Origin of the sequence: Psychromonas sp. (assembly GCF_047632955.1) — a bacterium.
Lineage (GTDB): Bacteria > Pseudomonadota > Gammaproteobacteria > Enterobacterales > Psychromonadaceae > Psychromonas.
The window spans coordinates 1-115343 of the sequence record NZ_JBLIED010000009.1; the positions used below are offsets into that span (position 1 = coordinate 1).

Annotated in this window: 105 protein-coding genes (1 of these 105 running past the window's edge); 53 read left to right on the forward strand and 52 right to left on the reverse strand. The window is 41.2% G+C overall.

What is annotated here, in order from left to right:
- Positions 1-91 (reverse strand): 50S ribosomal protein L32 (gene rpmF, locus ACJAZP_RS07875; RefSeq protein ID WP_415230297.1); only part of this gene is annotated, 91 nt, incomplete at its 3' end.
- A gap of 18 nt (positions 92-109) precedes the next feature.
- Positions 110-631 (reverse strand): 23S rRNA accumulation protein YceD, encoded by a 522-nt coding sequence (yceD, locus tag ACJAZP_RS07880; protein ID WP_415230193.1) that lies wholly within the window; start codon positions 629-631, stop codon positions 110-112.
- 299 nt (positions 632-930) lie between these two features.
- Here yceD and ACJAZP_RS07885 point away from each other — a divergent pair, with 299 nt between their 5' ends.
- Positions 931-1515: a Maf family protein gene (locus ACJAZP_RS07885; RefSeq protein ID WP_415230194.1), complete on the forward strand. Its 585-nt coding sequence runs from the start codon at positions 931-933 to the stop codon at positions 1513-1515.
- A gap of 55 nt (positions 1516-1570) precedes the next feature.
- Here the strand turns inward: ACJAZP_RS07885 and uvrB are convergent, their stop codons facing one another.
- Positions 1571-3583, reverse strand: coding sequence for an excinuclease ABC subunit UvrB (gene uvrB / locus ACJAZP_RS07890; protein WP_415230195.1), 2013 nt, complete (start codon positions 3581-3583; stop codon positions 1571-1573).
- Between the two features lie 1101 nt (positions 3584-4684).
- Here uvrB and ACJAZP_RS07895 point away from each other — a divergent pair.
- A complete protein-coding gene (locus tag ACJAZP_RS07895) occupies positions 4685-5188 on the forward strand; it encodes a YajG family lipoprotein (protein ID WP_415230196.1) in 504 nt (167 codons plus the stop codon).
- A 24-nt stretch (positions 5189-5212) separates the two neighbouring features.
- On the forward strand, positions 5213-5773 hold the full coding sequence (locus ACJAZP_RS07900) for a peptidylprolyl isomerase (protein WP_415230197.1): 561 nt from the start codon (positions 5213-5215) through the stop codon (positions 5771-5773).
- 130 nt (positions 5774-5903) lie between these two features.
- On the opposite strand, the gene minE is transcribed toward ACJAZP_RS07900, so the two are convergent.
- The 3 genes from minE to minC are packed head-to-tail and all read right to left on the reverse strand — an operon-like array spanning position 5904 to position 7704.
- Positions 5904-6170, reverse strand: a complete 267-nt coding sequence (gene minE, locus ACJAZP_RS07905; protein ID WP_415230198.1) for a cell division topological specificity factor MinE — start codon at positions 6168-6170, stop codon at positions 5904-5906.
- A 1-nt stretch (position 6171) separates the two neighbouring features.
- Positions 6172-6984 carry a septum site-determining protein MinD gene (gene minD, locus ACJAZP_RS07910; RefSeq protein WP_415230199.1) on the reverse strand — a complete coding sequence of 271 codons (813 nt, stop codon included), beginning with the start codon at positions 6982-6984 and terminating at the stop codon, positions 6172-6174.
- 12 nt (positions 6985-6996) lie between these two features.
- Complete coding sequence (minC, locus tag ACJAZP_RS07915) at positions 6997-7704, reverse strand: septum site-determining protein MinC (protein WP_415230200.1); 708 nt, start codon at positions 7702-7704, stop codon at positions 6997-6999.
- Positions 7705-7828: 124 nt separating this feature from the next.
- On the opposite strand from minC, the gene ACJAZP_RS07920 reads away from it, so the two are divergent.
- From ACJAZP_RS07920 to ACJAZP_RS07940, 5 genes are read left to right on the forward strand one after another with little or no spacing between them, the layout of a single operon-like run.
- Positions 7829-8125: a YcgL domain-containing protein gene (locus ACJAZP_RS07920; protein WP_415230201.1), complete on the forward strand. Its 297-nt coding sequence runs from the start codon at positions 7829-7831 to the stop codon at positions 8123-8125.
- Positions 8115-9152 (forward strand): lytic murein transglycosylase, encoded by a 1038-nt coding sequence (locus tag ACJAZP_RS07925; protein ID WP_415230202.1) that lies wholly within the window; start codon positions 8115-8117, stop codon positions 9150-9152. The genes ACJAZP_RS07920 and ACJAZP_RS07925 overlap by 11 nt, the downstream gene beginning before the upstream one ends.
- 48 nt (positions 9153-9200) lie before the next feature.
- Positions 9201-9641 (forward strand): YcgN family cysteine cluster protein, encoded by a 441-nt coding sequence (locus ACJAZP_RS07930; protein ID WP_415230203.1) that lies wholly within the window; start codon positions 9201-9203, stop codon positions 9639-9641.
- 46 nt (positions 9642-9687) lie between these two features.
- Positions 9688-10050, forward strand: coding sequence for an arsenate reductase (glutaredoxin) (gene arsC / locus ACJAZP_RS07935; RefSeq protein ID WP_415230204.1), 363 nt, complete (start codon positions 9688-9690; stop codon positions 10048-10050).
- A gap of 42 nt (positions 10051-10092) precedes the next feature.
- Positions 10093-10473, forward strand: coding sequence for a DUF2069 domain-containing protein (locus tag ACJAZP_RS07940; protein ID WP_415230205.1), 381 nt, complete (start codon positions 10093-10095; stop codon positions 10471-10473).
- Positions 10474-10510: 37 nt separating this feature from the next.
- Here ACJAZP_RS07940 and hda read toward each other — a convergent pair whose 3' ends face one another.
- On the reverse strand, positions 10511-11239 hold the full coding sequence (gene hda, locus ACJAZP_RS07945) for a DnaA inactivator Hda (RefSeq protein WP_415230206.1): 729 nt from the start codon (positions 11237-11239) through the stop codon (positions 10511-10513).
- A 12-nt stretch (positions 11240-11251) separates the two neighbouring features.
- Entirely contained in the window at positions 11252-12316 is a 1065-nt protein-coding gene (locus tag ACJAZP_RS07950; RefSeq protein WP_415230207.1) for a DUF2066 domain-containing protein, read from the reverse strand.
- A 362-nt stretch (positions 12317-12678) separates the two neighbouring features.
- Between ACJAZP_RS07950 and purM the strand changes: the two genes are divergently transcribed.
- Positions 12679-13719 (forward strand): phosphoribosylformylglycinamidine cyclo-ligase, encoded by a 1041-nt coding sequence (purM, locus tag ACJAZP_RS07955; protein ID WP_415230208.1) that lies wholly within the window; start codon positions 12679-12681, stop codon positions 13717-13719.
- A 6-nt stretch (positions 13720-13725) separates the two neighbouring features.
- A complete protein-coding gene (gene purN / locus ACJAZP_RS07960; RefSeq protein WP_415230209.1) occupies positions 13726-14388 on the forward strand; it encodes a phosphoribosylglycinamide formyltransferase in 663 nt (220 codons plus the stop codon).
- Positions 14389-14491: 103 nt separating this feature from the next.
- Here the strand turns inward: purN and ACJAZP_RS07965 are convergent, their stop codons facing one another.
- Both ACJAZP_RS07965 and ACJAZP_RS07970 read right to left on the reverse strand, forming a co-directional pair.
- A complete protein-coding gene (locus ACJAZP_RS07965; protein ID WP_415230210.1) occupies positions 14492-15169 on the reverse strand; it encodes an LrgB family protein in 678 nt (225 codons plus the stop codon).
- A 1-nt stretch (position 15170) separates the two neighbouring features.
- The gene (locus tag ACJAZP_RS07970; RefSeq protein WP_415230211.1) at positions 15171-15500 is read right to left on the reverse strand and encodes a CidA/LrgA family protein; all 330 of its coding nucleotides are present in this window, start codon (positions 15498-15500) and stop codon (positions 15171-15173) included.
- A gap of 203 nt (positions 15501-15703) precedes the next feature.
- Between ACJAZP_RS07970 and murQ the strand changes: the two genes are divergently transcribed.
- Positions 15704-16603 (forward strand): N-acetylmuramic acid 6-phosphate etherase, encoded by a 900-nt coding sequence (murQ, locus tag ACJAZP_RS07975; protein ID WP_415230212.1) that lies wholly within the window; start codon positions 15704-15706, stop codon positions 16601-16603.
- Between the two features lie 55 nt (positions 16604-16658).
- Here the strand turns inward: murQ and galU are convergent, their stop codons facing one another.
- The 4 genes from galU to rnm all read right to left on the reverse strand — a co-directional run bounded on the left by galU (position 16659) and on the right by rnm (position 20184).
- On the reverse strand, positions 16659-17486 hold the full coding sequence (gene galU / locus ACJAZP_RS07980; protein WP_415230213.1) for a UTP--glucose-1-phosphate uridylyltransferase GalU: 828 nt from the start codon (positions 17484-17486) through the stop codon (positions 16659-16661).
- Positions 17487-17647: 161 nt separating this feature from the next.
- Positions 17648-18532: a 23S rRNA pseudouridine(2605) synthase RluB gene (gene rluB, locus ACJAZP_RS07985; RefSeq protein WP_415230214.1), complete on the reverse strand. Its 885-nt coding sequence runs from the start codon at positions 18530-18532 to the stop codon at positions 17648-17650.
- A 159-nt stretch (positions 18533-18691) separates the two neighbouring features.
- Positions 18692-19312, reverse strand: coding sequence for an L-threonylcarbamoyladenylate synthase (locus ACJAZP_RS07990; RefSeq protein WP_415230215.1), 621 nt, complete (start codon positions 19310-19312; stop codon positions 18692-18694).
- A gap of 17 nt (positions 19313-19329) precedes the next feature.
- Complete coding sequence (gene rnm, locus ACJAZP_RS07995; RefSeq protein ID WP_415230216.1) at positions 19330-20184, reverse strand: RNase RNM; 855 nt, start codon at positions 20182-20184, stop codon at positions 19330-19332.
- A gap of 430 nt (positions 20185-20614) precedes the next feature.
- Between rnm and ACJAZP_RS08000 the strand changes: the two genes are divergently transcribed.
- The 8 genes from ACJAZP_RS08000 (at position 20615) to ACJAZP_RS08035 (ending at position 28271) form a co-directional block, all read left to right on the forward strand.
- Entirely contained in the window at positions 20615-22255 is a 1641-nt protein-coding gene (locus ACJAZP_RS08000; RefSeq protein WP_415230217.1) for an anthranilate synthase component 1, read from the forward strand.
- Positions 22256-22259: 4 nt separating this feature from the next.
- Entirely contained in the window at positions 22260-22862 is a 603-nt protein-coding gene (locus tag ACJAZP_RS08005; protein WP_415230218.1) for an aminodeoxychorismate/anthranilate synthase component II, read from the forward strand.
- Positions 22863-23885, forward strand: coding sequence for an anthranilate phosphoribosyltransferase (trpD, locus tag ACJAZP_RS08010; protein WP_415230219.1), 1023 nt, complete (start codon positions 22863-22865; stop codon positions 23883-23885).
- The gene (trpCF, locus tag ACJAZP_RS08015; RefSeq protein ID WP_415230220.1) at positions 23879-25288 is read left to right on the forward strand and encodes a bifunctional indole-3-glycerol-phosphate synthase TrpC/phosphoribosylanthranilate isomerase TrpF; all 1410 of its coding nucleotides are present in this window, start codon (positions 23879-23881) and stop codon (positions 25286-25288) included. The genes trpD and trpCF overlap by 7 nt, the downstream gene beginning before the upstream one ends.
- Positions 25289-25338: 50 nt before the next feature.
- Entirely contained in the window at positions 25339-26526 is a 1188-nt protein-coding gene (gene trpB / locus ACJAZP_RS08020; protein WP_415230221.1) for a tryptophan synthase subunit beta, read from the forward strand.
- Complete coding sequence (trpA, locus tag ACJAZP_RS08025) at positions 26526-27338, forward strand: tryptophan synthase subunit alpha (RefSeq protein ID WP_415230222.1); 813 nt, start codon at positions 26526-26528, stop codon at positions 27336-27338. The genes trpB and trpA overlap by 1 nt, the downstream gene beginning before the upstream one ends.
- A gap of 61 nt (positions 27339-27399) precedes the next feature.
- The gene (locus tag ACJAZP_RS08030) at positions 27400-27969 is read left to right on the forward strand and encodes a septation protein A (protein WP_415230223.1); all 570 of its coding nucleotides are present in this window, start codon (positions 27400-27402) and stop codon (positions 27967-27969) included.
- Between the two features lie 2 nt (positions 27970-27971).
- Positions 27972-28271 carry a YciI family protein gene (locus ACJAZP_RS08035; RefSeq protein ID WP_415230224.1) on the forward strand — a complete coding sequence of 100 codons (300 nt, stop codon included), beginning with the start codon at positions 27972-27974 and terminating at the stop codon, positions 28269-28271.
- 102 nt (positions 28272-28373) lie between these two features.
- On the opposite strand, the gene dapD is transcribed toward ACJAZP_RS08035, so the two are convergent.
- The 3 genes from dapD to djlA form a co-directional block, all read right to left on the reverse strand.
- Complete coding sequence (gene dapD / locus ACJAZP_RS08040; RefSeq protein ID WP_415230225.1) at positions 28374-29402, reverse strand: 2,3,4,5-tetrahydropyridine-2,6-dicarboxylate N-succinyltransferase; 1029 nt, start codon at positions 29400-29402, stop codon at positions 28374-28376.
- Positions 29403-29569: 167 nt separating this feature from the next.
- Positions 29570-30106: a DUF2937 family protein gene (locus ACJAZP_RS08045; protein ID WP_415230226.1), complete on the reverse strand. Its 537-nt coding sequence runs from the start codon at positions 30104-30106 to the stop codon at positions 29570-29572.
- Entirely contained in the window at positions 30107-30913 is an 807-nt protein-coding gene (gene djlA, locus ACJAZP_RS08050; RefSeq protein WP_415230227.1) for a co-chaperone DjlA, read from the reverse strand. It lies immediately after the preceding gene.
- A 231-nt stretch (positions 30914-31144) separates the two neighbouring features.
- On the opposite strand from djlA, the gene lptD reads away from it, so the two are divergent.
- The 5 genes from lptD (at position 31145) to ACJAZP_RS08075 (ending at position 37574) form a co-directional block, all read left to right on the forward strand.
- Complete coding sequence (gene lptD / locus ACJAZP_RS08055; RefSeq protein WP_415230228.1) at positions 31145-33502, forward strand: LPS assembly protein LptD; 2358 nt, start codon at positions 31145-31147, stop codon at positions 33500-33502.
- 10 nt (positions 33503-33512) lie between these two features.
- The gene (surA, locus tag ACJAZP_RS08060; RefSeq protein ID WP_415230229.1) at positions 33513-34832 is read left to right on the forward strand and encodes a peptidylprolyl isomerase SurA; all 1320 of its coding nucleotides are present in this window, start codon (positions 33513-33515) and stop codon (positions 34830-34832) included.
- Positions 34832-35818: a 4-hydroxythreonine-4-phosphate dehydrogenase PdxA gene (gene pdxA / locus ACJAZP_RS08065; protein ID WP_415230230.1), complete on the forward strand. Its 987-nt coding sequence runs from the start codon at positions 34832-34834 to the stop codon at positions 35816-35818. Before surA ends, pdxA begins: the two co-directional genes overlap by 1 nt.
- A gap of 110 nt (positions 35819-35928) precedes the next feature.
- Positions 35929-36741, forward strand: a complete 813-nt coding sequence (gene rsmA, locus ACJAZP_RS08070; RefSeq protein ID WP_415230231.1) for a 16S rRNA (adenine(1518)-N(6)/adenine(1519)-N(6))-dimethyltransferase RsmA — start codon at positions 35929-35931, stop codon at positions 36739-36741.
- Positions 36742-36743: 2 nt separating this feature from the next.
- On the forward strand, positions 36744-37574 hold the full coding sequence (locus ACJAZP_RS08075; RefSeq protein ID WP_415230232.1) for a symmetrical bis(5'-nucleosyl)-tetraphosphatase: 831 nt from the start codon (positions 36744-36746) through the stop codon (positions 37572-37574).
- 1 nt (position 37575) lies between these two features.
- On the opposite strand, the gene folA is transcribed toward ACJAZP_RS08075, so the two are convergent.
- Positions 37576-38067, reverse strand: a complete 492-nt coding sequence (gene folA, locus ACJAZP_RS08080; RefSeq protein WP_415230233.1) for a type 3 dihydrofolate reductase — start codon at positions 38065-38067, stop codon at positions 37576-37578.
- A gap of 313 nt (positions 38068-38380) precedes the next feature.
- On the opposite strand from folA, the gene ACJAZP_RS08085 reads away from it, so the two are divergent.
- The 4 genes from ACJAZP_RS08085 to ACJAZP_RS08100 all read left to right on the forward strand — a co-directional run bounded on the left by ACJAZP_RS08085 (position 38381) and on the right by ACJAZP_RS08100 (position 41623).
- On the forward strand, positions 38381-39370 hold the full coding sequence (locus tag ACJAZP_RS08085) for a DUF2333 family protein (RefSeq protein WP_415230234.1): 990 nt from the start codon (positions 38381-38383) through the stop codon (positions 39368-39370).
- 197 nt (positions 39371-39567) lie between these two features.
- Positions 39568-40200: a glutathione S-transferase gene (locus ACJAZP_RS08090; protein ID WP_415230235.1), complete on the forward strand. Its 633-nt coding sequence runs from the start codon at positions 39568-39570 to the stop codon at positions 40198-40200.
- Positions 40201-40507: 307 nt separating this feature from the next.
- Positions 40508-41035 carry a cytochrome b gene (locus ACJAZP_RS08095; protein WP_415230236.1) on the forward strand — a complete coding sequence of 176 codons (528 nt, stop codon included), beginning with the start codon at positions 40508-40510 and terminating at the stop codon, positions 41033-41035.
- A 24-nt stretch (positions 41036-41059) separates the two neighbouring features.
- The gene (locus ACJAZP_RS08100) at positions 41060-41623 is read left to right on the forward strand and encodes a YceI family protein (RefSeq protein ID WP_415230237.1); all 564 of its coding nucleotides are present in this window, start codon (positions 41060-41062) and stop codon (positions 41621-41623) included.
- A 76-nt stretch (positions 41624-41699) separates the two neighbouring features.
- Here the strand turns inward: ACJAZP_RS08100 and ACJAZP_RS08105 are convergent, their stop codons facing one another.
- Positions 41700-44177, reverse strand: coding sequence for an ATP-dependent Clp protease ATP-binding subunit (locus ACJAZP_RS08105; protein ID WP_415230238.1), 2478 nt, complete (start codon positions 44175-44177; stop codon positions 41700-41702).
- A 267-nt stretch (positions 44178-44444) separates the two neighbouring features.
- Here ACJAZP_RS08105 and ACJAZP_RS08110 point away from each other — a divergent pair, with 267 nt between their 5' ends.
- The 4 genes from ACJAZP_RS08110 to ACJAZP_RS08125 all read left to right on the forward strand — a co-directional run bounded on the left by ACJAZP_RS08110 (position 44445) and on the right by ACJAZP_RS08125 (position 48401).
- The gene (locus ACJAZP_RS08110; RefSeq protein WP_415230239.1) at positions 44445-45380 is read left to right on the forward strand and encodes a DnaJ C-terminal domain-containing protein; all 936 of its coding nucleotides are present in this window, start codon (positions 44445-44447) and stop codon (positions 45378-45380) included.
- A gap of 3 nt (positions 45381-45383) precedes the next feature.
- Positions 45384-45692 carry a chaperone modulator CbpM gene (locus ACJAZP_RS08115; RefSeq protein WP_415230240.1) on the forward strand — a complete coding sequence of 103 codons (309 nt, stop codon included), beginning with the start codon at positions 45384-45386 and terminating at the stop codon, positions 45690-45692.
- 132 nt (positions 45693-45824) lie between these two features.
- Positions 45825-47201: a Do family serine endopeptidase gene (locus ACJAZP_RS08120; RefSeq protein ID WP_415230241.1), complete on the forward strand. Its 1377-nt coding sequence runs from the start codon at positions 45825-45827 to the stop codon at positions 47199-47201.
- Between the two features lie 258 nt (positions 47202-47459).
- Positions 47460-48401, forward strand: coding sequence for a LysR family transcriptional regulator (locus ACJAZP_RS08125; RefSeq protein ID WP_415230242.1), 942 nt, complete (start codon positions 47460-47462; stop codon positions 48399-48401).
- Positions 48402-48506: 105 nt separating this feature from the next.
- On the opposite strand, the gene ACJAZP_RS08130 is transcribed toward ACJAZP_RS08125, so the two are convergent.
- The 7 genes from ACJAZP_RS08130 to msrA all read right to left on the reverse strand — a co-directional run bounded on the left by ACJAZP_RS08130 (position 48507) and on the right by msrA (position 55485).
- On the reverse strand, positions 48507-49487 hold the full coding sequence (locus tag ACJAZP_RS08130; RefSeq protein WP_415230243.1) for an MDR family oxidoreductase: 981 nt from the start codon (positions 49485-49487) through the stop codon (positions 48507-48509).
- 128 nt (positions 49488-49615) lie between these two features.
- A complete protein-coding gene (locus tag ACJAZP_RS08135) occupies positions 49616-51100 on the reverse strand; it encodes a carboxypeptidase M32 (protein WP_415230244.1) in 1485 nt (494 codons plus the stop codon).
- Positions 51101-51463: 363 nt separating this feature from the next.
- Positions 51464-52675 carry an organoarsenical effux MFS transporter ArsJ gene (gene arsJ / locus ACJAZP_RS08140; RefSeq protein ID WP_415230245.1) on the reverse strand — a complete coding sequence of 404 codons (1212 nt, stop codon included), beginning with the start codon at positions 52673-52675 and terminating at the stop codon, positions 51464-51466.
- Between the two features lie 63 nt (positions 52676-52738).
- Positions 52739-53245, reverse strand: a complete 507-nt coding sequence (locus ACJAZP_RS08145) for a cyclin-dependent kinase inhibitor 3 family protein (RefSeq protein WP_415230246.1) — start codon at positions 53243-53245, stop codon at positions 52739-52741.
- Complete coding sequence (locus tag ACJAZP_RS08150) at positions 53245-54246, reverse strand: ArsJ-associated glyceraldehyde-3-phosphate dehydrogenase (RefSeq protein ID WP_415230247.1); 1002 nt, start codon at positions 54244-54246, stop codon at positions 53245-53247. The genes ACJAZP_RS08145 and ACJAZP_RS08150 overlap by 1 nt, the downstream gene beginning before the upstream one ends.
- Before the next feature lie 11 nt (positions 54247-54257).
- Positions 54258-54599, reverse strand: a complete 342-nt coding sequence (locus ACJAZP_RS08155; protein ID WP_415230248.1) for a metalloregulator ArsR/SmtB family transcription factor — start codon at positions 54597-54599, stop codon at positions 54258-54260.
- Positions 54600-54894: 295 nt separating this feature from the next.
- Positions 54895-55485: a peptide-methionine (S)-S-oxide reductase MsrA gene (gene msrA, locus ACJAZP_RS08160; RefSeq protein ID WP_415230249.1), complete on the reverse strand. Its 591-nt coding sequence runs from the start codon at positions 55483-55485 to the stop codon at positions 54895-54897.
- A gap of 12 nt (positions 55486-55497) precedes the next feature.
- On the opposite strand from msrA, the gene ACJAZP_RS08165 reads away from it, so the two are divergent.
- A complete protein-coding gene (locus tag ACJAZP_RS08165) occupies positions 55498-55677 on the forward strand; it encodes a hypothetical protein (protein WP_415230250.1) in 180 nt (59 codons plus the stop codon).
- 10 nt (positions 55678-55687) lie between these two features.
- Here ACJAZP_RS08165 and ACJAZP_RS08170 read toward each other — a convergent pair whose 3' ends face one another.
- On the reverse strand, positions 55688-58372 hold the full coding sequence (locus ACJAZP_RS08170; protein ID WP_415230251.1) for a molybdopterin-dependent oxidoreductase: 2685 nt from the start codon (positions 58370-58372) through the stop codon (positions 55688-55690).
- Between the two features lie 486 nt (positions 58373-58858).
- Here ACJAZP_RS08170 and cobA point away from each other — a divergent pair, with 486 nt between their 5' ends.
- The 5 genes from cobA to ACJAZP_RS08195 all read left to right on the forward strand — a co-directional run bounded on the left by cobA (position 58859) and on the right by ACJAZP_RS08195 (position 66187).
- On the forward strand, positions 58859-59740 hold the full coding sequence (gene cobA, locus ACJAZP_RS08175; protein ID WP_415230252.1) for a uroporphyrinogen-III C-methyltransferase: 882 nt from the start codon (positions 58859-58861) through the stop codon (positions 59738-59740).
- Between the two features lie 23 nt (positions 59741-59763).
- A complete protein-coding gene (gene nirB, locus ACJAZP_RS08180) occupies positions 59764-62301 on the forward strand; it encodes a nitrite reductase large subunit NirB (RefSeq protein WP_415230253.1) in 2538 nt (845 codons plus the stop codon).
- Between the two features lie 10 nt (positions 62302-62311).
- Positions 62312-62644: a nitrite reductase small subunit NirD gene (nirD, locus tag ACJAZP_RS08185; RefSeq protein WP_415230254.1), complete on the forward strand. Its 333-nt coding sequence runs from the start codon at positions 62312-62314 to the stop codon at positions 62642-62644.
- A gap of 76 nt (positions 62645-62720) precedes the next feature.
- On the forward strand, positions 62721-64190 hold the full coding sequence (locus tag ACJAZP_RS08190; RefSeq protein ID WP_415230255.1) for a NarK family nitrate/nitrite MFS transporter: 1470 nt from the start codon (positions 62721-62723) through the stop codon (positions 64188-64190).
- A 227-nt stretch (positions 64191-64417) separates the two neighbouring features.
- Positions 64418-66187 (forward strand): protein kinase domain-containing protein, encoded by a 1770-nt coding sequence (locus tag ACJAZP_RS08195; RefSeq protein ID WP_415230256.1) that lies wholly within the window; start codon positions 64418-64420, stop codon positions 66185-66187.
- Between the two features lie 11 nt (positions 66188-66198).
- Here the strand turns inward: ACJAZP_RS08195 and ACJAZP_RS08200 are convergent, their stop codons facing one another.
- On the reverse strand, positions 66199-67272 hold the full coding sequence (locus ACJAZP_RS08200; protein WP_415230257.1) for an endonuclease/exonuclease/phosphatase family protein: 1074 nt from the start codon (positions 67270-67272) through the stop codon (positions 66199-66201).
- Positions 67273-67841: 569 nt separating this feature from the next.
- Here ACJAZP_RS08200 and ACJAZP_RS08205 point away from each other — a divergent pair.
- Positions 67842-69737: an AsmA family protein gene (locus ACJAZP_RS08205; RefSeq protein WP_415230258.1), complete on the forward strand. Its 1896-nt coding sequence runs from the start codon at positions 67842-67844 to the stop codon at positions 69735-69737.
- Between the two features lie 504 nt (positions 69738-70241).
- Complete coding sequence (locus ACJAZP_RS08210) at positions 70242-70367, forward strand: hypothetical protein (protein ID WP_415230259.1); 126 nt, start codon at positions 70242-70244, stop codon at positions 70365-70367.
- A gap of 578 nt (positions 70368-70945) precedes the next feature.
- Here the strand turns inward: ACJAZP_RS08210 and ACJAZP_RS08215 are convergent.
- From ACJAZP_RS08215 to prmB, 3 genes are all read right to left on the reverse strand, one after another.
- Positions 70946-71131: a hypothetical protein gene (locus ACJAZP_RS08215; RefSeq protein ID WP_415230260.1), complete on the reverse strand. Its 186-nt coding sequence runs from the start codon at positions 71129-71131 to the stop codon at positions 70946-70948.
- Positions 71132-71539: 408 nt separating this feature from the next.
- On the reverse strand, positions 71540-72628 hold the full coding sequence (gene aroC / locus ACJAZP_RS08220) for a chorismate synthase (RefSeq protein WP_415230261.1): 1089 nt from the start codon (positions 72626-72628) through the stop codon (positions 71540-71542).
- Between the two features lie 81 nt (positions 72629-72709).
- On the reverse strand, positions 72710-73621 hold the full coding sequence (gene prmB, locus ACJAZP_RS08225; protein WP_415230262.1) for a 50S ribosomal protein L3 N(5)-glutamine methyltransferase: 912 nt from the start codon (positions 73619-73621) through the stop codon (positions 72710-72712).
- A 56-nt stretch (positions 73622-73677) separates the two neighbouring features.
- On the opposite strand from prmB, the gene smrB reads away from it, so the two are divergent.
- The 4 genes from smrB (at position 73678) to ACJAZP_RS08245 (ending at position 78884) form a co-directional block, all read left to right on the forward strand.
- Positions 73678-74223, forward strand: a complete 546-nt coding sequence (smrB, locus tag ACJAZP_RS08230; RefSeq protein ID WP_415230263.1) for an endonuclease SmrB — start codon at positions 73678-73680, stop codon at positions 74221-74223.
- A gap of 132 nt (positions 74224-74355) precedes the next feature.
- Positions 74356-76017 (forward strand): AMP-binding protein, encoded by a 1662-nt coding sequence (locus ACJAZP_RS08235; protein WP_415230264.1) that lies wholly within the window; start codon positions 74356-74358, stop codon positions 76015-76017.
- Between the two features lie 336 nt (positions 76018-76353).
- Complete coding sequence (locus tag ACJAZP_RS08240; RefSeq protein WP_415230298.1) at positions 76354-77946, forward strand: ABC-F family ATPase; 1593 nt, start codon at positions 76354-76356, stop codon at positions 77944-77946.
- A gap of 317 nt (positions 77947-78263) precedes the next feature.
- The gene (locus ACJAZP_RS08245) at positions 78264-78884 is read left to right on the forward strand and encodes a LysE/ArgO family amino acid transporter (protein ID WP_415230265.1); all 621 of its coding nucleotides are present in this window, start codon (positions 78264-78266) and stop codon (positions 78882-78884) included.
- Positions 78885-78982: 98 nt separating this feature from the next.
- Here the strand turns inward: ACJAZP_RS08245 and ACJAZP_RS08250 are convergent, their stop codons facing one another.
- The 17 genes from ACJAZP_RS08250 to ACJAZP_RS08330 form a co-directional block, all read right to left on the reverse strand.
- Positions 78983-80203 (reverse strand): class I SAM-dependent methyltransferase, encoded by a 1221-nt coding sequence (locus ACJAZP_RS08250; RefSeq protein ID WP_415230266.1) that lies wholly within the window; start codon positions 80201-80203, stop codon positions 78983-78985.
- Positions 80204-80472: 269 nt separating this feature from the next.
- On the reverse strand, positions 80473-82038 hold the full coding sequence (locus ACJAZP_RS08255) for a Na+/H+ antiporter NhaC family protein (protein WP_415230267.1): 1566 nt from the start codon (positions 82036-82038) through the stop codon (positions 80473-80475).
- 124 nt (positions 82039-82162) lie between these two features.
- Positions 82163-83632 (reverse strand): glutamate synthase subunit beta, encoded by a 1470-nt coding sequence (locus tag ACJAZP_RS08260; RefSeq protein WP_415230268.1) that lies wholly within the window; start codon positions 83630-83632, stop codon positions 82163-82165.
- A complete protein-coding gene (gene gltB, locus ACJAZP_RS08265) occupies positions 83632-88233 on the reverse strand; it encodes a glutamate synthase large subunit (protein ID WP_415230269.1) in 4602 nt (1533 codons plus the stop codon). The genes ACJAZP_RS08260 and gltB overlap by 1 nt, the downstream gene beginning before the upstream one ends.
- A 741-nt stretch (positions 88234-88974) precedes the next feature.
- A complete protein-coding gene (locus ACJAZP_RS08270) occupies positions 88975-89496 on the reverse strand; it encodes a DUF3833 domain-containing protein (protein ID WP_415230270.1) in 522 nt (173 codons plus the stop codon).
- Positions 89493-90041: a chalcone isomerase family protein gene (locus ACJAZP_RS08275; RefSeq protein ID WP_415230271.1), complete on the reverse strand. Its 549-nt coding sequence runs from the start codon at positions 90039-90041 to the stop codon at positions 89493-89495. Before ACJAZP_RS08275 ends, ACJAZP_RS08270 begins: the two co-directional genes overlap by 4 nt.
- Positions 90013-90549 (reverse strand): DUF2878 domain-containing protein, encoded by a 537-nt coding sequence (locus ACJAZP_RS08280; protein ID WP_415230272.1) that lies wholly within the window; start codon positions 90547-90549, stop codon positions 90013-90015. The genes ACJAZP_RS08275 and ACJAZP_RS08280 overlap by 29 nt, the downstream gene beginning before the upstream one ends.
- 9 nt (positions 90550-90558) lie before the next feature.
- On the reverse strand, positions 90559-91800 hold the full coding sequence (locus ACJAZP_RS08285; RefSeq protein ID WP_415230273.1) for a class I SAM-dependent methyltransferase: 1242 nt from the start codon (positions 91798-91800) through the stop codon (positions 90559-90561).
- A gap of 2 nt (positions 91801-91802) precedes the next feature.
- The gene (locus ACJAZP_RS08290; RefSeq protein WP_415230274.1) at positions 91803-92540 is read right to left on the reverse strand and encodes a DUF1365 domain-containing protein; all 738 of its coding nucleotides are present in this window, start codon (positions 92538-92540) and stop codon (positions 91803-91805) included.
- Positions 92541-92564: 24 nt separating this feature from the next.
- Positions 92565-93821, reverse strand: a complete 1257-nt coding sequence (locus ACJAZP_RS08295; protein WP_415230275.1) for an NAD(P)/FAD-dependent oxidoreductase — start codon at positions 93819-93821, stop codon at positions 92565-92567.
- Positions 93818-94540, reverse strand: coding sequence for an SDR family NAD(P)-dependent oxidoreductase (locus ACJAZP_RS08300; protein WP_415230276.1), 723 nt, complete (start codon positions 94538-94540; stop codon positions 93818-93820). The genes ACJAZP_RS08295 and ACJAZP_RS08300 overlap by 4 nt, the downstream gene beginning before the upstream one ends.
- Positions 94537-94962: a nuclear transport factor 2 family protein gene (locus ACJAZP_RS08305; protein ID WP_415230277.1), complete on the reverse strand. Its 426-nt coding sequence runs from the start codon at positions 94960-94962 to the stop codon at positions 94537-94539. The genes ACJAZP_RS08300 and ACJAZP_RS08305 overlap by 4 nt, the downstream gene beginning before the upstream one ends.
- 2 nt (positions 94963-94964) lie before the next feature.
- Entirely contained in the window at positions 94965-96326 is a 1362-nt protein-coding gene (gene phrB / locus ACJAZP_RS08310; protein ID WP_415230278.1) for a deoxyribodipyrimidine photo-lyase, read from the reverse strand.
- Between the two features lie 36 nt (positions 96327-96362).
- Positions 96363-97319, reverse strand: a complete 957-nt coding sequence (locus tag ACJAZP_RS08315) for a YbgA family protein (protein WP_415230279.1) — start codon at positions 97317-97319, stop codon at positions 96363-96365.
- Between the two features lie 49 nt (positions 97320-97368).
- Positions 97369-98019 carry a ChrR family anti-sigma-E factor gene (locus ACJAZP_RS08320; protein WP_415230280.1) on the reverse strand — a complete coding sequence of 217 codons (651 nt, stop codon included), beginning with the start codon at positions 98017-98019 and terminating at the stop codon, positions 97369-97371.
- Positions 98012-98632, reverse strand: a complete 621-nt coding sequence (locus ACJAZP_RS08325; protein WP_415230281.1) for a sigma-70 family RNA polymerase sigma factor — start codon at positions 98630-98632, stop codon at positions 98012-98014. The genes ACJAZP_RS08320 and ACJAZP_RS08325 overlap by 8 nt, the downstream gene beginning before the upstream one ends.
- 102 nt (positions 98633-98734) lie before the next feature.
- Entirely contained in the window at positions 98735-99283 is a 549-nt protein-coding gene (locus tag ACJAZP_RS08330) for an LON peptidase substrate-binding domain-containing protein (protein WP_415230282.1), read from the reverse strand.
- 160 nt (positions 99284-99443) lie between these two features.
- Between ACJAZP_RS08330 and ACJAZP_RS08335 the strand changes: the two genes are divergently transcribed.
- The 3 genes from ACJAZP_RS08335 to ACJAZP_RS08345 all read left to right on the forward strand — a co-directional run bounded on the left by ACJAZP_RS08335 (position 99444) and on the right by ACJAZP_RS08345 (position 100905).
- On the forward strand, positions 99444-99746 hold the full coding sequence (locus tag ACJAZP_RS08335; protein WP_415230283.1) for an MGMT family protein: 303 nt from the start codon (positions 99444-99446) through the stop codon (positions 99744-99746).
- Between the two features lie 69 nt (positions 99747-99815).
- Positions 99816-100343 carry a DUF1439 domain-containing protein gene (locus ACJAZP_RS08340; RefSeq protein ID WP_415230284.1) on the forward strand — a complete coding sequence of 176 codons (528 nt, stop codon included), beginning with the start codon at positions 99816-99818 and terminating at the stop codon, positions 100341-100343.
- Between the two features lie 130 nt (positions 100344-100473).
- A complete protein-coding gene (locus tag ACJAZP_RS08345) occupies positions 100474-100905 on the forward strand; it encodes a hypothetical protein (RefSeq protein WP_415230285.1) in 432 nt (143 codons plus the stop codon).
- Between the two features lie 47 nt (positions 100906-100952).
- Here ACJAZP_RS08345 and ACJAZP_RS08350 read toward each other — a convergent pair whose 3' ends face one another.
- From ACJAZP_RS08350 to ACJAZP_RS08360, 3 genes are all read right to left on the reverse strand, one after another.
- Positions 100953-101897 (reverse strand): hypothetical protein, encoded by a 945-nt coding sequence (locus tag ACJAZP_RS08350; RefSeq protein ID WP_415230286.1) that lies wholly within the window; start codon positions 101895-101897, stop codon positions 100953-100955.
- A gap of 130 nt (positions 101898-102027) precedes the next feature.
- Positions 102028-102711, reverse strand: coding sequence for a response regulator (locus tag ACJAZP_RS08355; protein ID WP_415230287.1), 684 nt, complete (start codon positions 102709-102711; stop codon positions 102028-102030).
- Positions 102712-102714: 3 nt separating this feature from the next.
- A complete protein-coding gene (locus tag ACJAZP_RS08360) occupies positions 102715-104121 on the reverse strand; it encodes an ATP-binding protein (RefSeq protein ID WP_415230288.1) in 1407 nt (468 codons plus the stop codon).
- 248 nt (positions 104122-104369) lie between these two features.
- Here ACJAZP_RS08360 and ACJAZP_RS08365 point away from each other — a divergent pair, with 248 nt between their 5' ends.
- From ACJAZP_RS08365 to ACJAZP_RS08380, 4 genes are all read left to right on the forward strand, one after another.
- Positions 104370-104849, forward strand: coding sequence for a YbaK/EbsC family protein (locus ACJAZP_RS08365; protein ID WP_415230289.1), 480 nt, complete (start codon positions 104370-104372; stop codon positions 104847-104849).
- A 1184-nt stretch (positions 104850-106033) separates the two neighbouring features.
- Positions 106034-107440, forward strand: coding sequence for a PTS mannitol transporter subunit IICBA (locus ACJAZP_RS08370; RefSeq protein ID WP_415230290.1), 1407 nt, complete (start codon positions 106034-106036; stop codon positions 107438-107440).
- Between the two features lie 100 nt (positions 107441-107540).
- The gene (locus ACJAZP_RS08375) at positions 107541-107696 is read left to right on the forward strand and encodes a hypothetical protein (protein ID WP_415230291.1); all 156 of its coding nucleotides are present in this window, start codon (positions 107541-107543) and stop codon (positions 107694-107696) included.
- 61 nt (positions 107697-107757) lie between these two features.
- Complete coding sequence (locus ACJAZP_RS08380) at positions 107758-108297, forward strand: MltR family transcriptional regulator (RefSeq protein ID WP_415230292.1); 540 nt, start codon at positions 107758-107760, stop codon at positions 108295-108297.
- 225 nt (positions 108298-108522) lie between these two features.
- On the opposite strand, the gene ACJAZP_RS08385 is transcribed toward ACJAZP_RS08380, so the two are convergent.
- Positions 108523-110751: an NADP-dependent isocitrate dehydrogenase gene (locus ACJAZP_RS08385; RefSeq protein ID WP_415230293.1), complete on the reverse strand. Its 2229-nt coding sequence runs from the start codon at positions 110749-110751 to the stop codon at positions 108523-108525.
- 309 nt (positions 110752-111060) lie between these two features.
- Here ACJAZP_RS08385 and ACJAZP_RS08390 point away from each other — a divergent pair, with 309 nt between their 5' ends.
- Both ACJAZP_RS08390 and ACJAZP_RS08395 read left to right on the forward strand, forming a co-directional pair.
- The gene (locus ACJAZP_RS08390) at positions 111061-111723 is read left to right on the forward strand and encodes a pseudouridine synthase (RefSeq protein WP_415230294.1); all 663 of its coding nucleotides are present in this window, start codon (positions 111061-111063) and stop codon (positions 111721-111723) included.
- Between the two features lie 598 nt (positions 111724-112321).
- Positions 112322-115343 carry the 5' portion of a transporter substrate-binding domain-containing protein gene (locus ACJAZP_RS08395; RefSeq protein WP_415230295.1) on the forward strand. The gene runs 1823 nt beyond the window's last position, so the window shows 3022 of its 4845 coding nt (coding positions 1-3022); it begins with the start codon at positions 112322-112324; the stop codon falls past the right edge of the window.

Genomic DNA, 115343 nt, shown 5'->3' on the forward strand with positions numbered 1-115343 from the left:
CAACAGAAAGCTGTGCTGGAGCAGTTAATGCATCATGTGAACGACGCATGCCGCGTTTTGAACGAGTTTTACGACTTTTTTGTACAGCCATGTTAAAAATTCCTACTGGTTATTTGTGCTTTAATTGAGCTAGAGCATCAAATGGGTTAGGACGCTGTTCCACTTCATCAATTTCACCAAAGGTAAGTTCAAACTCACTTTGCTGACATTCTTCAATTGCATGTTTTGCAATTTGCGGAAGAGTCACTATCAGTTCATCTTCTACAATTTGATGAAGATTCACTTCTCCATTTTCATCATAATAAATGGCTTCATAGGCGTCAGGTAAATTATCTTCCTGTTCTTGATTGTGAACAGGACAGTATGTAAATTCAGCTTCACACTGATAAATCATAGGCTCATTGCACCGTTGACAAATAAGCTCTACTGCAACACTGGCTTGACCATGAAATATTCTCAGCTTTTGCTTATCAATATCAAATGAAAAAGCAGTCTTGATATCAGACTGAATGCTGATTGTTGACTCTGCTAATCTACTCAAAATTTCTTTTGGAATTGTAGCTTCCAACTCCAACTGTTTCTGTGCAGCTCGAACAGGATCAACCTTAATCGGCAATTTAACGTTTTGCATGGCCGCGAATACTATAGATTGCTGTCAAGATAGTCAAAGAAAAAGCGCGCTTTTTGTTAAATTTCTCTATTCTAAAGCCTAAAAATTTTTAAAGCTTTAGAATACAGAAATTTGTGCTCTATAAAGTCTTAGCAGCAGATAAAACTTCCCCGTTTTTTACATAAATATCTCGCGCCTAAATAATACCTATCCCGGCATCTGGCCGGCAGTGAAAAATATGTTTTTTAAAGTTAATTATCGCTTTATTATTTGTCTCACCATAAAATGCCTTAACCTTAAATTTTAACAGAGAGCATTATATGTCTCAAAAACTGATCTTAGCTTCCACCTCGCCTTTTCGAAAACAATTACTGGAAAAGCTCCATCTGGTCTTTACTACTGCGAAACCTGATGTCGATGAAACGGCGCTACCGGAAGAGACCGCCATTGAACTGGTGGAGCGTTTAGCAATCGCAAAAGCACAAGCTATCGCACCTCAATTTGCTGACGCATTGATCATTGGATCAGATCAAGTCTGTGTCAATCAAGGAAAAATTCTGGGTAAACCCGGTAACGCCGCTAATGCCTTTGAGCAATTAAAAGCGGCCAGTGGCCAGCGTATTACTTTTTACACTGGGCTTGCATTGCTTAATACGCGGACAGCTACAGTGCAATCACTGGTTGAGCCTTATACCGTTCAGTTTCGAGAATTAAGTGAACAAATGATCAACCGTTATATAGAGACAGAGCAACCTTTCAATTGTGCCGGCAGCTTTAAAAGTGAAGGTTACGGCATTGCTCTGTTTGAATCCTTAGAAGGAAAAGATCCCAACAGCCTGATTGGATTACCCCTCATTTCATTAATTAAAATGTTGGAAAAAGAGAATTTCCCAGTATTAGGTTAAGCCATTTATTCTCCATAAGCTGATAAATATTAAGAATAGTTAAACGCTTATGGTATTACCCTACGCTTACTAATTGCTCGTGTAGCTTAGTCACTTCATCTCTGAGCTGTGCGGCTTTTTCAAATTCAAGATTTTTTGCAAAAGCAAACATCTGTTTTTCTAATAATGCTATCTGTTTGAGAATATCCTGTTCGCTATGTATCTCGTAATTTGCTTTATACTCAGCAACCTTATTCTGTTTTGAGTTGCCTTTTTTAGGGTTTCTTTGTCCCAACTGCATTATATCGTTAACTTGTTTTGACAAACCCTGGGGAATAATGCCGTTTTCAATATTAAATTGGTTTTGTAATTCGCGCCGGTCTTCGGTTACTTTGATAGCCCTCTGCATGGAGCCGGTAATACGAGCGGCATATAAAATGGCTTTACCGTTTAAATGACGTGCGGCACGCCCCATGGTTTGAATGAGTGAGCGCTCAGATCGCAGGAAGCCCTCTTTATCGGCATCCAGAATAGCAACCAATGACACTTCTGGAATATCCAGTCCTTCACGTAACAAGTTAATACCGATTAACACGTCGAAAACCCCTAAGCGTAAATCGCGAATGATCTCAACACGCTCAACCGTATCAACATCGGAGTGAAGATAGCGTGCTTTAATGCCGTGCTCATGCAAATAATCGGTCAAGTCTTCCGCCATACGTTTGGTTAACGTCGTTACTAAGACACGCTCTTTTAAGGGTAAACGTATATTAATCTCAGAAAGCAGATCATCAACCTGAGTGACTACCGGACGAACTTCTATGACCGGATCCAGTAACCCCGTAGGACGTATAACCTGACGTATGATCTCACCTTGAGATTTATTAATTTCATAATCACTGGGGGTTGCTGAAACATAAATCGTTTGCGGGGCTATTTTTTCAAATTCGGCAAACTTTAAGGGCCGGTTATCGAGGGCTGAAGGTAACCTGAAACCGTAATTCACAAGATTTTCTTTACGTGAGCGGTCGCCTTTGTACATGGCACCAATTTGCGGCACGGTGACATGGCTTTCATCAATAATCAATAAAGCATCCTTGGGCAGATAATCAAACAAGGTAGGCGGTGCTTCTCCCTGGTTACGCCCGGAGAGATAACGTGAGTAGTTTTCAATACCGGAGCAATACCCAAGCTCATTCATCATCTCAATATCGTACAGAGTACGCTGTGAGATGCGCTGCTCTTCAATCAGCTTATTCTGCTCAAGAAACTCTTTTTTACGCTCATTCAGCTCGACTTTAATGGCATCAGCCGCTTTAAGGATTTGTTCACGCGGAGTGACATAGTGCGTCTTAGGGTAAACAGTCACACGCGCCAGCTTATCTATGCCTTGACCGGTAAGCGGATCAAACACTGAAATTTGCTCGACCTCATCATCAAATAATTCGATTCTTAAGGCTTCTTTTTCCGAATCAGCAGGAAAAATATCAATCACTTCACCACGCACTCGAAAGGTACCGCGACTCAGTTCAGTTTCATTGCGGTTATATTGTAAATCGACTAAACGCTGCAGTATTTCACGGCTTGATATTATTTCGCCTACCGTAAGGTGCAGCATCATTTTCAAATAAGCGGTTGGATCACCCAAACCATATATGGCAGATACCGAAGCCACTAAGACAACATCTTTGCGTTCCAATAACGCCTTGGTTGCTGAAAGTCGCATCTGCTCGATATGCGCGTTGATAGCGGCATCTTTTTCGATAAAAGAATCTGAGCTGGGCACATAGGCTTCAGGCTGATAATAATCATAATAGGACACAAAATATTCAACTGCGTTATTTGGAAAAAATGCTTTCATTTCACCGTATAGCTGTGCAGCGAGGGTTTTATTGGGCGCAAGAATTAATGCCGGACGGTTAAGCTTTGCAATCGCATTGGCTAAGGTAAATGTTTTACCCGATCCCGTCACCCCCAGCAGTGTCTGAAAAGCGAGACCAGATTCAATACCATCAATTAATTTATCAATTGCTTGAGGTTGGTCGCCGGCAGGAGAGAATTGAGAAACAAGTTGAAAGCGCTTATCCATGTGTAACCTCTTATAACCTAGATAGATCAATATTACCCCATAACAGGTCACAGAAAAATAGTTAATTATTATCCCTACTCAAGCCTGCCTACTATGGTGATGTCGGCATATTGGGCATCTATAATATGCGCTCGAGGGGAAAGCATTTTATCGTGCATGGATCTTTTATTGCAGCCCTTTATCACCCGTAAAGATCTTGATAACAGAAAAGTTTTCGGGAAACTGTTTTTTAAAATAAGTTAAAATAACACTTTAGCCAAAAAAATATTGCCTACCCTTCTTTTTAGTTACTTATCCAGCCGGCAGAGGGGCTGTTTTAGCACTTTTTAATTTTCCAACAAAAGAGATAACAAATCTCTAAAAGCATTACCTTAGCGATCTTTTGCTATAAACAGGACAGATGTTGCGTTTAAATAAGCAACAATAAAAACCAATTATTTTCTGTGCATGTCAAACACTTTTTTATGTTTAAACAGGAATAATTCACATTTAAATATTGACTTTATAATAATTTAATTTTTCTTGACGGATTACGAAACGCCCCGCCAACAACCCATTTGACATTTTCAACTCATTGTTTTTATTGGATAATTTATTTTGTTCGTTTTTACTGCAATGTAATAAAAACTAAGTAATGATAAGGGCTACAGGCTGCTTTTATAAATCTCCCCACAGAGTTATCCACAGAAAAAGTGGATAACCATTCTAAAGCTAGAAACCATAAGGCTTGTAGTACTAATTCACGTGAACAAAAAAAGATCTTAAGTGAGCGATCTTTTAATATTTTTCGATATTTAAAAAAAAACATAAAATGTTCAATAATAATAAGGCAGACTAATAAATTACACCTAATGACATAAAATAGATCTTCATTAATACTTTAAACACATTATGTTAACAATTAAGATACAAAATATTTAAAAAAACAGTCCCTTTGTTTATTTAAAAACAGCACAAATCAAACTGATTTGTTATCATCTTTTCCTTTTCTTCAGCATAAGGATATCCGTTGTGATTCACGCATGGTTTAAAACAATCCGTCTTTTGACGTTAGTATCAGCTACCTTGTTTTTATTTTCTTGCAGCAATGTACTCACTACAATGCAAGTTCAACCTGAAATTTCCACTGAGAAAAATATCTCCGTGATTAATAGCGATATCAATTGGTCACTGAGCAGTCAGGACCGGCGTATTGCGCACTATTTAATTGAAATAAGCGCAGGTGACGGCGTCGCAACGCTGGTCAATGAATCAAACAGCAGTCGTCTGATTATTCAGCAAACCTTACATCAACAGTGGTTCGCTCAGGGATTAAACCTTACCCCTGACAGTGATTACAAAATAGATGTTCAGCTCATTAAATTACTCGCAAAAGTCAAGCAGTCCACCTATAAGCATAAAATAGATTCTGAAGTGGTTATAAAAATCCAACTCAAATCAAATAACAAAACATTTAGTAAAACATTTAATTCACACGCCGGTTCAGAAGCGCCTTTTAATGCCAATGGTGTAAAAATCAGTGCACAGCTCAATAAGCAGTTATCACGACTGTTAACTGAAATAGTGAAAGATCCAGAACTTAAGAGCAAGCTGGAAAAATTCTAACTTATATCAATACAAGGAAACACCATGAAACATTTATTATCTATTGTTCTGATTTTTATCAGCACATCGGTATTTTCGAATGAAAACCCAACTGTTTTAATGGAAACATCGGAAGGTCCCGTCATTATTGAATTATATCCAACGCTCGCACCAAAAACAGTTGCCAATTTTTTGCACTATGTGCAAACAGATGGTTTTAAGCAAACGACTTTTCACCGTGTTATTAATCATTTTATGATCCAGGGCGGGGGATTTGAGGTATCGGGAAAAGCAGCAGCCACTTTTGCAGCAGTAGAGAATGAATCGCGCAACGGTTTAAGCAATAAACGCGGTACCATTGCCATGGCAAGAACCAACAATCCGGATTCTGCAACTCGCCAATTTTTTATTAATCACAAAGATAATGATTTTTTGAATGCGCAGGATGATCGCTGGGGTTACAGCGTATTTGGTAAGGTGATTAATGGGATGGAGGTTGTGGATAAAATCGCATCACTGAAGACCGGTGCCGGTGACAAACCCCTTCACACTGTTATTATTAAGAGCATCTCAGCAGCCAAGGAGCTGCACTCGAACACTGATTAACATTTTTATCAACACCGTTTTTATACATGATTCAGCCGGGTGTTAGAAAACCAACACCCGGCTGAATAAAAACAGTTACAAATAACAACAGGAAACTTAACGCTGACTCGCAGTCGCCTTGATATTAAAACTATTTATTTTTAGGTAAAGTAATATTTACTTCTAATACAGACATATCATCATCGGCATTATCTGAGAATTCACATTTAACATCGTTATTTGATATATGCATAAATTTTCGAATGACTTCAACGATCTCTTTTTGCATTTCAGGTAAATATGACGGGGCTACCGAACTTGAATGCTCATGTGCAACAATAATCTGCAAACGATCTTTCGCTGATCTCGCACTGCTTTTTTTCGGTTTATCCCTTCTGAAATATTCTAATAATCCCACATTAACCTCCAAACATACGGCTTAAGAAACCTTTTTTCTGATAAGTAACAAAACGCAACTCACGCTCAATACCCTGCAAACGGTCCACGGCATCTTGATAAGCTTTTCCCGCGTCGCTATCTTGATTGAGAATAATAGGCTCCCCTAAATTTGAGGCGCTTAACACATCTTTGGATTCAGGAATCACTCCCAGCAATTCAATGCCTAATAAATCATTAATATCTTCAAGGCTGAGCATCTCTTCCCGTTCAACACGTTCAGGGCAATAACGGGTAATCAAAAGGTGTACTTTGACAGGGTCAAGTTGCTGTTCTGAACGGTAAGATTTACTGGATAGCATACCCGTAATACGATCTGAATCGCGCACCGATGAAACCTCAGGATTGGTTGTTACAATAGCTTCATCTGCAAAATAAAGTGCCATCATTGCTCCCTGCTCAATTCCCGCAGGTGAATCACAAATAATGTACTCAAATCCGTCAGCTTTTAGGGTATTGATGACCTTCTCGACTCCCTCTTTAGTTAATGCATCTTTATTACGGGTTTGCGAAGCGGGTAATATATAAAGATCATTAATACGTTTATCTTTAACCAACGCCTGCTGTAGGTTTGCTTCTCCATTTATCACGTTAATTAAATCGTAAACAACTCGACGTTCGCAGCCCATAATCAAATCCAGGTTACGTAAACCAATATCGAAATCAATAATAACGGTTTTTGCGCCCGTCATTGCAAGACCACTACCAATTGCAGCACTACTTGTTGTTTTACCGACACCACCTTTACCTGATGTCACGACAATTACTTTCGCCATTATTAAGATTCCTTATCCCAGATGTAATTTGGCCAATACTATGTGTTCATTTTGTAATGATACCATGCAACTTTTAGCAACATAATCATTCACTAAATCATCACTTAATTTATAAATTCCAGCGATCGAAAGCAATTCTGGTTTTAGTGCCTGGCAAAATATACAGGCACTTTTGTCACCTCTTGCCCCGGCCAGTGCTTTACCGCTTAATTTACCATAAATATGAATATTACCATCGGCGATAACTTCAGCTCCGGCACCAACATCACCGTGGATCACAAGGTCGGTTTCTTTGGCATAAATCTGTTGCCCAGAGCGAACTCGTCCGCTATAAATTTTTGTTTTAAGTACATTCGGCGGACGGGGAACCTCCGCTAACTGACTCGGCTCTACGGCTGCTTCTGTACTTGCTATTTTGTTCGATTGCCGCTTAGAACGTCTCAATATGGCGATATTCTGTGCGCTTATCTGCTCTTTTTGCAGCTCAGATAAGTCACCTGAAATACCGACTAAAATAAAACCCTGCTCATTGAGACTCTGTTTCAGCTCAGCAAAATCTATTTTAAGTGCTGCATTCTCAATATTGACTACCACAGCTGCATTTTGAAAAAAATCCGGTGCCGTAATACTTTTTTTGTGCAGCTCTTTCACTAAAGTAGTCAGGCTTTCACTCTCGAGATCCACTACCAGAAGAGTAAAATTTGATGATTTTAAGGTCATACTCATCCTATCCATGATTATCATAATTATTTGACTCAAAATACAGTACATTTTTTAAAAAACTGTACTGATGCATGTTATAGTTTGCCATCTAAATAGGCAAGTCAAGGGCTACATTAGTATTATGTTATGTGCTGTATATAAAAGTATTCGCAAATCACAGACTTATCTGTTTGTTGCAAAACGGGATGATTTCTCTCCAGTCCCGGATCCATTGCTGGCACAATTTGGTCCGCCGCAGTTGATCTCAATATTAAATATTAATTTACAAACAAAATTTGCGCTTGCAGAGGCTGAAAAAGTACTCTCTGCTATTGCAAATAATGGTTATTATTTGCAACTTCCTCCTCCTCCGGTTGATCATCTCAAAGAACATAAAAACTGGAAAAAAAAACAGCAGGCCAATAAACATGAAATTTGATAAAAAACTCACTTTCTCGTCGCCAATAAAAATGCTTTTTCTGACTATTTTCAGCGGCTTATTATTTAGCCCGCTGGTCAATGCAGAGACCACCAACAAGGATAAAATAGCTTTTCCCGAGTATGTGAAACAACTCAAGATTGAAGCTAAAGAAAATGGCATTAGTGCGGAGGTTATCGACAAGGCATTTGCTAATGTAGAATTTTTACAACGCAGTGTTAAATCCGATAAAGAACAACCTGAATTTAAATTAACCCTTGATACTTATATACCAAGAGCCGTTCCCGACTGGAAAATAGAACAGGCAAGGGAAGCTTATAAAAAGCATTACCAGTTGCTTCATGAAATAGGCAAAGCATACGGAGTGCAGCCACGCTTTATTGTCGCCCTGTGGGGTATTGAAACAAATTTCGGCCGTTTTACCGGCAATCATTATATTATTTCCTCTTTGACAACAATGGCCTATGAAGGCCGCCGCGAAGCATTATTTAAAAAACAGTTGTTCGCAGCATTACTTATTCTGCAGCAAGGACACGTACAGCCTAAAGATTTTATCGGTTCATGGGCCGGCGCCATGGGGCAGGTACAGTTTATGCCCACTTCGTATCTTAACTATGCGGTTGATTATGACGGTGATGGTAAAAAAGACATTTGGAATACCTATGCCGATATCTTTGCCTCTGCGGCAAATTACCTGAAGACCGAAGGTTGGCATGCCGATGAAACTTGGGGACGACAAGTCCTATTACCCGCTGATTTTGATCTTCAATTAGCGGAGAGTAAGGTGCAAAAGTCCCTTCAGGAATGGCAAGATTTAGGCGTCCGCCGTTATAACGGAGATGCCCTACCTAAGGTTGATATTAATGCAACTATTGTTATTCCCGATGATAAAAACGGAAGAATCTATCTCGCATACAATAACTACCATGTTTTAATGCACTGGAACCGTTCATATTATTTTGCCACGGCGGTCAGTTATTTGTCAGAGCGTATTAATCAACCGAGCATAGATGCAACAGAGAAGTGATAACTTCTGCTGACAGACTGCAGATCCAATTTAATAAATAAGAGAAATATGAAAAAATTCTGGGAATATAAAACACTGTCTAAAATGTCCGATCAAGAATGGGAGTCTCTCTGTGATGGTTGCGGTAAATGTTGCTTAAATAAATTAATCGATGATGAAACCGAGGAGCTGCATTTCACTAATGTTTCCTGCCACCTGTTGCATACCAAATCATGTCAATGTCGCAAATACGACCAGCGCTTCAAACTGGTCAACGATTGTGTAAAAGTATCACTGGATGACATTCAGCAATTTCATTGGTTACCCGCAAGCTGCGCATACCGGCGCTTAGCAGAAGGAAAGGCGATACCGGAATGGCACCCGTTAATTACAGGCAGTAAATCAGCGATGCATAAAGGGGGCTTTTCAGTGCGCGGGAAAATCATATCTGAAAGCAGTATTGATCCTGAAAAGCTCGAAGACTATATTGCTATTTGGCCCGCCCAATAATTGTCTTTCGTGAAATTCATAACAATCTAACTTGTAAGGGAAAAAGATGACCGACAGTATTATTTATCACAACCCAAGTTGTTCTAAAAGCCGCACAACCTTAGCGTTACTGCAAGAGCATAGCGAGAACCATAGCGATAATATAAAGATAATAAAGTATCTCGAAACGCCGCCAACGCTTGAACAACTGCAAAGCATTATTAAACTATTAGGTTTTGACTCTGCCCGTCAACTGATGCGCAGCAATGAAGCCGTTTATAAAACATTAAAACTTAAAGATCAAAACGATGAACAGCTTTTATTAGAAGCGATGCTGGAAAATCCTAAATTAATTGAACGCCCAATTGTATTAGCGAATGGGAAAGCGGTTATAGGCCGCCCGCCCGAGTCAGTATTAAGCATCCTTTAACAGCGGCTTTGACTGCAGGTTTTATTTAATAAGTTGAATTTTATGCAAACCCGACACTATCAATTATTGGCCAAAACGGGATATTTTGGATTACTGCTCCTTATTCCTGTTTGGCATTTGTGGTTATCTCCGCCTTCATTAAATATCAATCCCTGGCTGGTTACCTGCATCTGGTTTATTCCCCTGTTATTTCCATTAAAAGGTATTTTACAGGGCAATCCTTATACCTATGCATGGTCTGGTTTTCTGGCATTATTTTATTTAATGCACAGCATTGTTATATTATTTAATGAACCGGGTGAGTTAATATTAGCGAGTATGGAATTATTGCTGGCTTGTTTTTTCTTAACGGGAAATATTTATTTTGCGAAATACCGAGGACGTGAATTGGGATTAAGCATCCGTAAAAAAAAGAGTCACTAGCATTCCTATCACGACAAGAGAGAGCATCTTGAAGTGATTATAGGACCAGCACCTCTTTGACAAAGGGAATGGTTAATTTACGCTTAGCTTCTAACGACGCATTATCTAATTGATCAATCGTATTCAATAAAGTATTCATATCCCGTGACAGACGATTTAACAAAAAACGCCCAACATCCACGGGCAACTTCATACCCTTTAATTGCGCGCGTAATTGCAGAGCGCCGAGCTTGTCTTCTTCATTAAGCGGGCTTAAATGGTAACAAGCTCCCCATTCAAGCCGTGAAACAAGATCATTGAGTTTTATACCAAGTTGCTTAGGGAGATTGTTGGCACAAAGCACCAAACTGGCGCCGGACGAGCGATTTTCTTTATTGTCGGACCAGCGGTTATAAAAATCAAAAAGCGCTTTTTCCCATTGTTCGTTACCCGCGATTGCGCCAACATCATCGATACAGACAAGCGTTACCTGCTCCATATTTTCAAATATATCTAAGGTCATGCCCTGATAGTGTTGCAGCGGAATATAGGCAACACTTTCGCCGCGGTCATCAACTTCTGAACACAGAGCATGTAATAAATGAGAACGACCGCTGCCAGACTCCCCCCACATATACAAAACCGGCTCACCCAAACCCACAACACTATTTTTTAATTGTGTTAATACATTATAATTTTGACCGGGATAAAAACTTGCAAAGGTTTCATCATCGGGAAATTTGAGTGCGAGTAAAGGATATTGAAAACGTAATTCATCCTGCGGCATGAAGTTCCCTAATTAACGCCAGTTAAAGTGAAAATCTTCACTTTGAGAGGCATCTAATTGTAAGTTAGTTTGTACATTAAGCGCATTTTTAAAACTATTAATGCCTCCATTTACCTTCACATTTACCTTTACCTGCATGTTGTCAACGCTCACAACTTCATAGGATGCAATTGCCAGGATCCCTGATAATACTTGATTTAATTTTTCATATTGCGGCAACGAACTGATTCCGCTGATGTAAATACTTTGCGAAAATTTATCCGTATCCATTGCCAATATTGCATACTGGTCAGCATAATAATTAGCAATCTGGTCGGTCATCTTGGTTAAAATAACGGCTTTATCGCCACGTAATAGATCAGATACAAGCACTTCATTTTTCTTTGATTGCGGGTTGGTATACACTAACGCCCACTGCAGTTCCCATGTTTGTTGATCTTTCTGTTTTAAATTAGCGACGTTAAAATGATTGGCATCATAACGCTGTGAAGCCTCGGCTATCTGATCAAAGAATCGACCGGAAACATCTGAGAGAGAAACCGCCAAATTATCATCAAGATCCATCAACGGAAAGCGTAAGCTGATACCACGCTGCTGCAGTGTGCTTTTTAGGACAGAAGAAAGCACATCATCCTGATTACCGTTAATCATAGTATCGGAAATAAGTTTACGTTCACCGTCACTATCAACAACTAACCAAACTAATGTTTCAGGTCGCGTTTCGCCCCAAATAGGCTGTTGCATCTCTTTTAATGCCTGGTTTATTTTACTGGGGTCAAATACCGCCATAAAGTAGCGCTTACCTTCAATATTACGATAACCAAATTGCGCTAACAGACTTTGTGTATTTTTCAATAACTGCCGGCTTTCATCCAGTGTATTTATCTCTGGGTTGCCCGACACTTTAATCAGCACTTGCTCTAATGCCATCTCCTTTAACTGCTGTTCGCCCTGTTTCTCGGCGATGATATTACCTTGGTAAAGGTTTTCAAGCTGTCCCGCTAACACACAAGACGTGAAAGAGATGAACGAAATAAATAAGACAAAAAGATTACGCACTACAAACATTGGCTTCATTTATATAACTACCATTTAAACAATAATAAAGTGATCATAAGCAGATAAAATTCTATTGCAAGTTGATAATCATATTTAATCGTAATTACGCTAAGAATGGTCGGTTCGAAGAGAACTTACCTTAAAAACATTAAGCAAAGAAAATAAGAGTCGCTGCTAAGCCAAATAGTCAGTAAATCCTATCGCATGTCGCAATAAAGAGAACATGTTAGAAAAAATGCGTGAAAATTTACTTAAACAAGCAATTCAATGCATAAATAATTAGATCCTGCTCATATAAATGCTAAAATGCACGCTGTTTTAACCCATCAAATTCTATAAAAGCGAAATTGCTTTTAAATTTAATTCTGCGAGGAATGCAAGTGAGCAACGAAAAAACCTCTTTAAGCTATAAAGACGCTGGTGTAAATATTGATGCTGGTACAGCATTAGTTGAACGTATTAAAAGTGTAGCAAAACGTACTAAACGCCCTGAAGTAATGGGTGGATTGGGTGGTTTTGGTGCATTATGCCAACTACCGACAGGTTATAAAGAGCCTTTATTAGTTGCAGGTACTGACGGTGTTGGTACAAAACTGCGTCTGGCAATTGATCTCAAAAAGCATGATACAGTCGGTATCGATTTGGTTGCAATGTGTGTCAACGACCTTATCGTTCAAGGTGCTGAACCGTTGTTTTTCCTGGATTATTATGCAACAGGAAAACTGGATATTGATGTTGCAGCAGCCGTTGTAACCGGTATTGGTGAAGGTTGTTTATTATCGAACTGTTCATTAATCGGTGGCGAAACCGCTGAAATGCCTGGCATGTACGAAGGTGATGATTACGATATAGCCGGTTTCTGTGTGGGTGTTGTTGAAAAAGCGGATGTTATTGACGGTACAAAAGTAGCCGCCGGCGATGCGCTGATAGCAGTCGGTTCAAGTGGCCCGCATTCAAACGGTTACTCTTTAGTGCGTAAAATTTTAGAAGTCTCAAAAGCCGATACCAGTGCCCCCTTCGGTGACTCAACATTAGGTGATACATTATTAACACCGACTAAAATTTACGTAAAATCAACGCTTGAATTAATCAAAAACTGCCCTGTGCATGCCATTTCTCATATTACAGGCGGTGGTTTTTGGGAAAATATTCCGCGTGCATTACCAAAGGGAAGCAAAGCGGTTGTTGACGGAAAAAGCTGGGAATGGCCTGCAATTTTCAACTGGTTACAAGAAAATGGTAACGTCAAAACAGAAGAGATGTACCGTACATTTAACTGCGGTGTTGGCCTAGTGATTGTTGTTCCTAGCGCAGAAAAAGACAGAGCAGTAGAAATACTGACGGCTCAAGGTGAAAATGCCTGGGTACTGGGTCATATCGAAGATGCCGCAGCTGATGAAGCACAAGTAGAGATTAACTAAGCAATTATGGCAACTTTAGCAACTAAAAAAATTGTCGTTTTGCTCTCCGGTAACGGCAGTAATCTGCAAAATATCATTGATAAGCTGCATAATACTGAGCTGAATAATCAACAAATTGAAATTGTTGCCGTATTAAGCAATAAAGCCGATGCCTATGGTTTACAACGCGCTCAGAATGCGGGCATTAAGCATCAGGCTATTATCAGCAAAGGGGTTAGTTCACGCGAGCAGTATGATGCTTTATTAAGCCGGGAAATTGATCAATACCAACCCGACCTGATTGTGATGGCGGGTTTTATGCGCATCTTAACCGCGCAATTTATTGATAAGTATACGGGCAGGATGCTCAATATCCACCCGTCTTTATTACCTAAGTATCAGGGAATAAATACTCATCAAAGAGCTATCGATGCAGGTGACTCCGAGCATGGAGCAAGTGTTCATTTTGTCACGGAAGAATTAGATTCCGGGGCAACAGTTTTACAGGCTAAAGTGCCTATTTTCAGTGAAGATAGCGCTAACGAGCTGAGCGAGCGAGTATTAACTCAAGAACACTTAATCTACCCTTTAGCCATACAATGGTTTTTATCCGGGCGTTTAAAAATGGTCAATAATCATGCACTTTTGGATAATTTAATCCTGCCCGCTAATGGTTACGCTGCTGATTAGTTATATATTTCTAAACCACTTGAAGATACTGGTGCTTGTATCTTCAAGTAATTTGGGGACAATGTAAGTTCAAAAAACCGAAGTTAAGCTTCGGTTTTTTTTGTTAAAAAAGTAAAGCGTATAACAGCGGCATCAAAATAGCGGATAAAATTGCGCAGATAATAAGTGAAATAGACGAGAAAGCGCCCGCCACTTTATCTGTTTCCATTATTTTGGCGGTGCCAAGCGCGTGTGCGGCACAACCCATAGCCACTCCCTGAGCCTGCTGATCCGTCACCCCGCATAATTTAACAAAAGCCACACCCACACTTGCTCCTAGAATACCAACACAGACCACCATCGCAGCCGTTAATGAAACAATCCCGTTTAAACTACGACTTATCTCCATGGCAATAGGCGTAGTAACATGTTGTCCTGCCAAGGAAGCTGCAGTAACCAAATCAGCGCCTAAAAGCGGCATAATAAATAACGCACTACTAAAAGCTATCAAAACGGCTAACAAACAAGAGCTTAAAATAACATTAAATTTTTCTTTAATAAGGTGCAGCTGCAGATAAAGCGGTAATGCGAGGATCACCACTGCAGGCTCTAATAAAGCGGTCAGCAGAGAGGTGCCCCGCTCATATTGTAAATAATCTAATTTAAGAAAATAATGCAGTAATAACAATATTGAAACGGATAATAAAAACGGATGGAATATTGCCCAGGGTTTAATTGCGTATAAACTTTTACTTGCAAAAAATATTAATAAGGTGCCGGGCAGTGCCAGATAGAAAAGCATATTAAAGCTCCTCCTTTTTATTTAAAAACTGGTACAAATGACCCACGGATACAAGGATTAATAGGGTTGTAAAAATAAATGAAAAAGTGATCACCAACAAATTATCAAAAATGAGGTCCAAGTGATTGATTAACCCGACACCAACAGGGATAAATAAGATCGCCATATATTTTAACAGCAGGGATCCGGACAACATTATCCATTCAACCTTGACCAGTCCCAAATTCAATGAAGCAAAAAGTAAGATCAAGCCGATAATACTGCCAGGAAAGGAAAAAGGAAGATAACCGCTAATAAGCTTTCCAATACTTAAAAATAATAAAATTATCAAAAAACCTCTTGAAAAATCAATAATTTTTTCAAGTAGTTTAAAATTCTTTAATTGTACGAGGAGGGTGTTAAAGTTCATCATGTTATATTGAACCTATTAATTTTAGAAGGTTGGTATATTATATCGAAAGAGTGAATTTAAGGATAATAACTTCGTTTAACTGGAACAAAAAAACTCCTACTTATTAATTAAAGAGCATAAAAATGTCAATACCTTGCGCAATTTTGATGACAGAGAGCCGCAACGCTGCCAGCACTAACATTGATACGCTATCAACCCTTGAAATGCTTACCGTTATCAATGAAGAAGACAAAAAAGTCGCATTGGCGGTGGAATTGACTCTGCCGGCGATCACCCAGGCGGTTGATTTAATTAGTGCTGCTTTTCAGCAAAAGGGCCGACTTATTTATTGTGGTGCCGGTACCTCGGGCCGTCTGGGAATTTTAGATTCTAGCGAATGCCCGCCAACTTTTGGAACACCCGCTGAGCAGGTAACTGCTTTGATTGCAGGTGGCCATGAGGCGATCTTAAAAGCCGTAGAAAATGCAGAAGATAATCCTCAAGCGGGTAAATTTGATTTACAAAATATCAACTTCACTAAAAATGATATTCTGGTAGGCATAGCAGCCAGTGGATCTACTCCCTATGTTATCGGGGCGATGCACTACGCAAAATCGATCGGTGCACAGGTAATAAGTCTCAACTGTAACCCCGGCAGTATGATGTCAAAAATCAGTGATGTTGATATCTGCGTGGTTGTCGGCCCAGAGGTACTGAGCGGTTCATCGCGTTTAAAAGCCGGAACAGCTCAAAAATTAATTTTAAACATGCTCAGCACGGGAGCGATGATCCGTACCGGCAAAGTTTTTGGTAATTTGATGGTGGATGTACAGGCAACAAACGCCAAGCTTGTCGAACGACAAAAAAAGATCGTGGTCGCAGCTACCGATTGCCGGCGGGAGCAAGCCGAAAAGGCCTTACTACAATGCGCTGGACACTGTAAAACCGCCATTGTGATGATTTTAACCAATACAGATGCTAATCAGGCCAGCGCATTATTAACGGAAAATAACGGTTATATCCGTCAGGCAATCAATAAATAAGAGTTTTAAAGAACCGCAAAGAAGCAGGCACCTTTGCGGGTTTTAATTTTTGCTGTTATTTGTCTTCGTAAATATTATCATAGACATAGTTTGTAGCTTCAATATATCCAGGTACACTGCCGCAATCAAAACGCTTACCTTTAAATTTATAAGCCAGAACACATCCTCTTTTTGCCTGAGTCAGCAGCGCATCGGTAATTTGTATTTCGCCACCTTTGCCGGGAGTTGTTTCCTCAATAATATCAAAAATATCGGGCGTTAAAATATAACGGCCAATAATCGCTAAATTACTCGGTGCTGTACCGGGTGCAGGCTTTTCAACCATATCATCAACACGGTAGATATTATCTTTAATCATTTCCCCTTTGATCACGCCATATTTGTGTATTTGATCTTCAGGCACCTCTTCAACGGCAACGATTGAGCAACGGAATTGTTTATACAAATCAACCATCTGCTTTAAGACACCATCGTCTTGATTGATACACAAATCATCAGCAAGCACCACCGCAAAAGGTTCATCTCCAATTAACTCTTTACCGACTAAAATCGCATGACCCAGGCCTTTCATTTCACGTTGGCGAATATAAGTGAAATTTGCGCGGTTCATTATTAAGCGAATATCTTTTAATTTTTCTTCTTTCGGAGTACCGCTGATCTCGTTTTCTAATTCATAATTAAGATCAAAATGATCCATCAGGGAGTGTTTACCACGCCCAGTGACTATACACATGGTATTCATGCCGGCTTCTAAAGCTTCATCAACACCAAACTCAATAAGCGGTTTGTTAACAATCGGCATCATTTCTTTCGGCATTGATTTGGTTGCCGGTAAAAAACGGGTGCCATAACCTGCAGCGGGAAATAAACATTTTTTAATCATGAGATTCCTATTTAATGCGGTGAGTTAATATAGTTGATGGTCAATAATAATAATTTACCATTAAAACTGGAAGATAAAAACTTAAGTTAGCAATTTAAAGTATTTATTAAAAAAAAAGCATACCGGAGTATGCTTTTTTAAAAATTTATTTGAGTGCTGAATTAACTGCGTGTACGTGTTTTAGTACGGCGGCGTTCCCCGGCCTTACGATGTAGGGCATGTTTTTTTACCGCTCGACGGATACGCGCCTGCGGATTGGTAAATTTAGAATCTTTAGCCACATCGACCTTAACTTTGGACTCAGTCTCTTTAGGCATATCAACTAATTTACGTAAATAGTTGACTTCCTTAAGATTAAGCTCACTCCAACCACCTTGGGGTAATTGATTATTTAAGGCGATATTACCATAACGCACGCGCATTAAGCGGCTAACCTGCAATCCCTGACTTTCCCATAGACGGCGCACTTCACGTGTTCGGCCTTCGGTTAAAACAACGTGGAACCAACGGTTAATTCCTTCACCGCCAGATTCTTTGATGTCTAAGAATTTCGCTTCACCGTCTTCTAACTGCACGCCCATACGTAAACGATTGAGTATCGCATCGGTCACATCACCAAATACACGAACAGCATATTCACGTTCAATTTGTTGGCTGGGATGCATCATTTTATTAGCAAATTCACCATCGGTAGTGAACAGCAGCAAACCGGAAGTATTGATATCTAAACGTCCGATAGAAATCCAACGAGCACCTTTCAAACTCGGTAAGCGTTCAAATACAGTGGTACGGCCTTCTTCGTCACTGCGCGTACAAATTTCACCTTCAGGTTTGTTATAGGTAAGAATTCGGCAGATCGCATTTTCAGGTGTTCTATTTTTGACGATATGCCCATCAACACGAATCACCTGCTCTTCTTCAACGCGATCACCAAGCGCGACTACTTTGCCGTCTACGCTGACACGCCCTTCCTGGATAACAAGCTCCATTTTACGACGCGATCCTAAACCAGCTCGTGCTAATACTTTTTGTAACTTTTCACTCATTTTATATTCCTTGGGTAATTCTCATTATGCCAATACCATTACTGGTTATTTTATTTCACCGTTTTATGCGATACAAAATAAAATTTTCCGATGCTGGCAAACTGTTCTACTTCTTAATACCTTGTTGCGCGATAATTATCGAGCAACAACGAAAATTATTTATTGAAAGGGTGTTATATCCCCGGCACCAATCCGCGAGATAACCACATCATCATCGGAAAAATCAATAACAGTGGTTGGCGCCTCGCCTAAATACCCGCCGGTCATAATCAAATCTACTTGATGGGATAATGTATCTTTCATATCTTCAGGATCAAATTCAGTACTGGTATTGCCAGGCAGAATCAAACTTGTGGTCATTAAAGGCTCACCCAACTCTTCTAATAATGCCAGTGCAATCACATTATCGGGAATACGAATGCCGATAGTGCGTTTAGTCGGATTCATTAAACGTTTAGGCAGGTCTTTGGTGGATTTGAAAATAAAGGTATAGGCACCCGGGGTATTGTTTTTAAGCGCACGATAGGCCTGATTATCCACACGTGCATAGGTCGCTATTTCAGAGAGATCACGGCATACCAGGGTGAAATTGTGCTTTTTATTTAAATCCCGAATGTGACAGATTCTTTCCAAACCGTGTTTATTGTCCATGGTGCAACCCAAGGCATAACCGGAATCCGTTGGGTAAATAATCACTCCACCCTTTTTCAATATCTCGACCGCTTGTTTAATTAACCGAACTTGGGGATTTTCAGGGTGTACATAAAAAAATTGACTCATTGTATTTTTTCTTCTTTCTATACTAACGTTGCTGACAAATAACTTGGCCAATCAGCCCAAACAGGTTGAGCTGTCTCCGGTAAATGTAATGCTTTACCGAGATCCCGCCAACGGCCGACAAAATGGAAATCACTGCCCTGTGAAGCGAGCAAGTTATACTCATTGCTCCAAATTGCAAGCTGTAAACGCATTTGCGGTGATTGTTGACCCATTGCCACTTCCATGGCATCGCCGTTAAGCAGCTTAAATTCAGTTAATAAACGACGCATCCATTTGTTAGATAAGCCGTAATGGTTAGGATGCGCTAAAATGGCCTGCCCGCCGGCTTGATGGATAACCTTTATGGCGCACTCTAAATCTACCCAATTATGCGGTACATAACCGGTATTTCCACGGCTTAAATATTTATCAAAAACCTTTTGAAAAGTCGGTGCAACACCGGTTTCAACTAAATAACGCGCAAAATGTGCTCGCGTAATCGCACCATCACCCGCCAATGTTTTTGCACCTTCGTAAACGCCGGGTATTTTCGCTTTGGCCAGGCGTGAACCCATCTCAATAGCCCGCGTTTCACGTTTTTCTTTTTGCAGCTTGATAAGCTCGCTTAAGCCGGGATGCAGCGGATCAATATTAACACCGACCACATGGATCTCATGATTTAACCAATTGGTGGTTATCTCAATACCATTGATAAGGGTGAGTTTGAGTTGATTGTCAATAATCGTTTGCTGCGCCTCAGCTAACCCGTCGACCGTATCGTGATCTGTAATAGCTAATATATTGACCTGACGATTTGCTGCCCGCATAACCAATTCTTTCGGTGTTAACTGCCCGTCAGAAGCTTTGGTATGTGAGTGAAGATCAATTAACATGAATATTCCAAAGGAGTTAACGCGAATAAACAGCCATTAATATCAATTTCCAAAAACTTCGCACGTGAATCAAATCCAAATAACGATAATATCCTAAGAATCACCTTGACATTAAAAGCATAATCGCAAAAAATGGTGTCATAACTTTATGGAAGACATGATATATGATTTTAACAAAAATTTCTCTTAATGATTCTTGGTGGCACTCATTATCCTAAGCGGGCAATGAGGTTTTTTTATATCTGTATCTTTTCCAAAAAACCAAATTTTAAGCTCGCAATATGCGGGCTTTTTTTGTATTTGGGTATTAGCTTTTAAAAAATTTGAGAACAAACATGAATAATACCAATAAAATCCTTAAACAGTCTTGGCGATGGCAGATGTAAATAATTCGGCCCCCGTTAACAAAGATAATTTTAAAGGATAAAAAATGAATACTAATCATCCCATCGGCGTATTAAAAAGCATTTCTGAAGACTGTGAATATATCAGTGACTCGCTCGGCTTATTTCAAACGTTCAGTGCCAATACCGATAATCATCTATTATTTGATTCCGCAGAGATTGAAAGTAAAAACCATTTAAAAAGCTTAATGCTGATTGATGCCTGCATGAAAATAACCTGCAATGGTCTCACGGTTACCTTAGATGCATTAACAGATAACGGTAAAGATCTGCTTACTTTTATTACACCGCAATTTTCCACACAAATAATCACAAAACATTCCGCCAAGCAATTACAGCTTATTTTCCCAAAATCAGATAACAGCGGCGATGAAGAACAACGTTTAAAATCATCTTCTCCAGTGGATGCATTGCGCTTCATTGTAAAGCGTATTAAAACCCAATCTTCTCATCAGCAGGCCTTATTTTTAGGCGGTGTCTTTGCCTATGACTTTATCGCTACCTTTGAAGATTTAATGGCCGTGCCCGAGAGTGATAATATTTGCCCAGATTTTATGTTTTATGTCGCTGAAACATTAATGATTCAGAATCATCAAACTCAGAAAGGGGAATTAATCGCTTCGGTATTTGGCGGATTATACTCCGATGAAAACGAGCAGCGCCTGAATAGGCGTTTAGCGGAAATACAGCAACAATGTCTTGATTTTGAAACACCCGACAATCCGGTTATTCCCTTAACCGGGAAAGTCACTGCGGATGTCTCAGATCAAGCCTATTGCGCGATTGTTGAAGAGCTTAAAGAGTACATAGTAAAAGGGGATATTTTCCAGGTAGTACCCTCTCGAAGTTTTTCGCTGGCTTGTCCTAATCCGATCGGCGCTTACGCAAAACTCAAACAAACCAATCCCAGCCCTTACATGTTTTATTTAAAAGACAGTAATTTTACGCTGTTTGGCGCATCACCGGAAAGTGCCATTAAATATACTCAAGCATCCAATGATGTGGAAATTTATCCCATTGCAGGGACAAGACGGCGTGGATTTAATCCCGACGGCAGCATCAATAAAGATTTAGACAGTCGCCTTGAATTAGAATTACGTTTAGATCAGAAAGAAACATCCGAGCATTTAATGCTGGTTGATTTAGCCCGTAATGACGTCGCGCGGATCAGCGAACCGGGTACGCGGCATGTTGCGGATTTATTAAAAGTAGACCGCTACAGCCACGTTATGCACTTGGTTTCTCGCGTTATCGGAAAATTACGTACCGATTTAGATGCACTGCACGCTTATCAGGCATGCATGAATATGGGCACTTTAGTAGGCGCACCTAAAATAAGTGCTTCGAATCTGGTGCGTCAGGTAGAACAAAAGCGCCGCGGCAGTTACGGCGGTGCGGTGGGTTATATCAACGGCAGTGGTGATATGGATACCTGTATTGTTATTCGTTCGGCATTTGTCAAAGAGGGTATCGCACAAGCGCAGGCAGGTGCCGGGGTGGTCTTTGATTCAATACCGCAAGCAGAGGCCGATGAAACGCGCAGTAAAGCCGCTGCGGTATTAAATGCTATTGCATTAGCGCACGGTACAACACTTGCCGACGTCTCTTTACCAGAACCAGAAACGCCCTTAACAGTGGTTTCTTCAACTACAGACAATGGAGAGTAACAAGATGCAGATCACTCAAAAACAAACACTGTTTTTTCTGGATAATTTTGACTCTTTTACCTATAACCTGGTGGATCAATTTAAGGCATTGGGTTATCCGGTCAAAATTTACCGTAATAATATACCCGCCGCGCAGATTAAGGCGCATATTGATGCTTGTGAAAATGACGCGGTTTTAATTCTTTCACCGGGCCCCGGCACGCCGAGTGCGGCAGGTTGCCTGATTGAATTGATTGCTTTATGCAGAGGACAAATTCCGATGATTGGCGTGTGCTTAGGCCATCAGGCAATTATTCAGCAGTACGGCGGCACAGTCGGCCAGGCAGATCAAATTATGCACGGCAAGTCATCCTTAATCGAGCATTGTGCTGACCGAATGTTCAACGGTTTAAGCCAGCCGCTTTCCGTTGCCCGTTATCATTCCTTAATCGGCACCTTTGTACCACCATCACTCGAGGTCGTGGCACATTTTAACGGCATGTGTATGGCCGTTTATAATAAAGCAGACCGAGTAATAGGTTTTCAATTTCATCCGGAATCTATTTTAACCTGCGAAGGTGCAAAACTATTAGAGAGCAGTTTAAATTTAGTCACGGGGAAGAGTTAAATGAATGATTTCAACATACAGCAAATTTTAGAACAGTTATACGCCGCTAAATCACTGAGCAGTGAACAAAGCCAGGCATTCTTTGAGCTGGTTGTTCAAGGCGAAGTTGATCCTATTATATTATCCTCGCTGATAACGGCTTTAAAAATGAAGGGTGAAACACCACAGGAGATTACCGGTGCCGCAAATGCCCTGCTTGCACAGGCAAAACCTTTTCCGCGTCCGGATTATGACTTTACCGATATCGTCGGCACCGGCGGGGACGGTTTAGGCACAATCAATATTTCCACCGCCAGTGCCTTTGTTGCTGCTGCCTGCGGTCTAAAAGTATGCAAACATGGCAGCCGCAGTGTCTCCAGTAAATCCGGCTCATCGGATTTACTGGCAGCTTTTGGCCTTAACTTAGATATGAGTGCACAACGGGCGCGCCAGTGTTTAGATGATTTAAATATCTGCTTTTTATTTGCTCCGCAATATCATGCGGGAATGCGTTTTGCAGCACCGGTACGCGCGGCGTTAAAAACCCGTTCTATTTTTAATCTGCTTGGCCCGTTAATCAATCCTGCTCGCCCGCAATTTGAATTAATGGGAGTGTATGCGCCTGAACTGCTAAAACCTATTGCAGAAGTGCATAAACAACTAGGAATGCAGCGCGTTATGGTGGTTTATGGCAGCGGCCTGGATGAAATAGCAATACACGGTGAAACGCAAGTAGCAGAGCTTATCAATGGCGAAATTAAAGAATATAGCTTAACACCGGAAGATTTTGGCGTTCAACGTTATCCTGTCGAAGCCATTATTGGTGGCGATCCTGTAGAAAACAAAAGCATCATTGAAAAAATATTACAAGGTCAAGGCAGCGATGCCCAGCAGTCGGCCGTGGCTGTTAATGTTTCTGCTTTACTGGTATTAAACGGTAAAGCCGATAACTTTAAAGAGGGCACAAAACAAGCGCTGGAAATGATGTTAACCGGTAAACCATTACAACTATTAAAAGAACTTGCGGAGCGAAGCCAATGTTAAATGATAAAAGCCTGGAGGATACTATTCTTGGGAAAATTGTCACGGATAAGATAGAGTGGGTAAAAGCACGTCAGCAAAAACAACCTCTAATAAGCTTCAAAGATAAAATAACTGAGAGTGATCGCTATTTTTATGATGCCTTGGATAAACCGGAAACCGTCTTCATTTTAGAGTGTAAAAAAGCCTCCCCATCACACGGATTAATCCGCAAAGAGTTTGATTTGGACCTGATTGCTGGTACCTACAAAAATTATGCCAGCGCCATCTCGGTGCTCACCGATGAAAAATATTTTCAAGGTGACTTTGAATATATCAGTAAAGTCCGCGAGCAAGTTTCTCAACCGGTGATCTGTAAAGATTTTATTATTGATCCCTACCAAATTTATCTGGCACGCTATTATCAAGCTGATGCAATATTATTGATGCTTTCTGTCTTAGATGATGATGCCTATCAGGCTTATCGCGATACCGCGCACAGTCTTAATATGGGAGTATTAACGGAAGTCAGTAATGAGCGCGAGCTAATACGTGCCATTGCACTAAATGCAAAAATAATTGGCATTAATAATCGTAACTTGCGTGATCTAAGCATTGATTTAAATCGTACTAAGCAACTTGCGGCTAAAACCCCCGCAGACCGCATTGTCATTTCTGAATCGGGTATTTATCACCATAACCAGGTTAAACAACTGAGTAAATATGCCAATGGTTTTTTAGTCGGCAGCTCAATTATGAGCCAACCCAATATTGACAGAGCCTGCAGACAGTTAATTTTAGGCAATAACAAAGTTTGCGGTTTAACCCATGCAAGAGCGGCTGCAGATGCTTATAAAGCGGGCGCAGTTTATGGCGGTTTAATCTTTGTTGAAAAATCAAAGCGTTTTGTGGATATGGAGGAAGCGCGTTTAGTGATGCTCGGCGCACCGCTATTATACGTGGGCGTTTTTCAAAATGAAAACCCGGAATTAATCTGCTATACCGTTAAGCAGTTAGGATTAGCGGCAGTACAATTACACGGTGATGAAAATCCCAAATACATTAAAACGTTGCGTGCTTTGTTGCCGGAGAAATGCGAAATATGGAAAGCCCATGGCGTGATCGATCATTTACCTGATTTTGAAAAATTTAATGTTCAAAAGCACATTTTGGATACCCGTGTTGGTGAACAAACCGGTGGCACTGGTCGCGCCTTTGACTGGGCATTGCTGGCGGGTCTAAGCAGTGAGATTAAAAGCAAGATCATACTGGCCGGTGGTTTAACCCCTGAAAATGCTCAGCAAGCCTGTTTAATAGGCTGCGCAGGCTTAGATTTCAATTCAGGCGTAGAATCTGCACCCGGTAAAAAAGATCCGCAAAAATTAAACGCCGCATTTACGGCAATAGCGCATTATCTGCAACGCTAAGAATTATTCTAAGGTGGAAACACCTTATATAAAATAAAAGGTTAATAAAAATGGAAAAACTAAATCCTTATTTCGGACAGTTTGGTGGCATGTTTGTCCCTCAAATTCTGGTACCGGCATTAAAGCAGTTAGAAGCTGAATTTGTAAAAGCGCAAACAGATCCTGAATTTATAGCAGAGTTGTCTGAATTACTAACCGAATATGCCGGTCGCCCGACGCCCTTAACATTATGCCGCAATCTGACTAAAGGTAAAAAAACCAAACTTTACCTTAAACGTGAAGATTTGCTCCACGGCGGCGCCCATAAAACCAATCAGGTTTTAGGGCAGGCACTGCTTGCTAAACGCATGGGCAAAAAAGAAATTATTGCAGAAACGGGTGCCGGACAACACGGTGTAGCAACGGCATTAGCTTGTGCGTTACTCGGACTGAAATGCCGCGTGTATATGGGTGCGGTGGATTGTGAACGTCAAAAACCCAATGTATTTCGAATGCGTTTAATGGGCGCGGAAGTGATTCCGGTTCATTCTGGTTCATCAACACTAAAAGATGCCTGTAATGAAGCATTGCGAGATTGGGCTGGCAGTTATGATACTGCGCATTATTTATTGGGCACCGCGGCGGGTCCGCACCCTTTTCCAACTATCGTACGCGAATTCCAGAAAATAATTGGTGAAGAAGCCAAACAGCAGGTATTAAAAAAAGAGGGTGTATTACCCGATAAAGTAATCGCCTGTGTAGGTGGTGGTTCTAACGCCATCGGCATCTTCAATGATTTTATAGACGATCCAACGGTTGAATTAATTGGGGTTGAGCCGGGTGGACACGGTATTGAAAGCGGAGAGCATGGCTGCCCGATCTCCTACGGTTCAAAAGGTATCTTCTTTGGCATGCATTCCTTAATGATGCAGGACCAACATGGCCAGGTTAAAGAGTCTTATTCACTCTCTGCCGGACTTGATTTTCCGTCCGTTGGCCCGCAACACGCGCACCTTGCAGAAACAGGACGCGCGCAATATGTTTACGCAACCGATGATGAAGCACTGGACGCTTTCCAGGCCCTTTCTTTAAACGAAGGCATTATTCCCGCCCTTGAGTCGGCTCACGCATTAGCCCACGCATTAAAACTGATTAAACACCATGATAAGGAGCAAATTATTATTGTTAATTTATCCGGGCGTGGCGATAAAGATATCTTTACCGTTGCTAAAATTTTTGAAGAAAGAGGAACTCTCTAATGAGCAAACGTTATCAGGCTTTATTTACCCGCCTTAAAACTGAAAATAAGGGCGCATTTGTTCCTTTTGTGACTGTTGGTGATCCTAATCGCGCCCTCTCTCTGAAAATAATTGATACTTTAGTTAACGCTGGCGCGGACGCCTTGGAGTTAGGGATCCCCTTTTCAGATCCTGTCGCCGATGGTGTGGTTATTCAGGATGCCTCTGTTCGCGCGTTAGATGCCGGTGCGACACCGGATAGCTGTCTGGAAATTATTGCACAAATTCGTCATAAGCATCCGACCATTCCCATTGGTCTATTATTGTATGTGAATCTTGTTTATCGAAATGGTATTGAAAATTTTTATGAACGTTGTGCTAAAGCAGGTGTCGATTCTATACTAATAGCTGATGTGCCACTGGAAGAAAGTGCACCTTACCGCGCTGCTGCTGAAAAATTTGCCATTCACCAGATATTTATTGCACCACCCAATGGCGATCAGGAAACATTACAAAAAGTGGCTGAATACGGACAAGGTTATACTTATTTATTAAGTCGTGCCGGCGTTACCGGCGGACATGCAAAGGCAGGCATGCCCGTTGATCATATGTTAGCGACATTAAATAAATATAATGCGCCGCCGTCACTGCTGGGATTTGGGATTTCCACACCAGAGCAGGTAGGTGAAGCAATAAAACTGGGCGCTGCCGGCGCAATTTCAGGTTCAGCAGTGGTTAAAATAATCGAAAAAAACCAAGATAACCCTGATAAACTGCTTTCTAAGATGGCTGAATTTATCAGCAAAATGAAAGCCGCCACCGATAAAAAATAAACTGGTGAAAATGCAGCGCTTACTTTAAAGTGACTTTGCAGTTTTTATAATAGGAAAGCACATGAAACAATTTTTTGAATTTATTCCGCTGATTATCTTTTTTGTGGTCTTTAAGATGACAGATATTTATATCGCAACGGGATCATTAATGATCTCCATGGGCTTAATGCTCGCTTTTAACTATTACAAAAATGGTAAAGTTGAGAAAATGCATGTAATTACCTTCGTCATGGTGCTGGTATTTGGCACCTTAACGCTGGTTTTACACGATGATGCATTCATTAAATGGAAAGTGACTGTAGTATATGCATTATTTAGTGGAGCGTTACTGGTTAGCCAGTTTGTTTATAAAAAACCGATTATCAAACAGATGCTGGGTAAAGAAATTAGCCTGCCTGCCAATATATGGAGTAATCTTAATATCGCCTGGGCAGTGTTTTTTGCCGTATTATCGGCTGTCAATGTGTATGTTGCATTTAGCTTATCACAGGAGATTTGGGTTAATTTCAAGGTCTTTGGCTTACTGGCAATTACCCTGGCATTTACGCTTTTAAGCGGTATTTATATCTATAAATACTTACCTGCAACGGCAGAAAAAAAGTTATCTGCCGATAAAAAATCAGAGGAATAGAAATGTTATATGTTATTTTTTCACTGGATGTGGAAAACAGTTTAACCATGCGCCAACGGGCACGCCCTGCACATATTGCCCGCTTGCAACAATTAAATGAACAGGACCGTTTGTTTGTAGCAGGTCCGATGCCCGCTATTGATAGCGAAGATCCTGCCGATGCAGGTTTTAGCGGTTCCACTGTTATTGCGGAGTTTGATAATTTAGAAGCAGCACAAAGCTGGGCAGATGCGGATCCTTACGTGGCCGCCGGAGTCTATAAAAAGGTTATCGTCAAACCCTTTAAAAAAGTATTACCTTAGGTAATTAACCTAACAAAAAAGGGACTCAATTGAGTCCCTTTCTTTTTTCTATAAAAAGTTTTTCTATAAAAAATTTCTCATGAAAATATTTATCATCTTAGATTAGTTTGAATGCAGCATACTGTTCAACTCAACCGCACTTTTATTCACTAAACATTCAATCTGTCCGGTCATTGAATTACGGCGGAAAAGTAAATCATCTTTATTGGCAAGTTCACGTGCCTTGGCATAACCCGCTTCTTTACCTTTATTATCAAGCAGTTTTATTTTTGAACCTGCTGTTAGGTATAATCCGGACTCAATAGTACAACGATTTCCAAGTGGAATCCCCAAACCTGCATTAGCACCTAATAAACTGTTTTCTCCGATCGAGATAATCATTTTACCACCACCGCTTAGAGTCCCCATAATAGATGCCCCGCCGCCGATATCGCTGCCTTCGCCAACCATAACACCCGCAGAAATCCGGCCTTCAACCATGCTCACGCCCGTTGTACCGGCATTAAAATTAATGAAGCCTTCATGCATTACCGTGGTGCCTTGACCAACATGGGCGCCCAAACGTACGCGAGAAGTATCGGCAATACGGACACCACTTGGAACAATGTAATCGACCATTTTAGGAAATTTATCAACACAATCAACGCTGAGTGTTTCACCGTTCAAACGCGCTTGTATCTGGCGGTCAGCTAATTCGGCGATATCGATGGCGCCTTGGTTAGTCCAGGCAATATTATGCAGGATACCAAAAATCCCGTCTAAAATTAAACCGTGAGGTTTAACTAAACGATGCGAGATAAGCTGCAGCTTCAGGTAACCTTCGGCAACACTTTTTGGCGCATCATCGGTTGCCAGAATAACTAAGACTAAAGGTTGACTTGATTTTGCCGCTGCAGTTGCAAAATCGGCATTTGCGCTATCATTAGCACCGTTGAAAGCAGCAGCTAAATGTTCAGACATTTCAGCTTTTATTTCAATAACTTCATTACCCTGCTCATAACCTGTGATAGCACCAATAACAGAAACCAGATCATCACTTGGGTTTAAGATTGGGTTAGGAAAGAAAGCTTCAATAATTTTTTGATCGCGGTTTTTTGTGGCTGTGCCAAAAGCAAGTGCAAAAGTCGACATTAATATAACTCCATTTTAAAAAATCAATATAGTGTTTTATTAAATCATAATCAAGATGTGGATTACAGATTTATAGCCAAATCAGTTAAAGATGCAGCAATCCGCATCGGCAACTGATTTGGCTATAGAGGGAAAATAACAATAAATTAATAAGGTCAGTCAGCCGCTCACTGGCGAGGTGTTATTTTCGAACGGCAAAAGAAGACTTTGTTGGCCAGCAAAGCTGAGATAAAAAACAGCAATTCTAATAATAGAGAACAGATCAGTGCAAAGACCAAACCCACGCTGATCGCATTTTTATTGAGGACTATTTCAGCGTTATAGCTGTTTTGCGTTTCCCTGAACAGGGGCGACTTTAACTGCCCGGCTAAAAACAGCAGGCGTTCTAAAAGCGGTGCATTTAAGCGGTCTTTTTGCGCCTGCAGCTCATTAAAACGGTTAAATAGATTTTTGATAACAAAGGCTTCATCCTGGACAAATTTTTCATCACTGTTGAGGTGTTTTGTTACCAGAGCTTGCAGATCACCCGCGAAGTGACGATCGGCAACCCTTTGATACTCCAGTAAATGATTTTTTGCTTCAATATAATGACCATCTAAACGTATTTCATACTGCTGCAAAAAATTGGGAATCTGCAGCCCCAATAACAGCGTCAATGCAAAGACTAGCTTTAAACAGTAACGCCGTAAAAGCGCTATCAACACTTACTTAAATCCCCGTGAACTGCGCAGTGTCTCATAGGCACGTTGGATATTCTGTGCTTTTTCTTTGGCTAAAGTCATCATCTCTTCTGGCAGCCCTTTAGATGCCAACTTATCAGGATGATGCTGGCTCATCAGTTTTCGATAGGCGCGCTTAATCTCTTTATCCGTGGCAATTTTTTCAACGCCCAGTACTTTATAAGAGTCTCCTTCATTAGCCTTTTGGGTTTGTTGCTGCTGACCTTGGTGAAAATGTTGCTGACCTTCCATCATCTGTAATAAACGTTCCAGCTCGAACCTTGAAAAACCTAACTGCTGGGCAATATTATATAAGATAGTTTTTTCATTCTCATCGAGTATGCCGTCAGAATAAGCAACCTGCACCTGAATACCCAAAAACATTTGCAGCAGGTTGCGTTCCCCGCGCACCATCTGAGTAAACTCAGAAAGCGTCTCTTGAAGTGAAAACTGCGCGTCTTTGCCCTGTGAAAAAGAAGCTTGGGCGCGCTCTCTGGCTGCCCCCTGCAGACGCATTTGGTCCATATAGGCGTTAGCAATTTGTATATCGGTTTGTGTTACCTGTCCTTTTGCTTTGGCAACGTGTCCCATCACAGAAAAAGTAGCATTAAAAAATATTTTTTGCCGTTCCTGACTGCTTGCGGCATTACCAAACAAACTGTTTTGAGCACTGAAGTTAGTGGTCATAGCACGATCAAAACGATGTCCCAACCAGATACCCAGCAACATGCCAAAAATATTACCAAACATAAAACCGAAAAATCCGCCGAGTAGTTTTCCCCAAATGCGCATAACCTTACAATACCTTGTTTATTAGAAAGAGAAAGAATCAATATTTTGTTTATTGTGCTTAACTATTGCTTAGTTTGCCTATTTTCCACCTGAAATACAGAACTTTAACATATTTATAAGCAACAAAGATTGGAGCTCGGACAAGTTTGTTCTATTATGGCGAGATCTATTTTACTTTATTTTATTTTAGCTTAGCGTTTTTAATTTCTAAGCAATATTTGTGAGCTATTCATGTTAAAAATATTACCCTCATTACTCTTTTTCTTACCTTTATTTGCACATTCAGCAGAAGAATCCGTGGCAGAAAAAGAAAGCGCACAACCCTATGCTGTAACAAATAAGACGTCAACCTTAGAACAAGCACCTGCAGTTCAAGAAAATGAGACGGAACTTTTTTTCCGTCAGTGTTATGCTCAAGTGCCCTCTATCATCGCGGATCCTAATCCGCTGCCGATTGAACAACAACCTATTAATATTGATGCGCAGAAATTATATGCTGTTCCGAGTCGATTAGTCTATGAAGAAGATGTAAATCTCACCCAGGGGGATAAAAATCTAAGTGCAGATAAGTTAACTTATTACCTTGAACAGGAAAGGATCATTGCCGAAGGCAACGTAAATTTCAATAATGGTCAAGTTACTTTGTCAGCAGACGTAATCGAAAGACAACTCGCCGACAATAAAACCTCTTTGTACCAGACTGATTATCAATTTCACGGTCGGGGAGGGCGTGGCGATGCCGTTAAAGTTTATGATAACGGTGAAGGTTTATATGAGCTGAATAACTCTTCCTATAGCGCTTGTCCGCCTGGAGATAATACCTGGTCCATTGATTCGACAACACTTTATATCGACAATAAAGCCGACACCGCCACAGCTTATAACGCGATACTAAAAATAAAAAATGTCCCGGTTTTTTACCTGCCTTATATTACTTACCCAATTTCGGATAAACGTAAAACGGGTCTTTTATTTCCAAGTTTCGAATACACCAGCACCAACGGTTTTACGGTCAACCAACCCTTGTATCTTAATATTGCTGAAAACATGGACGCTACTATTACGCCAACCTATATGCAAAATAGAGGTACATTACTAGCGGCTCAATATCGTTATCTGTTTGATGTCGGCAGCGGTACAATACAAACAGAATATTTAGGCGATGATAAAATTCGTGAAGAAAACCGTTATCTATTCCATTGGGACCATAACGTAAATTTTGCTAATAACTGGCAATTTAACGCAGATTATAATCGCGTCAGCGATGAGTACTATTTTACGGATATTTCTACTGATTATGGTACTCGAAGTGATAACCAGTTATTACAGACCGCTAATTTAAAATATGTTGAAAACAACTGGAACAGTGAGTTAGAGGTCAGAAGCTTCCAAATATTAGATGATGACAACATACCGCACGAACTGCTGCCTAAACTTGCATTCAGTGCTTATCAACCCCTTAATTATCGTGGTTTACAATTAGATTGGTACTCCGAAATTTCTAAATTCGCCCACAGTGACTCAACGGTTTACACTGGTACCCGTGTCCATTTAGAGCCTAAACTATCCCTGCCTTTATATTATAATTCGCTGTTTGTTAATACTGAGCTTAAGTACATGCTGAGCTATTATCAGCAAGATATAAGCGACGCCACTAAATACGATGATCTAAGCGAAACGGCTACCCGTTATCTGCCTTCGTTCAAAATTCATTCAGGGGTAAATTTTGAACGTTCATTCTCAATGGGAGATGGAGAGTACAAACAAACACTGGTACCGCAAATTCAGTATTTATATGTTCCCTACCAGGATCAATCCGCCATCGGCATTTATGACAGTACGGAGATGGAAGTCGATTATTACGGTTTATTCCGTGACAATAGATTTTCGGGATATGACCGGATTTCAGATGCGAATCAGATAACCTTTGGTGTTTCCAGTAGTTTTATTAACCCGCAGGGCAAAAAGAAAGTACGCTTCGCGCTGGGTCAAAATTATTATTTTACGCCTTCGCAAACCTATGTACCAGATTACGATGACGATGACGATAACGATGAGAATACCGCGAGTCGCTCTTCGCTTATCGGAGAGTTAGATATTAATTTTGAAAATGATTATTTTTTCCATACTGGATTCGCATTTGATTCCGATCAGGGTGAATTTACCAGCTCCAATTTCACGCTGGAGAAACGTTGGAGTACTAATACCTTTGCACAATTAAACTACCGTTATTATGCAAATCAGGAAGATGATGACTGGGACATAAAAATTAACCAGTTGGGGACTAAAGTTAATTGGTCAATCAATTCACAATGGACCTCTTATGCCAGTTACTATTATGATGTAGATTACAATCACGCTTACGAGAGTCTGGTTGGTGTAAAATACCAATCATGCTGTTGGGCAATCAGCTTATCCTACGATCGCTACATGGACTCATATTATGGTGATGAAGATTCAATAAAAGATGATTATGAAAGCGAACAAAGTCTGACACTAAATTTTGAATTAACCGGTTTAGGTGGTGTTGGGGTTAGTTCTGCTAGTGAAAGTTTATTTGATTACGGTCGACCTTTTTACTTACAATAATGGAAATAAAATGAAAGTTATCAAGAATATTATCCTGCCTTTACTTTTTGCGTCTTTAAGCGCAACACAGGTATTTGCCGAGAAAATACCGTTAGACAAAATAGAAGCGGTTGTTAATCAAGAGGTTATTTTAAGCAGTGATTTACAGCGCACGCAACTTGAAATTCAAGAGCGTTATAAAAATAGCGATCAAACGCTACCCACTGGCGATAAATTAACCAAGCAGATCCTTGATAAGTTAATCACTGACCGTTTACAGCTGCAAATTGCAGAGCGTATCGGATTACGCATAAACGATGCGCAAGTTCAACAAACGGTACAGCAAACCGCTGAAAAAGACGGTCTGACTAGCGAACAGCTGCAGGCGAAAATGGAAAAACAGGGCAAAAATTATGCGGCATTTGTGGAAACTCTCCGTGATGAATTGACCATTAATGAAGTTCGTCAAATTGAGGTTCGCCGCCGTATTAGTATTTCTGATCAAGAAGTTGAACAAATGGTAAAACGCCTTAATGCCGAGGGACAAAAAAATACCCAATTTAATTTTGTGCATATTCTTTTTAAATTAGACAAAGAGAGTTCCGCAGCCCAGCAACAGGCGGTTGAAAAAAAGGCACAGGATCTGCTTAAACAGCTCAAACAGGGAGCCGATGCATCACAGTTAGCACTGCTTAACTCTCAAGGACCAAAAGCCACCGAAGGGGGTAACTGGGGATGGAGAACGATCAATGAAATGCCCACTTTATTTGCAGACGTATTTAATGAACAGCAGACTAATAAAGGGGATATAATAGGTCCGTTTAAATCCGACCTTGGCCTTCATATTATTAAGATAATAGATAAAAAAGGTGCCCAAAATGTAATGACCGTTGAAGTCAATGCACGACATATTTTGATTAAATCTAATATCATTCTCAGCGATGATAAAGCACAAAAATTATTGGCGGGTTACCGTCAGGATATTATTAGCGGTAAAAAATCCTTTGCAGCACTGGCGCGGGAGTATTCTCAAGATCCCGGTTCAGCCGTTAAAGGGGGTCAATTAGGCTGGGCAGATCCCAGTATGTATGTTCCTGAGTTTAAACAATTAGCGCTCTCTTTGCCCGTTGGTGAAATCAGCCAGCCGTTTCGTACTATGCATGGTTGGCACATTCTCGAAGTAATGGGTAAACGTAAATCAGATACCACCGAGCAGGCGACCAAACAGAAAGCTTACAGCTTGTTATTTCAGCAGCGCTTTCCCGCAGAAGTTTATGCCTGGATGAATGAAATACGTCAAGAAGCTTATATTAAAATAAATAATCCAAATTATATTATTGAGAAACAATAATGGTAAAGCGTTTAATTATCACCGCCGGGGAACCGGGCGGTATTGGTCCGGATTTAATTCTGCAACTTGCTAAGCAGGCCTGGCCTGTAGAATTAATTATTTGTACAGACAAAACCTTATTAGCTGAACGTGCTTCACAGCTAAATGAACAGGTGACATTGCTTGATTATGATCCGTTGATAGCAGCCGAAGCTAATCAGATTGGCACCTTAAAAGTGGCGCATATTAACCTCCAGGCGCCCGTTGAAGCAGGAAAATTAAACACCCTAAATGCGCAATTTGTTTTGAATACCCTGGCCTTTGCAAGCCGCGGCTGCCTGTCCGGAGAATTTGCGGCAGTTGTCACAGCACCTGTGCATAAAGCGATTATTAATGATGCGGGCGTTGCTTTCAGTGGTCACACTGAATTTTTTGCTGAACAGGCAAGTGTCGAACTGGTGGTCATGATGTTAGCCACAACCGGCCTGCGTGTGGCATTAGTGACAACGCATCTGCCTTTAGCGGATGTTTCCGCCGCTATTACCGAGTCGCGTTTAACTAAAATAATTCACATACTAAATCAAGAATTACAAACAAAATACGCCATCAAGCATCCCCGTATTTATGTCTGTGGTTTGAACCCTCACGCAGGTGAAGGTGGTCATATGGGCCGAGAAGAGCTTGATACCATAGAGCCAACATTAGAGAAATTACGGACAGAAGGGATCAACTTAATCGGTCCCCTGCCGGCAGACACACTGTTTCAGGAAAAATATTTAGCAGATGCGGATGCGGTTTTAGCCATGTATCATGATCAAGGCTTACCTGTTTTAAAATATAAAGGATTTGGAAAATCAGTCAATATCACCTTAGGCCTGCCCTTTATCCGCACCTCTGTGGATCACGGTACTGCCTTAGATTTAGCTGGCACGGGTAAAGCAGATCCAAACAGCTTGTTATGCGCAGTCAATGAAGCCATTACGATGATTCAGAGTACCAATAAATAATAAACCAAGATCATTAAATATCCGTTCTGTTTTGCCGGTTAACTTTACTCGCTAGCCTCGAGCAGAACAATTAATTAATATTTTGGTATAAGCAACAAGGCAAAAAACACATGAATGATAAAACACACTTAGGTCATACCGCGCGTAAACGTTTTGGACAAAACTTTCTCCACGATCATTACATCATTGACTCGATAGTTGCGGCTATTGCACCGCAATGGGAAGACAATATCGTTGAAATAGGTCCGGGATTAGGCGCACTAACAGAGCCCGTTGCAAGCAAAGTAAAATGCTTAAATGTGATAGAACTCGATAGAGATTTGGCCGCTCGTTTAGCAGAGCACCCGGTATTAGGCGATAAATTAAACATCACCCAGGCCGATGCGATGCAGTTTGATTTTGGGCAATTAGCCACTGCAGAAAAACCACTGCGCGTTTTTGGTAACTTACCTTACAACATCTCAACGCCGCTGATGTTTCATCTGTTTGAATATGCAGACAAAATTTCCGATATGCATTTTATGCTCCAAAAAGAAGTGGTTAATCGTCTCTGTGCAGGCCCTGACTGTAAAGCCTACGGACGTTTAACCGTCATGGCGCAATATTATTGCCGGGTTATTCCTGTATTAGAAGTGCCACCGACGGCTTTTATACCAGCGCCTAAGGTTGATTCAGCAGTAGTACGTTTAGAGCCCTATGATACTCCTCCCTTTGTAGCTAAAAACTTAAAATATCTCACCCAGGTTTGTTCAATGGCATTTAATCAACGTCGTAAAACCATTCGTAATGGTTTGCGTGATTTGTTAAGTATTGAACAGTTACAAGAGATTGGTATTGACACAACCAAACGGGCAGAAAATATCAGCGTTGAAGAATACGTTAATATTGCCAATTATCTATATGATTTAAAGGAAGATAAATAAAAATGGCCACCTATATAGTAGGTGATGTTCACGGCTGCTTCGATGAACTGCAAGCATTGCTTGAAGTGGCGCAATTTGAAAAAAATAAAGATCAGCTTTGGCTGACCGGGGATCTTGTCGGACGGGGTCCAAAATCACTGCAAACATTACGTTTTATTAAAAGCTTAGGCGACAGTGCCAAGGTGGTACTGGGTAATCACGATCTGCACCTGTTGGCCATCCATCAAGGCATTCACAGTGATAAGGAAAGTAATAAATTAAGTGCATTATTAAACGCGCCAGACTGTGATGAGTTACTGACCTGGCTGCGGTTACAGCCGCTTTTTCTGCGTCACCCTGAATTTAACTTTGTGATGGTTCATGCGGGCATATCTCCCCAGTGGACTATTGCACAAGCGCAAGGTTATGCCCAAGAAGTGCAAAGCATTTTACACAGTAATGACTTTAAAACGCTGCTTAAAAACATGTACGGCAACCACCCAGCCACATGGAATGATAATTTACAGGGTGTTGAGCGCTTACGTTTTATCATTAACGTATTGACCAGAATGCGTTATTGCCTGTTAGACGGATCATTGGAATTTTATAACAAACTGGCTCCGGAGCAAACCGATAGCTCAGTCCTTAAACCCTGGTTTGATATTAATACTCTGGATCATAGCAGTGGCATAGTTTTTGGTCATTGGGCCTCGTTATCGGGTAGAGAGATTAGAAAGGGGCTGTATGCTTTAGATACCGGCTGTGTCTGGGGAAATAAACTGAGTATGTTACGTTGGCAAGATAAAAAAATATTTTCGGTTGCTTGCCAACATCCTGAAGTCCACGGTAAATAAATCAGTTTATTCGATCTAATGTAACAAACTGATAATTACAGCTGTTTTGCGCATCGCTCTGGTGCGCTTCTTTTTGTATTTCTTGCCAGTTAGCGATCATTTTATAATCGGGAAAGTGCGTGTCCCCCGCTGTTTTTAAATCAATAAAAGTAATATACAAACGGCTAGCCTGTGGTAAAAACCGCTCATAAATCGTCGCCCCGCCGATCACCATCACTTCATCACAATCCTGCACAAGTGCCAGTGCCTGCTCAACGGTTTGCACGCAGCAAACCCCGTCGATGCGAAGATTTTGATCACGGCTTAAAACTATGTTTTTTCTGCCGGGTAACGGCCGCCCGATGGACTGAAAGGTTTTTCGCCCCATAATAATCGGTTTACCTAATGTAACACGTTTAAAAAACATTAAATCAGCAGGTAAATGCCATGGCATTTTATTATCCAAACCAATTACCCTGTTTTCCGCCATCGCAACAATCATTGAAATTTTCATAACTCACCCTGTTCAACTATTTTGCGGGAAGATTACCATATAATACCGCTACAATTAATCTTTCTAGTGGCGCTATTCTGTTAAGGTTGTTAATTTTGTCATCAATATCTCTGCTACTATTTTCTATAATTAAAGCAACCTACAGCAATAAATGCCTTATTTAATGCCTTTACCCCGTGCCTAGGTAGTGTATCTAATGAGGGATTTAATATTATTAATCTTTATATAAACTCGACACTAAAATCTTAAGCTCTTGTTATTGCTTGATTAACCATTTAAAATATTTTTACGGATACCAAGATTAGGGACTAATATGACGATTTCAGTAAAAAAAATAATTTTTACCAGCCTGGCGAGCATCGTTTTTATATTGTGGTTAGTATCAATTTGGTGGGGATTACTCCCGGCCACCTATGATGTAAAAAATAAAGCGATCGCAACAGCCAAAATAAATAACCAGAAAATAGTCCCTGGTTATACAACCACCACCACTTTAATCGATGTCACAAGCTGGTTAATTGACAAACCGGGTGGCTTTTTTTCAAATGATGTCACACCACCGGGATTATTCATGGATAATATGCCGGCTTTTGAATACGGTGTTCTCGAGCAGGTAAGAGATTTAGCATTAGTCATGCGTTTAGATTTTAGCCGCTCACAGTCCCAGTCAACTGGCGATAAAGATTTAGAAAGTGCACAGGAAAAAATCAACATTTCGCACAAAAACTGGGCGCTACCCAGTGCGGAAAGTGAGTACCGTCAAGCCATCGTCTCTCTGGTGAATTATCGGGCACGTTTAGTTGCAAAGGATCAAACTGACGCACAATTTTATACTCGAGCTGATAATTTAAATGCCTGGTTACGGGCGGTGGAAAAACGTTTAGGATCTATTTCCCAACGCTTAAGCTTAAGCGTCGGGCAAGACAGTTATAACACCGCTTTAGCGGGAGATCCCAGTGCCAAGCAATCCACCGAAACCGCACAGCAGACGCAAATAAAAACGCCCTGGTTTCAAATTGATGATGTGTTTTATGAGAGTCGCGGTGCAACCTGGGCTATTTTGCATTTTTTGAAAGCCGTCGAGGTGGATTTTGCCGATGTCTTGGAAAAGAAAAATGCACAAGTCAGTTTAAAACAGATCATTAGAGACTTAGAATCAACGCAGGAAGTTGTCTGGAGTCCGGTTATTTTAAATGGCAGTGGCTTTGGTCTATTAGCAAACCATTCATTAGTGATGGCAAATTATGTATCGCGCGCCAACGCGGCATTGATCGATCTGCGTCGTTTATTAGAGCAAGGGTAAAAACAGCTCGCCTCGGTCATACTGGATCTAATTTGAGCATGGCCGTTTCTGTGCTGAATTCCCGAAGCGGCTGATTTATCGCGAATAATATTCAAGCAGTTTATTGGTTCTTTTGTTATGTGAAGCTATGCAACTTTTTTAGAAAAAAATTAATCATAAAAGATTCACCATTCACTTTTCTTATACTCGAGGTATATATGACCAATACGTTATATTCATTTCGCCGCTGTCCCTACGCAATACGTGCCCGTTTAGCTTTAGCTGTCAGTTCTCAGTCTGTTTTTTTACGTGAAATAATACTTAAAAATAAACCACCAGAAATGCTGGCGCTGTCAAGCAAAGGCACGGTTCCTGTTTTGCAACTGTCCGATGGAACTGTCCTGGATGAAAGTTTAGATATTATGGTTTGGGCGCTGGTAGAGCACGATCCAAAGGGCTGGTTACAGGGCAATTTAATTGAGATGTTAAATTTGATTGATGAAAATGATTTTGAATTTAAAGAGTGGCTCGATAAGTACAAATATGCGGACCGTTTTCCCGAATACTCAGCGCTTTATTACCGCGAGCAGACAGAAGACTTTTTAATGCAGTTAGAAAATCGTCTTGGCAACAATCCTTATCTTTTCGGCCAGCATATCAGCCTTGCCGATATGGCCATCTTACCTTTTATACGGCAATTTTCCGGCGTTGATAAAGAGTGGTTTGAGCAAAGCCCCTATCCGCTTGTAAAGGCCTGGTTAGCTGAGTTTCTCAACTCTCAATTATTTACATCGGTGATGAACAAATACCCAACCTGGCTTGAATCAGAGCAACCAATTAGCTTTCCGTAAACTTTGTGAGATCTGTCTATATTCACAATATACAGGTTTCAGCAAGTCGATAAGGAATAAGACACCAGGCAGAAGAGTGATGATTGAGTATTCTCAATCGGCGGGTTCTGACAACGAAAATTATTCTTTCATCACTTTGATACTTAAGCCTTTTAAAAAAAGGCTTAAGTGGCAGACTATCAAAAACACTATTTTAAAAATCAGTTTAAAAACCAGTTTTTCCTATCTATTTTATTATTAGCGATATAACCTACAATTAAATCACTTAATTAACACCTTGTTAACATCATGTTTAAAAGGGCAGCAAATGTCGCAAGCAATTAAAAAATATAATCGCATCGCTAGACTCCTGCATTGGATTTCAGCCCTGCTGATTATTGGTTTATTCAGTTTAGGCTTGTGGATGGTTGATCTTGGTTATTACAGTGAGTGGTATAATACAGCTCCCTACATACATAAATCAGTTGGCCTGTGTTTGTTTGCCCTGACCCTGCTGCGGCTTGTCTGGAAACTGTTAACCGTCCATCCCAAAATTGAAGGTGAAAAATGGGAAATACAAGCAGCTAAAATAGCCCATTTCACGCTTTACCTTTTATTGTTCACTATTTTTATTGCGGGCTACCTGATTTCAACGGCTGATGGTCGTGCGATCGCCGTATTTAATTGGTTTTCCGTACCCGGTTTCGGCTCATTTATTGAAAACCAGGAAGATATTGCCGGTATTGTTCATTACTATCTGGCATTTACATTGATTGGCTTAGCCGCTTTGCACGCCTTAGCGGCCCTAAAACATCACTTTATTAACAAAGACAATACACTCAAGAAAATGCTTTAACTTAAACTCGAATAGGAAGACATAATGAAAAAATCACTTATCGCAGCTGCACTCAGCACTGCGCTGTTCATGCCAACCTTCGCCAACGCCGCTGACTATAAAATTGATACAGCACACGCTTCAATCAATTTTAAAGTAAGCCACTTAGGTTACAGCTTTATTCAGGGTCGTTTTAACAATTTTGATGGTCAATTTAGTTTTGACGAATCTAATGTTGAAGCGTCTGAAATAACCGTAAACGTCGATACCAGCAGCCTCGATTCAAACCATGCTGAGCGTGACAAGCATATTAAAAGTGACGACTTTATTAATGCCGGAAAATTTTCCGAGGCAAAATTTGTCAGCCAAAAAGTCACTAAAAATGCCGATGGCAGTTTAGCTGTTAAGGGTAATTTAACACTGCACGGAATCACTAAACCTGTCACTATTGATGCTAACTTTATTGGTGCAGGAGAAGATCCCTGGGGCGGATATCGCGTAGGTTTTCAAGGCACTACACGTTTACAACTTGTCGACTTTGGGATTCAGGTAATGGGCCCTGCAAGTTATGTGGACATGCAATTAAACGTTGAAGGCGTGCGTCAGTAAGCTTACTTAAAAATGGTAAACCCGCAAAGGTTTGCCATTTATTTATTCATCTTTGTAGTTGTTTTACCATCTCCAATCACTTCTGCTCTGTAATAAAAACTATCTTCTTGTCCTCCATTTTAACCTCAACCCGGCAGTTATCTGAGAATTCGTTTTGCACAATTTTCATCGCTAATACATTTTCTATCTGGCGTTCCACTTCACGCCTTAAGGGCCGCGCACCATAGATAGGATCAAAACCGTCTGCTGAGAGTTTATCAATCACCGCATTATCGACTTCGAGCACAATTCCCCTGAGCTTCATCCGTTTGACTAGTTCAGCGACAAACATCTCGGCTATCTGACGGACATGATCTTTTTCTAAATAATGAAAAACGATGATGTCATCAAGCCGGTTAAGAAACTCCGGTTTGAAGAACTTCTTAACTTCGTGCATCACCAAATCTTGGGTCTCCTTATAGTTTAGCGAATCCGAATGAATAAATCCGATCGGCCGTTTGTCAGGAGAGAGAGACCCTGTGCCAAGATTAGAAGTGCCAATGATAACGGTATTACGAAAGGACACCTTACGCCCTTTAGCATCGGTCAGTTGCCCGTCTTCGAGAATTTGCAGTAACATATTAAAGACATCGGGATGCGCCTTCTCCATCTCATCTAGCAAAACTACCGTATAGGGGTTATGGCGTACACGTTCGGTTAATTGCCCCCCTTCCCCGTAACCAATGTACCCCGGCGGTGCGCCAATCATTTTCGAGACTTCGTGTCTTTCCATGTACTCGGACATATCCAGACGGATTATTCTTGTTTCATCATCTAATAAAAAGGCCGCCAAAGCGCGCGCGAGTTCAGTTTTTCCGACACCGGTAGGGCCAAGGAACAGGAATGAGCCAATCGGACGCCGACTATTTGTAATACCGGCACGGTTTCGACGAATGGCATCAGCGACGGCGCGCACGGCATCATCCTGACCGACGATCCGCCGATGCAGTTTCTCTTCCATTTTGGCCAGTTTTTCCGATTCTGATTCTACCATTCTCGCGACCGGGATCCCCGTCCAGCGTGCCACCACTTCGGCAATATCATTCTGTGTCACCATCGCGTCTTCCTTGGCCCGCCCCTGCTGCCAATCACTGCGGGCATCTTTAAGCTTCTGGTCGATCTTTAAAATTTCCATCTGCGTTGCAGCAACCTGTTCAAAATTTTGCTCATTAAAAGCGCCGGTTTTATCGTGTAACAAACCCTGATGCTGGCGTTCAAGATCCCGTAAATTGTGCGGAATAGCAGTAAGACGAAGGTGTTTACGCGCGCCTGCTTCATCGATCAGGTCAACCGCCTTGTCGGGTAAACAACGATCTGCAATATAACGTTCGGAGAGTCGCGCTGCAGCTTCAAATGCAGATAATGCATAATGAACATCATGATGCTTTTCATAACGCGGAGCCGCGCCCTGCAAAATAGCAATCGTTTCCTCAACACTCGGCTCCCGGACTAAAATCGGATGGAAACGCCGCTCCAGGGCTTTATCTGCTTCTATATATTTTTGATATTCATCCAGAGTATCTGCACCGATAACCTGCAGGGTTCCCTGAGCCAGCGCGGTCTTCAGCAGACTGGGCGCATCAATACCACCGGATCCGGCATTAGCGCCAACCACAGTATGTAACTCATCAATAAACAGGATAACTTTACCTCCCGCCGCAATAACCGCATCACGGACAGATTTCAAGCGTTCCTCAAATTCACCACGCATCGAAGCCCCGGCCACCAGCTCTCCCATATCCAGCGCCAGCAAACGCTTATTTAGTTGGTTATCGGGCACATCTGCAGCCACAATCCGTTGTGCCAAACCTTCAACGATGACCGTTTTACCCACCCCCGGTTCACCAATCAAGGCGGGGTTGTTTTTCTTACGCCGAGACAAGGTTTGGATAATCAACTCGATCTCCTCCTCTCTGCCGATAACCGGATCTAACTCCCCTCTACGTGCCATCTCGGTGAGATCTTTTGTATAGATATCCAGTACATCAGGTTTTCCTTCTGCATCTTGACTATTAAGCTGATGGCCTTTTCTAATATGCTTTAGAGCCTGACGTGCCTGCTCAACACTAAAATCTTCTTTGCTCAAAATATCGGCAACAGGTCCTGCATTCTTATCAAAAAGAGCAACAAATAAAGTGCCCGTACCAATATACTCATCGCCAAAGTTTTTTGCCTCGTCATAGGCAATCCGGAACACTTCAACTATCTCTTGAGAAGCTAAAATTTGCTTCACCTGTACGTTACTTGCAGGCGGGTAGTTTTGCCTTATCTGGCCAATGATACGTAATGCGGGATCATCTTCATCGGCGAGTAACTCTTTCAAAACCTTAAGTGCTTCACTGTCCGGCTGGGAAAGTAATGCCACCAGCAAAAAATCGGCCGTCAATATGTTCAGCCTTAAGCTGCCTAACTCGGCAAAAGCGACTTCCAAACAGGCAATCACTTTTTGGGTACTCTTCTGCACATAATTATGTAACATGGCTCCTTTTGCCGCCGGGTTATTCCAATCAGGCATAATAAAATTCCTTAGGTTATGATTTCATAAACTTTTACTATCAAGCTATCCGCCGAAAATACCTTACCTGTAATTCTAGTATCCTTAATTAGCCCTGCACTATTATTTTTTAAAGCGCTTGAATCATCCTCCCTTAAATCACCACCCTAAGGATTGGACTATAAGATTATGCAGACTAATATTTAACTAAGCTTGTCTATCAGCGAGGCTGTTTTGCACGCCATTTTCTAATAATTTTCGATAAAATTTCAATAAGGCAGCGCTATCATGGAATATAAAGATTATTACAAAATAATGGGTTTGAAGCGTGATGCTTCAAAGGAGGATATCAAACGCGCATACCGCAAATTAGCACGAAAATATCATCCGGACATTAGCAAAGAACCTCAAGCTGAAGCAAACTTTAAAGAAGTGGCCGAGGCCTATGAAGTGCTTAAGGATCCCAACAAACGCGCAACCTACGACCATTTAGATCCCAATTTAAAATCCTGGCAGCAAGCAGACAAAAATTCAGATTTTGAGTTTAACCGCGGGGAATTTAGCGATCTCCATGGCAGTGCTTTTAGCGATTTTTTTGACGCGTTTTTTGGCCATAAAGATCAACAAACCGATTTTAATCAGAGTGCACAGTTTAATGCTCGTGGGCCGGATCACCATGCCAAAGTACAGGTAAACTTAGAAGATGCCTTTAACGGTGCAACGCGCAGTATTAACCTGCAAACGCAGGAACTAGACAACCATAATACGGTGCAAACCATCCATCGCACTCTTAATATTAAAATTCCCAAGGGAATCAAAGACGGGCAGCAGATTCGTCTTTCCGGACAGGGATCTCCCGGTATGGGAAAAGGGGCAAAGGGAGATCTCTATCTGGAGGTTCATTTTAACCCGCACCCCCTTTACCGACCCGAGAAACAAGACCTGCATATGCAACTGCCAGTGGCGCCCTGGGAAGCTGCCTTGGGGGCAACGGTAAAGCTTCCAACTCCCAGTGGTGTGGTGGATCTTAAAATTTCACCGGGATCAAACAGTGGCAGCAAGCTGCGCTTAAAAGGCCGAGGCATTCCCGGTAATTCAGCCGGGGATATCTATGTCACCCTCAGTATCGTCACACCACCAGCAAGCACTGAAGCGGCCAGGAAACTTTATCAAGAAATGGCAAAGACGATGGCATTTAACCCAAGATCTAAAATGGGGGTATAGGACATGATCAAACAAACCGTATTATCAGGGCTGATTGTTGAAGAAGGTACCATTTTCACTCTGGAGGAACTTAGCCATGCCTGCGGCAAGCCCGTCGAGTGGATTTTAACACTGGTCGAAGAAGGTGTCATTGAGCCGCTTAAAAACGATCAACAGCATTGGCAATTCCGCGGATACTGTCTGCGCCGCGTGCGTATTGTGCAACGACTGGAATCTGATCTCGGGGTTAATCTTGCCGGCGCAGCCCTCGCTTTAGAATTGCTGGAAGAGGTTGAAACGCTGAGAAATAAAATTGCATTGCTGGAGCACTAAAATATTTTACCTTTGAGAAGTGCCATTGTTGGTCAATAAATTTGACCTGCTAAACGCTATTTTGTAAGCTCCTAAAATATATAAAGCACCTTCTTAACCATAAATTATTTTGATTAGCCTTAAGGAAAGAACATGAAGATCAAATCCCCTCTATTATTAGTGATGATGCTTTGCCTGGGTTTAAGTTACAGCGTCAATGCAGCAATACCTAATGTAACTGCCGAAGGAAAACCTTTTCCCTCTCTTGCGCCTATGTTGAAAAAAGTGAATTCCGCAGTGGTTAATATCTCCACCTATTCAACCAAACAGGCGCAGGTCAATCCTTTATTAAACGATCCTTTTTTCAAGCACTTTTTTGATACTCCTGAGCCCGATGATTTACAGCAGAAAATCCCGCAAAAACGCCAGCAAAGTGCAGGTTCCGGGGTCATAATCAATGCCAAAGATGGCATCATTATGACTAATTTCCATGTCATAAAAGACGCCGACGAAGTGCAGGTTTCATTGATCGACGGGCGCAGTTATAAGGCTAAAATAATAGGTTCAGATCCGGAATTGGATATTGCTATTCTGGCAATAAAAGCCAGCAAACTTACTCAGGTAACCATATCCGAGACCCTTCTTTTAGAAGTCGGTGATTTTGTGGTTGCCATTGGTAACCCTTTTGGTTTAGGCCAAACAGTGACCACGGGTATTGTCAGCGCGCTGGGACGCAGTGGTTTAGGGATAGAAGGTTATGAAAACTTTATTCAAACCGATGCTTCTATTAATCCCGGTAATTCCGGCGGAGCACTGGTGAATTTGAATGGTGAACTGGTTGGTATCAATACCGCTATTATTGCGCCGGCAGGTGGCAATATAGGCATCGGATTTGCCATTCCAGTCAATATGGCCAAAGCGAGCATGCAGCAAATCATAAAATACGGTGAGGTTAGACGCGGTCAGATTGGTGTTGCTATTCAGGATATTACCCGTGATTTAAAGGAGGCACTGGAGCTTAAAAATGGTCAGTTGGGTGTACTGGTTGCCGGTGTCAGCAAGGGCTCTCCCGCTGAAAAAGCAGGGTTAATCGCCGGTGATCTCATTACCGGTGTTGATGATCAACTCACCACGTCTAGCGGACAGCTGCGCAGCCAAATAGGCCTGAAAAGTATCGGCGATACGGTCAAAATCACCCTATTACGTGATGCTGTTAAAAAAACAGTGGATGTTAAAATTGGCAAACCACCAACCTTGAGTGCTGCAGATTCATCCGCAGAACTGCATTCTTTGCTTACGGGCTCTTCATTTTCCAACAATAATAAGGGCAAGGGTGTAAAAGTCATCGAAGTGCAAAAAAACTCTCCGGCCGCCTACGGTGGACTTGCGGCGGGTGATGTCATTATCGCCGCGAATAAACGCAGCGTTAATAATTTATCATCCTTCAAAAAAGCACTGGCAGTATCTAAGAGCAGCATCCTATTACAGGTTAACCGCAGTGGTGTCTCTTTATTTATCGCCATTCGTTAATTAATGATATGCATGGTGTAACTGTGTAGTGTAATTGTGAGTGTAACTGTGTGGAGAAGAATCTAAGCACAGTTACGCTCATTACCTCAACACAACCCTTTCCGTTGCCAAAATAGAGCTTAATTGGATATTAGAAATCCCAAATGCACTACGGGAAGCACTCGGCATGCAAAAATAACAACAATAATTAAAAGGGATAGCGGTTGTGTTTAATATTATCCATAATAAGCCACTGTTATTAAAAGCATGGATCAAGATATGGAACTGCAGGACGTTTACCGCAAAGATTTAAATCTATTAATTGCATTAAAGGTATTAGTCGAAGAAGGCAGTGTCAGTAATGCCGCAGTCAGGCTTAATTTGAGTCAATCGGCATTGAGCCGCATATTAGGAAGATTAAGAATACTGCTTGGCGATCCGCTTTTTATCCGTGATGGCCAACATCTGCAGCCAACACAACGCGCTATCGAGTTAAACCTTGCGCTCAATGATCCCCTACAATCATTACGGGCCCTGTTATCACCCAGTGATTTTGCAGCAATAGATTGTACGCAGCATTTTAGGATCGCCGCGACCGATTATGCCATGCAAACAATTATGCCCTATGCACTACCTCGTATTTACAAAGAAGCGCCAAATATATCCCTTGAGTTTTTACCACTGAAACATAACCAGATGATCAATCAATTAACCAGTGAAGGGGTGGATATGGCGATCTGCCGTCCGGCTTATTCAATTGATCCGTTACAACGGGAAAAATTTGGCCTGGTCAGCGTATTTTGTATGTTATCAAAGTCTCATCCTCTGGCCGATAAAACACTGACTTTGGAGAGTTATCTTACTTATCCGCATGCTTTGATTGCGATTAGCGACGGTGTTAAAACACTGCTTGATACTGCGCTGAGTGGACATCAAAAACAAAATACTATTTTGCGGGCATCTCATTTAGAAGCGGCCCTGGCTATTATGGACAAAATGCCGCTGCTGATTACCGTCCCTGCCGATCTGGCCTATTTAGTGGCAGAAAAGTATGACCTGATTGTAAAACCCCTGCCCTTTGAATTTAAACCTTTTGAATATTCACTTATCTGGCATCCCCGTTATGAATATTCCCAGGCACAAATTTGGCTGCGGCGTTTATTAAAAGAGGAATGCAGTCAATTAATTGAGCAGCGGATAGTTGAGATGGGAGAGGGTTAGGTTTAGATTTAGATTTAGATTAGTCAAAAATTGATTAAAAAAAAGCCTGCAACAGCAGGCTCAAATTTAAAGACTTATTATAAAGCAATACATTAGCTATAGTCTTTACAGTTTGATGACGATGCGTCCGGTCACTTGTCCATTGATAATCGCTTCAGCATATTCTGCTGCTTGTTCTAATTCGATCTCGCGACAGGCTTGCTGGTAATAACTGGCCGGTAAAATTTCAGCGATACGTTTCCATGCAGCCATGCGTCGTGGGTAAGGGCAGGAAACAGAATCAACACCTAATAATTTAACTCCACGCAAAATAAAAGGCATAACCGTGGTGGGCAAATCAAAACCGTTAGCTAAACCACATGCGGCAACCGCGCCGTCATAACTGATTTGCGACAGAACCTTAGCAAGTATTTTACTGCCCGCGGTATCCACGGCACCTGCCCATAACTGTTTGTCTAATGGACGGATCGGCTCTTCAAGTTCAGAACGCGGGATAACACGGCTGGCACCCAGTTGTTTTAATAGCTCGCCATTTTCTTCCACTCTGCCGGTCACTGCAACAACCTGATAACCGAGCTGTGCTAATAAAGTCACCGCAACCGAGCCAACACCGCCACTTGCACCGGTCACTAATATTTCACCACTTTCAGGTTTAATGCCGGCATCAACTAAGGCTTGTACACATAACATTCCGGTTAAGCCGGCGGTGCCTATCATCATCGCTTGTTTGCTGCTCATTCCCTGCGGCAGAGGGACTAACCAATCAGCCTGTAAACTCGCTTTCTCTGCCATGCCGCCCCAGTGACCTTCACCAACGCCCCAACCCGTTAAGACAACATTATCACCGGCCTGATAACGCCCATCCTTAGATTCAATAACCTGACCGGCTAAATCGATACCCGGTACCATCGGAAATTGACGAACGATTCGGCCTTTACCGGTGATCGCCAAACCATCTTTATAGTTTAATGATGAATAATCAACATCAATTAAGACCTCCCCTTCAGGTAACTGAGATTCATCAATTTGGCAAATTTCTGCAGTGGTTTTTTTGTCTTGCTGATTGAGGATAAGTGCTTTAAACATAGAGATACTCCGTGGGTAATAAGGATGCTTTAAATAAAGGTAGTTTAGGGCAAAACAGTTTATGAAAAAAATGAAACTTAATCATATTATCTATGCACAAAATGCATAGATAAATACATAGAAACATCTTAACCTAAATATCTTTGCTCAAGATGCTTTTTATATATAGAAAGGTTAAGGGTTTCACCTGTTGCTTGCTTAACTAACTGATCGGTTGTTAACGAACTGGCTTTACTCCAAATATTTTCATCTAACCAATTGAAAATAGGCGTTAGTTTTTGTTCTCTTAGACAGGCATTAACATCCACCTGTTTTTTCATCGCGTCCATAAACTGCGCTGCGTACATAGCACCCAGAGTATAACTGGGGAAATATCCAAAAGCGCCATCGGTCCAGTGGATATCCTGCATACAACCATTTTTATAGTCACCCGCCGTTGAAATACCTAAATATTGCTGCATTTTAAGATCCCATAGTTCAGGGATATCCGTATAATTAATCTTGCCGTTGATCAAATCACGCTCTATTTCATAGCGTAAAATAACATGGGCAGGATAGGTGACCTCATCGGCGTCCACGCGAATTAATCCGGGCTTAACACGGGTGTATATTTTTTGCAGATTACTGGCCTCAAAGACGGCAGGATTATTATTCGGAAAATGTTTCAACGTTAAGGGCACCAGTTGATCAATAAATTCCTTACTGCGGCCGAGCTGCATTTCAAAAAATAAACTTTGAGATTCATGGATCCCCATCGAACGTGCTTCACCGACCGGCAACCCTTTAAGATCTTTAGGTAAACCCTGCTCGTAACGGGCATGCCCTGTTTCATGGACAATACCCATCATAGATTGGACAAAATCGCTTTCATCGTAACGTGTTGTTATTCGGACATCCTGGCTGGTTCCACCACAAAACGGGTGCGAACTGATATCTAATCGGCCGCGATTAAAATCAAATTCAAGCAGTTTCATAATATCCAGACCAAGCGCATTCTGCTGCTGGGTGCTATAAATTTCTGACGGCTGAATAAACGCCTGATTGCTTTGCTGCTGCTGAATTTGCTCGGTTAAATCAGGTAACCAGGTTTTTAAATTTCCAAAAATACCATCGAGCTGCTCACAACTAGTACCGGGTTCATAAAGATCCAGCATCGCATCATAGGGGCTTATATTGGCAGCATCTGCTCGAATTGAAGCCTCTTCTTTAGATAACAATACAACCTCGGCAAAGTTTTTGGAAAAACCCTGCCAGTCATTTTCACCGCGTTGCGTGCGCCAGGCGTGTTCGCATTTAGAACCGGCTAATGATTTAGCCTCTACCAAACGTTGCGGTAGCACCGTCGCCTTTTGCCATGAGGCTTTCATTTCACGCAAACTTGCGGACTCAATATCGCCGAGATTTTCAGCTTCTGCATCAGCAAATAACTCGCCAAGATGTTCAGACGTTGATAACTGATGGATATGTACCGACAGTTCAGCCATTGCCTGTGCGCGAGATTCATTACCACCCGCAGGCATCATCACTGCCTGATCCCAACCGGCAACCGCAGCGAGGTGATCAAAATTAGCAATTTTTTTATAATGCTCAGAAAGTTTATTGTAGTGCTTCATATTGTATCCTAGGGATAAAAGGTGAAATGGTTATTTCTCTGCTTGGGAACACAGCCATAGATAAATAAATAGTTAAATAAATAGATGAATAAATGAATTAAAATTCAAACCGTGATTATACGCTATCTCTATGCAGATGCATGCTGCCAATCTGCGTAATAGCAGTCCGGATAAAGTTAGGCTGATTTAAGGAAAGGATAACATGGCTGTTTTAATTGATAATAAACAAAAAGGCAGTGGCCAAATTGATTTAACCACTGCCTTTCTTAAAACAAAGAAATTGCATACATTTTCACCGTCTCATCGATTCACTACCTCATCAAACTGGGGGGTTCGATTAGGCAGATAGAGTCAACTCAAGGGCTAAACGGGCAATTTTGCTTCAATTTTCTTAGGTAACCATAAAGAAATGATGGTTGTCAGTGCTAAAAACGCAAATGAAACCCACATACAGGCAGCAAGGCCGGCAACCTGAAATACCCAACCGGATAAAACCGTGCCAATTAACCTGCCCATAGCATTTGCCATATAGTAAAAACCAACATCAAGAGATACCCCGTCCCCTCTCGCGTAACTGATGATTAAATAGGAATGCAGTGATGAATTAATGGCGAATACGCCGCCAAATAACATCAAACCACCGACAATAACCACTTCAGGCTGCCAGCCTATCTGCACCGAATAGGCAATGGCGCCGGTCACCATAAGCAGTGCCAATGACCACCAGAACGCTGATTTTCCGTCAGGGTTTTTACCGGTAATCTGTGGTGCAAATCCCTGCACTACACCATAACCGATTACCCATAGCGCAAGAAAACCACCAACATAACTATGCGGCCAGGCAAATACGCTGCCCAGATAAACAGGCAGCGCGACCACAAACCACACATCACGCGCACCAAACAAAAACATGCGCGCAGCTGACAGAATATTAATACTCGGTGATTTAGAAAATATCTGTGAAAACTTAGGTTTGTTTTTAGCTTTGCCGATATCAGCTTTAAGAAAAATCAGGCTGCTGATAAAGACAAAACTAAGCAGCACTGCCATCAGCAACACGGCGTACTGAAATCCAATGGTGGTCAGTAATACCCCTCCTAAGAAAAACCCCGCCCCTTTTAACGCATTTTTAGAGCCGGTCAGTATCGCAATCCACTTATACAGCGTGCCCTCAGCATTGCTCGGTACTAATGTTTTTATTGAGCTTTTCGCGCTCATTTTGTTAAGATCCTTGGCGATTCCGGATAACGCCTGGGCGGCCATTACCCACGGGATAGTCAACCACACCGCGGGCACCGCCAGCATCAGCAAAGCAAATATTTGCATGCCTAAACCAATATTCATGGTGCGATTAAGGCCTAAATGTGCACCCAACCACCCTCCAATGAGGTTAGTCACTACGCCAAAAATTTCGTAAAAAAGAAACAAAAAAGCAATGGACAGTGTGGAGTAACCTAAATCATAAAAGTACAGCACCACCAACATGCGCAGTGCACCATCGGTAATGGTAAAATTCCAATAATTAAACGTCACTAACATATATTGACGAATATTTTGATCCAGGCGTGACAACATAAATTAAACTCTCTATAAAATGAAGCCGCTAAAAGGCGGCTTCGTTTATTGTTATGCTTATTACTATTTTTCAGCTAATTGGCGAACGTAGTCAATTTGATCTGCTTTTTTGAAAGCACCGGGACGCAATGCCTGCACTCGGGCGATAATTTCATCCAATGCCCAGTCTCGCTCTAACAACAAATGTGCTGCCAGCAGACCTGTGCGTCCGGAGCCTCCCATGCAGTGCATTGCAATTTTCTCACCGCGTGCAAGTCTTGCGTGAAGCGCTTTACTATTTTTCTGCCAGTCTTGCTGAAAAGTGTGGTCCGGTACACAGTCATCTTCGATTGGAAGATGAAGCCACTGAATGCCAAGGGTTGCGGCAAGATCGCCTAAGTCGCCAACATTTTTGGCCTGCATTTCTGCCTGACTAATCGCAGTTATAATAACAGTCACGCCCTGAGATTTTAATTGTTTCAGACTGTCCAGCAGCGTTACCTGTTTAGTACCGGGACAAGGCATCAGAATCAGTGCACCGTTATCTTTAAGGGGTAATTCCCAGGTTGGATGTGTCATTGTATTCTTCATTAAACTGCACCGACTTTACGAACAAGCTCAGCGGTACGAGTGGCATAACCCATTTCATTGTCGTACCACGCATAAATTTTAACCATGCGCTTACCGACCAGCATGGTTGATAACGCATCAACAATAGTCGAACGTTGATCGCCTTTATAATCAATCGAAACCAGTGGCCGTGTTTCAAAACCGAGAATACCTTTAAGCTCATTTTCAGATGCCTCTTTAAGCAAAGCGTTCACTTCTTCTACGCTGGTATCACGTGTTACGTTGAAAATAATATCCGTTAATGAAGCATTCGCTAAGGGCACTCGAACAGCATGGCCGTTGATCTTACCGGCTAAATCCGGAAAAATTTCAACAATAGCGGTTGCAGATCCCGTTGTTGTTGGAATTAAACTCATGCCACAAGCTCGCGCGCGACGTAGATCTTTATGCGGCGCATCGAGAATGGTTTGGGTATTGGTTAAATTATGGATAGTGGTAAAAGCAACTTCCTCAATCCCCAGTTTTTCATGGATGACTTTTAGTACAGGCGCAATACAGTTGGTGGTGCAGGAAGCCGCCGTGACAATACGATGAATTGCCGGATCAAAAATATGATCATTCACGCCGACTACGATATTGGCGATGCCTTCTTCTTTCACTGGAGCTGAAACCACCACCCGCTTGACACCTTGCACCAGATATTTGTTTAAAAACTCGCTTTTACGATGAATGCCCGTTGCTTCAATAACCACATCACAACCAGACCAGTCCACGGCATCAATGCTTTTCTCTTGCGTGGTGCGTAGCACTTTTCCATCGATAACAATCTGCTTTTCAGTGGCTTCCACCTGATGATGCCAACGGCCCTGCACCGAATCAAACTCCAGTAAATGCCCGAGGGTGATCGCATCACCTGCTACATCGTTAATCTGTACAAATTCTAATTCTGGCCAATCAAAAGCTGCACGCAGCGCCAGACGACCAATACGACCAAAACCATTAATTCCGACTTTAATAGACATTTTATTTTCCTTTAAACACAGCAGGTGGGGCGCGACTTCATCGCACACAGACGTTCAATATCTTGTTGGTATTCTTCTTTCAGACAGTTGGAATCGACTAAGCCTTGTATTTGCTTTCTCATCCAACCGGGTAAATTCTCAGCAAGTCGGTAAAATACCCACTGACCTTGGCGTGTATCGATAACGATACCCATTGAGCGTAACATCGCTAAATGCCGCGAAATTTTAGGTTGGCTCTCCTGCAGAGACTCAACAAGTTCTGCTACGCACACTTGATTCTCACGTGCGATCAGCAATAAGCAACGCACGCGGGTTTCATCTGAAAGCAGTTTAAAAAATTGATGGGGTAACATAATATCTCCACGACATTTCCATATACGGATATGCGCATATCTTATCCGTAAGCTTCACAATGTCAATGGTTTTTTCAGCTGTTTGAGGAAAAGCAGTATCGATGGGCATCAAGCAAAAATGTCAAGGCTCACGGCTTCTGACAGAAACAGCCATGCCTTATTCTGGCTTAATATTTTTATGATCAAGACCGAGTTTAAAAAAATATCAGCTGAATTTGCAACTATGACGGGCATAAAAAAACGCTGAATGATCAGCGTTTTTATATTGTCCAAGTAGCTAATTATCAGATTATTATCAGTGAGCCGCTTTATCACCCCAAATCTCTGTAAGACGTTTATCCCGCCCGCAGTTCCAACGATAAGCCTTATAACGAAGCGGGTTGTTTTTGGCATAATCCTGATGATAACTTTCGTTACCTTTAATGGGATAAAAAACCGCTGCCGGTAAAATGGGCGTGACGACGGTTTTATCGGCAAATTGCGCCGCTATTGCCGCTTTAGATTGTTCGGCTATTTTTTTCTCTTCTTCACCTGCGACAAAAATAGCACTGAGATAACTTGGCCCTTTATCGCAAAACTGCCCGCGCGCGTCAAAGGGGTCGATGTTTACCCAGTAATAGTCGAGCAGTGCCTGGTAACTTACTTTATCCGCATCATAGGTGATTTCCACGGCTTCATAGTGCCCCTGGTGATCACCGTTATAGGTTGGGTTTTCTAATTTCCCGCCGGTAAAACCCGAGACCACATCGGTCACTCCCTGAAGTTTTTCAAAGTCGGATTCCATGCACCAAAAACATCCGCCGGCCAAGATAGCTTTGTCAGCCAGCACGTTTGCGCTGTACAACAGACAAGCGCTTAAAAGTGAGAGTATTAATCTAGATTTCATTAAGGTTATTCCTTGATCAACAAAACTGCGTTTCGAGGTGATAGCAATCAGTCTGATAAGAATTGTTCATTCAGCTTCAAAAAGCAAGCGGCTGCTTGGCTTAATGATAAGCCAGAAGAGTCAACCAGCACAGATGCTGCGTACCGCCCTGACAATGTCAGCCCTTTCTTTGCGGATTTTCTTTGCGGATAAGGGCAAACCTTTAAGCAAGCGTTTTGCAGTCTATTAAAATTTCCTCCACTTCCCCCAGACAGGATCCGCATCCCGTTCCGGCGCCGGTGTGTTCACTGACAGCTTCCAGATTATCCAGTTGCAGATCCACTATGGCATTTTTAATGGTTTTTTCACCTACTTGTTTACAGGCGCAAATCAGTTTCCCGCAGGCCAGTTTACCCTCTACCTGCCCGGAAATAATAGTGCGTTCAATACTGTCGTCAACCGTTTCCTCAAGGAGGTTTTGTAACCAGTCTAAGTCTTGCTCCTGCAGATTTTTCCCGACAATATAAGCATGCTGCATTTTCTGATCAATAACATTAGCGTAACGGTAAATAGGATCGGAGCTTTTAGTACTGGGAGAATTAGTCAGCGTTTTGCCACCATGTTGGAGTATTAAATTGGACAGTTTAACGGTCATCGAAAGCGGATTAATATTTGCAGCAAGGCGATACAAATAACCCGCGGCTACCTTTTGTTTTACCCAATAATCAAAATCAGACATATCAATAAGCGTCCGGCTGAGTAACCAGGCTTCACTTTTGTATGCCCATTTGACAAGCTTAACCGGAGTAAATTTAAATTCCGGTTGCCCTGAACTACTATCCAAATTTGCTTTGATTAAGGAGCAGGCATTGGCCTTACTGGCCGTCGTCGCATTCCAGTGTATCGGCATAAACAACTGTCCTGGTTCAATGTCTGCTGAAACCGCTAAGCGAACTAATACTGCACCACTGACACTGCTGACATCCACTAACTGACCGTGCTCGAGTCGCTGTTCTTTTGCGTCAGCAGGATTCATTAACACAAAGGGTTCCGGCTGATGGGCGCTTAAGCGGCTGGAAAACCCGGTTCTGGTCATGGTATGCCACTGATCGCGAATACGGCCGCTGTTAAGCGCGAAGGGGTAATCTTCACAGCAGCTGCTAAGAGGCTTATGGTGTAACACCGGGATCAATTGTGCTTTTTTATTTGCCGTAAAAAACAGATTATCGGCAAACATACGCTGATGGACCACCTCTTTTTGGTATTCAGGCACCGGCCATTGTTGCGGAGTCAGCTGATTGTAAGCAGCCGCACTGAGATCCGCCAGACCAATTAAATTTAGAGCACGTAACTTGCCGTCACGGTTGCCCAATGCGGTCATTTTTACATACTCATCAAAAACCTGCCCTTCATGGGCATAATCAAAGGCCTTTGCAAAGCCCATCTTTTTTGCCACTTCACTGATTATCCACCAGTCGGGTTTGCCCAAACCAGGAGTTGCTAAAATTCTGCGTTGACGGGAAATTCGGCGCTCCGAGTTAGTCACTGTACCGGACTTTTCACTCCAGCCCTGGGCCGGTAATAACACATCGGCAAAAGCCGTTGTCGCCGTCTCTTTAATGCAATCAGAAACAACTACTAACGGGCATTTTTTTAGTGCTGCCTGAATTTTGCTGCTGTCGGGTAAGCTGACCACCGGGTTGGTGGCCATTATCCAAACGGCTTTAATGGTGCCGTCATAAATAGCATCAAAAAGCTCAATGGCTTTTAAGCCGGGTTTTGCAGCTAACTGCTCGGTCTGCCAAAATTCACTGATGCTTTGATGATCCTGTTTATTACCAAACTCCATATGTGCAGCTAGCGTATTCGCCAGACCGCCAACTTCTCTGCCGCCCATGGCATTGGGCTGACCGGTCACCGAAAAGGGTCCCATGCCTTCTTTGCCAATACGCCCCGTTGCCAGATAACAGTTCAAAATACTGTTTACCTTGTCCGATCCCTGCGATGATTGGTTTACCCCCTGAGAATAAATGGTGATCACTTTTTCGGTTTGAGAAAAATGTTTATAGAATAATTCCAGTTGGCTTTCTTGAATACCCAGACGTTTTAAAAATTCATCCCAATTCCGGCATTCATCTACAGCATTGGCTAAACTCGCTTCAAAACCCTGCGTATATTGGTCGATATAATCCTGATCTATGCTTTTATTTTCAGCAAGATAAGCTAATAAACCGTTAAAAAGGGCAACATCACTGCCCGGCTGAATGGCCAAATGACAATCTGCAATCTCACAGGTTGCGGTTTTACGCGGATCAATAACCACAATAAAAAGTTCCGGACGCAAAGCTTTCGCCGCTTTTAAGCGCTGATATAAAACCGGATGACACCAGGCTAAATTGGAGCCGGTAATGACCACCATGTCAGTTTTATCGAGGTCCTCATAACAAACCGGAACAGTATCAGAGCCAAATGCACGTTTGTGGCCAGCGACCGATGAAGACATGCACAGACGCGAGTTGGTATCAATATTGCCGCTGCCAATAAAGCCTTTCATAAGCTTGTTAGCAATATAATAATCTTCGGTCAGTAACTGCCCTGAAACATAAAAGGCAACGGAATCAGGCCCGTATTTTTTTATGGTGTCGGAAAATTTATCGGCCACCAGCGTTAAAGCTTGATCCCAATTTGACGCAGTACCGTTGATTTCCGGGGTTAATAATCGCCCTTCATGGACAACCGTCTCACCAAGCGCCAAACCTTTAGAGCACAAGCGGCCATAATTTGCGGGGTGATCCTGATCACCTCTAATATCCAATAAACCGAGTTTATTGGGTTTTGCTTCCACACCACAACCAACGCCACAATATGCACAGGTGGTTTTTGTCCATAGGCTTTTTTCTGCTGTCATGTGACCTCTCTTGATTTCAGCTTTATCAGCTGTTTTATGCTTAATTCGATTTTATCTATCCGATCATGCAATTTACGCGCCAAATAATGTGCATAATCCGATTTTTCCGTAAAGAGCAAAGTTAACACTACACAAACAAACAGTTAACAAAAAACAGCGAATAGATCAGCACCAGTGTCCTTAAGAAGACACTCTCCAAAAAAGATGAGCAAGCTTACAAAAGGATCATAGTGGTGCTAGTTGCACTATTAATGCACCTATTTTTAACCCTAACAAGCTGTTCGGTGTGCACTCGGTACATTGTCATCAACAATGGAAATAACCACTAACAACCTGATTTAAAAACCCTTAAATATTTAATTCAAGGGTTTTTATTTACATTGGCACTGAATTTGCTTTAACAAAATAAGTATTAACAAACTCACAACAGTAAATTAACAAAACCCGATAGCAGCTTGACGATAAAAAATGCAAACAGGTAACAATATGAACATACAAAAAAGTAACAATGTGGTTACCACTTTTGTTTTAAACGAGATAAAAACGGCCAACAGGGCTTTACTAAAAAGCCAAAAACCGTCCACTTCCGGAGTGGTTTTTTTAGTAGGTGCCGGCCCCGGTGATCCGGATCTGCTTACTGTAAAAGCACTTCGGCTGATCCAAAAATGTGATGTCATTATTTTTGATAACCTGGTAAGTCAACAAATCAGACAGCTGTTTCCTGCACAGGCTGAAATCTTGTATGTTGGGAAAGCTAAAAATAATCACAGTATCAGCCAGTCCGACATCAATCAGCTGTTAATCAATAAAGCCCAACAAGGTTTAAGCGTTTGCCGTTTAAAAGGCGGTGACGCTTTTGTTTTTGGCCGTGGCAGCGAAGAGATGCTGGCCCTGAAAGCACACAATATTAAAGCCGAAATCGTGCCGGGCATTACCGCTGCGGCAGGTTGCGGCAGCTACGCAGGCATTCCCCTTACGCACCGCGGCCTTTCTCAAGGTTGTACTTTTGTTACCGCGCATGCAGAAAAAACCCTGGATATAAAATGGCAAGCCCTTGCCAAACTGGATCATACTCTGGTCTTTTACATGGGCCTGAGTAAAGCAGAATTAATTGAAACGCAGCTCATAAAAGCAGGCTTAGATAAAAACACGCCGGTGGCTTTAATTGAAAACGGCTGCTGTCCGCAGCAAAGAGTGAACACCGGTCAACTCAATCAACTTTCCTCATTAGTACAAACACAGCAAATAAAATCACCCGCTCTGATCATGATTGGCAAGGTTGTCTCTCTCGCTGAGCAGCTGCAGTGGTTTAACGAAAAACCATCGATCGATAGTGCGATTAATGAGTTAACCCAATTATCAGCTTAAAAATTTATAAGGATTTTAACATTATGAACAAACAACGCATTGTGGTGGTCGGTAACGGCATGGTCGGCCACAAGTTTATTGATACCCTGATTGCAGATGAAAGTGTTGACTACGAGATCATTACTTTTTCAGAAGAGTCGCGCCTTGCCTATGATCGCGTTCAACTAAGCGGTTTTTTCTCCGGTAAAACAGCCGATGATTTAGCCCTGACCGATGCGACTTACTATCAACAAAACGGCATCAACTTCGTGCTCAACGATAAGGTTATCAAACTTGATACCGCCAATAATCAGGTAGTTACCAACAGCGGTCGTATTGAATCCTACGATAAATTAGTTCTGGCAACGGGGTCATTTCCTTTTGTGCCTCCAATAGCGGGCAATGATAAAGAACATTGCCATGTGTACCGTACTATTGATGATTTAGAGGACATAACAACCTCTGGAAAAAGCAGTAAAGTGGGTGTGGTTGTCGGTGGCGGTCTGTTAGGTCTGGAAGCTGCCAATGCACTGGTTAATCTCGGTTTGGAAACCCACGTGGTGGAATTTGCTCCGCGTTTAATGGCCGTGCAGTTAGATGACGGCGGTGGTCAATTACTGCGCCGTAAAATTGAAGCATTAGGGGTACAGGTCCATACGGAAAAAGCGACCACGGAAATTATCGACGGTGATAACTGCCGCTACCGAATGAATTTTGCCGATGGCAGTTTTCTAGAAACAGATACAATCGTTTTCTCTGCGGGTATTCGCCCTCAAGATGAACTGGCCAGGCAGTTTGATTTAAAAATTGGCGAGCGCGGCGGTATTGTTATCAATAACCAGTGCCAGACGAACGTTGATAATGTTTATGCAATTGGTGAATGTGCATTATGGGATAACAAAATTTTTGGTTTAGTTGCGCCCGGTTACCAGATGGCAAAAGTGGCTGCAGCCCATATCAAAGGCGAGTCTCTTGCTTTTACGGGTGCTGATATGAGCACCAAACTAAAATTATTAGGCATTGATGTGGCCAGCATTGGTGAAGTGCACGGTCAAACACCGGGCGCGCAGTCTTACACCTACCACGATGAAATTGAACAGGTTTATAAACGTTTGATCGTCTCGGAAGACGGCAAAAAGATTGTCGGTGCGGTGTTAGTCGGGGATGCACAGGCTTACGGCACATTATTACAACTGTTACTCAATGATATGACCCTGCCGGAAAATCCTGCGGTGCTGATTCTACCCAATACCGGTGATGAACAAGCGAGTGGATTAGGAATCGAAGCCCTGCCCGACACTGCCGCTATCTGTTCCTGTTTTGATGTCACTAAGGGTGATATTAAAAGTGCCGTTGCAGCGGGTTGTTGCACCATGGCAGATATCAAAACACAAACTAAAGCATCAACTGGCTGTGGTGGTTGTAGCGCACTGACCAAACAAGTTTTAGACAGTGAACTAGCGAGCTTAGGTTTTGAAGTCAATAACGACCTTTGTGAGCACTTTGCCTATTCAAGACAAGCGCTCACGGACATTATTCGAGTTAAAAAAATCACTACTTTTGAGCAATTACTGGAAAATCACGGCAGCGGTTTAGGCTGTGAAATCTGTAAACCAACGGTGGGTTCTATTTTAGCCTCTTACTGGAATGAATATGTGTTGGAAGATACCCATATTGAGTTACAGGACAGTAACGATCTCTACCTTGGTAATATTCAAAAGGACGGCACCTACTCGGTTGTGCCGCGCGTAGCAGGGGGTGAAATCACGCCGGACAAGCTGATTGTACTGGGTCAAGTCGCCAAGGAATTTGATCTTTATACCAAGATCACCGGTGGTCAGCGAATAGATCTGTTTGGCGCGCAGTTACATGAATTACCAATCATTTGGCAGCAATTAATCGATGCCGGTTTTGAAACAGGCCACGCCTATGGAAAATCCTTACGCACGGTTAAATCCTGTGTGGGTAGTACCTGGTGCCGTTTTGGGGTTGATGACAGCATGGCCTTAGCCATCAAGGTCGAAAATCGTTATAAAGGTCTGCGTTCTCCGCATAAAATAAAATTTGGCGTGTCCGGTTGTACCCGCGAATGTGCCGAAGCCCAGACTAAGGACGTTGGCATCATTGCCACGGAAAACGGCTGGAATATGTATGTCTGTGGTAATGGCGGCATGCGCCCCCGTCACGGTGATTTATTTGCTACGGGCCTGGATACAGAAACCCTTATAAAATACACAGATCGCTTGTTAATGTTCTATATCCGCACCGCGGATCGTCTGCAACGTACTTCAGTTTGGCTGGAAAACCTCGAAGGTGGATTAGATTATTTAAGAGAAGTGGTGATCGAAGACAAGCTTAATCTCGCCGCTGAACTTGAACAGGAGATGGAAAACAACATTAAAAACTATCAATGCGAATGGAAAACCACGCTGCAAAATCCGGCAAAACTAAAACGTTTCAAACATTTTATCAACAGTGATGACAGCGATGATCAGTTGGCATTTGAGCTGGAGCGCGAGCAGCGTATACCTGCCCCAAAAGGCAATCCACAAACAATCAAAGTCGTAGAACTAACGGAATAAGGGGAAGGTCATGAGTCAGTGGTTTAACATTTGTAAATATGAAGATCTTGCTCCTAACAGCGGCGTTTGTGCCCAATTTGAAGATCAGCAAGTTGCCATTTTTTTCTGTCAACGTAACCAGGAATTATATGCAGTTTCCAACTTTGACCCCTTCGCACAAGCGAATGTCATTTCACGCGGAATAATAGGTTCAACCGAGGGGCAAACCTATGTTGCATCGCCTTTGTATAAACAGCGCTTTAATTTAAAAACCGGCGTCTGCCTGGATTCACCTGAGCACGTATTACAAACCTATGCAGTGCGTATTGAAGACCAACAGGTGCAACTGCAGGCAACACGTTAATCGTCAATTTGAAGCTCTTAATTGTGCTCTATATGCCAAGCATATAGAGCACAAAATTTTTTTAAAGGAAAGAATCATGGATAAAACCTCATTTAATATATTCTCTTTTGCCGGGAAGATGAAAATCCTGCATTTAAGCTGGATGGCCTTTTTTATCACATTTGTGGTCTGGTTTAACTTCGCTCCCCTGCTGCTTGCGGTAAAGGAGTCTCTGGGTTTAAGCACCGAAGAGATAAAAACCCTATTAATTCTTAACGTCGCCCTGACCATACCTGCTCGGGTTATTGTCGGTTCATTAACCGACAAATACGGGCCAAGAGTCGTTTATTCGGCATTGCTGGCGATTTGTTCTATTCCATGTTTTATGTTTGCTTTTTCAGAAACATTTTTAGAAGCTGCTATCGCACGTTTTCTGCTCGGTTTTATCGGTGCAGGTTTTGTGATCGGTATTCGCTTGGTGTCAGAATGGTTTCCGCATAACGAACTCGGCACCGCCGAGGGGATCTACGGCGGTTGGGGTAACTTCGGTAGTGCAGCTGCAGCTTTTAGCTTACCAACCCTTGCATTATTGTTTGGCGGTGAAGACGGATGGCGCTATGCAACAGCAATCACAGGTTTGATGAGTTTAGTTTTTGCTTTTGTGTTTTATGCTAATGTTAGCGATACTCCAAAAGGCTCTACTTATTTTAAACCGGCCAATTTAACCGCCATGGAAGTAACTTCCAAGGGTGACTTTTTCCTGTTATTAATAATGAAAATCCCAATGTATGCAGCCCTTGCGTTGCTTGCATGGAAAGTCTCTCCAAGCAATATTGCGATGATTAGCGCTGAAGTCACTTATCTTATTTATGTCGTATTGATTGCGCTGTATATTTACGAATGGTCACAGGTTTGGAAGGTCAATAAATCAATTTTCACTACCCCTGTCGCTGAAATTCATCGCTATAAATTCAAACAGGTTGCTGTTTTAAATGTGCTTTATTTTGCAACCTTTGGCTCTGAGCTGGCGGTGATTTCAATGTTACCCTTATTCTTTTTGGAAACCTTTGAATTGACGCCTGTCATGGCGGGTATGGTTGCATCGGCTTATGCCTTTATGAACTTGGTTTCACGCCCCGGTGGTGGTTGGATTTCTGATAAATGCGGGCGTAAAATAACCTTAGTTATTCTTACCGCAGGACTTGCCTTGGGTTATCTGTTAATGGCGCAAATTACCAGCGGCTGGACACTGTGGATTGCGGTTGCAGCAGCGATGTTATGTTCTTTCTTTGTGCAGGCCGGTGAAGGTGCAGTATTTGCCACGGTACCCTTGATTAAACGCAGAATGACCGGACAGATTGCCGGCATGACCGGCGCTTACGGTAACGTTGGTGCGGTGGTTTACTTAACCATACTGTCATTTGTTGATTACCAAACTTTTTTCTACGTGATTGCCGTGACTGCATTTTGTGGTTTGGTGACTTTAACGCTGATGACCGAGCCCAAGGGACAAATGGCCGAGCTCAACCCCGATGGCAGTGTCACTATGATTGATGTTAGTCACTAATACCAAAAGAACTAAAAAGGTGATCATCCTTGCTGGTTAAAACCATCCCTAACTGCGTTGTGAGTTTTGAAGTGAGAATAACTATCTCCTGCAACTCACGCCTTATTAGGGCTGATTTTTCCTTCGCAATCATTGATCACTTCATTAATTCTTTTGGTATAAGAAAACGGCGGGTGTTAATTGTATTAACACCCGCCTTCACTACCCAGCCTAAGGAAAGAATAAATTTGAATATCCCCGCTAAACAACCTGATAACTCACTTGAACTGATTGTCGGGGGATATTCCGAAACCGGCAAAAGAGAAATCAATCAAGATGCTTTTGCGGTCAAAATACCGACCTCCTACACAGAAAAAAAACACAAAGGCATTGTCGCCAGCATCGCAGATGGTGTCAGCTGCAGCACTAAGAGTCAGCAGGCAAGTCATACCAGCGTCACCCAATTCATCAATGATTATTATTGTACGCCCGAACATTGGGGGACAAAATTATCCGCCGGCAAAGTATTAAACTCACTTAATTCGTGGTTATACCAACACGGCAATAATGACCAGATCCGCCACGACGGGCTAATCACCACCTTCAGCTCGGTTATTTTCAAATCCACCAGCGCTTACCTTTTTCACGTTGGGGATACTCGAATATATCGCTACCGCGACTCACAATTAAAACAGCTCAGTAAAGATCATAGCCGCGCTCAATACGGTAAAAACAGTGTTTTAACCCGCGCACTTGGCATGGACTCGCATTTAGAGGTCGACTTTCAAACAACCGAGCTGCAGCAGGATGATCTGTTTTTTTTATCATCCGATGGTATTCATGACTGGCTGAGCAAAACTGAACTTAAAAAACATCTTTCCACATTAGCTCCTCAAGAATCAAGTGCAGCGGCCTTTGAAGTGTTAGCCAAAGCAATAACTCAAAATGCACTGGATAACGGCAGTACCGATAACCTCACCTGTTTGCTGCTGAGGGTTAAAAGCTTACCGGTCGTCGCCGTTGACGAACTGCAAAAAAGATTAACCGAATTAACTATTCCACCGGCCCTGCATGAAGGTAATGAAATTGATCATTTCCAAATAAAAAAAGTGATTCATGAAGGCCCGCGCAGCCATGTTTATCTGGCTATCGATAAATGGTCTAAAGGTTTTTTTATTTTAAAGATGCCGTCATTAAATTTCAGTGACGATCTGGTTTATCTCGATGGTTTTTCAAAGGAGCAATGGGTCGGCAGAAAATTATCTCATTCGAGCATTATGTCGATTTTACCGAAAGTGGATGGATCGCCATTTTTATACCATATCTGCGAATATATTAAAGGTATTACCCTCAGGCAGTGGATCTATGATAATCCTCATCCCCCCTTAGAAACGGGCAGAGAGATTATCCATAATATTGTCGCCGCGGTCAGGATATTACAACGTTCCGGTATGGTGCATCGCGATTTAAAACCGGAAAATATTATGATATCGGCAGATAATAAAATAACCATTATCGATTTTGGCACGGTGCAAATAGACAGTTTGGATGAAATATCGGTGGCCCTCGAAAGCGAGCAACCTTTAGGCGCTACCGATTATATTGCGCCCGAGTACTTGATTAAAGGACACGCCAGTTCAGCATCGGATCTATTTTCTATTGCGGTCATAGCCTATGAGTTATTAGCGGGACATTTACCCTATAAATCACTCAATTCTCAATCCTTAAGCCGCGCAAGAAATGCACAATGGAAATACCGCCCGATCAAACAGTTTAGGCCTGATATCCCCGACTGGATTGATTTAGCCCTGCAAAAGGCCGCACACCCGGTTTTGGCGCAGCGTTACAATGCCATGAGTGAATTTAGCCAGGATCTCTACACGCCCAATACAAAAATGCTCAGGAGCCGCGAGAGTGCGCCATTATTAGAGCGCAACCCGGTTAAGTTCTGGCAGATTTTAAGCACCCTGCTATTTTTTGTTGCCTTAATAGAATTAACTTTGCTTCTGGGAGATTAAAACTTAGACAATTAAGAGCGTAACTGCAGGGTCACTAAGACCACACCGTGGTCGGTGCTTTCTCCGTCACGGTCAAAAATGGGATTGATCAAATGCCTGTCGTAGGTATTATATTCACTGACTTCAAATAAGCTGGAATGATAGTTGGCATCAAATTCACAGGATAATAAAATATAATCCAAGACCGAACTCGAAGCACCAAAATAGTGTGTTGGTTTACGCGAAATATGCTCAGTATTATTTTCTGTTCCCTGAAATAAATCCCATGAATCTTTTAAGCAGTATTTTTCAAGATAAGCATCACTGTCAAATTTTGATACAAAACGCAGCGAATCCGTTATCAGGTGGTTTAATACGCCATCCTCCAGAATATTGTTAAAATCGCCCATCAAAATCATCGGCAATCCGCTTTCTTCGCGGCGCGCTATCATATTAACCAGTAATAGTGCGGCTTCGCTGCCGCGCTGAATAGTGGAGCCCCAACCGCCGGCGACTTGTGCCTTAAGTTTTTCAATAATGTTTTTTTCTGTTGAAAAATCATTACTGTTATCGTGTTCAAGCATCGGACGTTTAGATTTAAAGTGCACCACGTAGCAGTCACAATCGCCAATATGCGGCAAATTAATGGTTGCGCGTAAGACCTGCCTACTGAAGGAAAAATCCTCTTGCAGTCCCATTGCAACAGCCAGGGTTTTATCCGCCTGCACCGCTTCAATATCGACAATGGGATATTTTGAGGCAATAGCGACCACCGGGCTGCGACAGATAAAGTCATCAATCACTTGCGCCTGATCCACTATCTGAAAAAATTCATAACCTTGTTCGGCTAATAAGTCAGCTAATGCTTGCGGGCTGAATACCTCCTGAAATCCAATCACATCGGGTTGAAATTCATTAACATAATCGGCTATCCACTTTTGTTTTTTGGCCCATTGTTCGGCGCTGTAAATCCGTTCAAAATCGTAATAGGCAAAAGGCGGCTCAAGATAATTAAACAGGTTAAAAGTCGCGATCTTAATAAAGGAATCAGGGATAGCGTCAGCGGTAGTGACTGATTGTATTTCAGGGGGATGATTAAATGACAAATTATTTTCTCTGTGGTGTTTAGACCGCCAGTATAACGGAAATTGGCTCGGCTTGTGGAGAAGCTTGATTCTTTTACCTCTGTCCATGACTATTTGTCTGACTTTGCACTGTGCCGGTCGCCCGCTAGAGTAATAAAAAAATCGCCCTACCGTAAACGCAGAAGACTCTATTTTAGGAGTAGACAGGTTTTACCGTGGCGAAGGCAGCTTGGGATTCGCTCACCGCGAATGAGTTCATTGCTGCGATGAAATAAGCCAATGAAGAAGGCATATTGCATCTTTTTGTGCTTCAAGGGCAGACAATATCAGCAAATTTTTTCTTAAAAGCAGTGCGGAATGTCAGATATACTTAATCAGTCCACTTATATAGTCAAAGCATTGCCTATAGTAGTATTAGAATCAATAAATAGGCGGTTTATTGCTTTTTTTTGAAGGTGCTGAAAAAATAGATGAAAAACCAGTCTCATCAATAATCATTAAATGTTATAAAACTGAATCTGATAATTTAACCCTTTTATAAAATCGTTATGACGGGTTGAAATTTAAATAACACCGATAAGGAAAATTCAATGAAACTATTTTTTAAATTATTTGCGGGCTTGGTGATTGTCTTGCTGGCGGCCGTTGTGCTGCTAATGGCAACCATTGATCCCAATGATTATAAACAACAAATTCAAACTCAAGTTAAAAAATCCATTAACAGAGATGTGGCTATTAATGGTGATATTAGCTGGGCGTTTTATCCACAGTTAGGTTTTAGCAGTGGCGAAATTGAACTGCGTAACCCTGACGGATTTAATCGTGAGAATTTGCTGAAAATTGATCAGGCTGCCCTTGGTATCGATCTTTTACCCTTATTAAAAGGTCAAATTCAGATTGGTGAATTAACCGTTAATGGTTTGGTTGTTAACCTTATTACCAATAAAGACGGCAGCTCAAATCTGGATAATATGCAGGCGGCCGGCAGCGCGCAGGAAACAACCCCAGTTAAGGACACAAGCGGCGATACGGAGTCCGAAAAAAGTGATTTTTTTGCGTTGGAAAATTTGCAGTTAGCGGGTATTAATCTTAATAATGCGCAAATAGAAATTCAGGACCTTAAAGCCGGTACCAGCAACAAAGCAAATATCAAACAAATTCAACTCGGTAAATTTGTACCTGGACAGGAAACAGATTTATCGATGCAGACCGACCTGGTTCTGGATAACCTACAGGCTAAATTAGATTTGCATTCAAAACTTCTGCTAGCTTCCGACTTTTCAACGCTTGAACTGAAGCAATTTTCTCTTACCACGCTATTAACCGGAGAAGCGCTGCCCAATGGGAAAATAGATAGTTCGATTAATACCGATATCAAATATGATCTTAATAATGCCAAAGCAGAACTCACTGATTTGATCATTAAGCTTGATCAAATCCAACTCGCTGGAGAACTTTCGGTACAAACCCAAAAGTTAACCACAGTGCGTTTCTCGCTCAAGAGCAATCAATGGAATCTCGAACCTTATTTAACTGCCCCAGAAGAACAAACAACAGCCACTCCCGGCACAGCGAGCAGTGCTAATACAAGCGAAAAAGAGCCGGATCTGAGCATATTAAACAGCCTGGATGTCAACGGCACACTGTCCATCGAGGGGGTCAAAGTATCCGGTCTGACTATTGGCAAAATTAATTCAAAAATACTGGTTAATAAGGGCAAAGCACAGCTAACGCCATTAACGGCGGAGCTTTACCAGGGGTTGTTAACCTTAGAGGCATCCATTGAAGAGAGTAAAGGATCAAATCGCTACCAGATTTCAAGCAATCTAAATAACGTACAAATACGTCCAATGCTGATTGATGCCGCTGAAATTGATTTTATTAGCGGTACAACGGACTTTAACTTCGCCGGTAAAGGGCAAGGTTTAACCACCACGAAAATAAAAACAGGATTAACGGGAAAGGGTGATTTTAAATTATTAGACGGTGAGTTATACGGTATTAACCTTCCTCAGGAGGTACGTATCCTAAAAGCGAAACTGACCGCTGCACCGCAACCCACCGAAGAAAATATTAAAAAAACTGACTTTGCATCATTAACCGGAAATTTCGTTATCGGCAATGGCATTGTCAATAACCAAAAATTGTTAATGCTCTCTCCTGTTATGCGTCTTGATGGCAATGGTCTGGCTGATATTTTAAAAGAGACATTGGACTATCGTTTAAGCGTCACTCCACTGTCAAAGAGCACTGAAAAAATCGAACAGGGCGATTTGAGTGGTTTAACTATTCCGCTACTTATTAAGGGGCCTTTTTCTGATCCTAAATTTACATTGGACACAGAAGGCGTTATAAAAGAACGTCTTAATGCAGAGAAAAAACGCCTGAAAGAGAAACTTAAAAAAGAGTCTCAACAAAAAATAGAAGAGCAAAAAAATAAGTTAGAAGATAAATTAAAAGATAAACTCAATAATCTGTTTGGTTAACTTTATTTTATTAACATTATTTGGTTAACATTGTTTGGTTAACAAAAGATTAAGTTAATAGTATTAAAAAAGCCCTAAAATTATTTTAGGGCTTTTTAATAGCGACTTCCACCCACCAGTCCGATGAAAGTATTCCTCCTGCAGCCTTAATGACTTAGTGCCTTAGAGACTTAGTGCCTTAGAGCCTTAACATCATAAGGTAAGCAATAAATCGAAAATCCTCTCTTATCAGCCTGCCCTATAATATTTGTCACGGAAAAAGCCCCAAAAAAAAGTGTAATTTAATTACGTAAAAATAAATAAAATCTTTTGAAAACAAAAATAACCTTACATTTTTGTAATTAAATTACAAAACAACTTGATCAATGTCTCATTAAATCGTATTATGACCTCGATTCGAAGAGCCACCCTAAGGTAAAAGAGTCATATTTAGTAATTAAATTACATTGAAAAATAAATTTGCTTTAATCAGCAGATACAAAGAAAAATAGAAAAGGAAAAAACATGAAAAATGTTAAACAAATAAAAGAAGCTCTATTACAAATAGAAAAAAAGAGCAAAGTACGTAATATTACAAATCGTGCATTTGCAACATTGCGTTCAAACTATAGCTTCACTTACCAAGACTAATAACCACTAAAGGGCATATTGCCCTCTAGTGGTTATCTAGCAATGGTCCCCCTCTTTGATATAAAAAGTCCCCTATAAAAAATCCCCGTTCATTCTTCTATTGATTGTATTTTTATTTCTATAGATCTGCTTTAAGCATATAAATTTTGATTAATTAGCTCAAAACTTGAGAACCAACATTTGAGAACACTGCCGTTTGCGGAACAACAGATAATGCGCAGTATATGTTCAACCAAGCTAATTAATTTAATAAAAACGATCAACGAATGCGGCTAATACACTAGAAAGTTATATTGATAAAAAACTGTAACGATAAAAACAAAGCAATAGATGATTTTAAAAAAAATGAGTCGGTCTGAGAAGCGGCAATGCTCTTTATCCTGGAATCGGCAGGGGTCTTATGATCAATTTATGGAAATACTATTTTTATAAATTGAGTAAGAGGAGATGTGAAAGCGGTTGTTTATAAGAAGGTTTATAAAAAGGTATGAAAATTGTCGGAGTCCTGAATCACAAAAGAGTCGTTATATTTGCCGACTCTTTTTTAATTCAGGAAAGAAAAACCTCCTGAAATTTTATTACTCATCTTGCGGAATTAATAAAGGCGTTGTATGACCGCAGGCAGAACAATGACCTTCATTTCCGTAACTTGCGGCAGTAAAAGAATGTTTATGACATTCTGGACATGGATCTAAAAATAAAATTCCCCCTATTCGCTGGACAAAATTACGACTATCTTCTATTTCGGGTCTTTTATTAACCATAAAATTTCTCCCCAATCTAACATTTCTCACTATTAAAGATATTATTGATACCGTAAAAGTCAAACACAACAGAAGATAACCTGTCTTTGTCTATAAATTTTAATATAAGATGAACACCGATCGTCGACCGACACTCTCTGTTATTTATAATCTTTGTCAGGCCTGCTAACAATGTAAAGTTGAAGGTTAAAGAGTGTCATTATCTTTTTGCAATAGCACCCAACTAACTGAAAATTATCAACTATCACTGCTTAAGCAGCGGTTCAGTGAAATGATTTCCTAATCTAAACTCGATCATCCGAGTAAATATCAATTGACGGACAAATCACTCGAAAATACATACTCAAGTGATTTGTGGATAGAATACCAAATCATCCAATAAGTGGAGTTGGTACAAGCCCTGCTACCTTATTTAATAAAGGGCGTATTGGTTGTTACATGTAAGTTCTGAGCTCGATGACGCAATAGATGGTCAAGTAATGTAATGGCCATTTGTGCTTCTGCAATAGGCACCGCACGAATACCAACACAGGGATCATGGCGCCCCTTGGTTATCATCGAAGTCGCTTCGCCATTGCTGGTAATAGTACGACCCGGGATAGTTAAACTTGATGTCGGTTTTAGAGCGATATGCGCGATAATATCCTGGCCTGTTGAAATCCCGCCTAATATGCCGCCCGCATGGTTTGATAAAAACCCTTCCGGCGTCATTTCATCACGGTGCTCAGTCCCCTTTTGACTAACAGATGCAAAACCGTCACCGATTTCAACACCTTTAACCGCATTAATACTCATTAATGAATGCGCGAGCTCTGCATCTAAACGATCAAATACCGGCTCGCCCAAGCCAACGGGTACACTCGATGCGACCACAGTTACTCTCGCCCCCACGGAGTTACCCTCTTTAATCAGCGCTTTCATATAATCTTCAAGCTCGCTGATTTTGGACAGATCCGGAAAGAAAAAAGGATTGTTTTCAACTTCATTCAAATCAATTGAATCAGGTTTAATATCACCTAACTGACTTAAATAACCACGAATGACAATACCAAACTGTTCATTTAAATATTTTTTTGCAATCGCGCCGGCGGCAACACGCATCGCAGTTTCGCGCGCAGAAGAACGACCTCCCCCTCGGTAATCCCGGTGTCCGAATTTTTGATGATAAGTATAATCCGCATGACCCGGACGGAACAGATCCTTAATTTCAGAATAATCCTTGGAGCGTTGATCAGTATTTTCAATCATTAAACCGATACTGCAGCCGGTTGTTTTACCTTCAAAAACACCGGAAAGAATTTTAACTTGATCCTTCTCCTGGCGCATCGTTGTATAGCGCGACTGCCCCGGACGACGGCGGTCTAAATCATGCTGCAGATCTGCTTCACTGATTTCTAAATTTGGTGGAATGCCATCCACGATGCAGCCTATTGCGGCACCGTGACTTTCGCCAAAGGTGGTTACTTTAAAAAGTTGACCAATACTGCTGCCCGCCATAATTATTTCCCGTTCTTAAATTGTACAAAACTGCAGATAATAAAAATTTGCCGCAGTTACTTTGCAATATTGTTTAAAAAATTAAATTTTAATTTTATCAAGTTGTGCTTTGGTTAACACAAATACACCATGACCGCCCGCTTCAAACTCAATCCATGTAAATGGAATTTCAGGGTAAGCTTCTTGAAGGTGGACTTGAGAATTACCCACTTCGACAAATAGTACTCCATCTTCATTTAATTTTGAACTGGCTTGAGACAACATTTTACGAACCAGATCTAAACCATCAATGCCGCAAGCTAATCCTAATTCCGGTTCGTGCTTATATTCACCGGGTAAATTATCCATATCCTGTGCATCAACATAGGGAGGATTAGACACAATAAGATCATATTTTTCATTTTCAATACCGGAAAAAAGATCCGATTGAATTGGAAAAACCTGTTGTTCCAGGCCGTGACCCTGAATATTGATTTCAGCAACGTCCAATGCATCTTCAGAAATATCAACGGCATCTACTTCGGCTTCCGGAAATGCATAGGCACAAGCAATCGCAATACAACCGCTGCCGGTGCACAAATCTAATATGCGTTTAGGCGCATTGGATACCCAAGGTGCAAAATGTGCTTCAATTAATTCAGCAATCGGTGACCGAGGAACCAGAGTACGCTCATCAACATAAAACTCCAAGCCGGCAAACCAAGCTTTATTAGTTAAGTATGCAACCGGAATGCGTTTTTCAATACGCACCACAATTCTATCCACCAGCATTTCACGCTCGCGGCGTGTTAAACGTGCATCCAGAATCGTAGGTTTACTGTCTAACGGTAAATGCAGAGAAGGCAAAATAAGCTGTATCGCTTCATCCCACGCATTATCGGTACCATGACCGTAAAAAAGCTCTGCACGATTAAATTCTGTTGCCGCCCAACGCAACAGATCTTGGACTGTTAGCAGTTCATTTATTGCTTCTTCTTTAAAAATCGTATCCAATCTATTCTCCAATTAAGGTAAACTCTTTTGGCGTACAAAACAGTGTAGGAAAGACCATGACCGATAAAAATAAAAATGATGATTTTTCACTGTTTAGTGCAGAGTTTTCAGGTATAAAAAAATTACGGCAGGATACCATAAAACTGCCGACTAAAAATATCAAGAAGAGGCAGATTCTTAAACAAATTCGTGAAGAGTCATTTGAAACAAGCCATTTTTCCGATGGTTTTGAACCTCACTTGGCCGAAGAGGGACCGGTGCGTTACAGACGCCAAAATGCCGACAAGTATTTGCTTAAGCAGTTACGACGCGGCGATTTTTCACCTGAAATTATTTTAGATTTGCACGGTTTAACTCAGGAAGAAGCTAAACGTGAATTGGGAGCACTGATCACCTGCTGTAAAAAAGAGGGATTATATTGCTGCAGTGTGATGCACGGTGTGGGTAAACATATTTTGAAAAAAAAGGTGCCCCTATGGTTAGCCCAACATCCGGATATTTTAGCTTTCCATCAGGCACCATTAGAGTTTGGCGGACACGGTGCTTTATTGGTATTAGTGGAACTTGAAGACTGGCAAAAAAAACGCGAGTATGAAAGATAATTGTCGCTGTGAGGAAAACAACTATTATAACTGACTCAGGTTAGCTATTTTCGATCCTAAAACCTGCATCTTATCTTCAGTTAGTTATAATAATAACAATAAAAAAATCAACTATTCGACCAAGGCTAACCTATGATACTAACTGATAAAGCTTGGTATAAAAGCTACCCCAGTGATGTTCCCCGCGAAATTAATGTTACTGAGTTCGATAATTTATTAGCCTTGTTTGAACATTGCAGCGAAAAATACTCTGCTAATATTGCCTTTATCAATATGGGCCATTCGCTCACATATCAACAGTTAGATTTAAAAAGTAAAGCATTTGCAGCTTATTGTCAAAATACACTCAAAATGCAGCCGGGAGAGCGGGTCGCACTGATGATGCCTAATCTGCTGCAATATCCAATTGCATTATTTGGTGCATTACGGGCAGGCTTGGTAGTGGTTAATGTTAATCCGCTCTATACCCCAAGAGAGCTGCGCCAGCAATTAAAAGATTCCGGTGCGACGGCCATTGTCGCGGTCACCAATTTTGGTAACAGCCTGCAGCAGGTTTTAGGCGACACCGACATTAAACATATTATTTTAACCAGCATTGGTGACCAATTAGCCCCCTACAAACGCAGCTTAGTTAATTTTGTGGTCAAATACATAAAAAAAATGGTGCCAAAGTATTATCTGCCGTCCGCTATTTCAATGCGCAGGGTACTGACCCAGGGCGCTTTACAGCACTATGACAGACCGACTGTTTTATCTTCGGATATGGCATTTTTACAATATACAGGGGGAACCACGGGTATTGCTAAGGGCGCAGTATTAACCCATCAGAATATCGCTGCCAATGTGCTTCAGGTTTTCGCTCATTTCGGCCCGAGAACATTATTGGATAAAGAAAAAGCGGTGACACCTTTACCGCTTTACCATATTTTCGCCAATACCGTCAGCATGATGATGCTGATGTTTATGGGCGGACAAAATCTGTTGATAACAAATCCACGGGAGATCAAAAGTTTCGTAAAAGACTTACAAAAATACCCCTTCACTATGTTATTCGGCCTCAACACCCTGTTTAACGGTTTATTAAAAAATGCGGCTTTCAGAAAACTCGATTTCAGCCAGGCACGCATTGTTATTGCCGGTGGTATGGCGACCCAGAAACATATAGCGACCGAATGGGAGGCATTGACCGGCATGAGCATTATTGAAGGTTATGGACTAACCGAATGTTCGCCCGTTGTCGCCGGCGGAATGCATACCCAACAAACCTTTCAAGCGAACATTGGTGTACCGCTCCCGAGTACCGACATACGTATTGCCGATCAAAACAATAATCCGCTTGCCGCGGATGAAATGGGTGAGATACAGATTAAAGGCCCGCAGGTGATGGCCGGTTACTGGCAACAGCCACAGGAAACCGACAATGCCTTTACTCAAGATGGTTTTTTTAAAACCGGGGATATTGGTCAAATGGATGCTCACGGGATTTTCACCCTTGTGGAGCGCAAAAAAGATATGATTTTAGTCTCCGGATTTAATGTTTATCCCTCGGAAGTTGAAGAGATAGCAGCGCTTCATCCAAAAATCATTGAAGCAGCCGCCATTGGCGTTGCCGATGATGTTAGCGGCGAAAAAATAAAATTATTCTACGTCAGCAGCAGTCCTTTAAGCGCGAAGGAGATTCGATCTCACTGTAAAAAATATCTGACCGGTTATAAGATCCCGAGCTTATTTGAACAAAGAGAAGAACTGCCTAAAAGTAATGTCGGCAAGATACTGCGTAAGGATCTCAGGTAAATAACATTTATAACCTTATTTAACTTTAAACATTCTTTTTATCAGCTGAACGAACCGGCAATCAATAGCAGCTCAATGACAATAAACTCCAAAATAACTGTTTTGCACAGACGATAAAAGCAAAAAATGGCGATGACTCATTATTCGGTGAGTAAATTTAGTCATTAAAATTTAAATGATTTTATTAATTTGTTTATTTATTATTCGTTTTTTAAGACGAAGTGTAATGCGGTTCACACTTTTCACTGGTATACTCTGCGACCGAAGATTAGAGGGTAATGTTTTTATATAACGTTACTTTTAAATTTAAAGAATTTTACCGTGGAGTGAACAATTATCATTAGTACAGCTAACATCACCATGCAGTTTGGCGCTGAGCCTTTGTTTGAAAACATTTCAGCTAAATTTAGTAAGGGCAACCGCTATGGTCTAATTGGCGCCAACGGTTGTGGCAAATCTACTTTTATGAAAATCCTCAGTGGTGAGCAGGCACCAAGCTCAGGTAATGTGTCTCAATCAGTCGGGCTTAAAGTGGGAATTCTAAGTCAGGATCAATTTGCGTTTGAGCAATATAATGTCATTGATGTTGTCATAATGGGTGATATTGCATTATGGAAAGTTAAACAAGAACGTGATCGTATCTACGCGAAAGCTGAAATGACCGAAGCTGACGGCATGGCCGTTGGCGAATTGGAAAGTGAATTTGCTGAAATGGATGGTTACACCGCAGAAAGTCGTGCCGGTGAAATCTTGTTAGCCGCGGGTATTGAAGAAGAGTTTCATTTTGGCTTGATGCAGCAAGTTGCACCGGGCTGGAAATTACGCGTATTGCTCGCACAAGCTCTGTTTGCTAACCCCGATCTTTTGCTGCTTGATGAGCCTACCAACAACCTCGACATTAATACTATTGACTGGTTATCGGGCGAGCTTAATCAACGTAAATGTACCATGATCATTATTTCTCATGACCGTCATTTTTTAAATTCAGTATGTACGCATATGGCCGATATTGATTACGGTGAATTACGTATCTACCCAGGTAATTACGAATACTTCATGGCCGCAGCGGGTTTGATTCGTGAACAATTATTGGCAGAAAATTCCAAGAAAAGTGCTGAAATTAACGAATTACAGGACTTTGTCAACCGCTTTGGAGCTAATGCATCGAAGGCCAAACAGGCAAGTTCACGCGCTAAAAAAATGGATAAAATCAAACTTGATGAAGTCAAACCATCAAGTCGTATGTCGCCTTCATTAAGTTTTCCAGAAGGTAAAAAAATGCACCGCCAGGCGTTAATCCTGGAAGATATTGGCCACGGTTTTGATGATCAGATGTTATTCCAGGGTGGTGAACTGATTTTAGAAGCCGGTGCAAAATTAGCCATTATCGGTGAAAATGGTGTCGGTAAATCCACTTTGCTGCGTTGCTTGGTAAATGAACTGCAAAACAATGAAGGTGTGGTTAAGTGGTCTGAAAATGCATCTGTCGGTTATTGCCCGCAGGACAGTACAGCAGACTTTGATAATGACTTAAATCTGTTTGATTGGATCTCACAATGGCGCACCATTAAACACGATGACCTTATCGTGCGGGGCATGTTGGGGCGTTTATTATTTACCGCCGATGATGCTAATAAAAAAGCCAGAAACTGCTCCGGTGGTGAAAAAAACCGTCTTCTGTTTGGCAAGTTAATGATGCAGGATATTAACGTATTAGTCATGGATGAGCCTACTAACCACATGGATATCGAAGCGATAGACGCATTAAATGATGCGCTGAAAGTTTATCAGGGTACCTTGATTTTTGTCAGTCACGACCGCAAATTTGTGTCATCATTAGCGACGCGCATTATCGATATTAAAGATAAAACGCTGGTTAACTTCCAGGGTACTTATAATGAGTACCTTGCTAATCAGCGCTTCGCTTAATAGCGCCATGTAAATAATCAACAGTCAGTTAATTAATCACTTAATTTTCTGACTGTGCTTTCAGCTTAACCCCTTTCCATAATAATCAGTAACTTAAATCCCCCTCAAAATCATTCTATTGGTTTTGTAACATCTGCCGCCCGTAGGTCACTATCTGTTGATAAATTTGTTTATTTAAGCCTTTAGCAACTGTGCCAGTAAAGTATTTGCTGCAAGCTCAAGAACTGCATTTAATGCAGACAAACATTTTTAATTATACTTCCATCATTAAAACGTGCAAAATCCTGCCTCTATTAAAAATAAAGGTTTTAAATCAAATGAGTTTACTATTGTTAGCAAAAGGATTTGCCCTTGGGATCAGCATGATCCTTCCCATCGGGAGTCAAAATGCAATGATGTTAAATCAGGGAATTAATCGTAATCATCATTTGATTACCGCATCACTTTTTGCGCTTTCAGACATTCTATTAATTAGCTTTGGTGTGATGGGTGGGAGCTTTCTGTTAGCCAGTAATGAAATGATCTTTGATTTGTTAACTTGGGGAGGCATTATTTTTTTATGCAGTTACGCGGTGATGTCAGTAAAATCAGCCTTCGGCGGAGCCGTTGATGGTAATGCTCACAGGTCAGCAAAAAAATCCTTAAAAATAGTCTTAATCAGCAGCTTCTTAGTGACCTTTTTAAATCCCCATGTGTACATTGATATGCTTATGATCATCGGCAGTGTTGGCGGGCAATATCAGGGCAGCAATAAAATATACTTTATGCTTGGGCTTATGTCGGCATCGGTTTTTTGGTTTTTCACCTTAGCAATAGGGGCTGCTAAATTGTCAAAACAGCTCAGTAAACCCCATATCAAAGCGGCCATTGATATGACTGTCGCGGTTATTATGTTTTCAATTGCCTGGTCATTGCTGACAACCTGGTTAGCGGGATAAAGGGGTGTTTTTCTGAGCGCTGAAAAAGTCCAAACAACCCCGGTTTTTAATAAAAACCGGGGTTGTTTGGAATTATCTAAAATAAATCAGCTCGATGATTAATTGGCGCTACTTTCATCCAACAAGGTTTCAAGGCAATGCTCTTTAATACCGTAATATGCTTTAATGTCCGCGATCTGTTTGAGTATTTCAGGATTTTTCTTGGCGCCGTGCTGGCTTTTTTTAACGGCTAAAATCATTTTATTTTTATTGGTATGCTCGAGGCTAATAAATTCAAATACTTTGGTTGTATAACCGTGTGCTTCTAAAAATAGTGCGCGTAGCGAATCAGTCACCATTTCCGCCTGTTGTCCCATATGCACACCATACTGCAGCATAGGTTTGAATAATTCAGGGCTGTGCATTTGCGGGCGGATCTGTTTATGACAGCATGGCGAGCACATAATAATGCCGGCATTAGCACGAATACCATAATGAATCGCATAATCCGTGGCAATATCACAGGCATGCAGTGCAATCATTACATCTGTTTGTTTGGGCGCATGGGTTTTGACATCGCCGCAAACAAATGATAATCCCTGGTGATCCAGTGTGGCAGCCGTTTCATTACATAAATCGGCTAATCCCTGACGTAATTCAACTCCTATTACCTGAGCATTATTATTCAGGCTATGGCGTAAATAGTCATGAATGGCAAAGGTTAAATATCCCTTACCCGAACCAAAATCAACCACCTTAATAGGCTGATCACCCGCTTGCGGTGAGACGCTCAAAGCCTGGCTAAATACCTCAATAAATTTATTGATCTGCTTCCATTTTTTCGACATGGCAGGAATAAGATTATGCTGCTTGTCTGTTACCCCGAGGCTGGCTAAAAATGGACGGTTAATATCCACAAAACGTTTTTTTTCACGGTCATGCTGTAACGGAGAGCTATTCGTTTCTTTCATTTTATGACTAACTTCTTTGACTTTATGAATCGTTATTTTGATTTTACCTTTTTTACTGATTTCCAACTGCGTTTCAAGGGTTTCTGCAGACAAGTAGGCACTTTTAAAATCATCTTTTAATAACAACTTAATGGCAGCTATTCCCTCTTGATAGGAATAATTTTTAGTAATATCATTGGTTTGATGACGGTAAACAAACGACAGCACAGGCTTGTTTTGTAAGCTTACGGGGCGAATAGTAATACGTTGTAAGCTCTTATCAGGACCTCGGTATTTGCTTAATAACAGTTTTGTAAAACTGTTATTTTCAAGGCTTTCGGCCAATAGTTGGTAAAAATCATCAAAAGAATTGAGTGCAGAATGGGGCATAAAGTTTTCCGGGAAAGTACAAAAGAGTAAACAGATGCTTATGTTAACAGTTATCTGTGCTTAATAATAAATTTCTTGGTTTTTGAGGAAAATGACACCGCTTGGAATACAGGCTTAATAGCAGGCTCTTCTTTTAAGAAAAAGGTCGCATATTGCAGCAGCCAAACCACCGCTAAAGTGGTTTGGCATTACTTATCTCGCGGTTAACATTCTCTTAAATAAAAGACGTTAAATTTTTTGCATAAAAGTTAAGCACTTTTTATAAAAAATTAGCGCTTAGACAATAATTTCAGCATAAAAATAAGCGCGCTAAAAGCGATAAATGAGGCAACCAGAGAGAGGCTTAGGGAATCGGTAAAGCCTATCACCACAAAACCCACCGCAGAAACACCTGCCACCGACAGTGCATAGGGTAATTGGGTGGAGACATGATCGATATGCCTGCAGCGCGCGCCAGTGGAAGAAAGAATAGTGGTATCCGAGATAGGTGAACAGTGATCGCCAAACACCGAGCCTGCCAGTACCGCGCTTAACATAGGTAACATTAAGCCTATTTCTGTTGCCCCTGCCATATCACCGGCAATCGGCAGCATAATGCCAAAGGTACCCCAGGAGGTCCCGGTAGAGAAGGCCATTGCCCCCGATAAAATAAACAGAATGACAGGCAACCACTGCACGCCAATATTACCCTGCACTAATGAAGATAAATAAGCACCGGTTTGCATATCACCTATTACAGTGCCGATTGCCCAGGCAAAAAACAGAATGACAATCGCACCAAACATCGATCTGGCGCCAATCCAAGAGGCTTTAAAAATAAACTTTAAGGCTATTTTTTGTTTGAAAACAGTGAATAGAGCAAAGATCAGTCCAACCAGTCCACCGTAACAAAGTGACATACCAACATCGGTATTTTCAAATGCTCCCAGTACTGAAAACGCTTGACCATTGGCTGCCAATGCCAGGTTCCCGGTGTATTGCATAAAGAACAGGGTTGCTGCAATCAGCGACAAAATCGGTAAAACAAGATCTGACACTTTACCTTTTTCACTTTCGTCAATGCCAAATTCATCATGCAGATCGACAGCTTGTTGATCGCCATTGGTTAGCGCGCCATTTTTTTCTGCTTCAATTTCATGGCTTTTCATCAAACCAACATCGAGCTTGAACCAAATAACCGCAAAAACCATTAACAGGGTAAAAACGGCATAAAAATTCATCGGAATCAGTCTAACGTAAGCGCCTAACGCAGAGTATTCAGTAATACCGTGACTTAATAAAATACCACCGATAATAGTCATAATGTAGGCACCCCAGCTGGAAAGAGGCATTAATATGCACATAGGAGCTGCGGTCGAATCCAATATATAAGCCAGTTTTGAACGAGACACATGGAACCTGTCCGTCACCGGCCTGGCAATTGAACCGACAGCCAAACTATTAAAGTAATCATCTATAAAAATAAATACGCCTAAAAATGCAGCTAACAGGGATGCGCCGCGTTTATCTTTAATATGCTCGAGTGCCCATAAAGCAAAAGCACGGGTGCCACCCGAAAGCGTCAAGATTGCCGTCATCATGCCCAGCAGCAGCAGGAATGCCACGATACTCATATTCCAGGTATTGATTCCGCCCTCTTCCATCAACACACTTTTAACCGTGTTGAGAATATAAACCGCACCCTCTGAAAATGAAAAATCTACCAATAATAACGCACCAAAAACGATACCTAATCCTAAAGAGAGCAAAACACGACGGGTAATAATTGCCAGACCTAATGCGACCACTGCCGGCATAACTGACAGTGGAGAGGTTGCAAAATCGGTTAAAATCATTAATTCTACCTTTACTTTTTATTTGTATTTATAGTTGGAAACGGAAAAGCCTCCTACTCTTAAAAAGAGAGGAGGCTTACTTTTTTAACAGACCGGTTAGCAACCGGTCATTTTTTAAGTGACCTTAATTAGATAACATTAAGGAGCCAGCCATGGCTTCAAGGTTAGAAGAGCCCATCAAGTATGCATCAATCGCACGGGATGCTTCACGGCCTTCATTAATACAACGAACGATTAATGATTGCCCGGTACGCATATCACCAGCGGCAAAAACACCTTTTTGGCTAGTTGCAAAATCAGACGTTTGCACATTACCACGCTCATCCAATGCAATATTAAGCTGCGCTAAAATACCCGTCGGCTCCGGGTGTAAGAAACCCATTGCTAAAAAGGCTTTAGTACAGGGAATGGAACGGACAGTACCTTCAATCTCGGTGAAATTAGGACGCTTACCCGGTTCCGATTTTTCCCACTCAATATCAGCAACCACTAACTCTTTGACATTGCCGTTTTCATCACCAATAAATTTCTTGGTAAGAATAGACCAATGACGCTCTGCACCTTCTTCGTGCGAAGTGGTGGTTTTCATTATCATAGGGTAAGAAGGCCAAGGCATATTAACCGTACGTTTTTCAGGCGGAACAGGCATGATTTCTACCTGCGTAACGCTTGCTGCCTTATGACGATTAGAGGTACCAACACAGTCAGAGCCGGTATCACCACCACCGATAACAACAACATGATCGTCTTTGGCGTGGATATCGTCTCCTTTAATCTCCATGCCGTTAGCACGGCGATTATTTTGACCCAGGAATTCCATTGCGAAATGGACACCCTTAAGTTCCCGGCCCGGAATAGGTAAATCACGGGGCACCGTTGAACCACCGGTTAATAACACCACGTCAAACTGCTTATGCAACTCTTTAGCGTCAAAATCAACGCCGATGTGTGCATTCACAACCATTTTGATACCAGCGGCTTCCAAAACTTCGATTTTACGATCTATGACATCCATACCAAGCTTAAAGTCAGGAATACCAAAGCGCATTAAACCGCCGACTTTCTCGTCACGTTCATAAACAGTAACCGTATGACCGGCACCGTTTAGCTGCTCAGCGGCAGATAAACCCGCAGGTCCGCTGCCAACGATAGCAATGGTTTTTCCCGTGCGTGCGGTTGGAATTTTGGGTTTAACGTAACCATTTTCATAGGCTTTTTCGGCAATGGTTTTTTCTATATTACAAATCGTCACGGGATCCTGGTTAATACCAAGAACACATGAAGTCTCACAGGGTGCAGGACATACGCGCCCGGTGACTTCCGGAAAGTTATTTGTTGAACTCATGATTTCCCAAGCTTCTAACCAACTTTCACGGTAAACCGCATCATTGAACTCGGGAATAATGTTCCCAATCGGACAACCGTCATGACAAAAAGGCACACCACAATCCATACAACGCGAAGCCTGGTCATTAATTTTGCTGCCAAACTCCTCATCTTGTACAAACTCTTTATTATTTTTGAGACGCTCTTCTACTGGTAATTTACCAGGTAGTTCACGGCCTAATTCTAAAAATCCAGTTGGCTTACCCATTACACGTCTCCTATCTTGGATGCATCAAGAGTTGTTTCTTTAGCCGCTTGTTTCTCACTATCCGAGATACTCTTTTTTGCAAGCTGAAGGCCCTTATTTTTTTTCGCCAGTAAAACCGCTTTGTAATCACGCGGCATCACTTTTCTGATTTGAGCAAGACTTGCTTCGGGGTCAGCTAAAAATTCCTGAGCAACGTTTGATTCAGTTAACTCGAAATGTTTAGTCACTTTAGCAAGTAGCAGTGCCTTATCTTCTTCCTCGAGCGGATCAATATCCACTAATTCCATATTACAATTACTGGTAAAGCACTGCTCCCGATCCCAAACATATGCCACACCGCCACTCATTCCCGCAGCGAAGTTACGTCCGGTTACACCCAGAACGATAGCGATACCGCCGGTCATATATTCACAGCCGTGATCGCCAATACCTTCAACAACCACTTCGGCACCGGAGTTACGCACGCAGAAACGTTCACCTGCCATACCATTAATGTATGACTCGCCAGAAGTAGCACCGTAGAAACATACATTACCAATAATGATGTTATCTTTAGCAACAACCGTTGAGTTGCGGTATGGGTAAATGACAATTTGCCCACCCGATAAACCTTTACCCCAGTAATCGTTGGCATCACCCTCGACGGTAAATTCAACACCTTTAGCCAGGAAACAGCCAAAAGATTGTCCAGCAGAACCGGTGAATTTAACCTGCATCGGTTTTGGCAGACCCTGATCAAAGTACACTTTTGAGATTTCGTTAGAAAGCATAGTACCGCAACTGCGATCGGTGTTTTTGATAACAAACTCAGCGCTGACCGCTTCACCTTTTTCAAGCGCAGGTTTAGCAAGCTTGATTAACTCTCTATCTAAGACGTTTTCAAGATTATGCTTTTGAGTGGTTTGATTAAACAAACCATCTGCTGCTTGAGCAGGTTCTTTGAATAAAATAGTACTTAAATCTAAGTTCTTGTATTTCCAATGTTTAATATTGTCACGCACTTTCAGGTTTTGGGTTTGTCCAACCATCTCATTGATAGTTGCATAACCAAGCATCGCCATATTTTCACGCATTCCTTCTACCAGATATTGGAAGAAAGTCACAACATCATCAACACGACCATCAAAACGCTCACGCAGGGTTTTATTTTGAGTAGCTATGCCCACGGGACAGGTATTTAAATGACACTTGCGCATCATAATACAACCTTCAACAACCAGCGCAGCGGTTGCAACTCCCCACTCTTCCGCACCGAGTAATGCAGCAACCGTCAGGTCACGCGGCGTTTTCATCTGCCCATCGGCCTGCACAACAATACGGTTACGCAAACCATTTTTAAGCAGGGTCTGGTGCGTTTCAGCCACACCAAGCTCCCATGGTAAACCCGTGTGACGGATAGATGATAGCGGCGATGCACCTGTACCACCGTCAAAACCGGCGATTAGAACAACGTCTGCTTTGGCTTTACAAACACCCGAAGCAATTGTTCCCACACCCGCTTCCGATACCAGTTTGACATTCACACGCGCTTTACGGTTGGCATTTTTCAAATCGAAAATAAGCTGTGCTAAATCTTCTATTGAATAGATATCATGATGTGGCGGTGGCGAAATCAAACCAACACCCGGCGTCGAGTGACGAGTACGCCCAATCCAGTCATCCACTTTATGGCCCGGTAATTGACCTCCTTCACCCGGCTTAGCACCCTGCGCCATTTTAATCTGAATTTCAGCAGCATTAGTCAAGTAGTATGAAGTCACACCAAAACGACCCGATGCTACCTGTTTAATCGCAGAACGTTCCCAATCACCATTTTCTTTTGGTAGGAAACGCATTGGATCTTCACCACCTTCACCGGAGTTGGATTTTGCACCAATACGGTTCATTGCAATCGCCAGGGTTGAGTGGGCTTCATGAGAAATAGAACCAAAGCTCATCGCGCCGGTAGCAAAACGTTTTAAAATATTGTCAGATGATTCAACCTCATCCAGCGATATTGGTCCCGTTGCATTAGGTACAAATTCAAACTGACTGCGCAGTGTCGCAGCATCATCGCCCTGCGAATCAACGGCTGCACAATACTCTTTAAACTGTCCATAATTTTTATTACGCGTTGAATTTTGTAATAAAGGGATGGTAGTCGGGTTAAATAAATGTTTTTCACCACGCTGTTTCCATTGGTAAACACCGCCCACGTCTAAACGACTGGCGGGTACTTCACGGAGCGGATAAGCAAAACGATGGCGGATTAGAATTTCAGTGGCAATATCATCAATTGATAAACCCTGAATACGCGTCACTGTGCCTTTGAAGTAACTGTCAACGACTGATTTACTGACCCCTAAGGCTTCAAATATTTGCGCACCCTGGTAAGACTGAATGGTTGAAATACCCATTTTAGAGAATATTTTCAGCAGACCGCCGTCGATCGCAGATTTGTACGATGCAAAAAGTTCCGCGACTTTTTTATCTGCAGGTAGACGTTTTTTGGTCTGCAGGTCAATAATCATCTCTTCAATCAAGTAAGCATTAACCGCCGATGCACCGTAACCGATGACCGTTGCAAAATGATGTGTTTCACGAACATCACCAGTTTCAACGACGATATCACAAAGTGCACGCAAACCGCGTTTGATCAGGTAGTGATGCACCGCACCGGTAACTAACATGGCAGGAATAGGAGCATGATCAGAGGTCGCACTGCGATCCGAAAGAATAAGAATCGAATAACCGTCATGAATCGCATCTTCCGCATAACGACAAATACGATCTAAAGCTCGCGCTAATTTACCCGGCTCACCCGTGGCTAAAAATAAAGTATCTAATGTTTTAGCCTGCAGGTTTTTATCATCCAGGGCATTAATTTTTTGCAGTTCGGCGTTACTTAATACCGGAGACTCAAGCTCGACTTTATGACAATGCTCGGGTGTTTCCGATAACAGATTTTGATCTTTACCCAAGTAAGTTTTCAGCGACATAACCATACGTTCACGAATCGGATCGATTGGCGGGTTAGTTACCTGTGCGAACAACTGCTTGAAGTAATGAGATAAATGCTGAGATTGATGAGAAAGTACAGCAAGTGGCCAATCGACACCCATTGCGCCCAAAGGCTCTTTACCTTCACGAAGCATCGGCAAGACAATATCATTAACCTCTTCCGAAGTTACACCAAAACCTTGTAAACGGCGCAATAACTGACCATCTTTCGGCTGAAGATTACGCTCCAGTGCCGCAGGCTGGTTTTCCAACTTAACCAGGTTATCCGCTAACCATATTTCATAGGGTTTTCTTGCTGCAATACTGCCTTTTATTTCATCATCGGAGATGATTCGGCCCTGTTTAAGGTCCGCTACAAAAATACGACCAGGTTGCAGACGACCACGCAGTTTAATATTTTCGGGGGCAATATCAACCACACCCGTTTCCGATGCCATGATTAAGAAATCATCTTTAGTCACACAATAACGTGAAGGACGCAGACCATTCCGATCCAGCGTAGCACCCACTTGCACACCATCGGTGAAACAAACAGAAGCCGGGCCATCCCAAGGTTCCATTAAGTTTGCATGGTACTGGTAGAATGCACGGCGCTTAGGATCCATATCTTCGTTTTCTTGCCAAGCTTCAGGGATCATCATCATTAATGCGTGCGGCAGACTGCGACCGGAAAGCACTAATAGCTCTAAGGCCATATCAAAACTGGCGGAGTCAGACATACCATCGGTACAGATTGGCATTAACATATCAAGCTCTGAACGGGTAAAAAATTCAGCTTGCAGCAAAGCTTCACGTGCTTTCATCCAGTTAATATTGCCGCGTACGGTATTAATTTCACCATTGTGCGCGATATAACGGAAAGGCTGCGCTAAACGCCAGCGCGGGAAGGTATTAGTAGAGAAACGCGAATGTACCAGTGCAAGCGCGGTCACCATGCTTGGGTTTTGTAAATCAAGGAAGTACTGAGGTACCTGTTCAGTGGTTAGCTGACCTTTGTAAACGATCGTTTTATAAGAAAATGTATTGATGTAAAAATTATCTTCGATGTCATCAACGGATTGTAAACAGATACGTGTTGAATAATTACGCAGAATAAATAATTTACGCTCTAAGACTGCGGGCTCCATCTCGGGCCCCCCGGTTACAAACATATGTTCGAACTGTGGTTCAGTGCTTAGAGGATCTTCACCAATCATTGAATTATCAGTAGGAAGAACACGGTAGCCTATCAGCTCCAGACCTAAACGTTGCACATTTCGTTCTAATATTTCACGGCATTCTTTACGTTGATTATTATCTTTTGGAAAGAGGATGGTACCTACGCCATACTGGTCGAATTTTGGTAAAGTAATACCAAGTTTTAACGCTTCAGTTACTAAAAACTCATGCGGTTTTTGTAAAAGAATACCGGCACCGTCACCACTGCACGGATCACAGCCTTGACCACCCCGATGCTCCATACGTGCTAGCATGTCTAAGGCTTGGGTCACAATGGCATGTGACTTGCTGTTTTTCAAGTGTGCAACAAAGCCGATACCGCAGGCATCATGTTCCATCTCTGGCACATAAAGGCCTTGAGCGTTTTGCTCTTTATTAGTCATAAATACGTCCTTCAAGATAAAACGGTAATGAAAATTATACTGTTTTACTTCTATTGTTTTCAAAGTGCTAGTTAAGGCTTAATTTGTAGGTAAACACAAAAATAAGCAATCAATATTATTTTATAGAAAGGAAACTACTGTTAGTAGGGGCAAAATTGCACTTTTAAAAACTTCCTAATTCAAAAAATAACGCTAATAGCGTCCTTACATAAGCCAAAGCCCATGTAACATTGCTCTTTAATCAATCTAATGACAGGGAAAATCTGTTCCTCATTCTACCGCCTCAATAATATAAAATCCAATTTTGTTAATCTGAAATTTTTTTTATGTTAACAGCTTGTTAAATAAGGTTTTAACATAAAAAACCTTCCTTATTACCGGTTTAATTCATCTCTTTTTACGTGACGCTTGAAAAAAGTAAGATGAAAAATGCTTAAAACAGCAAAAAAAGCGGTAGTTATGTAAAATAAACGATTAAAAATTCATTAGCCAGCATAATTTCACATTAGTGATAAAAAATCTAGGAGGGATTTTATCATCATCTGTCGCGTTGAATTTGTCGAATAGGGAATATTTGCTGTGCGGATTTTTTTAAAAAGCTTGTTAGGCTGGTTTGAGGTTGTCTTCCTATAAGTCTATTTTACCCCGTGGATATTGGGTTAATTTGGAATAAAAGCTATTTCACCGGCTTTTATTCCTATTTTTCCGGTTGGCTGCAGATAAAATGGACAAAAGGCAACACTATTTTTTAGTGATAACCAAAATCACTTCGCCGACCCTGAATCCCCATTTGCTGATAAAACTGCGATTTATCACCACATTATTATCCACCTGATATAACCAATCATCAAAGGTCACCCGCACCTCTTTACCATCAACGGGCAGATCTAATTGATAATCCCAATGCAGTGCAAAACCGTTACTTTCTCCAACAGCGCTACCAACTACATCTCCCGCAGTGCCGGCATAGTGCCCGTTACTTAATTTAGTGATTTTCCAGGTACGTGTGGTTTTCTCACCGTCATCAAAGATAAACCATTCCTCTAATTTACCCTGTCCGTCTTTCCAGGTACCGAGCATCTCTACCGTAAAGCGTCGTGTTACTTTTCCGCCGCGATCCATAACAATACCCTGCGCTTGTAATGGCCCTTTAAAATAACTTTCAACATCAAACGCCGGGGAACTATTTGCATAATCATCCAGGCTTTGGGAACTGCATCCAAAAATCATCAAGCTGAACATTAAACCAAGCAATATTTTCATTTTATTTCACCTATTAATTGTCTGCGCAAATCAGGCTCACTGGTTTTTTTTGATAACCATATATCCAGAAAAGCGCTGCTTAAATCAGGGTTTTTAATATTCCCTAATAAACGATTATTATGATAAAAAGCCCCTTGCCCGTTTTTTGCCACTAAAAAAGTGATTGTATCGCCACTGCTAACATCTGGCCATAAGGAAACAAATTCGCTTAACCAGGGTTTATATAACTGACTGTCAACATTCATTTTTTGCCACTCTTCACCGGTGGATTTAATCAACCACTCTTTCTTAAAAGCGCGCTGGTAGCGGATCTCTAATGCCTGCGGATATTTTTGGTGTACATAACGGCCGTCGGCGCTATGTAATGAAACTTGATAAATATCCATAAATAACCAGGAGAGCTCTCCTTTACCAACGGTTTTAAGTTGCGCCATAAGATTTGGATATGGCAGATTTGAATACGCCAGGTTAGAAAACAACAAAGCAGCAATAAAACTTAATAATAGAGGTATTTTTTTAGCTGGATTTTTGTTCAACGTTGTCATAATAATCACCGTAGATTCGTACTATAAATAGATATACGGGTAGCAGTATTGACCAGATCACTATCAATACAAATAATGTCTGTAAATGGGGGAGCGGAAAATCAACCGCGCCGAATTTGTACCCTGCGTAATAGCTGAGCGGTCCAAATAAACCACCAAATACAACTTGCAAATAGACAGGGATTTTATTCAACCAGGACATACCATGGTTCAGTGCTACTGCAAAGTGAGTCCATAATAAAACCAACCAGAAAGGTAAAAGCAGCGTATCCGGAAAGACCATCAAGCCCAGCCAGGATATCAACAGGTCGACGGATCCCCCTATTAAGGTGATAGTGATTAAACTGGCTAAATCATATTTTCGATTAGGCGAAAAATAAAAATGTACCAGTAAGGCAAATATTAAAAACAGCTGCCCACTGGTGGTAAAAAATACAGCAACAAACCACATTAATTGGAAGAAAACCAAATTAAACCAGTAAAAGTGGTTGGTAATAAAACGGCGCATATTAAAAAATCAGCTTCTAAAAGCGGGTTTAGCGGCAATCAGATGCACCGCACTGATATTTCTTTCTAAAAAAGCGCCTTCGCAATAACAGAAATAAAAACGCCACAAACGGATAAAATCATCATTATATCCCAATTTTTTTATCTCCTGCAGAGAGGACTCAAACTGCTCACGCCAATGGTTTAATGTTTGAGCATAGTCCATGCCCATATCATGCAATGAAGTGATCACCATATCGGTTTTATGATTGATATTATTGGCCATCACACTGATCGAGGGCAAACAACCACCGGGAAAAATATAACGCTGAATAAAATCCACGCTGGAGCGGTACTGGTCATAGCGTTGATCAGCAATGGTAATCGCTTGAATCAACATTTTCCCATGGGGTTTGAGGTGTTTATTACAGGTTGCAAAAAAGCTTGCCAGAAACTCATGGCCTACGGCTTCAATCATTTCGATTGACACTAACTTATCGTATTGCCCACTCAGATCCCGATAATCAGATTTTAATAATGTAATCTGCCCTTCTAACCCCAAGCTTTTGATACGTGCTTGGGTGTATAAAAACTGCTCTTCAGAAATAGTAGTAGTGGTGACTTGTACGCCATAATGCTGCGCAGCATAAATTGCCAGAGCACCCCAGCCTGTTCCTATCTCCAGCAATGTTTCGCCTTTTTGTAACCCTAATCTTTCACAAATGGTTTTTAATTTATGCAGCTGGGCTTCCTCTAAACTGGCATCTATGCGGGGATAAATTGCACTTGAATAGAGCATCTCTTTGTCTAAAAATTGCTGATAGAGATCATTGCCAATGTCATAATGTGCAAGAATATTCTTTTTTGAGCCGCTACGGGTATTTTTACGCGCTTTATGATAAATCCAGCGGGGAACTGCCATCACTTTTGCCACACGTTTTTCAATTTCGTCCTGCACCCCCTGCTCACGGCCTAACACTTGAATAACTTTAGTTAAATCGGGACTGCTCCACCAGCCTTGAATATAAGACTCACCTGCCGCGACACTGCCACCGAACAATATTTTTCGATAGGTTTTGCTGTTTTTTATAACAATTTTGCCTTTTAAGTTTGCCTTGGGATCACCTAAGGTAATTTCCTGTTGCTCATCAACTAATATCAAACAGGCCTGCTGCATTTTTCCTAATATCGAGACCAAAATCCGTTTAGCAAACTGATCTATATAAGCCATTGTTTTAGTATTTGTACTTAGCTGTGTGGTGTTAACGGGCATGATCAATTTCCTTTTTTTACAGAGTGACCAACAAAAGGCACCCCTTTAATAAACAGTTTTAAAGCTTGCCAATAAATACCCGCCAGGGTTTTTAGGGTCATCACCGGGATATTAAACAAACATTTTCGTAAATTTTTATTACTAAATTCGATACTTTTCATATTCAAGCTGGCGCTAAATATTTTTTTATTACTGTGGTTCTCAATATGCAAACTCAGCTGTTCTGCCGGATTTTTAATACGCCAATGGTACTGCATCTGCAGATCCATAAAGGGAGACACTGAAAATGTTTTATCACAGATTAAATCGCTATTTATATCAATGAGGTAATAGTGTCGTTCGTTCCAAGGTGTATTACTGACTTCGGCTAACAAGTAACTTAATTGGTCATTTTCCCGATAGCAGTAATATAAATTTATCGGACTGAAATACAGCCCAAAACAGCGCATCTGTCCAATAAACATAACCCGTCCGGCTAAATTCTCTCCGCCTAACTGCGCTACCTTTTGCCAAACAAGTTGTTTATTAATGGTTTTTTTATGCTCTAAATAATCTCTCGATCGAAAACTTAAAGGGGCAAATTTATCCCACTTAAACCACCGGCCAAGTTCACTGAGTTTTTCTATCTCATCAAGGTCAATCGCCAACAAAAACAGTTTGTAGGAAAAATGATGCTCACGTGGTGTAAGGCGTTTATGACTGACTTCACCAACATAAATACAAGAGTTAAGCTTTTCCATTAAATAATCCTCTTTTAACCAAGCTCAAAGAGAAACACCAAAACGACGGCACACATCAAGCGCACTCTTTACACCATCTTCGTGAAAACCGTTATACCAATATGCACCGGCAAAATGGGTATTATTTTGCCCGCAAATAGTTAATCTGTTTTTTTGCGCGTCAATAGAAGCCCGGTTGAAAACCGGATGAGAATAGTTAAACCGTCCCAAAACTTTATCTGCCGCTATCGACTCAGTTTGATTTAGAGTAATGCAAAAGGTCGGTGCATCAGCAGGCAAATTTTGCAATATATTCATATTATAAGTCACCGCAACAGGCCGCTGGTTATCACTGTTCAAGTGATAATTCCATGCTGCCCAAGCCCGTTTCTTTTTCGGCAGCATGTTTATATCGGTATGTAAAACCACCTCATTTTTTTGGTAAGCCATTTTGCCGAGGATATTCTGTTCATCCGGACTTAAGTCTTTGAGGATGGACATAGCTTGATCGCTGTGACATGCCAAAATCACCTCGTCGAAACGTTGCCAATCGCCCTGCGCTATTTTTAATTTAATATGGCCCTTCTCACGGACAATTTCAGAGACTGGCGCATTAAGCTGTATTTGTGCTTCAAAACCTTTAATCAGTGGTTTTATGTAGGAATCAGAACCATTAGGGACCACATACCATTGCGGACGGTCATTAATCGTTAATAACCCGTGGTTGTAGAAAAACCGCACAAAGAAATACACCGGGAAAGCTTCCATATCCTGCAGGCTTGCAGACCAAATAGCGGCCCCCATGGGTAATATATAATGTGACCGGAAATATTGACTAAATCCTTGTTTATCCAAAAAATCGCCTAAACTGAGCTGCTCATCCAGAGTTTTATTTTCCCAGGCTGACTGACATAATTGATTAAAACGCAGGATCTCTTTAATCAGTTTAAGAAATTTAAGATTAATCACGTTACTACGTTGCGCGAATAAAGCATTTAAACTACTGCCGCTGTATTCAAGCCCGGTATCTTCATTTTTAACACTAAAACTCATTTCAGTAGCCACTCTGTCGATACCAATCTTGGCCATCAATTTTTCGAAATTTGGATAAGTTCTGTCATTAAAAACAATAAAACCGGTATCAAGTCGCCACTTTTTTCCCTGATAGTGGATATCTTTTGTTGCCGTATGTCCGCCGATATAATCACCGGCTTCAAAAACACAGATATCATATTTATCATGTAACAGATGCGCGCAGGTCAGTCCTGAAATACCACTTCCTATAATGGCTATTTTTTTCATTTATTAATCATCCTTGTGGAAATAAAAGACCAAACAAAGTCCGGTAACCAGGCAAATATTTTAAGCGTAAAAGTAAAAACAGCAGGAAAGTGGATCTCTCTTTTACCCTTAAGCAATCCCTTAAAAATATAATCAGCAGCCTTGTCGGAAGATATCAGCATCGGCATGGAAAAAGTATTTTTGTCCGTTAAGGGCGTTTTCACAAAGCCGGGATTAATCAGGCAAACATGGATTTCATCCTTAACAAGATCCATGGCTAAGGTTTTAGCTAAATAAGCAACCCCCGCTTTACTGGCTCCATAGGCTTCGGCCCGGGAAAAAGGCAGATAACTTGCGCTTGAGCCCATTAAAGCTAATTGCCCGCCTTTTTTTATTTTTGGTAAGACACTTTGTAAACAATAGCCCAAAGCGATTAAATTGGTGGTAATAACACGAGCAAACAGATCCCCGTCAAAATTTTTAGCATCATTGATATATTCGCAGCTTCCCGCATTTAAAATAACCACATCCAACTCAGGCAGTGTTGCCAGAGCCTCTATGACTTGTTCTCTATCGGTGAGATCAAAATTTAATGTTGAGACATTTTTTAAAACACCTATTTCAGCCAATGCTTGCTGATTACGGCCACAGGCAATAACGTCATAATTGCGTCTCTGATAAAGCAAACACAAGGCTTTGCCAATACCTGAGGTTGCGCCGGTAATTAGAATACGTTTCATGATGCAACCCGCTTTTTAACCGCTCTAATAACACCACCCAGCAAGGGGAGTTGCTCATACAACATCTGTCCCATATCAAGAAAATCCCGGTGGTAATAAATTTTGTCATTAAACTTGAGGTGGGAACATCCATTCACCAAAATAGGAGCACCTTTATTTATTTTTGGATGCGCATATTTCATGGTCCAAATAATAGAAGCCTTGCCCTTCTCCTTAATCACCTCTTCAATGTGGAAATTGCAGTAAACAACATTTTCGTAAAGATGGCTGAAATACGCAGTTAATTGCTCTAACCCTTTGAGGTTGTGCAAGGCATCAATGAAATTTATATCATCACTGTAAACAAGCCCCAACCGGCTTAGATTATTCTTATCTAACCCTTGATAAATACGACAAAAATCATCAACCACTGCAGTTGTCATTATTAGCCCTTTTTTAATACTGAATATCTGTCCAACGCATTTAATCTTGCCTGCTTGTGTTCAACGATTGCGTTTACCGGAAAATGAATTTTTTTGTTATCAAATTCATTTAGTTCTTTTATATACTTACGGATGAACAGCCCTTCTGGATCAAATTTTTGACTCTGTATAATAGGGTTGAAAATTCTAAAATAGGGTTGTGCATCACAACCAGTACTCGCAGCCCACTGCCAGCCACCGTTATTAGACGCTAAATCACCGTCGATCAGTTTACCCATGAAATAATTCTCACCCCAACGCCAATCGATCAGTAAATGCTTAGTTAAAAAACTGGCGGTGACCATTCTTAAGCGGTTATGCATCCAGCCAGTTTCATTTAACTGACGCATCGCAGCATCCACCAGTCCGTAACCCGTACGCCCTTCACACCAAGCTTTAAAGTCCTCACGGTTATTATTCCAAATGATATTATCCGCCAGTTTGTTGAAATTTTTGCCTTTACATAATTGCGGATTAAGGATCATAATATGGCGATAAAATTCTCGCCATACAATTTCATTTAACCAGCTGAAAACGCCGGAGTCCTGGGCATCTAAAGCATAGGGGAAAGCTGCCAGCACCTCATTCACACAGCGCTTGGCACTGATCACCCCGAGTCTTAAATAAGCGGATAACCCGGATGTACCATCCAGAGAGGGAATATCTCTATTGTGATGATAATCCTCTATGTCCTGTAATAAAAAATGCCGTAAACGGCGCAATGCTTCACGCTCGCCGGCAGGCCATGCCTGGCTGGATTTTTTATCATAATTAAGGCTTACATTTTGCGCCCGATTAGCATCTAAGGGCGATGCTTGAGCTCTGGGTTTAGGTAATGGTCTGATATCTGTCTGTTTTATTTTTTTCATCCAGGCATTTCTAAATGCGCTGAATACTTTATACATATCACCTTGTAGGGTGACTACGCTGCCCGCTTCTAAAATACAATCACACTGATAGAGTATTAAAGGTAAGCCGGCTTCTTTAACCGCTTGATCGCGCTTTTTTTCATTAATTTCGGGCTCTTCATTGGCATGAATAACCTCGATATGATGTACTTTTTGAATCTGCTTAAGTCGTGCCGGAATCTGAGAAAAATCAGTCACCTCTTCGATTAACAGGGGAATACCTAATGCACACAATTCAATACTCAGACTTTGTAAGTTTTGCTCAATAAAATCAGCTTGAATAGGCGCTAAGTTGTGACTTTTCCATTGCCCGGGAGTAACAAAATAAATGCCTGTTACCGGGCCTTTTAAACAAGCATAATATAAAGCCGAATTATCGGACGTACGTAAATCGTTACGAAACCACACCAATTGCATTCTTGTCATCCTTTACAATAAAAATAAAATATTTTGTTAATGCGAATAGCGCAGCTTTAATTCAACGGGATGAGGATGCAGGTAGACCTGCTGCTTTAGATAAGGATCCGGATATAAAGTCAGATAATGAGTAATCAAAGTAATCGGAACCATTAGCGGGAGCAAACCTTTGCGATATTTATCAATATTATTTGCCAAATCCACACGCTCGACACTGCTAAGTGAACGCTTAAAATAGCCCTGCAAATGCGCGAGCGTATTAGTGTGGCTTTTACGATTAGGTAAGGTTTTAAGGGTCGCCATAAAGCCTTCAATGTACTGTTTGGCGATCACCTCAATAGCTTCTTTGCTGCCGCCTAATAGTGGGCCTAATTTATAATAAAGCTTGGCATTATGGGCCATTAATAAGTATTTATGCTCGGCATGAAACTGAATAAGTTTGCTAATACTTAAACCACCTGCAACTAATGATTGCCACTTATGATAAGCATAAACGCGAGTAATAAAATTTTCCCGTAATAACAGATCATTTAAACGGCCGTCTTCTTCTACCGGCAGCAGAGGATGATCCGCCATCACTTTTGCAGCAAACACGCCAACTCCGTCACGATTGCCCTGATTGGTTCCCTGTTTATAAAGGGTTACCCGCTCCATACCGCAAGTAGGTGATTTGGCGCAGAAAATATAACCGCTCATTGGCGTTAATAAAGGGCTGGTTTTTTCGCCGAATTCAGTTAATTTTTCAGTGACTTCAAAACTGCCGTCACTGGCAATGACACGAATCAGATCGGCATCCTTAATCAAGCGAATCGCTCTTCTAGGTGCCCCTAACCCGATTGCCATTTCCGGGCAGATAGGCTGGAATTCAAAATAACTGGCCAAGACTTTAGTGCAATATGAACTCTGCTTATGCCCGCCGTCAAAACGAACTTTATTACCAATTAAGCAACTGCTGATACCAACTTGAATTTTTTGATCTGAAAACTGATACATATTTTTACCTTGTTTATTTTAAATGCAGGTTGATAGGGCCTGCTGATCTTTAATAAATTAATTGACCAAGCGGATTAAGTGCCTTGCTGAGGCCTGCAACAAAATGCAGCGGCGCGTCTTGAACCGCGTAACAGAGACAGCCCTCCTCGGTAAACGGCGTATGCGCGAGGCTGTTATCCAGCCAGATGAAATCGCCTTTGTTATAAACACCATTTTCATCGCTAAAAGTCCCGGCTAATAACAGTGTAAGCTCATAACCTTTATGGGTGTGGCTGGGAATGGCGCTATTTTTGCTAATGTGTAACAAACTGGCGCGAACATTATCTGCATCCTTAACAATACGCGCACGACTTATCGCACCAAAAGCAGACCATTTAAGATCCTTAAAATGAGTAAATGCCCGCGGTAACTGGTACTGAGTCCCGGCAACAGAAATGCTATTAATCGAGGCTCTTTTGGGTGCCGCTGATAACTCGGGTTGATGCTCAAAAATTTTCTCTAGCATGTTAGAAAAATCAATATCATTCGAGACATCCTGAGCGTCAAAAAGCACGGACTGCTGAGCGGTAATTTGTTGCGTAACTGTGGCGCATTGAGAACACATTTCAAGGTGCGCACTCACCGCAATTGATAACGACAGAGGGAGTTTGGCTGCGCTATGGCCGACTAATAATTCTCGTGTTGGATGATATTTAATCAAGATCTGCCTCCAATTTTGATTTTAACTTTGATATCGCCAATCTAAGCCGGGATTTAACCGTTCCTAAGGGGAGATCAAGATGAGTGGCTAATTCCTGCTGAGTCATTTCCTGTAAATAAATCGCTTCAACCACTTGTTTTTGGTGTAAGGGTAAACTGCCAAGATGGCTTAATAATAGGCGTTTCTGTAAATGGTCGTCTTGATCGTCAGACGGTTGATCATCAACAATAGGCCAAAGATCATCACTGATAGAATCTTCTTTCTGGGTTTGTTTTTTACGCAGCATATCAAAACAGTGATTACGCATTAGCGTGTAAATCCAGGTGCTGGCTTTGCCTTTATCAACATTAAACAAAACGGCTTTTCGCCATACCAATAACATCGTCTCCTGTACCAAATCCATGGCCTGCGCTTCTTGTTTAAAGCGTTGCAGACCATGCGCACGAATTCTCGGTGCAAACCATTTGAAAAGCTCAGAAAATGCCTGTTTATCCTGCTTTGTTGCAACCAGCTTTAACCACAAATTTATTTGTAATTGCTGATTATCTAGCGAATTAAGTTTTATATTATTCAATGCTATATCCGTCGAGTTATGAGCTATCCTAACTATCATATTTTATATCACCCCAACATTATAGGACCAACTTATCAGCTTAAACCTCTTATACGATAGAAAGTACATCAAAGATCATTAAATAATAATTTTTATTAGCGTCTACGTAATAACTTCACGGATAAAATCAATAGTAGGCTCTAGAGTGCTTTGCTCGGCAAGCCAGTATTTTTTGTCCGCAGGCACGGGTAATATCTCTAACCAACGCTGGCAAATCCAACTCAAATTATCAAAACCCTGCAGGTTTACCCGATCAACATATAAAGGGATAGAAGTTAATACAAGTTTTAAGGGGGTCAGCATAAACTCATATTGAGGCGTCATTTGAATCGTTTCCCATCCATTCACCACAGTCACATCGGCATGCATTAAACCGTCATCATCTGAGATTATATCTTTAAATGTAAATCTTTCAATCCCTTTGATATCAATGGTTAAAAAACCATTTACATCCTGATCAAAATTATAAATTTCAACTCGCGTGCCAATATCATAAAGACTATGGGACTCCTTCGGCAGGCATAAACCAAAACCTTGACCCGTGCACAGGGCATCTGCTACCAACCTTTTATAGCGCGGTTCAAAAATCCGTAATCTTGTTATACCTTCCGGTAGTAAAAAAATAGACAGTGGGAATAAAGCTAATCTCATTGAACTCTCCTTTATATGATAGCGAATACGAGAAAGCCGGGCGATTTGATCACTTTCAATGGCAAAATATGTTATAAAAATGAATACCTGAATCAAAAGCAAAAAGTGATGATCCCATCCATTGATGGTAATAAATATTAGGTTTTTATTTTGGAGAAAAATGCAAGAATTTGAACAGCAGATATTCACCGCACTGTTTTATCTGCCCGCCGGCAAGCTTACGACCTATGGGCGCTTATCTAAATCTGCCGGTTACCCGAACCATTCCCGGCAGGTTGGAAGGATCCTTTCCCGCCTTCCCAAAAACACCAAGTTGCCATGGTTTAGAGTAGTTAATTCAGCGGGTAAAATTTCGCTGAGTGGTGATGCTTTTAAAGAGCAAAAGAGGTTATTAGAAAAAGAGGGGATGACAGTGACTGCGCAGGGGAAAATCCAAGGGTTTAAAAAATATTTAAGCGATTAAATAAATAAAATTTATTTAATCGCAATTAACTGCTATAAAGTTATTTTCACCGCGCCCTAAGGAAAAACGATGATCCAGAGAATATTTTTGCTCTGCCTATTAACATTGTCTTCATTTGCCAATGCTCTTCCCTATACTCTAAAAATTACCGAGCAGGAGCTGCAGAATAAGCTCTCTAAACAGCTGCCAATAGAAAGAACGCTCGCTTATATTTCAGCTAAAATATACGATTCTCGCATCGATTTAATTGAAGGAAGCGCTGAAATTGGTGTTTTTACCCATCTGGAGGTAACTGTACTGGATAATATTAAAGGTTCTGGTCAAGCATATGCAAAAGGGGTTCTTATCTACAACCCGGAGAAAGGGGCTTTTTATCTTATTAATCCAAGCATTGTCTCTTTAGAAATAAAAGATATACCAGCGGATTTTATACCGGAAATAAAAAGAATTGCTCAATTAAGCCTAGAACAGGCGCTGAAAATTCATCCTATAAATCTATTTGATGATCAACAGATACAACAAAAAATGGCTAAGTCATCATTGCAATCCATTGTGGTTAAAGACCAAGCATTGCTGATCAACATGACTCTTCTATAAACCCTATTCAGGCCTTCTTTAAGGAGATCTTAACATTTTAAACGTTGACCAAAGTACATGCATTTAAGTGTGTTTAATTAAATGTTAAAGTATAATATCGGCGATTTTTATTAACCAGATGGTATTCCAAGTGACAGAATTAACCCTTACAGCTATTCGCAAGCAATTGACTGCATTAAATTTTAATGCGGATAAAATCAAAATTATAACCGTCAGTGCAATGGATGCGGAGGCTTTAACAGACTGTACCAGCAAAGAAAATGAGAGTTTTTACAACAGTTATATGAATGTTATCTATCGCCGCGGTGAAAGATATGTACTTGGATATCGTGGTGAAGATCCTTTGCTTGAACATGCCATCATTAAAAAAGGGGATCTCTATTTTGACCCGACACAACAGGCTAATGATGCGTTTATCCCCTATCAGTTTGCGGTGTTAACTGAGTTTAAAATCTTTGATATGATGAAACATGCTAAAACAAACAAAGATTTTCCGCCTGATGTTGATTACCTGCTGAGCAAAGAAAAACATTTCAAAAATATTATTAATAGCAAAAAATAAAAAAGGCGCTAACAGCGCCTTTTTCTATGGATAGTCTCTAGCTCTTATTACTTAGCCATTTTTTGTCCGTTATTAACCGCTGCATTATACTCTTCAGCTGAAATCACACCGTCAGTATTGCTATCTAACTGCTCAAAGGTCGGGCGATGAGGACGATCTCCTTTTTTACCCTGTTTATTCATTCCTGCACGAGCATTAAACTCATCGGCTGAAATTGCGCCGCTGGCATCGCTGTCAACTTTATCAAAGTTCGCCAATAAACGTCCGCGCACTTCATCTTTGCTTAACATACTGTCACTGTTTTGATCTAACTGCTCAAAGGTCGGGCGATAATCACAATTTCCTTTGTGCCCTTTTCTACCGTCTTTATTCATTCCTACACGGGCATTAAACTCGTCGGCAGAAAGTGTGCCGCTGGCATCGCTGTCAACTTTATCAAAGTTCGCCAATAAACGTCCGCGTACTTCATCTTTGCTTAACATACTGTCACTATTTTGATCTAATTGCTCAAAGGTCGGGCGATTAGGACGATCTCCTCTTTTACCGTCTTTATTCATTCCAACACGGGCATTAAACTCATCGGCTGAAAGTGTACCGTTGGCATCGCTGTCAACTTTATCAAAGTTCGCCAATAAACGTCCGCGTACCTCATCTTTGCTTAACATGCTGTCACTGTTTTGATCTAACTGCTCAAAGGTCGGACGAGGACCACGATCCCCTTTGTTCCCTTGTCTACCCATATTAACCGCGGCATTAAATTCTTCAGGGGAAAGAGTGCCATTACCCTCGTTATCAAGTTTATCAAAGTTTGCTAATAAACGTCCGCGCACTTCATCTTTAGATAAAAAACCATCGCCATTTGTATCCAGTTCGGCAAATGTCATACGTTGTTTAACAGTAGGTGTTGCCGCATCCTGATTCTGCTGCGCAGCGAAGCTTGTACTGGTCGTTGCCATTAATAAAGCGCCAGTGATCAATAGTAATTTTTTCATGATGTTGCCTCTTTTTATTGTTGAATTAAGTGAAATTATTAGAAAATCATCACCTTGGGTCGTAATGATTTTCTTTATGAATAAACTATAGAGCGCAACTGTGTAGGAAATATGGAGAAAAAAAGGATTTTTACAGCGTTAATTTATAACCTATGCCGTAAATAGATTTAATGCATTCACTTTCCGGAGCAACATCCTGCATTTTTTTACGTAAATTTTTGATATGACTGTCAATCGTCCGGTCAGTTACGATGCGACCATCGGAGTATATCAGGGTCATTAATTGCTCTCGGCTAAAAACTTGTTCCGGATGTTTATTAAACACAGACAATAAACGAAACTCTGCCGGGGTTAAAATAATTGTCTGCTGGTTAAGGGATGCCTGCATTTTTTGTTCATCAATCTGCAATCCCGCATATCCCTGCTGGGCAGGGTTGCCTTCTTTAGAACGGCGTAAAATATTTTTAACTCTGATCACCACTTCTCTGGGACTGTAAGGTTTACAGATGTAATCGTCTGCCCCCAATTCTAAACCTAAAAGGCGATCTATTTCATCAACCCTTGCGGTTGCCATCACCACGGGTACCTGGCTGAATGTGCGCAGCTCCCGATAGATATCAAGACCGTTACGCTGCGGTAACATTAAATCCAGAATCAACAAATCAGGCTGATGATTTTTAACCCACTCGATGACTTCCTGTCCGTTATCAATAATGTGTGTTTGAAATCCAGATTGTATAAAGTACTCGCATAAAACGCTGGCAAGTGCCGGTTCGTCTTCAACAATCAGAATCGTTTTATCTTGATAATTCATCTTTTAAATATCCTTGACAGGGAGGGTTATTTTAATTTGCAGGCCGCCTAAAGCGGAGTGATTGGCATAAATGCTGCCACCATGTGCTTTAACAATATTTTGGCAAATAGACAAACCTAAACCAGAGCCTCCATTGGCTCTACTGCGAGATTTATCAACACGAAATAAACGCTCGAATAATTTCGGCAGCGCATCATCGGGCACGGCAGGAGCACTGTCTTCGATAATCAGTTCAACGGTATTTAGACGCTGCGACAAAGTAAGCTTAAGCTTCCCATCGGGATCCGTATAACGATAACTATTTTCAAAAAGATTTAAAATGAGCTGCGATAATGCATTAGGATCAGCCTGTAACAGTGTTGCCTGGCTTGAATCATAACAACGCTGCAGATGGATATTTTTTTCAGCTAATCGCAGTTCATTCTGATTGGCAATATTATCTAACAAGCACGTCAAGTTTACCTGCTCTGCGGTTTTAGTCAGCACCCCCGCATCAGAAAGTGATAATTGATAAAGATCATCAACAAGGCGACTGAGATTCATTACCTGCTCATGTAATGATTTAATGTACTTAGGCTCAGGTTTGCGAATACCATCTTCGATCGCCTCTATCTCACTGACTAAAACGGCAATTGGCGTGCGTAATTCATGAGATATATCGGCAATCCATTGCTCTCTTGAGCGTTTTTGCAGCTTCAGCGTTTTGGTTAATTTATTAAAGGTTTTTGATAATTCGGCTAGCTCATCCTGCCCCTTCACTTGAATTTGATAGTTAAAATCGCCGCTTTGTAATGCCTGCACGCTATGATCCAGATTTTTTAAAGGGTGAAGAAAATGTCGAACCAGTAATGCGGCTACCACAAAAGAAAACAACGCTGCCCAAGCGGCAATCCAGTAAAAATTATTTAATTGCTGTTTAAAAAAACTTTTAGTTAATTTCCCAGTGATCATCTCTTTTTGTATAATAGCAATCCAGCCAATATTTTGCTCATCCAATATAATGGGCACTTTAATAAACTCCCCTCCTTCATTATGCTGTTTAATTTTTCTGGCTCGATGCAGCACTGCTTCTCCCTGTACATTTAACAGAAAAACCCGCGGGTTTATTAGCAACGGCTCTTGAGCCCGACGTGAATTCGGCCTTCCTCTAGGAGAGTGTTCACCTACTTGTTTTAAAAGATTTGTCCATAAATCGGGCCGTTCGCGAATAATCTGCCAGTCATTTTCAGGCGAATAATATTGACTGACCTGCTCAGCAATAACCTGCATTTTTTCTATTTCTCGTTGGTTAAGGTAATCCTGCAATCCGGTTTGAAAACTATTGTTAATCAGTAATGCCATACCGACCATCATGATAGAGCTGATCAGTAACAATGAGATAAATAACTTTCGGAAAAGGGTTAAACGCATTAGGGATATCCTAAGTAATTAATGTAGGGTCATCGGGTTATAGGGATCGCTATTTATAACCCTCTTTGAAAAATTTAACCTCGGCAGCTACCACGTCAAAGTGCATAACGGCTCCCCTATGGTAAGCAAATTATTTATTATTATCTACAGTGTTAGTGAACAGAGCTTGATGAAAAGTTAACTTGTTAAGCCGCCAGTCCCCATTGAGCTATACTTTTAATATCATTTTCATTGAGGGAGATCTTCCGATGAGCATTGCAAACAAAGTGAGTGAATACCTAGATAAAAATCACATTAAATATCAGTTATTGCAGCACAAACCAAGCAAAAACTCCCTTAGCTCGGCCATTCAAGCCCACATTAAAACATCACAACTTGTCAAAGCGATCATGCTTGAAGATCTTCAGGGCGGTAAATTGATGGCCATTTTACCGGCAAGTCACAAAATCAGTTTAAATGCATTGAATAGCCATTTTAATCGCCAGTTTCGGCTTATGAAAGAATCTCACATTTACGAAATTTTTGAAGATTGTAAACACGGTGCTGTTCCTCCTCTCGCACAGGCTTATGAAATCGATAGAGTTTATGATGAGTTTTTAATGCAGCAGGATAATTTATATTTAGAAGCAGGTGATCATATTTCTTTAATACAACTTTCTCAGGAAGGGTTTAAAAAATTGATGCAATACTCAGTCCCTCTAAAGTTTAGTTACCGGTTATTTAATTGATTTATCCTACTAGGACCCTGACAATATTATCAAAAAAAGGGTCCATTAATTATCACTATAAGAGCATATTTATACATTTTTAATATTAAAAATATATAAATTTATTTACCTTTGTATTTACCACCAACCACTATTACTAATTTTGCAGATTCCCGGCGTTGATTAATAGTGACCCACAGCACTTAGCAGTAAAATATTTTTCCTTTCTCTAACAACTTTGTGTTAGATCAAATTCTTAATTATTTTTATCAACTACTTTAAATAAACAAGGACTTGATTTAAGATAACAGGGACTTAATTAGGTGACCGCCGTCATCTAGTTTATAGGCACAAAGCAGGAGGTTAAAATGAATTATTTTTCTGTGTTAATGGATAACTCAGTCGTTGTCACTTTTACGATAATGATGGTGTTAAACGCTATTTTTGCCGGTTATATGAAATACTATTTCATAAAACATAATGGAAAGAAATAAAAGGACTAAAAACCCAAAATAAAAACAAAATAAAAAAATGAGTGTACAAACTTAAGCATTCTTTGCTTAACGACAAAGTGGTGAAAATATATTTTCACCACCCTGTAAAACAGCCTTACCAATCAAATCTTTTTATCCCCTCCCTATGCCAAAGAGTGTTGATCTATTCTTAGTTTATACACGCACCTTACTATATTTTTTAATATTGCCGTTGTTGGGCAAGTAGAAAGCATTTATCCCTTCCTTTATTGCGATAGTATAAAAATGGAAACAGCCATTGCTGCTGCAAAAATCATTGTGGTTTTTAATTGTGTAATAAAATTACATTTTTTTAAAAGTAGGACTTTCAGATTATTATTAATACCTTTCCATGGCCTTTTACTGCATGAAAAGTATGTTATTTGACAGTCTTATATTATTTCCGTGACACAAGTCTCACTCACCCTGACCGCCGATATTGAAGTTATCGCGACTCACGTCACAAAAATTTATTATCAAAAGCCCTATCGGTCTGTTTTGTCTTAATCTTACCAAAATATTTGTGATCTACATCTATGCTATTGCGGGGTTTAGCTGTGTTTTTGTACGCAAGGTCACGTAGCGATACATCTGACGTGCGCTTTTAAAATTATCTGGTAACTTTATCGGTGAAGTTTCAACTACATTAACTATCTCACCAATTTAGGTGAATAAATACACACGGAGCAACATATGCTGTCATCAAAATCTAAAGTCGGAGTGCAAAACTTTGGCCGCCTATTATCAAATATGGTTATGCCAAATATTGGCGCCTTTATCGCATGGGGTTTAATCACCGCATTATTCATTCCAACGGGTTGGATACCCAACGAAACATTATCCACCATGGTTGGCCCGATGATTAAATATATGCTACCGCTCTTAATTGGTTATACCGGTGGTAAAATTATAGCCGGAGAGCGTGGTGCTGTTGTTGGTGCAATCGCGACAATGGGTGTTATTGTTGGTACAGATATTCCAATGTTCATGGGTGCGATGATTGTAGGTCCTTTAAGTGGTCTGGCAATTAAGAAATTTGACCAAGCCATTCACGGTAAAGTGAAAAGCGGTTTTGAAATGTTGGTTAACAACTTTTCTGCCGGTATCCTTGGTATGATCCTTGCGATTATTTCATATATGGTTATCGGTCCTGCGGTTAAAATGTTATCGACTGCACTTGCTGCGGGTGTTGATGTTTTAGTTGCGAATAACTTGCTTCCTTTGACCTCTGTATTTGTTGAACCTGCTAAGATTTTATTTTTAAATAATGCCATTAACCATGGTATTTTCACGCCACTGGGTATAGCTCAGTCAGAGTCTCTTGGTCAATCTATTTTCTTCTTAATTGAAGCAAATCCAGGTCCTGGTTTAGGTCTTCTATTGGCTTACATGGTATTTGGTAAAGGCTCAGCAAAACAATCTGCTCCTGGTGCTGTTATCATCCACTTCTTCGGTGGTATCCACGAAATTTACTTCCCATATGTATTAATGAATCCACGTCTTATTTTATCTGTTATTGCAGGTGGTATTGCGGGTGTGTTCACTCTAACAGTATTTGATGCCGGTCTTATCTCTCCTGCATCACCTGGTTCTATCTTTGCTGTTTTGGTTATGACGCCTAAAGGTGCATACCTTGGTGTTATCCTTTCTGTTACTGCAGCTGCTGTGGTTTCTTTCTTAGTTGCTTCGTTATTGCTGAAAACACAAAAAAGTGTTGCCGGAGATGAAGATGCGCTAGAAGAAGCTTCAAATCAAATGCGTGACATGAAGCAAGGATCTAAAGGTCAAGCGACTGCAAGTGCTAAAGATATGTCTGCTGTTAAAAAAATCATTGTTGCTTGTGACGCCGGTATGGGATCAAGTGCGATGGGCGCAAGTTTGTTACGCAAAAAAGTGTTGGCTGCAAATTTAAATATTGAAGTAATTAACACCGCTATCAATGACCTGCCTGGTGATGTTGATATTGTTGTTACTCATAAAGATTTAACCGACAGAGCACGTAAACATGCACCAAATGCACAGCATCTTTCATTATCAAATTTCTTAGATAATGCAATGTACGATAATTTGGTTAAAGAACTTCAAGCAGCTCAAAGCTAGGTTGAGCAAAAAAGCCTGAAGGCCCTATCTCCCAGGGGCCCAAGGCGACTAAATATTAGAGGCTAGATTTTCTAGCCTTTTTGCATTTAGGAAAATATTGATGATAAAAACCATATATTTTCGCACGGGTAATAGTGGTAGTGGTTTTATTGGTAAGCTTTTATCGGATGCGGGTATTACAGCTTTGTGCATTATTCCGGACTGGTTGTTAGCAGTAAAACGCTTAAACAAGTCGAGCAAGCTTAGCGAAGAATAAAAGAATTACTCAATTAACGCCTGCTTTTACAACACTTATTTATTCTATTAGATAAAAAATCATGCCAAAATTTTCCCGCTTAAAATTTGATATTGATATTGTAGAAACACTTTCTGAGGCGGAAACCGCCTATGTTTTTTTTACCGCCAGTTTTGATCTTTTTGAAGATGCCATTGATGTCTTGATTCAGAATGTTTTTAGAAAAGATGATTATGCAGTAAAATATGCTGTTGATCCCTTGTTAAACAATAAGGGTCCATTGGCACATTTAACTATCCGTACCAAACTTTTATATGGGTTGGGGCTGTTATCTCAAAAGCATTATCAATATATTGATAAATTTATCACCTTAAAAGAAATTGTTCAGTCGGAAGGTAAATCCATCGATTTTCTTTCACCTTCCCTCCTTGAGCTTATAAATACTATTAGTGCAGTGGCTGAAATTCTGCCTTCCAACTTTGACGATGACCAATTAGAAAAAAGTTCTCATTACTTAGTACAAATGAAACAGGAACAAAAAAGGCAGGTCATTAAGTCAGCATTAATTTTGGCAATCACTGAAATCATAAAAGAGCTGCATAAAGAGACGCCATTAAGTTAATAATTAATCGTTCCCGCAAGAAAGTGTAATGCAGCACATTCGAGCACCTGCCATTGCTGGCAAGATCAGTGCATCAAAGACTCTGCTCAAATATATAATACAGCCCGGCATAGGGCATAAAAAAACGCCCGATGCAGTGCATCGGGCGTTTTACCATAACTAAGTGTCAATTGACTTAAAGCTCAGGCCTTCCTAAAGAAAGTCCCTTGCAGAACCACGCTAAAATTAAAGCGTTGCTAATGCCTCATTAAATGTTTTGCTTGGTCGCATTGCCGCTGCCATTTTCACAGGATCCGTATGGAAGTAACCACCCAGGTCGACCGGAGCGCCCTGCGCTGCATTTAACTCAGACAAAATCTTTTCTTCGTTATCAGCAAGTGTTTTAGCAAGAGGAGCAAATAGTGCCTGCAGTTCAGTATCTTTCGACTGTGCGGCTAGCGCCTCTGCCCAATACATAGCAAGGTAAAAATGACTGCCACGGTTATCAATCTCTTTAACTTTACGTGATGGTGACTTATCTTCTTTTAAGAATTTTCCGTTAGCAGCATGTAATGCTTCAGCAAGAATGACCGCTTTCTGGTTGTCTGTTTTTTGTGCAAGGTCTTCAATAGAAACAGCCAATGCCAGGAATTCACCTAGGGAATCCCAACGTAAATGCCCTTCTTCGATAAACTGCTGAACATGTTTAGGCGCACTGCCACCAGCACCCGTTTCAAACAAACCACCACCGGCAAGCAAAGGAACAATTGAAAGCATTTTTGCACTTGTACCAAGCTCTAAAATTGGAAACAGATCGGTCAGGTAATCACGTAATACATTCCCTGTCACAGAGATAGTATTTTTACCTTCAGACACTCGTTGCAGGGTTATTTTAATCGCTTCAACGGGCGATAAAATACTAATATCCAAACCGTCAGTATCGTGATCTTTTAAGTAACTATTCACTTTAGTGATAAGGTTTGCATCGTGAGCACGTTTTTCATCTAACCAGAAAATAGCTGGTTGTCCGGTTGCTCTGGCACGACTGACCGCCAGACGTACCCAATCTTGAATTGGAATGTCTTTAGCCTGACACATGCGCCATATATCACCTTCTTCGACAGCATGCTCCATTAAAGTATTGCCCGCTTGATCAGTCACTTGAACGCTACCTGCTTCTTTAATAATAAAGGTTTTATCGTGCGAGCCGTATTCTTCCGCTTTTTGAGCCATTAAGCCCACGTTTGATACATTGCCCATGGTCGCAGGGTCAAAGGCACCATGCTCACGGCAGAAAGAGATAGTCTCCTGATAAATACCTGAATAACAACGATCTGGAATCATCGCTTTAGTATCATGAAGTTTTCCATCTAAGCCCCACATACAACCGGAAGTACGGATTGCAGCCGGCATAGAGGCATCAATAATCACATCACTTGGGACATGTAAGTTAGTGATCCCTTTGTCTGAATCAACCATTGCAAGTGCAGGACGTGTGGCATAAGCCGCTTCGATATCAGCTTCAATCTGCTCTTTTTGTGCGGCGGGTAAATTGGCTATTTTGGCATAAACATCACCCAGACCGTTACTTGGATCGACACCCAACTCAGCAAATAAAACAGCGTGTTTAGCAAACACGTCTTTAAAGTAAACCGTTACCGCATGACCAAACATAACCGGATCAGATACTTTCATCATGGTCGCTTTAAGATGCAGAGAAAGCATGATGTTGTTATCGATAGCATCCTGCATTTGCGCTTCGTAAAAATCACGTAACGCAGAACAACTCATTAGCGATGCATCAATTACCTCATCTTTTAATACCGGTGTTGATGCTTTTAATACTGTGACAGCACCGGAAGTCGCGGTAAATTCAATTTTGACATCATCATTTTTGGTTAATACAACGGACTGTTCGCTGCCATAAAAATCACCTTCGGGCATATCTGCAACATGTGATTTTGAATCTTTAGACCAAGCTCCCATGCGGTGCGGATGATCCTGCGCATACTGTTTAACCGCATCAGCAACACGACGGTCTGAATTACCTTCACGTAAAACCGGATTTACCGCACTGCCTAATACTTTTGCGTAACGCGCTTTTGCCTCTTTTTCTGCCGCTGTTTTTGCATCTTCAGGGTAGTTTGGAATATCAAAGCCATGCGCTTGCAACTCTTTAATGGCAACATGAAGCTGTGGAATTGAAGCACTCACATTGGGTAATTTAATAATATTAGCCTGCGGTGTTTGAGCAAGCTCACCCAATTCGCTTAATGCATCGGCATGTTTTTGTTGATCACTTAAATTATCAGGGAAAGTAGCAAGAATACGAGCAGCTAAAGAAATATCGCGCGTTTCAACCGTTATATCTGCGGCCTGTGTATAGGCACTAACAATGGGGAGTAGAGAATACGTTGCAAGTGCAGGTGCTTCATCCGTCTGGGTGTAGATGATCTTTGCAGATTTATCTGTCATATTTATTCCTTTAACAAGTTTTATGATGTCTATAGGCTATTTATCTACCAAAACAATTGACCGTAAAGCAGATTTATTAGTTATAACGCACGGGTCACAAATGTTGTGGATTTGTTACTTTGTGATATTTTCGTGCATCATAATAACGAAAATTGTTCAATAGTCCAACAACCTCCGATCTATTTTAACTTTATAAGCCCGCAGTTTCATTTCCCCAATATATTATAAAGGTCAAAACAGCTGTGCTTGTTTTGTCTATCAATAGTATCTTCTGTTACAATTTATTCTATTTATTTTTAAGGTATTTTCGTGGTAAAAGCTAACAATTCCAATAAAAAATCAACCTGGCCTTTGAAAACCAAAAGCGCTAACTCGGCAAGGCGCCCTGCAGGCAAACACAAAACCAATAAACAACCGCAAACACAGGTTAACGATGCAACCCGCAAAATACTTTTATTTAATAAACCCTTTGATGTATTAAGTCAGTTTACGGATCAGGACAATCGGCAAACATTAAAGGACTATATTGATATCCCGGAGGTCTATGCTGCGGGTCGATTAGACAGAGATAGCGAAGGATTATTGTTATTAACCAATGATGGCAAGCTGCAGGCCCAAATAACTGAACCCAATGCTAAAACCACTAAAACTTACTGGGTACAAGTTGAGGGCAGTCCGGCTGAAACGGATCTGCAGAAACTACGTGATGGTATTAATCTTAAAGATGGTTTAACCCTGCCCGCTCAAATAGAGATAATGCTTGAGCCTGAGATTTGGCAGCGCAATCCTCCTATTCGCGAGCGGGCAAATATTCCTACTACCTGGCTGAGTATTACTATCAGTGAAGGCCGTAACCGTCAGGTACGGCGTATGACAGCGCATATTGGGTTTCCAACCCTGAGGTTGATTCGTTATCGGATTGGTAATTGGACCATTGATGGAATTGATAATGGCAGTTATAAGCTGCTTTGATTTTCTTTTTAGCTTTCACTTGTTGTTTTCGTCGACGAATAAACTACTCATCGTCATTCTCGAGATGTTTTAATCGAGAATCTTTAATGAGTTTGTAACCTAGCTGATTTGATTGGTTTGCAGGCTTTCGCTTGAGGCATTTTTGTATCTTTCGTTGTTGGTCTTCCGCTCTTGACAGCGTGTTACTTTCACTCGCTCCCATGTTCTGCTTATACATAACCGATTTTTTGATTGTAAGCTTTCGCTTGGGGCATTTTTTGTATCTTTCGTTGTTGGTCTTCCGCCCTTGACGGCGTGTTACTTTCACTCGTTCTCATGTTCTGCTTATACATAACCGATTTGTTTGATTGTTGGCTTGCGCTTGCGAGCTGATATTTTATCTTTCGTCGTTGGTGTTCCGCCCTTGACGAATAAAAACCATCAGCTAACAAGCGAGAACCTACCAACCAGCGTCAGCAGCAAAAGCGGAATTAGTGAAAAAAGATGAAAATGAAAAGATGAGACATATATGGATACTCCACATCCCGATTATCTTTATGAGCACATCTTTTACAAAAATCATTTCGAAACTCTGATATGATAAATAATGGTATTTCTGTTGGAAAACAAAAGCCTGGAGAATAGAATTCTTCAGAAAATAAATAGAATCATGTTGTTTTCGGATTACCACCTACTGATTTATGCCTTGGAACCATTGAAAAAAATAGAAGAGACAAAAATGAAAGAAAAAATAAATCGATTGGTGGTCTTTTTGTTCCTGCTCGTTAGCATCTTGTTTTACCCATCAATGTCGCAGGCCGTGCAAACTTCTACCGGGGCGGGCAAAATACAATCGCTGACGACAGCCAGTCAGATAGTGCCTGAAGCTGACAAAGATAATTTATCATTGACGGTCGAAGAACTTTCCTTCCTTGCAGTTCATCCCATTATCCGTGCCCACAATGAACAGAACTGGATTCCGTTTAATTTCTATCGTGATGGGAAACCCCAGGGATTCACCATAGATTTAATGAATATTCTGGCAAAAAAGCTTGGCATCAAAATCGAATATATCAGCGGCCCCACCTGGGATGATTTTATGGGAATGTTGAACAACAAAGATATAGATATCATAGGCAATATGGTGGAAACCGAGGATCGCAAAGAATTTGCGGTTTTTACTCTGCCGATCATTAAAAATCCCCTTAATATTATCAGCAAAACCAATACACCCTTTAGAAATCTCAATGAACTGGAAGGTCATACAGTGTCTATTGTAAAAGGTTTTTGGTATCAAGATTTATTACAAAAAAAATTCCCGGCGATAAAGCTTCACCTGGTGGAGACCAGTGTTGACGCGCTGAAAGATGTCGCTTTTGGGACTGCGGACGCCACCATCGATATTGGGGTCGTGATGCAGCATCTCATTCTAGAGAACAACATTCCCAACCTCACTATTTCCGGAGAAACTAAGATTCCAGGGGGAGAAAACTTTTATAATCGTATTGGCGTTCGAAAAGATTGGACACTTCTGGCGAGCTCCTTGGATAAGGCTTTGAAGTCGCTGACATTTCAAGAGGAATATCAGCTGAAAAAAAAATGGCTTACTATGCAATCAAGCACGGAAATGACGCGTATAAAATTAACCGAACAGGAACAAAGCTATCTTAAAATCCATCCGACAGCTTCAATCGCCTTGATAAGTGATTATGCCCCATTCTCATATGAGGAGAACGGTGAGGTAAAGGGTTTTGTCAAGGATCTTCTACTGCTCATTTCTAAAAAAACCGGCCTTGAATTTGTCCAAAAAGTAGATTATTGGGGCAATAACCTTAATAAATTCAAGAAAAAAAAGGTCGATATCATCGCGGACATTTCTTATAAAAAGGAACGGGAATCATTTACCCTTTTTACCACACCTTACTATCAGATCCCCGTGGTTATCTTTACCAGAGAGGACTTTAAAAATTTTCAGGGCTTGAAAAGTCTCCAGGGGAAAAAGGTGGGCATTCAGCAGGGTATCTTTTATGAAAAAGAACTTCGCGAAATGGGTGGAATGGAAGTTGTCGGCTTTGAAAATTATGAAGATCAATCTAAGGCATTGGCCTATGGAAAAATTGACGCATTAATTCAAAATCTGTCTGTCATTAATTATCAAGTGCGCAAATATGGTCTCAGCAATATCCGGGTTGCTGGAGAGTTTGGGCTGCAAGGCGTAGGAAAAGAAGATTTGCGTTTCGGTGTTAGGACTGACAAAAAAATATTATATAATATCCTGCAAAAGGGGCTGGATGGCATCAGTGACGAGCAGTTGGCTATAATAACAAATCGCTGGCTTAGTACGGACTTGAAGGCAATCGATTCGAAAGAAACTAAAATTTTGCTCTCCTCAGCTGAACAGCATTACCTCGAAAATCGCAATGAGATTCTGATGTGTGCCAATCCAAACTGGATGCCATTTGAGTCAATCAGCAAGGCTGGCATCCACCAGGGGATGGCGGCTGAATTTATGAATATCATCGGTCAGAGGATCGGTAAAAGTATCAAGTTAGTGCCAACAAAAAATTTCAGCGAGACCTTGAGTTTTTCGAAACGGCATCAGTGTGACATTCTATCTATGGCGCAGGAAACAACAGAGAAAAAAGAACATCTCAACTTTACGGAGCCCTACCTCCAGACCCCTATTGTTATTGCCACTCGATCCGACGAGCTATTCATCGATGATATAAACAAAATTTCAAATAGAAAATTTACGGGTGTTAAAGACTTTGCCTATATAAACAAACTGAAGAAAAAGTATCCTGGTATCATTATTGATGAAGTTTCTTCTGTCGAAGAGGGTATTGAAAAAGTTCGTTCGGGCGAGGCCTATGGCTTTATCTTTTCCATGGCAGCCATCCACTATAAAATCCAACAATCAAGAATAACTGACATTAAGATCGCAGGTAAATTTGATCTGAACAATGATCTATCTGTCGCGGTGCGCAATGATGACCCGATGTTATTTTCTATTATGCAGAAAGCGGTTGGGTCCTTAACAGACGCAGAAAGACAAAATATCTATAATAAGTGGGTTTCCATCGTCTTTGAAAAAACCTTCGATTACTCCCTGCTTTGGAAAATACTGGCTATCTTTCTTGCGCTTCTGCTTGGTATTTTCTATTGGAATCGCAGATTGACAATGATGAATCGGGCCATCCAGAAAGCCAATATGGCCAAAAGTGAGTTTCTGGCCAATATGAGTCATGAGATTCGTACACCCATGAATGCCATTATTGGCTTATCTGACCTCGCCCTTAATCAGGATATGACTCCGAGGTTGAGGGATTATCTTTCAAAAATACATTCTTCTGGAAATTCTTTATTGGGAATAATTAACGGTATTCTCGATTTTTCAAAAATAGAGGCAGGGCAACTCGATCTGGAAAATATTGAATTTTCTTTGCTTGATGTTCTGGATAATATCTCCAATACCTTTTATTTCAGTCTGGCAGAGAAAAAGATTGAGTTGATTACCTCCATTGATCCTGATGTGCCCTGGCATCTTATTGGTGATCCTCTACGAACAGGTCAGATATTCACCAATTTGATTAACAATGCCATCAAATTTACCGACAAGGGTGAGATTAAGATTTGTGCTT

Excerpts from the sequence above, each read along its gene's own strand:
- yceD (WP_415230193.1), bottom strand. The coding sequence starts at position 631 with ATGCAAAACGTTAAATTGCCGATTAAGGTTGATCCTGTTCGAGCTGCA.
- ACJAZP_RS07885 (WP_415230194.1), top strand. The coding sequence starts at position 931 with ATGTCTCAAAAACTGATCTTAGCTTCCACCTCGCCTTTTCGAAAACAA.
- uvrB (WP_415230195.1), bottom strand. The coding sequence starts at position 3,583 with ATGGATAAGCGCTTTCAACTTGTTTCTCAATTCTCTCCTGCCGGCGAC.
- ACJAZP_RS07895 (WP_415230196.1), top strand. The coding sequence starts at position 4,685 with ATGCAAGTTCAACCTGAAATTTCCACTGAGAAAAATATCTCCGTGATT.
- ACJAZP_RS07900 (WP_415230197.1), top strand. The coding sequence starts at position 5,213 with ATGAAACATTTATTATCTATTGTTCTGATTTTTATCAGCACATCGGTA.
- minD (WP_415230199.1), bottom strand. The coding sequence starts at position 6,984 with ATGGCGAAAGTAATTGTCGTGACATCAGGTAAAGGTGGTGTCGGTAAA.
- minC (WP_415230200.1), bottom strand. The coding sequence starts at position 7,704 with ATGACCTTAAAATCATCAAATTTTACTCTTCTGGTAGTGGATCTCGAG.
- ACJAZP_RS07920 (WP_415230201.1), top strand. The coding sequence starts at position 7,829 with ATGTTATGTGCTGTATATAAAAGTATTCGCAAATCACAGACTTATCTG.
- ACJAZP_RS07925 (WP_415230202.1), top strand. The coding sequence starts at position 8,115 with ATGAAATTTGATAAAAAACTCACTTTCTCGTCGCCAATAAAAATGCTT.
- ACJAZP_RS07930 (WP_415230203.1), top strand. The coding sequence starts at position 9,201 with ATGAAAAAATTCTGGGAATATAAAACACTGTCTAAAATGTCCGATCAA.
- arsC (WP_415230204.1), top strand. The coding sequence starts at position 9,688 with ATGACCGACAGTATTATTTATCACAACCCAAGTTGTTCTAAAAGCCGC.
- ACJAZP_RS07940 (WP_415230205.1), top strand. The coding sequence starts at position 10,093 with ATGCAAACCCGACACTATCAATTATTGGCCAAAACGGGATATTTTGGA.
- hda (WP_415230206.1), bottom strand. The coding sequence starts at position 11,239 with ATGCCGCAGGATGAATTACGTTTTCAATATCCTTTACTCGCACTCAAA.
- ACJAZP_RS07950 (WP_415230207.1), bottom strand. The coding sequence starts at position 12,316 with ATGAAGCCAATGTTTGTAGTGCGTAATCTTTTTGTCTTATTTATTTCG.
- purN (WP_415230209.1), top strand. The coding sequence starts at position 13,726 with ATGGCAACTTTAGCAACTAAAAAAATTGTCGTTTTGCTCTCCGGTAAC.
- ACJAZP_RS07965 (WP_415230210.1), bottom strand. The coding sequence starts at position 15,169 with ATGCTTTTCTATCTGGCACTGCCCGGCACCTTATTAATATTTTTTGCA.
- murQ (WP_415230212.1), top strand. The coding sequence starts at position 15,704 with ATGTCAATACCTTGCGCAATTTTGATGACAGAGAGCCGCAACGCTGCC.
- galU (WP_415230213.1), bottom strand. The coding sequence starts at position 17,486 with ATGATTAAAAAATGTTTATTTCCCGCTGCAGGTTATGGCACCCGTTTT.
- rluB (WP_415230214.1), bottom strand. The coding sequence starts at position 18,532 with ATGAGTGAAAAGTTACAAAAAGTATTAGCACGAGCTGGTTTAGGATCG.
- ACJAZP_RS07990 (WP_415230215.1), bottom strand. The coding sequence starts at position 19,312 with ATGAGTCAATTTTTTTATGTACACCCTGAAAATCCCCAAGTTCGGTTA.
- rnm (WP_415230216.1), bottom strand. The coding sequence starts at position 20,184 with ATGTTAATTGATCTTCACTCACATACCAAAGCTTCTGACGGGCAGTTA.
- ACJAZP_RS08000 (WP_415230217.1), top strand. The coding sequence starts at position 20,615 with ATGAATACTAATCATCCCATCGGCGTATTAAAAAGCATTTCTGAAGAC.
- ACJAZP_RS08005 (WP_415230218.1), top strand. The coding sequence starts at position 22,260 with ATGCAGATCACTCAAAAACAAACACTGTTTTTTCTGGATAATTTTGAC.
- trpD (WP_415230219.1), top strand. The coding sequence starts at position 22,863 with ATGAATGATTTCAACATACAGCAAATTTTAGAACAGTTATACGCCGCT.
- trpCF (WP_415230220.1), top strand. The coding sequence starts at position 23,879 with ATGTTAAATGATAAAAGCCTGGAGGATACTATTCTTGGGAAAATTGTC.
- trpB (WP_415230221.1), top strand. The coding sequence starts at position 25,339 with ATGGAAAAACTAAATCCTTATTTCGGACAGTTTGGTGGCATGTTTGTC.
- trpA (WP_415230222.1), top strand. The coding sequence starts at position 26,526 with ATGAGCAAACGTTATCAGGCTTTATTTACCCGCCTTAAAACTGAAAAT.
- ACJAZP_RS08030 (WP_415230223.1), top strand. The coding sequence starts at position 27,400 with ATGAAACAATTTTTTGAATTTATTCCGCTGATTATCTTTTTTGTGGTC.
- ACJAZP_RS08035 (WP_415230224.1), top strand. The coding sequence starts at position 27,972 with ATGTTATATGTTATTTTTTCACTGGATGTGGAAAACAGTTTAACCATG.
- dapD (WP_415230225.1), bottom strand. The coding sequence starts at position 29,402 with ATGTCGACTTTTGCACTTGCTTTTGGCACAGCCACAAAAAACCGCGAT.
- djlA (WP_415230227.1), bottom strand. The coding sequence starts at position 30,913 with ATGCGCATTTGGGGAAAACTACTCGGCGGATTTTTCGGTTTTATGTTT.
- lptD (WP_415230228.1), top strand. The coding sequence starts at position 31,145 with ATGTTAAAAATATTACCCTCATTACTCTTTTTCTTACCTTTATTTGCA.
- surA (WP_415230229.1), top strand. The coding sequence starts at position 33,513 with ATGAAAGTTATCAAGAATATTATCCTGCCTTTACTTTTTGCGTCTTTA.
- pdxA (WP_415230230.1), top strand. The coding sequence starts at position 34,832 with ATGGTAAAGCGTTTAATTATCACCGCCGGGGAACCGGGCGGTATTGGT.
- rsmA (WP_415230231.1), top strand. The coding sequence starts at position 35,929 with ATGAATGATAAAACACACTTAGGTCATACCGCGCGTAAACGTTTTGGA.
- ACJAZP_RS08075 (WP_415230232.1), top strand. The coding sequence starts at position 36,744 with ATGGCCACCTATATAGTAGGTGATGTTCACGGCTGCTTCGATGAACTG.
- folA (WP_415230233.1), bottom strand. The coding sequence starts at position 38,067 with ATGAAAATTTCAATGATTGTTGCGATGGCGGAAAACAGGGTAATTGGT.
- ACJAZP_RS08085 (WP_415230234.1), top strand. The coding sequence starts at position 38,381 with ATGACGATTTCAGTAAAAAAAATAATTTTTACCAGCCTGGCGAGCATC.
- ACJAZP_RS08090 (WP_415230235.1), top strand. The coding sequence starts at position 39,568 with ATGACCAATACGTTATATTCATTTCGCCGCTGTCCCTACGCAATACGT.
- ACJAZP_RS08095 (WP_415230236.1), top strand. The coding sequence starts at position 40,508 with ATGTCGCAAGCAATTAAAAAATATAATCGCATCGCTAGACTCCTGCAT.
- ACJAZP_RS08100 (WP_415230237.1), top strand. The coding sequence starts at position 41,060 with ATGAAAAAATCACTTATCGCAGCTGCACTCAGCACTGCGCTGTTCATG.
- ACJAZP_RS08105 (WP_415230238.1), bottom strand. The coding sequence starts at position 44,177 with ATGCCTGATTGGAATAACCCGGCGGCAAAAGGAGCCATGTTACATAAT.
- ACJAZP_RS08110 (WP_415230239.1), top strand. The coding sequence starts at position 44,445 with ATGGAATATAAAGATTATTACAAAATAATGGGTTTGAAGCGTGATGCT.
- ACJAZP_RS08115 (WP_415230240.1), top strand. The coding sequence starts at position 45,384 with ATGATCAAACAAACCGTATTATCAGGGCTGATTGTTGAAGAAGGTACC.
- ACJAZP_RS08120 (WP_415230241.1), top strand. The coding sequence starts at position 45,825 with ATGAAGATCAAATCCCCTCTATTATTAGTGATGATGCTTTGCCTGGGT.
- ACJAZP_RS08125 (WP_415230242.1), top strand. The coding sequence starts at position 47,460 with ATGGAACTGCAGGACGTTTACCGCAAAGATTTAAATCTATTAATTGCA.
- ACJAZP_RS08130 (WP_415230243.1), bottom strand. The coding sequence starts at position 49,487 with ATGTTTAAAGCACTTATCCTCAATCAGCAAGACAAAAAAACCACTGCA.
- ACJAZP_RS08135 (WP_415230244.1), bottom strand. The coding sequence starts at position 51,100 with ATGAAGCACTACAATAAACTTTCTGAGCATTATAAAAAAATTGCTAAT.
- arsJ (WP_415230245.1), bottom strand. The coding sequence starts at position 52,675 with ATGTTGTCACGCCTGGATCAAAATATTCGTCAATATATGTTAGTGACG.
- ACJAZP_RS08145 (WP_415230246.1), bottom strand. The coding sequence starts at position 53,245 with ATGAAGAATACAATGACACATCCAACCTGGGAATTACCCCTTAAAGAT.
- ACJAZP_RS08150 (WP_415230247.1), bottom strand. The coding sequence starts at position 54,246 with ATGTCTATTAAAGTCGGAATTAATGGTTTTGGTCGTATTGGTCGTCTG.
- ACJAZP_RS08155 (WP_415230248.1), bottom strand. The coding sequence starts at position 54,599 with ATGTTACCCCATCAATTTTTTAAACTGCTTTCAGATGAAACCCGCGTG.
- msrA (WP_415230249.1), bottom strand. The coding sequence starts at position 55,485 with ATGAAATCTAGATTAATACTCTCACTTTTAAGCGCTTGTCTGTTGTAC.
- ACJAZP_RS08170 (WP_415230251.1), bottom strand. The coding sequence starts at position 58,372 with ATGACAGCAGAAAAAAGCCTATGGACAAAAACCACCTGTGCATATTGT.
- cobA (WP_415230252.1), top strand. The coding sequence starts at position 58,859 with ATGAACATACAAAAAAGTAACAATGTGGTTACCACTTTTGTTTTAAAC.
- nirB (WP_415230253.1), top strand. The coding sequence starts at position 59,764 with ATGAACAAACAACGCATTGTGGTGGTCGGTAACGGCATGGTCGGCCAC.
- nirD (WP_415230254.1), top strand. The coding sequence starts at position 62,312 with ATGAGTCAGTGGTTTAACATTTGTAAATATGAAGATCTTGCTCCTAAC.
- ACJAZP_RS08190 (WP_415230255.1), top strand. The coding sequence starts at position 62,721 with ATGGATAAAACCTCATTTAATATATTCTCTTTTGCCGGGAAGATGAAA.
- ACJAZP_RS08205 (WP_415230258.1), top strand. The coding sequence starts at position 67,842 with ATGAAACTATTTTTTAAATTATTTGCGGGCTTGGTGATTGTCTTGCTG.
- ACJAZP_RS08210 (WP_415230259.1), top strand. The coding sequence starts at position 70,242 with ATGAAAAATGTTAAACAAATAAAAGAAGCTCTATTACAAATAGAAAAA.
- ACJAZP_RS08215 (WP_415230260.1), bottom strand. The coding sequence starts at position 71,131 with ATGGTTAATAAAAGACCCGAAATAGAAGATAGTCGTAATTTTGTCCAG.
- aroC (WP_415230261.1), bottom strand. The coding sequence starts at position 72,628 with ATGGCGGGCAGCAGTATTGGTCAACTTTTTAAAGTAACCACCTTTGGC.
- smrB (WP_415230263.1), top strand. The coding sequence starts at position 73,678 with ATGACCGATAAAAATAAAAATGATGATTTTTCACTGTTTAGTGCAGAG.
- ACJAZP_RS08235 (WP_415230264.1), top strand. The coding sequence starts at position 74,356 with ATGATACTAACTGATAAAGCTTGGTATAAAAGCTACCCCAGTGATGTT.
- ACJAZP_RS08245 (WP_415230265.1), top strand. The coding sequence starts at position 78,264 with ATGAGTTTACTATTGTTAGCAAAAGGATTTGCCCTTGGGATCAGCATG.
- ACJAZP_RS08250 (WP_415230266.1), bottom strand. The coding sequence starts at position 80,203 with ATGCCCCATTCTGCACTCAATTCTTTTGATGATTTTTACCAACTATTG.
- ACJAZP_RS08255 (WP_415230267.1), bottom strand. The coding sequence starts at position 82,038 with ATGATTTTAACCGATTTTGCAACCTCTCCACTGTCAGTTATGCCGGCA.
- ACJAZP_RS08260 (WP_415230268.1), bottom strand. The coding sequence starts at position 83,632 with ATGGGTAAGCCAACTGGATTTTTAGAATTAGGCCGTGAACTACCTGGT.
- gltB (WP_415230269.1), bottom strand. The coding sequence starts at position 88,233 with ATGACTAATAAAGAGCAAAACGCTCAAGGCCTTTATGTGCCAGAGATG.
- ACJAZP_RS08270 (WP_415230270.1), bottom strand. The coding sequence starts at position 89,496 with ATGAAAATATTGCTTGGTTTAATGTTCAGCTTGATGATTTTTGGATGC.
- ACJAZP_RS08275 (WP_415230271.1), bottom strand. The coding sequence starts at position 90,041 with ATGACAACGTTGAACAAAAATCCAGCTAAAAAAATACCTCTATTATTA.
- ACJAZP_RS08280 (WP_415230272.1), bottom strand. The coding sequence starts at position 90,549 with ATGCGCCGTTTTATTACCAACCACTTTTACTGGTTTAATTTGGTTTTC.
- ACJAZP_RS08285 (WP_415230273.1), bottom strand. The coding sequence starts at position 91,800 with ATGCCCGTTAACACCACACAGCTAAGTACAAATACTAAAACAATGGCT.
- ACJAZP_RS08290 (WP_415230274.1), bottom strand. The coding sequence starts at position 92,540 with ATGGAAAAGCTTAACTCTTGTATTTATGTTGGTGAAGTCAGTCATAAA.
- ACJAZP_RS08295 (WP_415230275.1), bottom strand. The coding sequence starts at position 93,821 with ATGAAAAAAATAGCCATTATAGGAAGTGGTATTTCAGGACTGACCTGC.
- ACJAZP_RS08300 (WP_415230276.1), bottom strand. The coding sequence starts at position 94,540 with ATGAAACGTATTCTAATTACCGGCGCAACCTCAGGTATTGGCAAAGCC.
- ACJAZP_RS08305 (WP_415230277.1), bottom strand. The coding sequence starts at position 94,962 with ATGACAACTGCAGTGGTTGATGATTTTTGTCGTATTTATCAAGGGTTA.
- phrB (WP_415230278.1), bottom strand. The coding sequence starts at position 96,326 with ATGCAATTGGTGTGGTTTCGTAACGATTTACGTACGTCCGATAATTCG.
- ACJAZP_RS08315 (WP_415230279.1), bottom strand. The coding sequence starts at position 97,319 with ATGTATCAGTTTTCAGATCAAAAAATTCAAGTTGGTATCAGCAGTTGC.
- ACJAZP_RS08325 (WP_415230281.1), bottom strand. The coding sequence starts at position 98,632 with ATGATAGTTAGGATAGCTCATAACTCGACGGATATAGCATTGAATAAT.
- ACJAZP_RS08330 (WP_415230282.1), bottom strand. The coding sequence starts at position 99,283 with ATGAGATTAGCTTTATTCCCACTGTCTATTTTTTTACTACCGGAAGGT.
- ACJAZP_RS08335 (WP_415230283.1), top strand. The coding sequence starts at position 99,444 with ATGCAAGAATTTGAACAGCAGATATTCACCGCACTGTTTTATCTGCCC.
- ACJAZP_RS08340 (WP_415230284.1), top strand. The coding sequence starts at position 99,816 with ATGATCCAGAGAATATTTTTGCTCTGCCTATTAACATTGTCTTCATTT.
- ACJAZP_RS08350 (WP_415230286.1), bottom strand. The coding sequence starts at position 101,897 with ATGAAAAAATTACTATTGATCACTGGCGCTTTATTAATGGCAACGACC.
- ACJAZP_RS08355 (WP_415230287.1), bottom strand. The coding sequence starts at position 102,711 with ATGAATTATCAAGATAAAACGATTCTGATTGTTGAAGACGAACCGGCA.
- ACJAZP_RS08360 (WP_415230288.1), bottom strand. The coding sequence starts at position 104,121 with ATGCGTTTAACCCTTTTCCGAAAGTTATTTATCTCATTGTTACTGATC.
- ACJAZP_RS08365 (WP_415230289.1), top strand. The coding sequence starts at position 104,370 with ATGAGCATTGCAAACAAAGTGAGTGAATACCTAGATAAAAATCACATT.
- ACJAZP_RS08370 (WP_415230290.1), top strand. The coding sequence starts at position 106,034 with ATGCTGTCATCAAAATCTAAAGTCGGAGTGCAAAACTTTGGCCGCCTA.
- ACJAZP_RS08375 (WP_415230291.1), top strand. The coding sequence starts at position 107,541 with ATGATAAAAACCATATATTTTCGCACGGGTAATAGTGGTAGTGGTTTT.
- ACJAZP_RS08380 (WP_415230292.1), top strand. The coding sequence starts at position 107,758 with ATGCCAAAATTTTCCCGCTTAAAATTTGATATTGATATTGTAGAAACA.
- ACJAZP_RS08385 (WP_415230293.1), bottom strand. The coding sequence starts at position 110,751 with ATGACAGATAAATCTGCAAAGATCATCTACACCCAGACGGATGAAGCA.